Below are 115343 nucleotides of genomic sequence, written 5' to 3'. Positions count from 1 at the left end.
CGGCCAGTTCCTCGACACCTCTGCCGGCACGCGCAGCCTCCGCCAATCTGGCGAGATGCCGTGCCTGATAGCCGACATGCGCGATGACATGGCGGCGGCTCCACCCGGCGACGCGGGAGGGGAGATCCAGTTCCTCGTTTGAAAGCTCACCGAGTTTGCGGGCGAAATAAGCCGTCCCGAGCCTCGCCCAGGCAAGTGTTTCCGCCGGTGCCTGCGGCGCATCGAAGCGTGCTCCTTTGCCGAGCCGCGATCGCAGTGCGGCTCGCGCATCGTCCAGATTTCCCATCGCCGATTGTCCTCCGCCTACCCTTATCGATCACGCTCGATAACCTGGCTTCGTGCGAAATTGAGCCTCTCGATGATGGGCGCGTCTGAAAAGCGAAATAGATCGAATTGGGTTTCCGCTTGCAAGGACCATGCGACCCACGACGGAACGACGAACATGTCGCCCTTCTCCAGCGCATGTTCGGTCCCGTTCAGAACGACGGAGCCCTTTCCCTCGAAGACCTGGAAGACGGACGAACCGACCTCCCGGCGCCCGGGAGTGATGGCGCCTTCGCGCAAACGGTGAAACTCCGCGCGGATCGTCGACATGACGTCGCCGCCAGTCGTGGGGTTGGTGTAGCGAACGGCCGCGTGCCCTTGTTCGACCGTCGCCGGCTGCCCCTCCTCTTCCAGAAGCAACTGCTCGGTAAGGGCCCGATCGGTATATTCCCAGCGATAGGCTCCGATCGGTGAACTGACCGTGTCCTGAAGACCAGATAGCGGCCGCAGGCCCGGATGACACCACAATCTCTCGCTCTTCGACACCATCGGGGTTGCGTAGTCGGTGACGCGATCGGATCCGAACTCGAAAAATCCGACATCATTCTGATAAGAAAACGGGATGTCAAGACCATCGATCCAGGCCATCGGCTGATCCGTATCGTTGTGATGGCCGTGGAAATGCCAACCGGGCGTCAGCAGGAAGTCGCCCCGGCTCATGCGAACGGGGTCGCCGTTAACAACAGTCCATACGCCCTCGCCTTCAACGACGAAACGGAAGGCATTCTGGGCATGGCGATGTTCGGGCGCGGTTTCGCGCGGTCCCAGATATTGGATCGCGGCCCACAGCGTCGGACTGATATAAGCCCGCCCCCCTAGTCCGGGATTGGCGAGGCCGATGGCCCGACGCTCTCCGCCGCGACCGACAGGAACGAGGTCACCCGATCTCTTGGCGAGCGGATAAAGAGTCGACCATTTCCAGACATGCGGCACAGCTTTGGGATTCGGTACAACCGGCATAAGGTCGTCGATTTGGGTCCAGAGGGGCTTCAAGTGCTCCGCTTCGAAATCCGCGTATAGCCGCTGAAGCGCCTCGGTATCTTCAGGGACCACCATGTTGCTGGTTGCGGTACGATCCATCATCTCTCTCAATCTCCTCATGGGTTGCACGATCCCTGTCGCGTCAAACAGGATGGCGATTTATTGCATATAATAAAGCTATTTTCACCCACAGCAAAAAACAAGTCGTCCCGTTGAGACGATCACACAGAAATCCCGCTACGATTGCTCGCGGCGGGCCGAGAACGTGTTGGGCCCGTGCGGCATGCCTGGCTTGCCGTCCCGCATCGCCGTTTAACATAGCATTTTCCCTTTATGCGCCAGCCTGGAGGCGTGACTACGTCCTGAGCGAAATGCCTGTCGCTAGATCGAAGAAATGAAGGTTGACAACGTCGACGGAGACCTCCACGAACTCATTCCAGAAAACATCAGTCCGCGGGTCGAACCGTCCCACGACCCGAATGGTGTCGTTCTTCGATCCGGGGCCGTGCATATCCGATAAGGAGGCGTCTATATCGCGGGCGATTTCCATGACATCATCGGACCTGACGGGTGTGCCAGGCATCTCAATCTGGACGAGTTTCTCTCAGCCGAGCGCTTCGATGACGACGGCACGTCCACGCAATCGCGGCAGATCGGGCGATCGGCGCAAGGGATCCACCAGATGCTCGGGGCGCACTCCGAGCACAACATTGCCGCCACATCGGTCGCGAAGCGACGAAAAGCTGGACAGGACCGTTTCAGGCAGCGCAAGGGCCTGCCGCGCGATCTCGCAGACGATCTTGCCGTTTCCGCCTTCGTGGATCCGCGCATCAAAGAGATTCATGGCCGGCGACCCTATGAATGTCGCGACGAACAGATTGGTCGGCTGATCGTATAACAGCTGCGGTGCGCCCAATTGCTGCAGTAGTCCCTTTCGCATCACGGCAATTGCTGCGCGATTTGCGGATCGTCTCGGGTTCCCGGTTAGCAATGATACGCTCCTTCGAACCGTTCGCCGGTATAATCGTCCGCCGCCAACGCCGCCGAAAGTTATCGGCATCGATGACTGGGCATGGCGTCTTAATCATCGATATGGCACGATCATCTGCGATCTTGAGCGGCGAAAGACGATAGCATTGGTGCCCGACCGGGAGCCCTCGACCGCCAAGGCTTGGTTGGTCCGGCAGCCGCAGATCGAAATCGTGGCACGAGACCGCGGCGGCGGGTATGCGCAGGCCACCGCACAAGCCCCGCCACATGCCGATCAGGTCGCCGACCGCTGGCATTTAATGGAGAACGCCAGCCAGGCTTTTCTCGACGCTGTGCGCAACTCAATGCGGCAGGTTCGCGTGGCAATAGGTACAGCCACCGTAAAAACGAAGCTTCTGACCGCCGCTGAGCGGCTCCAATACGAGGGATATCTGCGGCGTGAAGAGGCAAACGCCGTTATCCGTGGATTCGTCAGCGAAGGCGTGTCCATCAAGGAAATCGTGCGCAGAACCGGTCACAGCCGAAAGCTGGTTCGCAGCGTCGTTCGTGGTCAGCGGACCGACATCTTCCGAGTCCGGCAAACATCCCTGGAACAGCATCTGCCCTGGCTTGAGGCGCAATGGGATGCCGGATTGCGAAACGGTGCCGAACTGTGGCGGCAGCTTCGGCTGGCCGGCTTTGGCGGCGGTCTCCGTGTTGTCACAGAATGGGCAACACGGCGAAGGCGGGCTGAAAAGGCCGAGGACGGGCTTGGCCACGCGCCCGCCGCACGCACCATCGTTCGTCTTATGACCCTGGAGCGCAACAATTTGACCAAGGCTCAAACGGTCACTGTGGCTGCAATTGAGGAGCGGCTACCCGACCTCGTCGAGGCTAGGGATGTTGTCGAAAGTTTCCACGCTATGTTGCGCCATCAATTCCCGGGACTAAACATCTAGAGACCTGGATCAAGCGCGCGGCGCACAGCTTGGTAGCGTCGTTTGCCAGCGGCGTCATCCGCGACAGAGCCGCAGTTCAGAACGCAATCACTTCGATTTGGTCGAACAGGCAGACCGAGGGACAGATCACCAAGCTTAATCTTATCAAACGGCAAATGTACGGGCGTGGGAAACTCGACCTGCTTGAAGCGCGTATTATCGGAGCGCCCTAACATAATCGAAATTGCGTCAGACCCCCGTTACGACGCCGATTGACAATCGATACCGCCGACTACATTTCCAAGCGCTGCGGCGACACCACTGTCGAGGTGGATCAAACCAACCGTTCTACCAGAATGAAGGGATCGTCGCGATCGCGGTCGAAGCAGCTCAGCCGCCGGCCGCTGATCCTGCCGCATGAGGTGCTGCGGATGCGCAGCGACGAGCAGATCGTCCTTTACCGCCGGCAATGCACCGCTTCGATGCGGACGCGCGATCTGGTTCCGGCGTGATGACATGAAGGTCTGTGTCGGGCAAAATAGATTCCATCAGGAAAGAAGATCGATGTAACTTTGCCTGAAAGCCTTCAAATGCCACCACAGCTTACAATGTCGGAAGGAACAACAGAGCATGCACTGGAAGAAAGACTGGTATTCCCTTCTGGGGCCACTGAACATCTGGGCAGCGTTTATGGCTTTCACGCCTATTATCGTCGCCGAAGCGATCATCAGTCTGGAGGTATTTCCGCAGCATGCGGATTTGACGCTAAGGTTCATTGCTTTGATCTGTACGGTCGGGTTTGTACCGTTGGCGACCCTCGCTGAAATCGCGCCTCCCTTCGTGACCAGAGAAGAAGTCAGATGGCGTAACCGCAATACCGAAACGCTCTTCGAAGGCGATGTCGTCTGGGAAGATGTGCCATTCCTGCCACCGGTATTGAACCGTGTTCGCGCAACGACAGGCGAGCGGCAGCCACAGAACGAAACAACACCTATCACGGCGCAGAATGCTCCGTCCGTTGCTTCCGTCTGAACAATCTCGCGGCACTAGTCGGCTCAGGCCGGCAGTCAATGGTGTTGATGGAACCTGACAGTTAGCTCACCGAAAAGTTCAACAAGCGGGATATCAAGATTGCGAGCGATACGGTCGATGGTGCTCAATCGCAAGGTCACCGTGCCAGCCAGTTTATTCGCTCTCGCTCCATGACCAGTGCCATGTTCGTCAGGATTTCAGCTTGAAGAATTGTCGTCACCGCCGCTGGCCTCCTTTTGTCACCCCCACTCCTAGGCGACGTGGACAAATTTGAGCCAGTATCTGGCTGTGGCGATATGCACCATGCCGAGGAAGCTGTTTGCCAGTTGGTCGTAGCGGGTAGCGATGGCACGGTTGATTTTGAGATGGCCGAACATGCGCTCGATGCGGTTGCGCTGCCTGTAAAGCTTCCGATCATGTTCTATTTTCACGCGGCGGTTTGATCGGCCGGGTATGACAGCCTCGATCTTCGGTTGCGCAAGGTTGGCGCGGATGGCGTCTGCATCATAGCCCCTATCGGCAAGCAAAGCATTCGGCGTGCGCTCGGGCAGGTCGATCAGTTCCTCATAGGCCTTGCTGTCTGCTGCTTCGCCAACTGTCAGATGGAAGGCGAGCGGTCGTCCAAGGGCATCAGCCAGGCAGTGAAGCTTACTGGTGAACCCGCCCCGCGAGCGGCCAAGAGCGCGTCGATGAGCCCCCTTTTCCGCCCGCTGCCGAGACGTGGGCGCGGACTGTGGTGCTGTCGATGCTGTAGTGGCCGCTGTCTGCCATGACCTCGGCCAGCGTTACCGCCACGGTCTCCCAGACTCCGGCTTCGCTCCACCTCCGGAACCGACGATGACGGTGTTCCAATTCCCATACTTGGTCGGAACGTCGCGCCAAGGCGCTCCGCATCGGAGCCGCCAAAAGATTCCGTTGATGATAGCTCGGTTCTGCTCGGGACGCCTGCCTCGACCACGGTTCTTAGGTTCGATTGGCAGCAAACCCCTCAAAATCCGCCACTCTGCTTCGGTGAGATCGCCCCGGCTCAAACCTGCCTCCAAAAGGCAGCGTTGAATCAACCGATTGGCGCGGCGTCAATCATGCAGATTCAATGGGTGTAGATTTGCGCCAAGATCCACCGCTTCCGTGATACGTTTCTGCGCTTAACTCGAAATTTTGCGAGCATTCGGCGCACCGATACCGATAAAGTAAAAGATCGTCGAGCGGGCCGTTAGCGGTCAAATCGCAAAACGCTGTCCTACCCTCCATAGGACCAGCGTCAATTTCCTCGATATCACCATCAGCTAACGCCTGCCGCACTGTTCTGACTACCGAAAACAGCTCATACGGCGTCCTGATGCGCACGACCTCGTCAAGATTTTCACAGCGGGAACATGTCATAAGGCGAGAATAGCACGTCACACGATCCTCGCAAATTTGTCCACGCCGCCTAGTCATCGTAGGGCTTGCAGTAAACGACGTAAGTCATGCGCTGCAGTGCCAACCTGACCATTGATCGGCCGGGACAGGGATAGGGATTTGGGGAGAGGGAGGAGGGAACCGTCCCCTTTTCCCATGGTAGGGTGTTTGTGGGGGGCTTGACCTTCCCTCATGGGATGAGTGTCGAGATGGGGCTTGCGCTCTTTCGTCTGCCGGGTCGGCCGGTCGGTCCGGCTGGCATGGCTCCCAAACGGAGGAGAGGGACGAAAGGCGGCAGCGCCACCTTTCGTCCCCTAGGTGTTTGATCCCGGACTTTGATGGTGCATTATTCTCCCAAGCCTGGAGGGATGCATTGTGGGACAAATTCTGCACGGCAGCGCCACGACGACAGAGGCAATCCGTCGAGCAATACAAAATAGTCAAGAGAGCCTGAGGGCGCTGTCAAAGCGCTACGGGATCAACCAGACGACAGTCGCGAAATGGAAGAAACGGACATCGGTTGCCGATCTGGCGACCGGTCCGAAGGAGCCGAAGTCAACAGTCTTGTTGCCTGAGGAAGAGGCGGTCATCGTCGCCTTTCGCAGGCATACGCTGCTGCCGCTGGATGATTGCCTCTACGCGCTGCAGCCGACCATTCCGCATCTGACGCGGTCATCGCTGCACCGGTGCCTGCAGCGCCACGACATTTCCAGGCTGCCTGAGGTCGAGGGTGACAAGCCGGCCAAGAAGAAATTCAAATCCTATCCAATTGGCTATTTTCACATTGATATTGCCGAGGTTCAAACCGCCGAAGGTAAGCTCTACCTCTTCGTTGCCATCGATCGGACATCCAAGTTTGCCTATGTCGAGCTGCATGAGAAGGCAGGCAAGATGGCGGCTGCACAGTTCCTGCGCAATCTGGTCGAGGTCGCTCCCTATAAAATCCATACCGTGCTGACGGACAACGGCATCCAGTTCACAAACCGCCCTCGCGACATCCATGATTTCGGCCACATCTTTGATCGCGTCTGCGATGAGAATGGCATCGAACATCGGTTGACCAAGGTGAAACATCCTTGGACGAATGGCCAGGTCGAGCGGATGAACCGCACAATCAAGGAAGCGACCGTCAAGCGCTTCCACTACGATGACCATGACCAGTTGCGAACCCACCTCGCAGACTTTGTCGCAGCCTACAATTTCGGCCGCCGCCTCAAGACCCTCAAGGGCCTCACCCCATACGAGTTCATCTGTAGATGCTGGACAAAAGAACCCGAACGGTTCAGGCTAAATCCGATCCATCAAATGCCGGGACTGAACACCTAGGCGGTAAACTCATAAATTCTCTTGGCGCATTGCGTTCCGCGTGATTCAAGGCTTCCGAATTAGGAGCTATGATGACACGCCGCCGCTACGAACTCACCGACCACGAGTGGTCAATCATTTCGTCCCTACTGCCGAACAAGCCTCGCGGCGTTCCTCGTGTCGATGACCGACGGGGCCTGAACGGCATCCTTTGGCGCTTCCGAACCGGCTCGCCGTGGTCGGAAGTTCCAGAACGTTATGGGCGGCCAACCACCTGCTATAACCGCTTCGTCCGTTGGCGTAAGGCCGGTGTCTGGGATCGTCTTCTTAAAGCCGTTTCAGAGGCTTATGACGGCGACATCGTCATGATCGACTCGACCTGTGTTCGCGTTCATCAACACGCGGCCACGGGAAAAAAGGGGATCGAGACGATGGTTGCATGGGACGTTCCCGCGGCGGGCTCACGAGCAAAATCCACGCGCTCGTCGATGCCGAAGGTCGGCCAGTCACGCTCCGTCTGACCGGCGGCCAGATTGCTGACTGCACTGAAGCCGATGCGCTGACAGACGACCTCGGCGAAGGTGATATCCTGCTTGCCGATAAGGGTTATGACACCAACGCAATCCGCGCCAAGGCGGCCGAGCGAAAGGCCTGGGCCAACATCCCGCCGAAGGCAACCCGCAAGGGCTCCTTCTCGTTCTCGCGCTGGGTTTACAGGCAGCGGAACCTTGTCGAGCGTTTCTTCAACAAGATCAAACAGTTTCGAGGCATCGCCACGCGCTACGACAAGCGCCCGGAAAACTATCTCGCAGCTGTCAAACTCGTCGCCCCAAGAATCTGGTGTCAGAGTTTATGAGTCGACGGCCTAGGCTAATCGGCCGCAGGGTTGAGTTCGCGGATGACGGCATAGATGCGCCAGCCACCGATTTCCGTGCGGCGTTGGGCGACGAGGATATCCACGGCAGTCTCGTTGGCTTCGATGGCTTTTATCGCCTCGTCCATCGCATCGCAGGGACCGAGGTTCTCGAGGGGGATGACATCGCCATCCTCGTCATAGCCACCGGAAATGTAGGTTGGCGCGCGCTTGAGGCGATCATAGGCGTGCTCCGCTTCACGGATCAGCCGAAACCCTTCAGCGCGCTCGCGCCAGTACTGTGGGCTGCCACTATCGATGTCTTTGATCTTTCGCTGTGTCGTGGAACGTCTCCTTCGTTTTTGACGCAAGGAGCCCGCACCGTAGACGCGAGTGGTCCAGGATCGCATCGCGACCGCCGGAGGCGGCGAGCGGAGGAACCGATTTGCCAGAGCCATCTCAGGCGGCGGCAGCAAATTGGAGGTTGCCGCGACGTCCTTGACGCCGCAGCGGCGGGTGCAAAATAGCAGGTCAGAAAAGAAGAGCATCACGACGACGCCAGGCGTCGTGTCCGTGTGCCAGTAAAACGGCCAGCGAAAGGGGGTGTCACCGCAGGCGGAGACCGGGTCCGGGCTCCGTGAGCGCAAGCGAATAGCACCCGGTCGGCGAAAGCCGGTTCGCCCAAACGCTTCCCGAGATCGGCAAATGTCAAACATCACGGAAATGAATCGGAAGCGGTTCTTCGATTCATAAGTGTCGTTGGACCGTATCGTGAACATCGGCGATCATGCGGCATGGGCACTCACCACTACCAGTTTTATTGCCAGAGGATCGACGCCAACAGGAACATGGCCCGATATTACGCGCTTGCGATCCGGCCAACCCTGTTCGGGGAAATAGCCGTGGTGCGAAGCTGGGGACGGATCGGCAAGGCGGGCGGAGAGATGACCGAGGTGTTCGGCAATGAGAAGGACGCGATATGGCGCTTTCTCGAACTGGTGCTGCAGAAGCGAAAAAGAGGCTACAAACCAGCAATAAACTGTGGAAACACCAAGAGGATCACCGTTCCGCAGACATCGCCGCATGACAATATCTGGATCGGCTGAGATGGTTTTGCGTCTTTAACGAGGAACCCATCATGACCACGACCAACGAAATCGCCGACAAGATCGCATCCGAACAGAACCTGACCAAGGCGCAGGCAAAGACGATCGTCGAAACCGTGTTCGCATCGATCACAGCCGCTGCCACCTCCGGCGCGGAAACATCGATCCCCGGATTCGGCAAGTTCAAAACCAAGGACACGCCGGAGCGCGAGGCTCGAAATCCGGCCACCGGCGCCACCATCACGGTTGCCGCTGCGAAGAAGCTTACGTTCCAGCCCGCCAAGGCACTGAAGGATGCTCTGAACAAGTAATCCACACGAAGGGCTGGGGACGAACTGATTGAAGCCGCAGAGGCGGCTCTCCGCGCAGCATCATCGGCGCGCTCGCCTTCACGCTCGAAGCTGATCCCGATCCCCGTCCCCGTCAAGGAGACAGCGAAAGCGTTGCTTCTCATGACAGTCGGACGGTGGCGGCTGCATTGCGGATGATCGCCGCCCTCAAAAGGGCGGCTCGGCGTCGATGGAGCCATCTTGCACGGCCATGATGACCGCCAGTTCCGCCTGAGCCAGCTCCAGCTCCGCGGCAATCGCGCGGCGCAGTTCTTCGATGTGTTGTTCCAGCAGCATCGTCATCTCCTTGACGTTTAAGAAAGATGCTGCAGGAGCCGCATCTCGCGTTGAGCGTCGCCACTCCGGCTCTTGCAAGTCGATCCCAACCAGCGACGCGAGACGTGCCAGAGCATCAAGAAAGGAGAAGTCCTCCATATGTTGGATGAGGCTGAAGACATCGCCCTTGGCTTCGGACAGCGGATCAAACTAACCGCTGCCGCTGTGTATGACGATGACAATCTCCCCGCCGCGCCGGTATTTGATTGCCCGCCGTGTGCTTTCCTTCAGATCGACCGCGAACCCCGCCTGCTCCAGCACGACGGCGCACGGGACACGATCCCGTAAGTCTTCCAGTTTCTCCATCCTTATACCGGCGCTCCTGGCGCCGCCCTTCTTGTCCGATTCATTTCTCCCGCATTTTGCGGGACCGTTTCCGACGGTCCGCGAAGAGCAAAGGAGGCAAGGGCGCGACTGGCAACCTGCAGATCTGCACCTTGGCACCAGGGGCCACACCAGCCGCGGCGAAGCTTCCCTTGCCGCCTGCGGCTCGCAAGCGGCAATGAATGCCGACTCAATGAGCCGGCCCGTACGCGAAGGGATCGAACTCGGCGATGGTCTCGACCTCGCCGTCATCGAGTTCGTCGCTCGGAAGAACGCCGAACTCGTCGCCAGACCGGAAAAGCGTGACCGGGACCATAAGCGTACGGGAAAGCTGGAAGGCGTGGTTCTGTGCGAGGTTGAGATCTGTGTTCATCGAAGGGCTCCATCTTGGAGCGGGCCGTTCCCGCTCGATGGCTCCCGTCAGTGTCCGGAACCGGTCGCGATCACCGCGGAGGCAAAGCCGAGCGGCCGCAGCTTGCTAGCGGACCCCACAGCGGGTTGATCGACGGAGATCCGGGGCTGGACCAGGATGCCATCGAGCGGGAATGGAACGCCTCCATAAGCCCAGCCTTGAGCTTCAAAGGTCTCGCTGATGCGGAACACATCCCCCCACACCACACTCTTTGATCCGTCCACACCGGTCTGGGAGTAGCTTGCATTCAATGCAGGCGTCAGGTGGGAAAAAGAGGTGCACGCAGCAAGCAACCGCAAATTCGAGGGTGTTATGGAGGTCGTCCCCTTTTGCATAGGTGCGTTGCACAATTCTTGTTTGCGCATCGCTCAATATCTAGGCAGTTTGCGTATAGCTGATGCACGCGATGGCTTCCTCCGAGGTCCATCGTATCAGCTGTTCCCCTCTGGAGGTTTTTGACCTTCACACTTCAAGGGCCTCGGTATTCCGGTGGCCCTATTTTTTGTCTCTGTGGACGCTTTGACTACGACCGTAGGGAGAGGGGGAATCGAGATCGCGCTCATTTCATCGAAAGAGAGATAGCATGTCGGGGAAACCTTTGTACGGGAGATCAAGCTGCGCAGTGATACAGGGCAACCCATGAGGTGCTTACGCCGCGAATTGCCGGAACGGACATTTTCTATGGGCGATCGTTAGACTCTTGCGGCGCCTTCACAAGTGCGTTTTCGCCCATAGGAGCGCGCTTATTGCGGCAGCTTTAGCCCCTTCCTGGCTCGGATAATTCTTCCTACCAATCTGACGCTTATCCGTCCCGCGACGCGCGACAAAGATCCCAAATCCTTCACCGCGTTCAAAGACAGTAAGATTAAAGCCTTCAGTGTTGACGAAATGATTGCCTAGTTGCGAAATCCGCCACTTCTTCGCGGCCAAGGATTTTCGCCGGCGGGCAATCAGACGCATTCCCGTCTCACGCTGCTTTGGTCTGACGTAATCGTCCTACATATGCTCCGCGCATACGCACCCCACAGCAAGTGTCTCCGGATAGTGCGGAGGCTCCATGTAATGAACATAGCGCACATCAACGCTTTCGCACATTTCACATTCCTGCGACGGCGCTTCAAGATCGTCGATGCCTACGCAAGTCCACCCCTTATGCGGAATTCTTGGTGAAGACCACTTGCCCCGGCTGGTATGTACAACGCGATCTGCCATTTCCCGGCTTTCACAAAACAAGAAGGCGTTTGATTACTGCCGCAGCCTGGCCTGCCTGATTTCCCTTACCCACAGAGAAAAGTCAGCCAGAGGCTCAACGTTCTGGATAACATGATTATTTCTCAGAAGGCGCTCGGCGGCAAGCAGCGCAACCGCGTAGGCTCCAGTGACGATCGACTACCCGACCATCCCCATCTTTTGTCCCGAACTCGGAATACCAGTCAGTACTGTAGACCCCGCCCAGCATCCCAATGCGCTTGTGCGGGGCAGCAAAAATCCGATGGGCTGACGTGCTTGGCGCGTCAAGCAAGCAGTCGAGCGCCATGTCGCTGGCCATAGCGTTCACAAAGGAAAGCTCAACAGGGCCGTAAGGCTGGAAATGCGCGCCGCATGCCGGCTCTTCCTTGTTTTGGCCACCGTCTGGCCAATCCACCACTTTAAAATCCGGGGTACCGGTGCGGCCGAGATGGCATTGCAGGCATCCGCCGTGTTCGGCTATTGCCACGGCATGTCCTGCGCAAGCGTGCGCTTCGGTCCAGCAATAGAGGATTGGCTTCTTCCTGCCTTGCTCGACATGCCAGTCGTTCAAAGCATGCTCTGCCGCCCAACTGCCCGTCGCCGAGATGATAAGATCGGCCTCGGTGAGCAATTCGGTGTCCAACTGAAGGAGCGCGCTCATGCCATATGACCGGCTTTCGATAAGAAGATGGGGATAATCCATCTGCAAGCGCTCAGCCAGGGCAATCGCCTTGTTCTTGCCGATCGCAGTCGCCCCTAGAGGATGGCGACCGACATTCGGCCAGCTCAACTCGTCAAGATCGACAAGAACGAGATGGCCGACGCCAGCTTGCGCCAGCGAGCAGGCGACGGGCGCGCCGACTGAACCGCAACCGATGACCACAACAGTGGAGGAGAGAAGTCTCTCGGTTCGGGGATCCTGCCCTCGTCCGTGTATCCAGGCTACATCGGCGCGCTGCACTGACGATCTCACCACAGGTGTCCTCCCGAAAAATCGCTGACTGATTAATGTTGGCGGAGCGTTGCCAGCGCGAAATCCCTTCGTCACTGGCTCAGCAACCGGTGACGGTCGGCCATGCGCGAATTTCGGATTCAATGTCCGGACGGCAATGAGGCCAGCGCCGGCACGGCCCTCGGCGCCAATGACGGTGACAATTTCTTCAGGTATTCGGCGGGCGGCATCCTCGAGCGCATTAACGGAATCTGGTCCTAGTTCCGCCGCCAGCGAATAGAGGTCGGCTGCCCTGTCCGGATACTGTGCCGGAAGCGGTGGGGTTTCCATCCAGAGGAACGCGCCCTGCGTAATTTTGCCGGTTGCGCCTTGTCCATACCGCCGCGCAACCCAGGTCAGGAGAGTCTCCTCGTGCTGGCCGACGACGGTGATGCCCTCACCTTTCCAAACGCGCACGGAGCGCGATGGCGCTGCCGGGCGAATCAGGCTGAACAACCGGCTGCCATCGGAGTGGGTCTTGTAGGCCCAGTAGGTCAGAAACTCTTCCTTGAAGTCCCGTTCGACGATATCGCCCTGTAACAGCTCCTCTATCAGACCAACCGACCGGATCAGGAGGTTTTCTGCGACGGCCGTTGGGTCGTCGGGATCGACCTCTGCCATATTCGGTAGCAAACAAAGTATCCCATCACCCTCTACATGCGGCCATGTCAAAGCTTCGGGATGATCTACCAGCGCGGTCCGAACGGGGATTCTCGGAAATGCCGCCGTCGCAACAACATCGATACGCCGTGTCTTGCCGTCGCTAAACTTAATGCTCACTCTCCAGGCGGCGACCCAACTCCGATTTGGATAGGAGGTCGAAATCGTGTGACCGTCCAACCGCTCTGGCGCTTGACCTAGAAGGGCCCGCAGCCGCGCCTCGAGCTGAAGCGCGGCCTGTCGCCATTCAAGCGATGGATTAAAGTCATGCATGGCGTCCGCCACCTGCGCTGCTCACCGCAGCGGCAGCAGCGGCTGCCTGACCGAGAAGAGCGGCTGAACCGATGATCGCCGGCGCAAATGCATTGGCCCTTTTCTCTTCCTCCAGCCGTTCACTGAAAAAGGTTGTTGCAAAGACCTTGTCCCAACATTTCAGGGCTTTTTCACGGGTGCAGTCAGTGTCGAACAGCGGCGCGAGCATATCGATCGCATCGGTCAGCTTGTCGCGGAAGAACCGCGCGCGCGCGTCATCATTGCCGTTGGTGATGTCGCTGTTCGGCGTAACCGGATGGGCTATCTGCAGGTTCCAATCGAGCCTGTTTCGGATCGACACCATCGTGTCGTAGAGCGCCTTGTCTTCACGGGTGGAATGTTGGTAGCGCTCGGTCAAGACGACGGTAATGCCGAAACCGCTCAAGATCGATGAACGCCAGTTGAACCGGCTGCGCGCAAATTTCTTGAGGTCGCGATTGATGCGGCGCAACTGACGGCCATCCGAAGAATTTGAACGCTCATCTTCATACCAGGTAGAGACGTCGCGTGCGTCGGAGCGCTTCCAGCCGCTGCTTGCAGCCAACTCGTAGTGGTATACGTCTCCAAAGATCGTGGAGGTCGTGACGCGACGATAGACGGGAAGATCGACGTGATAGCCCGCCTCATAGAAGATGCGGACGCAATTCGAGCGCACCTCTGGTGCTCGCTTGAACTTTCCGTCGTCAACGGCATCACGCACCATCGAGCGCGCTTGGTGAGAGGTCATCTCGGCGCCACGCTCCCCGACTAGATCCTCCTTGGCGAAATAGACGCCATCGTCGATGTCGTAATCATTGTCCGGGTCACGGACCATTGTCTTCATCGCGTAACTGCCCTGCTTGACGAACTCCAGAGGGCCGGGCTTTTCTGCCTTCTGCAACCCGTTGCGAAGCCGCGTCCGGTTGGCGTCACGGCGATTGCGCATCTTATCCTGCTCGGTCTGCGGCAGGGTCACATCCTGGTCGTGGTAGGCCCGGACATCTTTTGAACAGTCGAACATGCCTTATCCTTTCCGGCCATCATCGATCGGCCACACAACACCCGATACCGGCATGGCCGGCAGATCATTCATGAGACGCGAGATCATTGCCCCCTCAGGGTTGTTGCGATCGTCGCAGGCACTTTTCGTCAAATCCGCATCCGTGTGAGCCTGATGAACAAGCCGATCCATCGCCTCCGGACGGGTATCGTCCAACGCGAGATAGGGCATCATGCTCGCGGGCACTGCCTTGTTGGGGAACCTCACGCGCCGAATTGAGCGTCCGCAGTCGCTCATCGCATTGGCGAGAAGGCGCGCCATATTGTCGAAAGCAAATTCCTGTGCGGAAATGCTCAACGGTGCGACGTCGGCTCCGAGGGACCAGTCCAGCATCGACCGATGAGCCGATTCCTCATCAAGGTGATCTCCCTCGGGACGCGGGCAGGTCCCGAGCGAATAGATTTCTATCGGCTGATCGGGTCCCGCAATGGTGAGGGCATCGACGAGACCAACCATGATAGGGTTGTTGGCCCAGAGTCCGCCATCGGCGAAGACCTGCTTCGGCCCGCCAACCGAATTGGGGTCATCAATGGCAGCAAGCGACCGGTAGATTGGCGCGGCACTCGTCGCCATGCAGACGTCGACAAGAGGATAGAGATCGTCCCGCACACCGCTCCGGGGCGTCTTTTTGAAAACCCACGCTCGATGCGTGCTCATCAGAACCGCAGGGATGGAAAGGGAAATATTACGCCTCTGGAAGACGTCGAGCATCGTCCTGGTGCCAAGAACAGCTGTCAGCGCCTCGCGCAGTGCTTTATCACCTTGGCGCACGTAGGTACTGCCGCGTCCCGCGCGGAAGAGCGCGCTGCGCTTTCCAGTAATGCGATGGGGAAAAATTTTTGGCCCGTGATCGCGATAAAGGTTGACGACCTCTTGCATCGGACGACCGACAGCAAGGGCGCATCCGACGATTGCGCCAGTGCTGGTACCAGTGATCAGATCGAAGCCCGCGCCAAGATCGAGCGGGGTTGTCCCGCGAATGCGCGCGAACTGATCAGTAAGCCGCGCGAGAAACGCCGCGGTGTAGATCCCGCGCATCCCGCCACCATCGAGGCTCAGGACACGGAACGGTCGCTTGAGCGACGAAACGTCCGCTTTGTCTGGCGACGCGGTACGTGCAACTTCATCTGAACTACCGGCCAACATCGCTTCTTTCTCTTGGACTTGTCGCATTCGACATGAGATAACTGTCTATCCATATATGATGTGGTTTACAATTCGTCAAGATTTTCATGCCGGAGTAGACATGCCAGAAGAAAAGAACCCGTCGCAAATTTTTCAGGAACGGCTGAAAAGTGCCCGGATTCTAAGGGGTTACAACCAGGATGAACTCGCAAAAAAAGCGGGGATGCCTGCGAGCTCCATCGCTCATTTTGAGACGGGTACACGCAAGCCGTCGTTCGACTCACTGCGCCGACTCGCAAACGCACTCGAGATTACGACCGATTACCTGCTGGGGCGATCCGAAGAGCCGGAGCTTGCAAAGGACGGCGACCCGCTGTTCCGTGACATGAGCAAGCTGACAGGAAATGATCGTGAAATTGCGAAAGACTTTTTGCAGATGCTCGCGCGACGCGCGGCTGAGAAAAAGGGTTCGGGTGGATGAGCAAGGTATTCAGCCTTAAGATGGCACGGCAAGCTGCTGAGGCGCTGCTAAAGGAAGAGGAACTCCTGTCTCTTCCGGTCGATCCGTTTGCAATTGCCGCAAGTCGCGACATCATGGTGGAGGGCAAACCGGAAAAGGTCGATGGCGTCTCAGGGATGCTGCTCCGACACGGAAACGATTTCGGCATTGTCTACGCGACCCATATTCGCAGCGAAGGCTTTCAACGGTTCAGCGTGGCCCATGAGCTCGGCCATTATTTTCTTCCGGGCCACGTGGATCAGGTTATTCAGAACGGCATTCACGTTTCTCGCGGCGGATTCGTCACGAATGATCCCTATGAGCTTGAAGCCGACCATTTTGCAGCTGGTTTGCTGATGCCGGAACAGCCGTTCCGCAAGGAAATTGACCGCCAGAAGCCCGGCCTGGCGGCGATCGAAGCCATCGCCGACCTCTGTATAGCCTCAAGGACGGCGGCTGCAATCCGGTATGCGGAAATCAGCGATGCTGCCACGGCCGTGATCATGAGCACCGGCGGTGTCATTGATTATTGCTTCATGTCCGAGGCCATGAAATCGCTCCCAATGCTGGACTGGCTTCGGAAGGGGCTCAGGTTGCCCCTGGGTACCGTGACTGCCACGCTCGCTGCTAATCCGATGCGCGTTGCCGCCGGGGAGCGGGTCAAGGATGAGATCGATGTCCGGGAGTGGCTTGGAGGCCCCACACGCGAAACCGTCAAGGAAGAGTCCCTTGGCCTTGGCGCCTACGGAAAAGTGTTGACTGTTCTCACGTCTAACAAGATCGGGCAGGAATTGGAGCCCGACGAAGAGGACGAGCAGCAGGAATTGATCGAAAGCTGGACGCCACGCTTCAAGCGCTGATGGTAGTCTTCGCTCAGAAGTTCGAGTTCAGTCGAGCCTATAAGCTGAAACTAAATCTTGAGCTGCCAATGACTACGTTCTGATGCCATCATTCTGTAGCCGCGTTTGACGAAGAGCGCCGCGAGGCCCCAGTGAGACCGAGTATTCACCGCGATGACGACCATTGAGCAGACCTAGATCGCAAAGGCGATCGAGACGCGGTCGCGCCTTGGTGACCTTCGTGTTGGGGCTGAAGTTCAGCAGCTTCGAAAGCTTTTTCAGATTCACGCTTGTACCCGGTTTGATTCCGTGGTGCCAAACCACTGCCTCTCGACTGAGAGAAGGCAAAGCAGGATCCACGAGCTCAGCAATGTATTTTCTCGCCAGCGGATGCAACAGGGCCTTTCGCCGTTCAAGGTCGCGCATGACGTGCAGAATTCCATGCTCAAACCCTCTCGAATGGAGGGCGGTCTGTCGGGTTTAGCATCTACTCCACCTCATTTGAGGAAGTACCGGAAAACGCTCGGCGATTATAAAATCGAATTGTCGAGCGAACTCTTCTCGTTTTATCTAGTGACCATAGTCGGCGCGCTCGTATGAGGAAAGCATCGTTTGAACGATACGCGTGCCGTCGGACTTCAAGTCAAACCGCGGATCCTCCTCCAGCCAGGTCTGGAACGTTCCGCGCATTGCAAACCAAAAGGTATTTGCCGCAGTGTCCGACGTCCAGGGATCTGATAATTCCTTTCTCGCCTCCGCGTATCCAAAGATGCTCCCTAACGTAGCACGCATCTCCTGTTGAAACTTGCGGTCTTCATCATAGAGGGCCACTGTATCGGAGACCTTCTTATCGTAGATCTGGAGAATTTGCCTGCCGTTTGCATTGTCTGCAAAATATTGAATGGCTGATGCGGCAATCTCGGCGATTGCCTTCAATGGCTTCTCAACCAAACCCGCGTCATGGAGCCGGCCCAGCTTTCTCCCATGCCAGCATAGCTCATCGCGCAAGGCTAGTAGAATGTGCATCTTTTGTCCGAAATGCCACTGAACGGCGCCGGTTGATACAGCCGCTTCGGTGGCAATTTGCTGCAAGGAGGCGTCATCGTATCCTCTTTCGATAAAGACAACTTCGGCAGATCGTAAAATCCGCATTCGGGTAGCTGCAGCCTCTTCCGACGTCCTTCTCATGCATCGCCTCCCTGTTTCCAGCCGCACAAATCCTCCTGCGAGCGCTTTTCAGCCGGCCCACGAGAAACAAGAAATAAGAAACAGGTCATGATTTGTCACGATAATTTCGTTACAAAATTAACATCGCCGACCTGGGTGTGCGTGTCGCCCGCGCTCGTAATATCATTCCGCTTTTTAGACAACGCGTTTCAGGTAGCCGGCAAAAGGGCCTTGATTTACCCTGCACCCACCTAAACATCGCTCTTTTCTAAACATGACTTTAGAGTGGGACTACCATTTTCAGTGGTAGTTAGAAGCGCCTCGGCGTCCTCTTCAACGAGGAGGATGTTCCGATGACTTGCCGTCAAGAACGCTTTGCCAACAACATGATCAAGAGTACCCCTCCGCTAAAGGCCGCCTGTCCTGACTTGCTGACTGGCGTTATGTCCATGGCTTATGTCATGTGCTACAATCATTTACCCCCATTGAAATATTGTCCGCCGACGATCTTGGTCGCCGGCGGGATTGATCAGACGAGAGAAAGTTTGGATCGTTGATGAGAGCCCGCAAGGATTCGGCAGGGGCCGGCGACGGCCCAGCGATATGGATTGTCGCGATCACTGTTGACGACCTGGCGTCGTCAACATCGTGGCGAGCTTCTGAGCTTCCTTCACTCATCTGTTCCTTAATCGTCACGGCAAAGATGAACGATATCGATCCGCAGGCCTGGCTGGCCGACGTGCTCGCCCGCAGTCCTGGCATTTCCCGTATCACGGCTACCGGAACTGTTGCGTGGAACTGAGGGCAGCACACCCTTTACCGACCGCAGCATCGAGAGCCTGCAGGAGTTCCTTGCCGGCGTGCGCTCCTGGGAAGGCGGCGTTCGCCCTCGCCAAGGGATGGGCTATCCCAGCCTGGTCTGTGGTTGTCAATGCCGTGTGAATTTTCTCGACTATTGGGGAGTATCGCTCCGGTAATGACACGTGGTGAGCGATCAACGGGTGAGACGGTCAGAAGGGGTTCTATTACTAGAGTATCCGTTTTGATCAAGCGTGTTTTGGCTGCCATTTTCGATTTTTCCGCAGCAATGCGTTTGCGAGCACAATGAGCTTTCGCATGACGGCTGTTATCGCGACTTTTGGTGGCTTTCCGGCTTTAGTGAGTTCTTCGTACTTCGTCTTGAGTTGCGGGTTGAAGCGGCATGCGACAAGAGCTGGCATATAGAGCGCGTGGCGGACGATGGCCCTTCCGCCAGCGATGAAAGCGCGTCCGGTCCATCGTCCGGACTGGCGGCTCATGGGTGCCAGTCCGGATAATGCGGCTGCAGCCTTCTCATCCAGCTCGACCAGTTCGGGCATCTCGATTAGGAGCGTAAAGGCCGTGATCTACGAGACGCCAGGAATCGAAACAAGTATATCGAACCTGGCTTTGAGGGAGACATCTGCGCCGATCAGCGCCATGATGGCCTCGTCCACAGCCTTCATTTGGCGCTCGATCTGCCTGAGCCTATCGACATTTTGTCTCTTCAATAGCAGGGTGGAGACGTTCTTCGCCCTGTTCTTTGCGGCAGTCCTGTCCTCGATCAGGGCCAGACGCGCGACATGTAATTCCTTCAAGTGGTTGTGGATTTGCGTGTTGGCTCGCAGGATGCGCGGTGCCAGAAGTGCGCCGTAATGGGCCAGCAGTCCGGCATCGATCCTGTCGGTCTTGGCCAGTCTGCCCGTGGCTTCAGCAAAACGTCGGGCAAGGCGCGGATTGACCTTGGAGAGCGGCAGCCTTTGGACCATCATGAAGCGCTCGAAGGCCTTGTGATAGGCGCCTGTGGGTTCATAGACAATCCGCTCCACGCCCTTTGTGCCGATCCATCGGACAATTGCGGCAAATCCCTTGCGGTCATTGGCAACCGTCAAGGTTCTTCCCTCAGCCAGGCTGTGCAGATCGATATGGTCTTTCGAGATGTCCGCGCCGATGGTAATATCCGTCATCTTTTCTCATCTCCCATGCTTGTCATCCGAGCCTTAAAACTCGGGTATCCGTTCAGGACGATTGGAAAAGATGGGGGCGATCAAACTCTAGTTCGGCCCGGCATTCGAAAGAATGGCGGCCTGCACGTCAACGACCCGTCCCCCATCGCCGGAAGAGGATAGCCGTCCTCTCCGGCGCTTCTTTATCTCACGAAGAAGCAAGAAGTTTATAAGACAAGCTGGTAACGGTCGGGTCCGGCACATGCTGGTCGAGAGCGCCTGGACTAGGCCGTCGACTCATAAACTCTGACACCAGATTCTTGGGGCGACGAGTTTGACAGCTGCGAGATAGTTTTCCGGGCGCTTGTCGTAGCGCGTGGCGATACCTCGAAACTGTTTGATCTTGTTGAAGAAACGCTCGACAAGGTTCCGCTGCCTGTAAACCCAGCGCGAGAACGAGAAGGAGCCCTTGCGGGTTGCCCTCGGCGGGATGTTGGCCCAGGCCTTTCGCTCGGCCGCCTTGGCGCGGATTGCGTTGGTGTCATAACCCTTATCGGCAAGCAGGATATCACCTTCGCCGAGGTCGTCTGTCAGTGCATCGGCTTCAGTGCAGTCAGCAATCTGGCCGCCGGTCAGACGGAGCGTGACTGGCCGACCTTCGGCATCGACGAGCGCGTGGATTTTGCTCGTGAGCCCGCCGCGGGAACGTCCCATGCAACCATCGTCTCGATCCCCTTTTTTCCCGTGGCCGCGTGTTGATGAACGCGAACACAGGTCGAGTCGATCATGACGATGTCGCCGTCATAAGCCTCTGAAACGGCTTTAAGAAGACGATCCCAGACACCGGCCTTACGCCAACGGACGAAGCGGTTATAGCAGGTGGTTGGCCGCCCATAACGTTCTGGAACTTCCGACCACGGCGAGCCGGTTCGGAAGCGCCAAAGGATGCCGTTCAGGACCCGTCGGTCATCGACACGAGGAACGCCGCGAGGCTTGTTCGGCAGTAGGGACGAAATGATTGACCACTCGTGGTCGGTGAGTTCGTAGCGGCGGCGTGTCATCATAGCTCCTAATTCGGAAGCCTTGAATCACGCGGAACGCAATGCGACAAGAGAATTTATGAGTTTACCGCCTAATCGGCATACGCTGAAGGTCGGCACGAAAAAGCTCTAACTCATGTAGCAGGCCCCATCGAAAGTTCGAGAGATTGCATGGAAGGCTTAGAGTCGGCTGACATCTCGATATCAATTGCTCGCCACTCTGGGAAAGCGAACGACAGCGGTTTGCACGTCCATTACCCGGGAGCTGACCGGCTTCATCTGGGCTGCTGCGAGGGAGACGCAGGCGATCAGATCGTAGATCGCCGAAGCGAGCTTTGCACCTCGCCTATGGCTGGAGGCGGGATTACGGCAGGGTAACACGCGCTAGTCGCTTCTTGGCCGGCCCTGGGCCGACGCAAGTAATAAGATCGGAATAGCCCCAGACGCATAATCGGGAATGCGGTAGCCAACCACGCCTCGGAACTCGATCACCAACGTGTTTGAGTTGCGCCTCCAAGATTTCAACTTTCGCGGCAACCGACCAGATAATCCTCAGACCGCTGCTGTTCCCCGACCCGCCGACCGCTTCTGGTTGTACGAATGAGACGATCGATCCTTGATCATCATGTCCTCATTAACCGGTCAGCGTGAGCGGTGCGCTTGGGAGTCAGGAGCTACAGCAGGCGAACCGCTGTCAAATGAGAGCTTTTGAGTTTAATCATAACAATCAATATTTTACATTAATAAGGCATAAAATTAATGTTTACAATCGTATTGCAAACGGAAGACGCCTTTTGCTATGGTTGTGTCTAGAATAAATACCATCTCCGCACTCAGATATCTTAGCCAATCTACTTCTACTGTTGTTTTTTTACAATCTGCGCGGCGTAGCCCATGGACAGTTGAAAGTATTGACCGTGAGACAGTGTCGCGTCACGTCCGCTAGTCGATAAACAAGCACGAGGTGCACATGTTGATATATCTTATTTATGGACCGACCTGCAGCGGAAAAACCGATTTGGCAATCCAGGTGGCACGAGAAACCGGCTGGCCTGTAATTGCGCTAGATCGAGTCCAGTGCTGTCCTGAAATTGCCACCGGCAGCGGGCGTCCTTTGGCGTCGGAACTGCAGTCCACTCAGCGAATCTATCTGGATTCACGCCCGCTCGCTGCAGGTGTGATCGAAGCAGAGGCGGCTCATCGTAAGCTCATCTCGGAAGTGGAGAATCGCAAGAAATCTCCTGGCCTCATCCTCGAAGGTGGTTCGATTTCCCTTCTGAACTGCATGGCCAAGGACCCCTTTTGGAACGCCGCTTTTCGATGGCATGTAAGACGACTGCGCCTTGCAACTCGGGATGTTTTCCTTCCCCATGCTAGACGTAGGGTTACGGAAATGTTTGCTGTCAAGAACGACCGCCCGTCTCTATTGGAGGAGTTGGTGGATCTCTGGAAGCAGGAGGCGCTCCGGCCAATACTGGAGGATATCGACGGGTATCGTTGTGCGATCCGGTTCGCCAGGGAACATAATATTGGGATCAGCGATTTGTTACGTCTCGATTCGACGCGGCAGCAGGCGCTGATAGCAGCGATCGCCGACGAATATTTTGATCACGCGCAGTGGCAAGAGCGCGACTTCCCTGATTGCGGGCAACACGATGGATTCCGGCTGAGCAATCCATACGCTGTATCGTCTTCGACTAACGAGATCTGCTATCGCTAAGTACAGAAGGTAGCAAGTTCTTTCCAAAAACACGTCGTTATTTGTGACACCCTGTGAGCAGCCACTTCTAAGATGTAGCCGCGACGTCCCAATTTAAGGGGCAGGCATTCCGAGGGCGGCGACACTGGCTCTCGAAAAATATGTTCATCATTGGAGAGCGATATGCTGAACAGTCCCATCCCAACAACTTCATTACCGAGTATCGATCTTCTATATGATTATGGATCGTTCTTGCGATTGAGCGATTGTGAAGGTGGTATTGGGAGCGTTGCTCAAAACAGTCTCCGTCCCCGGATTGGCATCGTGGGCGCCGGCATCAGTGGCTTGGTGGCGGCGACTGAACTTTTGCGGGCCGGAATAACGGATCTCGTGCTATTTGAGGCGCGGGATCGTATGGGTGGAAGGGCTTGGTCACAAATTTTCGACCCGCGCGAACCAAATCTCATTGCCGAGATGGGTGCTATGCGATTTCCTTCCAGCGCAACCTGCCTGTTCCATTATCTGGACAAATTCAGGATAGATACCGCAGCTTCATTCCCCGATCCGGGCATCGTGGATACTGAGGTACATTATCGAGGTGAGCGCTATTTATGGCAGGCTGGGGAATCTCCGCCGCCTCTGTTCAAGCGTGTTTATCAAGGATGGCAAGCTTTGATCAACGACGGTTATGTGCACGAAGGAATTCAACTGCCGGCACCAGCTAAGATCACAACATTGCTTCGGTCGCGTCGCTTCGACGAGGCTCGTCAGGCTTGGCAGGCTTGGCTAGATTCGTTTCGCGACCTCTCTTTCTATTCAGCCTTGGTCACCATCTTTACCGGACCGCGGCCGCCAGGGCGCGTTCCTTGGAAAAGACCGGAAGATTTTGAGCTTTTCGGATCGCTGGGGATTGGATCTGGAGGCTTCTTACCTGTGTACCAAGCCGCGTTTACCGAGATACTGCGTCTGGTGATCAACGGGTACGAGGACGATCAGCGCCTGATCATGGGAGGGATCTCCCTGTTGGTGAAACGGTTGGCTGAACAGGAGTTTCACGGTGTGAGTTTGCAGCAGCGTGTCCGCAACGGTCATGTGAGCCGTATCTACAAACAGGATGGCCAAATACTTTTGATGGGCGCTACAGGGCAGGTTGAGCCCTTTGACCGCGTCATCGTTACCACCAGCAATCGGGCTATGGAACTGGCCCATTGTCTCACGGCGGATGGAACATTTCTTAACAACGAGGTTTTGCGAGCGGTCAGACAGACTCACCTTACTGGCTCTTCCAAGCTGTTTATGCTGACAGAAAGCAAGTTCTGGTTGAAAGGGGTATTGCCTACAACCATCCTGTCCGATGGCCTTGCCAGAGGCGTTTACTGTCTAGATTATCAGCCAGATGATCCAGATGGTAAGGGCGTAGTGCTATTAAGCTATACATGGGAAGATGATGCTAACAAAATGCTTTCCATTCTGGACAAAAAAGAAAGGTGCCGGCGCCTGGTCGATGACCTGGCCACCATTTCCGCTGATTTTGCTCGCCATTTAGTTCCGGCGAACGGTGACTATGAACGCCACGTTCTGCAGCACGATTGGCTGATGGATCCCTATTCAATAGGTGCTTTCAAACTCAATTATCCTGGTGAAGACATCTATTCACAGCAGTTATTTTTCCAATTTACTACAGCAAAAAGACCGGAAGAAGACACGGGCCTGTATCTCGCAGGATGTGGATGCTCCTTTACCGGCGGCTGGGTCGAGGGCGCATTACAAACGGGCTTGAATGCCGCTTGTGCTGTTATCCGCAGCTGTGGCGGGCAGCTCTTAGAGGGGAACCCTATCGATGAGATGACTTCCGCTTATCGATATTGAGAACCGGTAGATTTATCGTCCTGTAAAAAAGGCTACTTTAATGTTCGTAAGGTCCACTCTCGAGGAGATTTGCAATCAAATACAGGCCGGGGAAATCTCGGTGTTGGAAATCAGAGAAGCGACATTGGCAGCGATGCTTCGAAACAGCCAGCTCAATTGTTTTATCCACGATAGTGGGGTTGAGCAATCGTTTGCCAAGCCTGATGCCGCCTGTGTGGACGCTCCACTTTTTGGGATACCTGTCTCTTTTAAGGATAACATCTGTGTGGAAGGGCAACCGGTGACCGTTGGGACGTCCGCAATGGCGGCCTGCATCGCTCCGCGTGATGCTAAAGTCGTCAGGAACCTGAAAGTTTTGGGAGCGGTGGTCTCCGGCAAGAACAACATGCATGAACTCAGTTTTGGTGTCACGTCGGCAAATATTCACTGGGGAACCGTCGGAAACCCGGTAGCGCCTGGCTATTGCGCTGGAGGTAGCAGTGGCGGGGGTGCCGCCGCTGTGGCTGCAGGAATTGTACTGGTTGCAGTTGGTACCGATACTGGTGGTTCGGTAAGGATACCTGCATCTTTCTGCGGCATTGCCGGTTTTAGGCCCACAAGCGGGAGATGGTCATCGTCCGGCATCATTCCGGTATCGGGAACCAAAGATTCGCCCGGTCTGCTGACGCGCAACGCGGCAGATGCCCTTTTTGTCTACAAGTTGCTCTCACCTGACGAACCGGCGACGGCTGCTGATACGTCGCCTTTGCGAATAGGCCTGCCGTCTTCGCTATGGACCGGGCTAGATGTCGACGTCAAGTCGGTTTGCCGTGCTGCAATCGATAGCTTGAAGTCTGTCGGGCATCAATGCGTGGAGGTAGACGATGCCTCGATACTTGAACTGAGTCAGACGATCACCTTTACGGTGCCGCTTTACGAATTCTTTTTGGACTTCCCAAGGGCGCTAGTCTCATTAGGTTGGGAAGACAAAATATCTGAGGTTTTCGAGAACATTCGTGACAAGAATGTTTGCAGTTTAATTCATACACACTTGGGCGGCGGGCTGATTACTCCCGCCCATTATGCCGATGCAATTTCCAATGTCGGACGATTGCGGCGGAAAATCAATGCGCTTTTTAACTTCGGCGACATCGATCTGCTAGCCTATCCTACGGTCCCCCAGGCGGTACCGCTCGTTTCTGAGGCCGCACACCCAGACATCTTTGCTAAGTGCATCAGAAATACCGACCTCGCCAGCAATGCGGCGCTTCCTTCGATTACGATCCCGGTCGCTCCGAAGGGCGCCCTCCCAGTGGGATTAAGCTTTGATGCTGCATTTGGGCACGATCGGTATCTATTGGAAGCTGCCACGCGTTTCGAGAAAGTGATAAGCTTACAAGTCGGCTCGAAGAAGCAACTATCCAGAGCCGAGCGTCTTGAGCCAAACAGCGGATGAACCGCGGCGCCGACATATGCGTGGCTGTTGCCGCTTGAATAGGCGCGAGAGAGCTGGCTCGGGAAAACTGCACAGCCAGGATAAGTGGAATTTCTGCCTGACTTCAGCTTAGATGCCGGAAACAGGAGAAATCATGACAAGACGACCGCACCGGAACCATAGCCCGGCTTTCAAGGCAAAAGTGGCGCTCGCGGCCATCAGGGGCGAGCAGACGCTTGTGGAATTGTCCCAGCAATTTGACGTGCACGCCAACCAGATCAAACAATCGAAAGACCAGCTCCTTGAGGGGGCGACAGGCGTTTTTGGTGATGAAGCGAAGGCGGAACCGGCGGGTCCAACCGTCGATGTCAAAACGCTGCACGCCAAGATCGGCGAACTCACACTGGAGAACGATTTTTTATCCGGTGCGCTCGGCAAGGCAGGATTGCTGGGCGGAAAGAAATGATCGACCGCCAGCATAAGCTATCAGTCGTGCGCCAGGCGAAGCTTCTCGGCTTCAGCCGTGGCAGTGTCTATTATCTGCCTCGTCCGGTGTCTGACGGCGATCTGGCTCTGATGCGCCGGATCGACGAGTTGCATCTTGACTACCCCTTTGCCGGAAGTCGGATGTTGCAAGGGCTCTTGAGGGGAGAAGGGTTACAAACCGGTCGACTGCACGTCGCCACGCTGATGAAGAAGATGGGCATCGAGGCGATCTACCGTCGCCCGAACACGTCGAAACCGGCACCTGGGCACAAATCTATCCCTACCTCCTGCGCAAGCTGGCGGTTACCAGGCCCAATCAGGTCTGGGCGATGGACCTGACCTATGTTCCGATGGCTCGCGGATTTGTCTATCTCTGCGCCGTTGTGGACTGGTTCAGCCGGAAGGTTCTGTCCTGGCGACTGTCGATCACGATGGAGGCAGCCTTCTGCGTCGAAGCAGTCGAGGAAGCGCTGGCCCGTTATGGCAAGCCCGACATATTCAATACCGACCAGGGCTCGCAGTTCACCTCGATGGACTTCACGGCGGTACTGAAGAAGGCTGAGATTGCCATCTCGATGGATGGCAAGGGTGCGTGGCGGGACAACGTCTTCGTCGAGCGGCTCTGGCGTTCGATCAAATACGAGGAGGTCTACCTTCACGCCTACAAGACCGTGTCCGAGGCCCGTGTCGGCATTGGCCGATATCTGACCTTTTACCATAGCCGACGCCCACATTCATCCCTTGACCGGCAGACGCCGGATCAGGCTTACTTTAACGCGCTGACACCGATGATGATGGCAGCATAATCGAGGCGGAAATCCACTTAGCGAAACGCCCGAAACTGTTCAGACAAACCGAGCCACCTCTAACTATTATATGAATGCACGAATTAACGAACATGACATAACGATAAATCCTGCCCAACAAATGTGTCTATAAAAAGATTAATGAGTGAGATACTACACTTTGCTAATCGCCAAAATTAAAACAAAGAAATAGTCGCTTAGCAAATTGCGCCAGACTCGAGGCGTCGCGCGGTCATGGGGAAATGCCCAAGGTAGATATGGCTTGTTAAAAGAGCGGTGTGGAGAGAGCCGTGATCAGCAACTCATTGCTCCACAACAAGCTCACACAGAAGCGGAACATCCGAATTTCAGAGAGCAATATCATGAAGCAGCATTCAAAATAACTTGGGAATAGATTCTTTAAAATAGTGTAGATATTGCGCACATTATAAGAGCAGAAATGACATTGATCTCAAGCACGGAGTTTAAAATTAAAATCGTATGTCTCAATATAGGATAATATTAAAAAGACAATAATACGTATGTCGAAATTTTCTCCGAAAAACCGCGATTTTATTAAAAGCGAAGCAACACAAAACATAAGACACTGCTAGGGATCTGGAAGATGAAGCATCATGTATAATTTACGATCTATGGAATAACATCACACGATCCAACAGCTATGATCGGATAATGGATCAAGTCGCCAATTTGATGCTCTCTCTGTTCCTCTTCTCCATCTTCCTCCTCCTCAACCTCTGCGTCTTCTGCGCGCTCTTCTACGTAGTTCCCGCCTCTCGCGAAGAACCCATAGTTTTCACCCTCGATCACCTCTGTCCCAAATCGCACGAACATCGAGCTTCTCATAATAGCTAGATAGAACAAGTTGGTCGATGGGCCATGATAATAATTGATTAGCCCTCCCTGATCACAGCGCTGCTGTAGCACATAATTGAGTTGTTGAGGGGTCAGCATCCAGGGCGCTATTTCAGTTGCCACCGCCCCGTGGTTAGAGGAACTAGAGGGAAGGAGACGATATAGGGCGCAATGCCGGGCGGTAGTTTCGTCAGCATACACAAAACTGAGGTATTGATCATTCATAATGTACTCATCATCGAACTCGCCAGGGTTGAGTTCGGACGGGTGGAAGTACATGGAATTACGCATCGTGTTACTGTAGTCAGTCTCCGCTTGTTCCAAGTGAATCCTGAGCTCTTGCTCGCGGAAGATAAAGGTGAAATCACGAACCGCCCATTGAGGAGCCGTCATAGTTAGAGATCGCTTATTGAGAATGATTTGTCGGAGTGACTAAGTGGGGTGGGGTTAAATGATTTATACTCGCGAGAAGCGCGATGACGCCACTCCTGAAGTCATCTTTTTGTACCAATCCTCCGCTAGTTTTGGCGATGGCACATGCATGAGTTATCTCGCCAGCTTGTGGACTAGATCTTCTCTTATGGTCAAAAGTCGAGCGCACGCGGTCGCCGGTGGGCCAATCACAGAACGCAATTTTCAAACTGCGTGCGCCGAAAGTGTCGTTTATTTAAGATAGCACGCAGCTAGTAGGCATATCAGGGCCCTCCCGGCTCGAATGTCAGTGATAGCGCCAGCACCGCCATTTGACAGAAGGCTCATTAAGCATACCACAATGTGAACAGATTGGGCCGCCCCCTAGCAAAGTCAAAAATGCGCAGCAATTAGGTTAAGCCCTAACCAATCAGCGCAAATCACGTAGTAATCAGAATTCTACAGAAAAATGACAGCCACTTTCAACAATTGCGTGCTTGAACTTGGACAATCATGCAATTCTATTGCAATATATATGTTTGTGACTGAGCAATATAAATTCAGCCTATCATCAATATTATCACCCACGAAGGCCGATGGCGAATTATATCGGAGAAGATTTGGCGACCTACGATCTCGATGGCGCAATTCAGAGCTTCATTCAGCTACATGGAGAAGCCAAAATTTTAGACACTGGCGAGACGGTGCGAACATCTGATCCCTTGATCTACATGTATGGGGACCAAAACATTATTCGCCGAACCTTTGAAGGAACTCTCTATCTCCCGGGGAAGAAGGAGGATACGTTTGTGTCGACCGATCCTAAGCAGATTAAAAACAGTTGTAGCCACACCCACTACATAGCGCTCTTTCCGAGCGAATTCTTTCTCCTAGTGGATCAACGCGGCGGCTATGCCAGATGTGCTGACACAGATGTTCTCTACCCAATTGTTGCGTACGGCACTCTTTGAAAAGGTTCCCCATGGGAGAACCCGCTTAAAAAAATTTCCTTGAATAAGCGATCGTTACGCTATAATTAAATAAAAGGAAATGGTTGTATTTTTTATTATACTTGCTGGCAATCTATATTAATGTATTATTCTGCATATGCCTGTTGAACACATCACCTGGTCTTTTGAGAATTACTAACTTAACCATCGAATGCTTTCAACAAGCCAGTCGCTTTAACTAAACTGTGTTTGTGTTTAAAATTATTCTGAAATGCGCCTACAATCTTTCTTGCACGCTTAAGATAGTTCAATCATTATGAGTTCCATTAGATGTTGAAGTCATCAGCGAGCCCACGAGGTTCTTCATTCACGCGAACGATGTGAGCGGCCTTAATCTTCTCTATCGCCTGAAGCGCTTTGTTGTTTTCGCCCAGCAGATTTTGCGTCAAAGGCTTCCAGTTCACAGCGAATTTTATCTGCACAAATATCTCTGTGACTAAGTGCAAGCCGAGGGGAATTGAACTAAGAAACCTATCTGCTGAACGTTCCTGCAAATAAACTTCGCTAGTTCACCCCTAACAATGTCTGAAATCAACGGATAAGGCACCTCTGACAATTGGCCGGCCATGTTTGAAAACTTTGTCCTTTGTTGAAAAAATCGCTATTCCTAGCAGTAATAATAAACCCAATACCGACCCGAATTCGTAAGCAGTAACGTCACAATATCAAGATGGAATAGACTCAACAGCATTGAAATTTTTACGCCAGGCTTGACTTACAAGCCGCTGCCGATGGCCCGCCTCGCCAGCTATTTTGGACTTCAGTACCGCGCCAACATAAGCGCTTACGTCAGTAACACAGGCCACTCCCTCTATAAATAATAGTTGAGGTGTAGCACTAGAAGAGTATCTATCTATATAGAGGGGCAAAATAGCAGCAGAAAAAGAGACGAAATGGAGGTATGTTTATAGTTTTGTTCATTTTGTTTTAATTTTTTTGTTTCTGGCTTAGCACTAACTTGCCTTCAGGTAATCTGTCAGAGGAAGCCGAGACGCCAGAGCAACACCAACTGGCCGATTTGGGAGCTAGCGTGGGATCTCCCTGAAGGAATAAGTGTCTCTGACGTACTGGCGCGCCACTCGGTGCCAAATCTGCTCCGGAACATCAATGAGAAACTCGATGTGCAGATTGTAGAGCACAGAGGTATGTACAATCTGGGTGGGGGAATTCAGGAATGCACAAAAGCAGCTATTTTGGCCGCGATCGGAGAGGGGGGTAGAAACCTATGTGAAATTGACGTTGCGCTTACGGCGGACGGTGTTCCAATTGTCGCTCATGAGTTTAACGTATTCCGCGTGGCTGCTTTAGATGAGGACAAGCCTGTCAAAGAATTTCTCTCCCACGAGATCGTTGGAAGACCGGTGGTAATTCGCGAGATTGAAAACGGCACGATCTCTGAGACCAATTACAGGGTTACTGACCAGACGATAAATACTCTTGAAGATATTCTCGACAGCGCACTTGAGGTGAATCCAAACGCGACCTTCTTTCTCGATGGCCGTGAGGACGAAGCTCATCTAATCGTGGCCTGGCTGAGCTACAAGCGAAAGTATTTCGGCAAGGTTGCGCTGCTGTTTTACACCTTCAAGTATTCCAATGGGGATCACTTCGTACAATTGGTAGAGAGCGCTAGTCCGAAATCTGGATGGAGACGAAATGTCTATCTCATGCCCATGATTTTTCCTAAGGAAATGGTTCGTATCGCAAAGGATTTGGGATATTTCCACCTAACTGCTGAAGAAATATATGAGGCTGCAAAATACTGGATAGATTCCGTTCTTGCCCAAGACATATCCATTTTTGCAGTCCAAACTATGTTGTCTCATGTTTCTGAGGACGAATTGGAAGACGGGGCGACAGAGGAGGAAAGAGTCGCGTTTAGATCAAGCGAGGCAAGCACGCGTTTGGCTTTCTATATAAAGTTTGATCCCAATGTAAGGGAAGCGCGGCCAAACCTTAAACTCTCAACAGGAACCCGCACCTACGACTTCAGTGCCGTAACACATGGACGGAGGTTGCAGTTCCATAACGAATTCTTCACAGGCAGAGAAGAAGCATGGGAAACTGATCGTCGCCATTATATCCGCTGTCGCCAGGGGACCCTTGGTGTACCGCTACTATATGATCTTCCGGATTTGGTGATTTCTGACCGCTCTGAGGACGACATGGCTCTGCTTGCTTGGAAGAGCGTTGGCATTGAACGTGCGGTTGACTGGCATACACCTCACCTTGATATCTACGATAGTGAAGAAGAATAAACTTTGGCCTTCTTCGCTGATGAATGTCCTACGGTTCAATAGTATTGGCCTGAGGGCCTGATTTATAATATTTACGTTTGAGTGTGCAATAAAACTGGGCATAGCCCACCCTCGCGCGATTTACCCAATTCGAATGTTGACGCCTCGTGATGTAAAATATCTTATTTCTTCGTAATGCAATATTTTATAAGTTTATTATCTTATAAAAGTAAAATCTTATTTTCATTGTAGAGTCTTCTATATTTTGATGCCTGCTAAATTTTTTATTATTCACTTAAATCAAGGTAGTTTCGGCTACATTCGACTTCATATATTTCACTAAAAATGGATCGATTTTTGTTTTATCAAACATTCTAGGGAAATGTGTCTCAACACGGATGGCACTCCGCTAAACCAATTTGAGTAAATCAAAAGTAAAATTTGCCAGACTATCGTCATGCATTCACCAAATGACGGATTCTCGTTCGTTAGGAGAAAACAATTTTAGCCCACTGTCGGCAGCCGTAGGCAACGCGACTTCGAATGCCTCAATGGTTTCCAGCCCATCTGGTCGTACCAGCCTTGCAGCAGAAGGGTAGATCGCCTTCCTCTTGCCATCCTCCGGATTGCCATTGAAACTCCTACCCCTAACGTAGCATTACAGTTGCAATTTAATTTCGAGATGAGCTTGCTGAGCGGCTGCCTGATGGGCGGATCTCGTCGTTCTGAGCGATGCGGATAGAAGTTTTCTCGAATCTCAGGTGCGCCGGCATAAAGCGCCACGCTTCTTGTCCGATCGCTGCCGAATGGTCTTGCTGTGCGCGCAGGGTCTACAAAGCAAGGACGTTGCCGAACGCCTTGGTGTTCATGAGCGCACTGTTGGCAAATGGCGCCGCCGTTTCGTACAGGATGGTATCGAAGGGCTGACGGATGAATATCGTGCCGGCCGACCGCGATCTGTCTCCGACGCTCAGGTTGCCTAGGTCGTCGAGCATACCTTGAACACTACGCCCAAGGATGCCACGCACTGGTCCATTCGTTCGATGGCGGCCGATAGCGGACTGAACCGCGCCGGGTTTAGCGGAGACCGGTTGGTTTAAGTTATGCGGCCATGGCTGGTTCGTCCAGCATGACGTAGTAGCGTTCCTCGGCCTCGGCTGGAGGCATATTTCCGATGGACTCCAGAAGACGGCGGTGGTTGAACCAATCGACCCATTCGAGCGTGGCGAACTCCACCGCTTCGAAGTTGCGCCATGGTCCCCGACGATAGATGACCTCGGCCTTGTAAAGGCCGTTGATCGTTTCGGCGAGAGCGTTGTCATAGGAATCGCCAACGCTGCCGACCGACGGCTCGATGCCTGCCTCCGCCAGCCGCTCGGAATACTTGATCGACACGTATTGCACGCCCCTGTCGGAGTGGTGGATGAGCCCGCCGCGATGGACGGGCCGCCGATCATGAAGTGCCTGGTCGAGAGCGTCGAGCACGAAGCCCGCATGTGCGGTCCGGCTTGCCCGCCAACCGACGATGCGGCGGGCGAAGGCATCGATGACGAAGGCCACGTAGACGAAGCCCTGCCAGGTCGCGACATAGGTGAAATCAGAGAGCCAGAGCATGTTTGGCGCAGGAGCCTTGAACTGGCGATTGACGCGATCGAGCGGGCATGGCGCAGCCTTGTCCGACACGGTGGTTTTGACCGGCTTGCCTCGAATGATGCCCTGAAGACCCATCGTTCTCATGAGCCGTGCGACGGTGCAGCGGGCAATATCGAATCCCTCCCGCTGTAGTTGCCGCCACACTTTCCGCACACCGTAGACCTGGAAGTTCTCATTGAACACGCGACGTATTTCGATCTTCATCGCCATGTCGCGACGGGCGCGGACCGACAATCGATCCACGTCCGCGCGCTTGGCGATGGCGTCATAATAGGTGGACGGGGCAATCGGCAGCAGCTTGCAGATCGGCTCGACCCCGAGCACCGAACGATGTTCGTCGATGAAGGAAATCATCGCTTCAGTGGGCGGTCGAGCTCCGCCTGGGCGAAATAAGCGCTGGCCTTGCGCAAAATCTCGTTGGCCTGACGAAGCTCGCGGTTCTCGCGTTCCAGAGCCTTCATCTTCTCGGCCACATCACTCGGCAACCCGGCCCGCTTGCCAGTATCGACTTCCGCCTTCTTCACCCATTCATTGAGCGTATGCGCCGAGCAGCCGATCTTGGCCGCTATCGAGGAAACCGCCGCCCAACGGGACGGATGCTCGGATTCATGTTCCGCCACCATTCGAACGGCGCGGGCGCGGACTTCAGGGGAGAATTTGTTTGTCGTCTTGCTTGTCATAGACCCTACTTCTCACGAGTTGAGGTCTCCGGCAAACCCGGCGCGGTTCAGACTGTCGCATAACACCATCCGTCGGATCACATCGTCGGCCTCTATATGTCCCGGACCGGGCGATCGTCCTTTGCGTGGATGAGAAATCGCAAATCCAGGCACTGGATCGCGAGGCCTGTGCTACCCATGGCACCGGGTATCGCCGACCCGGCCATTGCTACAAGCGTTACCGGGCAACCGAATTCCTCGACTTCCTGAAGCGGATCGACGCTGAAATGCCTGATGGGCCGGAGGCGCATTGGGTGATGGACAATTACGCGACCCACAAGACCCCGAGGGTCAAAACATGGCTCGCACGCCGGCCCCACTGGCATGTTCACTTCACGCCAGCGTCGGCATCCTGGATCAATCAGGTCGAGCGCTGGTTCGCAGAGTTGATACGAAAGCAGTTGCAGCGCGGCGTACACCGCTCCACTGCAGAGTTGGAAGCTGACATCGACGCCTTCATCCAAAATCATAACGAAAGACCAACACCATACAAGTGGGCCGAATCCGCCGACCAGATCCTCGCATCCGTCCTTCAAACCAGCGCCATATACCTTTACTGAAGCGGGTGCATCAGCTTTGGCCTAGCTAGAATATTGCGTTTTACGTTGCAATATATCCTGCCGCCGGGGCTGACCGGCCGCTGCCTTGGACGACAGGCAGGTAGTAGCCTATGTCATCGACGATCAGCGGACTTGGCCTGCAAAATAAGGCAGAAAAAGCCGATGCTTACATGAAGCCGACCTTCCCATTTGGAACGAGCGAGTAAACGATCCGGTCAGCGAGCGTCGTGAGTACACGCTCTTTCCCGCTTTCACGGTTTCGATTGATAACTAACGCAGGGTCTCGACGTGGTAGAAAAATCGTTATTGATATTTGCAATAACAATTATTCCCCGCCGTAGCAGCAGACGCCGAATATGCGAACCAACGCGTCAACAATGTCATGTGGGTCGAATAGACGCGAAACGGATTGAGAGTTCGGATGAAGACCAAAATTCTTGCAAAGCTCTCTCGACACGAACCGCAATATCGGCCAGTTCGTGCGGCGAAAGGAGGTGTTCCAGCTGTGTTGAAACGTCGAGCAGGATCGCCCTCCAATTGCCTTCTAACAGAATAGTATCATCAGGATCAAAAGGTTCGTGTCAGGTCAAGGAAGGTCATCATGGCCGACCGGGCATCAAATGCTCTCGCAAGAGCTAAATGTTAGTTCGACCGTGTGATTGCAGCTCTCGCCCGGCTGAAGAAAGGGGCGCTCTTCTGCAATGTCCGTCCGGGGCTCAACGCCGAGCGCGTACACACCCGATTGATATGCTCGCCAAATCGCCAGCTTGTTCAGGTGCGTACGGCTGAACGACAGCCGCACAGATATGTCGAGTGCCGGGTTTGACAGTCGGATAGGATCAGGCCCGGGAATATCACGGCTATCTATAGTATCCACACGCTCGCCGTACTTGTCATCGGGAAGAGGTGTATCAATCCGTAGTTTCGCAGCGAGAACTTCGGGAAGACCTGAGAATTCCAGGTTCTTGTCGAGAAAAGGATAACCGAAATTCAGGTGGTAGATCATTGCATGACGCGACGGTACGAAGCCGCGATTGGTAACCGCATCGGCAATCGCTATTTCAGAGCCAAATATCCCAAGTGTTATGCGCCGCCGCAATTCGAGAGTTTCACCAAACACACTCGCCTGCCTAACGATACCCTCACAGAATATTTCTTCTGTTTCATGGTCGACGCCATATCCCACCAGCCGGGCTCTCTCTGAAGAGATCCTTCCGTGCAGGGGCATCTTTTTTGTTTTAAGATGGGGATGCTCGAAGTGCGAAATATCTATATCGCGCGGACGGCTGATGTGGTCGAGACCGCAGGTCACCATGAAGCCATCGAAGTTGCGGAGGAAACCCCACCCCTCCTCGGAGCCAGGGTCAGATGGCGGGTAACGCATCTGAGTTGGCGAATTCCATCCAATATTCAAGCCCTTGAAGGCAAGGCTGGAGATATCAAAACCTCTGTCGACCGCAACCTCGAACGAAATTCCCTTCGCGTTGCGGGCAATGAGAAGCCTTTGACCTCGCGCCGGGCCATCCTCCACCGCCACCAGTCGGATGTCTGCTACACCTCTCAGATCGGGAGACTTCTTCAACAGGTTGATATCCATAATATCCTTGATTACCAAAAATTACTGAGATTGCCCGGAGCCCGACTAACGCGCGTGACGCTATTTGTCCGCATCCCGGTTCTGCAAACTGAAGATAAGCTCCTGGAGCCCAGGCTCGTTCACAGCGAGAGCGGCATCTGCAGGTGAACACCATTTCTTAATGCGTTGGCCCCGCTCCGGGAACTCGTCTTCAACGTCCGAAACCGTCAACAGATGAACCTGAACGAGGCAGGAAAGACGCTCATCTCGCGAGATCTTCTTGTCGTAGGTGTAGTGACCAAAAGGCTCCTTGCTCACGCGGCCTCTGACGCCGGCCTCGTCCCACGCCTCCTGTTTCGCAACTTGATATGGCTTCTTCCTTTCCATAGGCCAACCCTTGGGGATCACCCAACGGCCGGTTTCTCGGCTTGTGATGAGAAGAACCTCAAAATCGCCATCCGCGCGATCAGTGGACCGCACACATAGAGCCGCGTACTGTTCAGCTGTAGCGCCACTCGAACTACGACCAGACCTGGTTGCGCCGCGCGCCATCAGGCAGCAACCGCGACTTTCTGGAGCAGTGGTCTTACTTTCTCCAGAAAAGCGTCGCTTCCACAAGCAAAACGGAGCTTCTGCGGCAGTTCAGTCCTGTCCCAGTCGATCGTATGCGAGACGCCGAGGTTGCCGAGTATCGGCAACGCCGCCATCACATCCCAGGTCGAATCCCCCAACGACACATAGCCATCGGTTTCTCCCATCGCCACCTCGATGAGAGAGAGGGTTGCCGAACCGCAGCATCGAAAGCTGATGCGAAGATCATCGGAGATAAAACGAACGACTTCGAGCCGGTCTTCGGTTGCGACAGACGGATGAAGACCAACCCCCATAGAAGCCCGGGAAAGGTCGAGAGGCGGAATCGGTTGTAAGGGCTTGTCGTTCAATTGCGTCTCGACGTCCCTGCCACCAGTCAGCATCAGATCTCGCACGGGGGCGTAGATCACGCCGAAGACCGGACGGCGATTTTCATAGAGTCCGATGGAAATCGCCCAGTTCTGGCCACCGCGAACGAAATTGAACGTCCCGTCTATAGGATCGATAACCCAGGTCCGTCCGGACGTTCCATTGATCTCGCCACCTTCCTCGCCATAGACGCCGTCTTCCGGAAAAGATCTCTTGAGATTGGCGATCAGGAACTCCTCGACCTGCCTGTCCGCTTCCGTCACGAGATCAAGATGCCCCTTTTTCTCGACAGGCAAATCAGTGACCTTGCGGAAATACTGAAGGGCCAGTTGGCCCGCTTCCCTCGCAATGTCTTCTACAACTGCCTCGACTGTGTCCCCCGTATGCAAATCAGCCATTGGCTTCGTCCTTAAGCCGCACGACCTGCGACACGTCGTTGCTAATCAACTGATCAAGCTGCCCTTCGCGAATCCAACGAACGACGTCGGCTTCGATATCGACCCCGTACGTCTTGAGACTCTTCAGTTTGCTCGGGGGCGGAACGTGTAGGAAAGTCGCGATCCCGCCGTCATGGAGCTGCATTGCTTCTCCGCTTGGAAAGTGGTGGATCTCAAGGTTGATGGCATCAACGTTGGCTTCGCGTGCGATGGCGGCCGGATCGATGAGGCGCGAGTGCGACAAGCCTACGGTGGGTACCTCTGGAATAGCTTTTTTCAACGCCCTGAGCTGAACGAAGTCGAAGGATGAAAACTGAAGCCGGTCCGCACAACCGAGCTCATCGATAAGCGCCCTCAGCCTGGGAAAAAAGACCTCATCCTGACCGTAGGTCTTGAGCTCGAGTTGATAGATTATTTTATGCTCACGCGCGAACTGAAGAGCATCTCGCAGACGTGGCACCCGCTCGTCGGCGAACTCTTCGCCAAACCAACGACCGGCACTCAAATCGGCAATTTCGGAATAGGTCATGTTGCGGATGAGCCCATGGCCATCCGTCGTGCGATCGACGGTTTCATCGTGGATCAGGACCAGTTCACCGTCACTGGTGATACGCAGGTCGGTTTCGCAGGTCACGCCGGGTCCCGCAAATTCTCGGGCCGCGCGAAACGCAGCATACGTATTTTCCGGTGCGCCTTCGCTATGGCCGCGATGGCCAGCGACGCGCATTGTTTTCGCCGTCATTCTCAGCGGGTTCATTCTATTTCCTTTCATTTAACGAAGTCGCGCGTCGAAGCGGTCGCGCAGGTAGTCGCCGAGCAGGCTGATCGATAGGGTCGTCAACACGATCACCGCGCCCGGGAAAGCAGCCAGCCACCAGGCGATCGCGAGATAATTGCGACCATCGGCCACCATTAAGCCGAGGCTGGTGGCAGGCGGCTGAATACCAAGACCAAGAAAGCTTAAACCGCTTTCAAGCAGGATGATTTCCGGGAAATTGACTGTGAACTGTACAATGAGCGGCCCAGCAATGTTCGGCAGCATGTGGCGCAGGTAGATACGCATTGGGGGCACGCCGACGATCCGCGCCGCCTCCGCATACCCCTCCTCTTTCGCGCTCAGTACCAGCCCCCGGGTCAATCGCGCATAACGCTCCCAGTTCGCGAACCCGACCAGAAAAATAAATAACAGTGGGCTTGACCCGAAGATCGCGAGAATACCCAACGCGACGATGATGAATGGAACAGATGCCATGGCGTCGGAGAAACCCATGATCGCATTATCGATCCATCCGCCAAAATGGGCGGCAATCAGCCCCAGGCACGTGCCGATCAGAGCGCAGATCAGCGATCCGACGACCGCGATCATCAGAGTCGTCTGGGTTGCGACCAAGAGATTGCTGACGACGTCTCGGCCAAGGTAGTCGGTCCCGAGCATATGAGCTACCGACACGAACGGCTTGGCAAACCGAGCCAGCGGATCCTGATGGAGGTAATCATAGGGTGCTGTCCACCGCGCCGTGATGCCAATGATCACGACAATGGCAATCCATGCGCAGCACAGTCCAATGCTGACGGGCATACGATGAAAGGGAGCCCACACGGCGCCCTTCAACGAGCGAGAAGCTGTCGCTGTCGTCATGTCAGTGCTTCCTGATTTTGGGGTTGAGAACTGCGTAAAGCACATCAACGGTCAGATTGATCGTCACCATGAATGCAGTGAAGAGAAGAATCATCGCCTGAACGACAGACAGGTCGCCGCTGCTGGTTGCGGCGACGAAACCGCTACCGAGCCCCGGCCACGCAAACACTGGCTCGATAAGAACGGCGCCCCCAAGCAGTCCGCCAGCGGTGAAGCCGAGCGTGGTCACCATAGGTATTGCCGCGTTCGGCAAAGCATGTCGCAGTATGATTTCCCAGTTTGGGATGCCGTCAGCGCGAGCCGCGGCGATATAGGGTTGGCCAAGAACATCGATCAGGGTGGAGCGCATGAACCGTGCAATGGCGGCCGCATTGAACAATGCGAAGGTGGCGACCGGCAGGATCACGTGGTTCCATGACGAACTTCCCGAGCTCGGCAGCACCCGCAGCCAGACAGCGAAAACAAAGACAAACACAAGGCCCAGCAGAAAATTCGGAATGCTGTAGCCAAGGACAGCGCCTGCCATGACGCCCTTGTCAACAGCAGACTCCCGCCGAACCGCAGCGAGAATGCCCGCTGGAATTCCGATCAGCATGCTCAGAACAAAGGCCGAGACCGTCAGAAGCAGCGTTTTCGGGATTCGCTCGCTGACGACATCGAAGACGTCTCGGCCATCGGCGTAAGAAGTCCCGAAGTCGCCTCTCAACGCGTTACCGACGTAAATCAGGTATTGCTCGACTATTGACCGATCGAGCCCCCACTTGGCCCGGAAAGCGGCCAACGCCTCGGGGCTTGCAGTGTCAGGCAACATCTGTTGCGCGGCATCTCCGCTTAAGCGGAGAACAACAAAAACAAGAGTTACGGTGAATGCAAGCACGATGACAGCCCGGACCAGGCGGGCAAAAATGAAAGCCACCATCAGGCAATCTCCTTTTGCAGCGGGTTTGCCGGCAACGAAGCGATTGATCGAGGGAACTCTTCAGCCCTGTGGCATGCCACCTGCTGGTCCCCGACGGATCGAAGTACTGGAGTCTCATTCGCGCATCTGTCGATAGCAAACGGACAGCGCGATCGAAAAGCACAGCCATGTCCGGCTTTCGTTACGTCCAACTCGCCTTTGATCGGCGGTTCGACATTGCGGACAGTCGGGTCCATGGTGGGGACAGATGCGAGAAGCGCACGTGTGTAAGGATGACGCGGCCACTGGTAGACCGACCTGATTTCGCCGGTCTCCACGACACGCCCCAGATACATCACCGCAATGCGGTCCACGAGATGGCGAACAATGCGAAGGTCGTGAGTAATGAAGACGTAGGCAAGATCTAGGTCTCGCCAGAGTTCCCGTAGCAGCGCCACAACCTGCGCCTGAACTGACACGTCTAGAGCGGACACGGCTTCATCGAAGACGACCAGCTTGGGGTCAAGGATGAGAGCCCGAGCGATCACGACGCGCTGTCTTTGGCCGCCAGACATCTGGTGCGGATAACGGTCCATCATCGCACTCGACAGGCCGACCCGCTCAAGCATGGCGGCAGCCCGCTCATAGGCAGCCGCACGGTTCGTCACATGATGGACAATAAGACCCTCGGCAATCTGCTCGCCTATCGTCATCTGCGGATTCAAAGCCGACAAGGGATTCTGTTGGACGAGCGACGTGTGTATGCGGAAGTTCTTCCAGTCCTGAGCAGTCCGCTCCTTGTGGTTCACGCCTTCGAACCAGATGTCACCGCTGGTCGGCGGTGTCAGGCCGAGGAGAAGTCTGCCGAGTGTCGATTTGCCGCTTCCGGATTCGCCGACAATTCCGAGCCTCTCGCGGGGTGCCAGTTCCAAGTCGATCGATCTGGAAGCAAAAAGGCTCGTGGACTTCGAGAAAAAGCCGGTCTTCTGACCGAAGGCCTTGGACAGATCGCGTGTCTTGAGGAGGGGCGCGCTCATGCAGCCACCGGATGATAACAAGCCGCTTCATGAGCGAGACCGACATTAGCAGGCGCTGGAAAGCGCGCTGAACATTCTGCCGTCGCACGCGAACAGCGTGGGTAGAAATAACAGCCTTGTGGAAGGCTATCGAGGAGCGGTACCGATCCAGGGATCGGGACGGGCGGTTCGAGATCCTCCGCGTCGATACTCGGCATACAGTCGATCAAAGCGCGAGCATACGGATGGGCTGGTCTCTCCAGCAATTCAAAAACGGGCGCCGTCTCGACGATTTTTCCGCAATACATCACGGCGGCCCTGTCGGCGAGACGCGCGATCACACCAAGATCGTGGGATACAATGATAAGCGCCATGCCGGTCTCGGCTTTTAGTTCTTCGAGCAGATGAAGGATCTGTGCCTGCATCGTCACATCGAGCGCAGTCGTCGGCTCGTCGGCTATCAAGAGCTGGGGCTTTGCTGCCAGAGCATGGGCGATCATGACGCGCTGGTTCATTCCGCCGGAGAATTGATGCGGATAGGAGCGCAGCCGGCTTTTGGCGCGATCGATACCGACACGCTCAAGAAGGCGCATCGCTTCCAGCCGAGCATCATTGCCTTTCAGACCCTGGTGGCGATAAAGGGCCGACTCCAAGTAGTAGCCGATTGTATGGACCGGGTTCAGGCTGCTTGTCGGGTCCTGAAAGATCATCGCAATCGTCGGCTTGCCGGATTTGTCGGACGCCGTCCGTCCCGCCCCGAATTCGATCGATCCGCCGGTTTTCGCAATTCCCCGCGGAAGCATGTTGCCCACCGCGTAGCACGTCATGCTCTTTCCACAACCCGACTCACCAACGAGCCCAAGCGTCTGGCCGGTTTCCAAAGAGAAACTGACACCGTCGATAATCCTGATATTGCGTGCCGGTACCTCGACCACGAGATCACGAACATTCAACAAAGTAGGCATTCCATCCTCCCTGAACGGTGCGCACGGATGCGCACCGCCACCTCGTTGGATTGTTGTTATTTGAAATTAAGGTTGCCGCGGAATTCCATGGTTTCGAATGAGACGGGACTCCATTGGACGTCCTTGCGTGCGGCGTAGACATCATATGGCTGATACATAAGGACAGCAGGAGCTTCTTCCTCAAAGATATCGCGGAGACGGTTGAAGGCTGCTGAACGCTCCTCCCCATCCTTCAACTGTGCAACCTTGTCGCAGAGCTCGTTGAACTCTGCGGGTGCTTTCCAGCCCCAGCGCTTCTGAATGCCGCGACCGGGACCGAATTCGGATACCAAGGTCGTGAGACCATCGGTCAACCACTGGCCATTCGACCAATTGCGGATGAAGATGTCGGGATCCTTGGGCGTCGTCCCCGGCGCGAAGATCTTCGGCACGACGTTGATGCCAGCGGCTTTCCACATCTCGATCATCATCATCAACGCGGGGACGGCGTTGGCGTAGTAGTTGCCCATCGTATGATAGGTGATCGGGGTGCCGTCGTAACCGCTTTCCTTGACGAGGCGCTTGGCCTCTTCGAGGTTAAACTCCATCGGCTTTCGCTTCGGATCATAGCTCGCGCCGTAATGCGGGAAATTGAAGCCGTTCGGTATGGAAGCCTTGTTCTTCCATAAGGCCTCGACCATCAGCGGGCGATTGACAGCAAGGGCCAGAGCACGACGTAATGTCTTGTTCTGGAAGATCGGCTGGTTCATGTTGAACGTGAACATATGGACGTTCTCGATCAGCGTGCCACGCGTTTCGAGGTCAGAGTAACCGTCAACCAATGCCATGTCGTCCGGCGTCAACGTGGTGATGATATCATACTCACCACTGATCAGACCGGCCACGCGCGTGGCTGGTTCCGCAACGACCTGGTAAGTGATCGTCGAGGCCGTAGGCTTGTCGCCCCAGTAACCGTCATTTGCTTCCAGCGTCACATGATCGTTTGCGACAAGCTCCTTGAACTTGTATGGGCCTGTACCGATCGGCTTGTTGCCAAAGGCAACCGCACCGATGCTCTTGTAATATTCCTTCGGGACGATCGGCCCGAGCCAGGAGCCGAGATATTTTTCGATGAGATAGGACGGCGTCTTCGTACGCAAAACGACGGTGTACTTGTCTTCCACAACCGGCTCGTCCCAGTTAGGCGAAAAATTTCGGCCATTCGGAATCGTCTTGATAGCTTCGTCACCCCACAGCCGCTCAGAAGAGAAGGTGAACGCGACATCTTCCGCCGTCATCTCGGCGCCGTTGTGGAATTTGACGCCTTGCCGAAGCTTGAAACGAATAGACTTATCGTCAATCCGATCGAAGCTTTCAGCAAGCGCCGGCACAAGCTTGATACCGTTTCCCTTGGCGCCATCCGCAAAATAGTCGCGCCGGATCAAGGTATCAAAAATCTGGTTGATGATACGCGGGCCGGTGTTGCTAATGCCGTTGATCGGCTCCATCGACGGCGGCAGCCCATTTACACCGATGCGCAACGCGCGACGATCCGCGGCAAATGCAAAATTTCCGCCTGCGGTTGCCGCAAGAGCTATCACCCCCGCGCTCATCATAAAACTTCTTCGACTGGTCTTAAGCATTTGGTTGTCCTCTCCCTGCTCTATCTAAAGAGTGCTTGTGCTTCTGCGCGGACTTCGAACCTCAGTTCGCGATGACGAACTTTTTCCGCAGCTTTTCCGGTACTGTCTCGATGATGCCTTTTGCGCCGGCGTCACTGACGATCACAGCGACGTCGTCGATCCTGGCGGTCACCGAGAGGCTCGATTTCGTGAATTTTGAATGATCCGCCACAACGATGACGCGGCTTGCGACCTCGATCATGGCCTTCTGCACACTTGCGTTCAGGGGTGACGCCGTGCAGATCAGCCCCCGATCCAGATCGATCGAGCTGGCATTGAGGACCAATTTGTCGACATTAAACTGCCGTATGAACTGCTCGGCGAGCGGCCCCCTGAAAGAGCGGTTGGTTTCGGTATATTCCCCGCCAACCGAATAGACGTTTTGCGTTTCGCCACCGATCAATTCGGCGACAATATCGACACCGTTCGAGATCACCGTCAGTCCAGCGCGCCCCGAAAGGCACTTCGCCACTTCGAGGGCTGTGGTACCGGCATCCAAAAGGACAGCGTCTCCGTCCTTTATCATCGCTGCGGCCGCAGCAGCGATTACCGCTTTCTCCGCCTGGTGCGAAACGGCTCGAGCAGCGTTCGGCTTATCCTGAGCAACCTGAGAGACGCTGACAGCTCCGCCATGGGTCCTGCGCAAAAGACCAGCCTCATGGAGCTCGCTTAGATCCCTCCGCGCGGTCGCTACTGAAATCTGGAAATGGTCAGTCAGCTTCCCGATGGACAGAAACTGCTCGCCTCGTAACAGCTCGACAATTTTAGCCTGGCGGTCCTGCGTCGAGTTGAACACAACACTTCCCTTTCACCTGAGAATGATCTATATCGCTCATATTATGATCGTATTCGATCTTCGTCAAATGAAAGTTTGATGACAGCTTTGTTGCGTTGTGACAATGGAAAACGCGACTAAATGCCTCTCTGCTGAGCGATGGGCCACGCGTGTTCGCGGTGTAAGCAGTTGGCATACTGAGCGATATCGATCACCTTTTTGGGCTGCATGGAGGAAGCGTGCTTGTTTTTGCCTGAGGTGAAATTCGGGGGATTTCTGTATCCGGCGCACGATCGATTGACGTTGATCCCCGCGTGGGGCTCCAAGATATCCTTCCTGTCTGCGAGGCGGCGCAGGCAGGATGCCGGTGGGCAGCTTTCCTCCCAGCTTGCCCACCGGTTCCTTGGCTGCGCTCTCACGAGTTCATTTCGACCATATTCCGAACCAAACCAGCTTAGAGATTGAGGAGACGGCGTTGGAATCGATAACCGTCATGATCAACCTGTTTGGGGCCGTTGCTCTGCTGCTGTTCGGCCTTTCGCAGGTAAAGGAAGGAGCTACCCGGGCGCTGGGTTCGAAGCTTCGTACCGGTCTCGCCACCGGGACAAGGAGCAGCACACGATCGTTTCTTTCGGGCTTTGTCGCGACCGTGGCGCTGCAGAGTTCCACGGCCACCGCGCTGATGGTCTCTTCGTTCGTGGAGCGGGAACTGATCAAGCCGCGCATGGCGCAGGTCGTGCTGCTGGGAGCCAATGTCGGCACAGCGGTAACGGCCTGGATCGTTGCAACCGGGATCGAATGGGTTTCGCCTGTCCTGTTTGGTCTGGGGATCATCCTTTATCGAGGCGGGACAACGTCGCGTCAGGGCGCCGGAGCCGCTCTGATCGGCATTGCACTGATGTTGCTTTCGCTTCATCTTCTCAGTGGGGCGACCGAGCCGTTGCGCCATTCACCAGCACTTGCAGCGTTCATCGGGCTCCTCGACAATGCCTGGCCCGTCGCTATGATTTTCTCGGCGGCGATTGCATTTGCATCGTCCTCTAGCCTAGCGGCGGTTGTTCTTATCCTGTCGATGGCGTCCACCGGAATTCTGTCTGGCGGCCTTGTCGTCGCATTGGTTCTCGGCGCCAATCTGGGGGGTGCGGTCCCCCCGCTGATTGCGGCCTTGTCGGGATCGGCAGCAGCAAGGCGTGTGACGCTCGGTAACTTGCTCGTTCGCGCCATCGGCTGCGTCCTTACCCTTCCCGGTGCCGGCATTCTCGCCGATTGGCTATCCATGCTACCCCTGCCCCACTCCAAGCTTCCGGTCGACGCGCACCTAGCCTTCAACATCGCCCTCGCTCTACTCGCATGGCCCTTCTCGCGGCTCATCGCGCGCTGGATGACCATTCTGATCCCTGATCAGGCCCACGCAGAGAACGGCCCAAAATTTCTCGACGCCGATGAGCTCTCGACACCGATCGTGGCCCTCACCAGCGCTTCCCGCGAGGTGCTTGGTGTCGGAGACCTGATCGAGAGAATGCTCTTGAAAGTCTCCGACGCATTTGAGCAGAACAACACGTCGAGGCTGAAGGACATTTCCCAGTTAGAACGTAAGGTTGACCGGCTGCAACAGGAGGTCAAGGTCTACCTTTCCAAACTTGGCCAAACCGGATTGTCAGAAGACGAAGGGCGCCGTTCGATCGTCATCATCGACTATGCCATAAACCTCGAACATATCGGCGACATCATCGAGAAAGGCCTATTGCAGGCGGTGACCAAGAAGATCGGGCACGGCCTCAAGTTCTCCAATGACGGCTTTGCCGAGCTTCAGCAGCTTTTCCAGTTGACCATCGACAATCTCAGGATCGCACAAACGATCCTGATCACCCGTGACATTAGCCTTGCCCGCCAACTCATGGAGCGCAAGATCGAGGTGCGTCAGATGGAGAAGCGATCCTCCGAGCGCCACCTTGAGCGTTTGCGTCACGGACGCGCCGACAGCCTGCAAACCAGCTCGCTTCATCTCGACATCCTGCGCGATCTCAAACGGATCAACGCCCACATCGTATCCGTCGCCCATCCGATCATGGACGAACAGGGGCTACTCGGCGAAAGCCGTCTTATTGCTCGCGGCTCAACAACCTGACCTACAACAGATCAATGCACCTCGTGCCCCGGGGCAAACTATCGGAAGCTCATAATGAAGAACGAAGTACAGCTGATTACCTATGTCGACCGGTTAAGTGGTGGCGGCTTTCCAGACCTGAAGGCCTTGATAGAGGGTAAGTTTGCCGGCTTATTTGGCGGTGTTCATGCGCTGCCATTCTTCACGCCGATAGATGGCGCCGACGCCGGGTTCGATCCCACGGATCATACGACGGTCGATCCGCGACTGGGAAGCTGGCAGGACGTGCGCGACCTGTCCCTCACGATAGAGCTGATGGCCGATCTTATCGTCAATCACGTTTCGGCCAAATCGAGCTTGTTCCAGGACTTTTTGGTGAAAGGGAAGAGCTCAGAGTTCGCGGATATGGTCATGACCTTTGACAAGGTCTTTCCACATGGGGCCACCGAGCAGGATCTCCTCAATATTTATCGCCCCCGTCCGGGCCTTCCGTTCTCGAAAGTGACGCTCTCGGACGGTAGCCAAAGGATGATCTGGACGACATTCGTAGCCCATTTTATCGAGCCAGTGCGAGTCAGAAGGGGCTCCGCATTTTCAGTGGGAAAAGCCACTGTAACGTTTCCCTTCTGTGATCTGACAATGAACGGCGCTCACGCGCTGCGTACACAGCTATAACAGTTAAGGAACGTTCAGTCCATAACGTATTAGTCTTTTGCGCTGAGGGAACCATCTGCTATAGGTCGAGAGTGGCGAGAAGTTGCTTCAGCGCGGCAGATAAACGATCTTCGCTACCGCCGGCGCGCACCAAAACCTGAAAACCCGGAAAGGCGACGACGAATAGACGCGCCAACGTCCTCGCACTGGCGACGGTAGCAATCGAGCCGTCCACCTTTCCGCGCGCAATGGTGCGTTCGAGGGCATCTTCGATGAGTTGGAAATCAAACTCTATGCGTTGCCGTACTGCAGGATCGTGCGGCGCGAGTTCCACCGCCTGGTTTGTACTCATGCAGCCATTGGAGAAATGGGGCGCGCGACTGTCTTCGATAATACTGCGGAAGAAAGTCTCAATCGCTGCCCTGCCTAGGCCATTGTCAAGGGTCAGGTCCATCGCACGCGCCCGATCAGCCCGATATGAGTCGAACGCTGCGAGGAATAGCGCGTGCTTGCCACCAAAGCTACCGTATAAGCTGCTACGGCTGAGCCCTGTCGCTTCGACTAGATCAACCAGCGACGCGGCTTCATACCCCTTGCTCCAGAAGACGCTCAGGGCGCGGTGCAGCACATCTGCGGTGTTAAATTCCTGTGGTCTCACCATGTCCACTCACGTCCTTTTCGAGAAGTGTGACCCGAGGCATACTAGGACTTGGCACATGGACTTGTCGAGGGCGACCGTAAGCGACGATATCGGCACTCCGACGGCGTGCAGTGTCGAAAGTAAGGACTTTCATCTTTACATGCTCGAATTGATCACGGCAGCGTTAGTTAGCATGAAGAACCGCTGGAACCTGTCACGTAGGTAGTAGGTCCGCATTGCTGAATTAGCCCCCGGAAGGGCCGGGCATGCTCCCCTATTTAGCTACGTGGGTAGGAGTAACTTGGCAATATGATTGGAGCAATATTAAGATGGAAGTCCTGTCCTGAACGGCTGGTCTTTATTGATGAGATCAGGATAAACCAACATGACGCCCATCAGGGGCTGGTGAGCAAAGGGTAAGCGTCTGCGGGCGTTTGTACCGCACGGACACTGGCGCACGCTGACAATCCTTAGGACCTTGCTCAGCGATCGGCGGACCGCGATACCAGCGAACCGTCCAGAAGATCGCCTCGCCCTGAAATTGACACCACTTAAAACCACTTATCAAAAGTCTCGCTGAAAATTGTCAGCGCTCATTCGGCCTTCAATTGATTTTTTGCAACAGAGCCATGGTGTAGCCATTGGGATATCCCAAAAAATATTCAAGCGTGATCGACCACGCGAGCAAATTCTTCGACCGCACCCTTCGAGAATGATTTTCGCAAATAATCTAGGAAAACGGATACCTTCCTGCTCAACAGGCGTCGGGAAGTGTAGAGTGCCCAAAGTTCTGCGTCCCCTCCTTCCGCATAGCCCCAGAGTAACAATTCGCCATGCTTAACGTCATGTGCTACCATGGAAAGAGGTAGCATCGCTGCGCCGACGCCTGTAAGGACCGCATCGCGCATCATTTTTAGAGAAGACAGCTTAAGAACAGGACGCGGTGTCAACGTAGTCGTGCCAGTTGGTCCCAAAAGCCGCCAAGGCTGAGAGACATCGGCCGTTGCCAGTAGAACAGCCGGGACATCTTTACCTTCTGGCGGCTTAGGCAAGATAGGTGCTGCAACAAGAACAAAGCGATCACGCATCAAGCACCGGCCGATCAGCCCTTCTTCTGGCCCCGGATTAATACGAATAACGAGATCATAGCCTTCTTCAACTAGGTCGACGTTGCGGTCTTCCGCGCTGACTTCAACCAGCACGTCCGGATAGAGCAACGTAAATTCCGCTGCAAGTCGACCCATGATCGCGTGGGCGACCAGCAAAGGCGCGCTGATCCGCAGGCGACCGCGCGGTCGAGCCGCGCGATCCCCTATCTCGGTCGCAATTTCTCCGATTTCGGCAAGCAGGGGGGAAGTCCGTTCATGTAATGCTCGTCCTTCATCTGTCAGTCTCAACGTTCGTGGGCCCCGCTCGAATAAACGATATCCAAGACTTTTTTCCAATTCAGCGACACGCCGCGCCAACGTTGCTTTGGGGCGACCAGAGGCGCGTGCAGCCCGGCCGAATCCGCCATGTCCCGCCACTAGGTTGAAGTCTGAGAGCGTAGCTAAATCCATATCAACTCACCAATGAGACATACCGTCTCAAAATAGCATCTTTCAAACCCATATCGGATCAATAAATTCAACGGGTGAATCAGAAAATGGAGTCGCTATCATGACACAATCCAACGCCGGCTATCTTGTGGGGAATTATTCAGTCACAGATGAGGCTTCTATCGCCGACTACGCGCGAGAGACACTTCCGTTGCTGCAAAGCTTCGGAGGCAAAGTAATTGTCCTGAATCGCAACGTTATCGGGCTAGAGGGCGAGCCGAAATCGGTTCTAATTATTGTTGAGTTCCCCAATATCCAGAATGCGAAGGCGTTTTACGATTCCGCCGAGTACACGGCAGTCAAACATCTTCGGATCGGCGCAACAAGCGGCGGTTTTCTCACTGTAACCGAAGGTTTTGAGCCGCACTGACCTAAACGCGTGCGCTCAAGTTTTGGTAGCCTCAACCCTATCGCATTAGCGCACCGGCTGCCCTGCGGTAAAGCGGAAATAGAATAGCCACTTCGACCGCCAGCCGACTCCAAAAAAAAAAGAGAAGCGCAGCGAGTTTTGTTGTGTCCACACCTGAGTCGGAATAAGGCGGGGTGGTTGCCGCCCTCCCCAAGCGGCATAGCAGTGTGCGGGTCAGACTGATGGGCAAAATACTGAAGTAACCGTACTGATCCGGCAGATGGCTATAGAATTTCTATCCGTGTCCACTATCGTAGTGCAAATTTATGTTGCCACGCTTTGTGGTTCGGTCGCTCACGCGGGAGAATTGGCCATCTGACGAAGATGTCGTGCCGTTGGCATTCAAGTCGTTGGCAAGATAGGCCGGGGTTGCGTTACCCTCCCGGATCATTTGGTCCCACCGTCCTGCTGACATACGCGCCTGCAACGTCGGATCGATCTCCAATCGCCGCACAAAGGCTGTCCGCTCTGTCAACCCGATCAGATTCGATGCGCCCGGCACTTCTGTAAGCGGCAAGCTGAGGCCGTTCAGCCCGCATAATTCCATGGCATGAGTGCATCGACATCGCTGCTCGGCCAGCCGTTGGCGATGCGCTCGAGGGTCTGGGTGAGCCAGGACTCCGACCGCCGGCCAAAGCGGGCACGATCGAAGGCTTTCAAGATCTGGGTCAGTCGTTCGATGCGTTCATCAGCATCGGCGTTTCTGGCCTTCAGATCTGCGACCTCGCTCTCGAGAGCATCGGCGCGCGCAGCCTTCTCAGCCATGGCAAGGACCATGGCTTTCAGGGTCTCTACATCATCTGGGAGCTGCAGATCGGGCGGCGTCATAAGGCCTACCAGAGCACATTTTGCTCCGGTTTTCCTGCCCTTTCAGACGGTTGATTCACTTCGCCGCAAGCCTTTACCCAACAATCTCCGGCGGCTTCACCGCCACCGAGCGGACCCGTTTCCAGTCCATGCCATCAACGAGCGCCATGAGCTGGGCATGGTTGAGCTGCACCTGGTTGTGGCCGATCCGAGGCCAGCAGAACTGCGCCTTCTCCAACCGTTTCGAGTAGAGGCACACCCCTGATCCATCCCACCAGACGATCTTGACCCGGTCCGCCCGTTTGGCCCGTAAGACATAAAGGGAGCCGTTGAACGGATCACTGCCAGCATCGCGCACCAAAGACAGCAAGCTGTCCGGTCCCTTGCGGAAGTCGATAGGATGGCTGGCAAGGAACACCTTTACACCTGCGGGGATCATGCTGAGCGAACTGCCCGGATCACGCGCCGCAGATGAGCTTCGTCAGCATCGACGGGAGCGCGCACGACAATACCGCCAATCAGAACTTCAATTATCGCAACGCTTGCTGATGGCGTGACTGCCTGATGACCGCTCGAGCCTGTGCTCTCTTTGTGAGGGCCAAGCGCGGCGCGACGCCATCCAAATAGTTGTGACGGGTGGATATCGAGCCGACGTGCAATCGCTGAGACACTCGAACCAGGCTCAAGTGCCTCTGCCACTGCCCGTGCTTTGAAATCATCCGACCAGCGTCGGCGAAGCTGCCGGGGTGCGCCCTCAAAGCGGTCCGCAACAGCCTCGATCATATGGAAAGTTCTAGTTCCAGAGCTAGAGCGCGTCCGCTTTACTCGGGGTCATATCTGCACGATTTGAAGTAGTTGGCGCACTCTTGCGGTTCGAACAGCGTGACGATGTGGCCGACGGTATTCCATAAAGCCGTCGATCGTTCGCTCGGCTTTGGCGCGCAAGATAGCCTTAAGCTTCGCGAATGCCTTCTCGATGGGGTTAAAGTCAGGGCTGTAGGGAGGAAGGTAGAGCAAACGGCATCCCGCAGCTTCGATTGCGTGACGCACCCCCTCCGCCTTATGTGCGGGCAGATTGTCCATGATGACGATGCCGCCCGGCCCCAAGGTTGGAATGAGAACTTGCTGGACATAGGCCTGGAATGCTACCCCGTTCATCGCACCGTCCAAGACCATGGGTGCGGTCATTCCCGATAGCCTGAGCGCTCCGGTAAATGTCGTCGTCTTCCAGTGGCCGTGCGGAACCGGTGCGCGGCATCGATCTCCGCAAAGGGCCCGTCCGCGCAGCCGAGACATCTTCGTGCTCAAGCCAGTTTCATCGATGAAGACGAGCCGCGCCGGATCGAGATCGAGTTGACCGTCGAACCAATCCTGACGACGTTTCAGGAGGTCAGGACGCTCCTGCTCCAGCCCATGTGCGGTCTTTTTTTGAAAGTCCAGCCGCGCTTTCGCAGCCAGACGTCAAGCGTGCTGCGACCGATCGATACGGCTCTGTCCTCACGCAATCGCAGAACCATCTCGTTGAGCGTGATATCCTTTTCCTCTTCGATCATGCCGATGATGAAGCCCTCGTGAGCATCCAGGCATGAGCCACCGCGTCGGCCCTGCTTCGCAGGCGTCAACTGACCCGCCCGTGCGCTGGCGATCCAGGCGATGGCCGTTGAAACGCCAATTCCAAATCTGGCCGCCGCCGATCGCGCCGACATGCCACCGCGTGACGCAGCCAAAACGCGGCTACGCAGATCATCACTGAAAGCTCGGGTCATAATGCCTCCGACCAAATCAACAGTCGGGGCGATGGAATCAGAATTCGGCAGTCAGGGGAATCCCCAAAGCGATTCCGCGTTCAATGGACGTGCTCTAGGCGCAGACATAGAAGCTCACAGCGGTTCATCTTGTCCGCTACCGATACCCGACCGCTAAGCTGCTTCGCCAGATGGGGTCTGCTTGTCGCTTACGCACTTCTGGCGCTGATGTTGTTTTGCATTCAATCGTGAGACCCCCGGCAACCGTGGCAATAAAGATAGTCGGGCACATAATGTGAGTTCAGTCGTCGACGAAATCGGCGGTATCTCAGTATGATAGATCGATTTCCAGACGAGATTGACGAAACGCTTTGGGCCGAGGCGTATCTTCGGAGTTTTTTGTGCATATTCCGAGCACGACCTCAGTCGCGAAATTGCCTCCGCAGCCGTATTTCCCAAACAGAGGAGATTTTCGGAACAACTGGTAAGCCGGAAATCATACATCATTTCCGTTAGTGCACGATATCAGCCACGCGGGCAATCTCGGAGATGACCGCGTCTGGCTCAAAGCAGGCAGCGACCAGGCGCTCTTTGTCTTCTCGTGACCAGCGCCGACGGCGCTCTACGGACGTGATCACCTCAATTGGATGCTTCGTCATATGATTACTCCTAGTGTTACCACTAGGACTGGCAGTCAGAAGGCCGTCATCGCAAGACGGCCTTCACCGTGGGCTTACCTATGTCCATGCCTTTGCGCTGTTGGTATGGGCGAGCGTGCGCGATCAGCGTTTGGGTGTTCGGACGTGACGGCTAACGATGCGCGCATGGCGGGGTCTGGCCATTGGATAAGATTTAATCTCCCTTGGCGAAGAACTTGTTGGGCGATGACATCCGCGCCAGTGTAGCAGGATTAGGCTTTACCAACCACGCTTCGCGATACTTCGAAATCGCACCAGCGCCCCGGGCATTGGCGATGAGATAACGTGCCGTCGGGAGACGCCGTTCGCCTTGCCACTCCGTAAAACCCTGCGGCAGAACCCGACTGTCGAGTCGGCAGCCAACGTAGCTCACCGTCGCAAAATCACCCCAAGGTCGACCTAGACTAATCGTCTTCACCGAAGAATTGGCGGTCACTACGCAGTCATTAAATACATAGCCGCTGAGCTGGTTTAGAGTGCTCCGGCTCTGAGCCGTTATTGTCACCTGAGACCTGTCTACGCCACGTAGTTCCGCCCGCTCGAACCACGCTAACGCATCGCCAAAAACGAAATCCACTGCGCCCTCGATGACATCGTCCTGAAAATATTGACGGGAAGGCTTGCAGGATTGAGAAGAGCAACCATGGCTGCCAGCATAAAGTGTGTCCTGCCAGCCAATGAGATGCAAACTGACAAAGCGCTCCTGGTCGCCGGTCGCCGACAACGCCACAGCCTGCGCACCCATCGCCACGTCCGGATGTTCTTCGTGGAAGCGGTTAGCGATGGTCAAACGGTTAATCTCGATACCGTCGGCTTCGGCAAAAACCGTTGCGGAATGAGATGTTCCACCACTATCACCGGCGGACCGATCCGCTTCAATTGCCACGTCGTCAGGGTTCCTGCCCATGCCCACGAGGTGGAGATCAGGAGCACGCAAGTGCACCACCCCGCGATAGGTGCCGGGCTCGATGAGGATTGTATCGCCTTGTTTTGCGGCGTCGGCAGCCGCTTGCACAGACTCATAGGTCTGACCAGGGCCGACAATGAGGTCCGCTCCCTGTTTCATCACGTGATCGACCGGGTTGTATCGAAACGTCGGCGCCGCGTAAACGCGCTCATCTTTGCTTGCCAGAAACGAAATCCAACGGTTGTCGCAACTATGGTCAGCATCAGCCCCCAGGGCCGAAGTAAAATCGCGCGGAGGCCGGATAACTGCACCCTGGTCATCAGTAAGATCTGCGTCCTCTATACGCCAGGTGATTGCGCTGCCGAATCGCACGTCGTCGAACGTCACGCCGAGAGGATGCGTGTCGTCATATCCCCGGATAACGAGCATTCCACCGTGCCCGATGACGTGATGGAGCGCGATATCGCGGTAAACAGGAATATGATTTCCCTGCGCCTTGGCATCGTAGCGCGTATCGAAATCAACCGGCTTCTTGTTGTTGCGGAGGCAGACGTTTTCATAACGTACTCCACTGACGATACCGCCGCGACTAACATCACTCTTGATCCTTATTCCCGAAAGCGTGCCGTCGAGAGTTATGTCCCGCACGAGAATGTCGCTGATGCCAGCATTCGTCTCGCTACCGATCGATAGGCCGTGGCCCCAGTAGAAATGATCGTCAGTAATGGACACATGTCGTGTCGGCTCGTTTCCAGCCTTGATGGCAATGTTGTCATCACCGGTCCGGAAGAAGCTGTGCGCGATGGTGACGTCTTGCGAACCAATCGGGTCAATGCCATCGGTGTTACGAGCGTCCGCGGGCGTATCTATCCGGACGCCCCATATTGTCGCCGCCGCCACCCCATTCAGCACAACGTGAAAGTTGGGTGAATTCCGAAGGGTAATCCGATAGAACGTGACATCGTGAGCTTTGTCGACCTCGATAAGGCGGGGATTGTTCTGCTTGCCGTTTAGCACTTGGGCGCGGCGGGCGAGTTGCCACCAGGTTTCCGTTCCGCCGGTCATGACTTCGCCACCTCGTCCGTCGATGACTCCATCACCGACGATCCCGCCCCCCTGCGTTCGATCGAACAGAATAAACGGCCGGCACCCCTTGCCATTGTCGTCGATCGTACCGCAACGCCCGGCGCCGCGATCATAGGCGCGCGGATCGGAAATAGCCGTCAGCGCTACGCCGCTGTCAATCCAAAGCGTCACGCCAGATTTCATAGTCAGCGGTCCACTCAGAAAACGTCCAGCCTGTCCATTTGAGCCAAGCCGTACGGCTTCGCCCACCGGGCAGCCATCGATCGCGGATTGGAGCCTCCTTGTGTCGTCGGAACCGTTAGTGGCAACAGATCCGGTCGTCGCCAACAGCTTCACGCAGACATGACTCGGCAAAGTGGGCTCGCTGAGTGTCCGACGATCCCGACCAAAGGTCTGATCCGCAGATGCAGCGAGAAGAAGAGAAACGAGACACGCACCAAATAAACGCGTCAATAACGACATAGACCGATCCTCGCGATGTTCCGCCCCTCGTTTCAGTTAACGACGCCAAGCCCAACAAATTTTCGGCCCTTTTACGCGATTGCTTATAGAACCCTCGCAGTTCCACCAAAGGCGCAGCCGCTGTCAAACCCGAAGATTGTGGCGAACCGCAACAGTTAATCGAAAGCCTCTTTCGAGACGGAAGTCTTCACGTCCTAGGCGATGGGCGTGTCTGGCAAATCAATCAGGGCGCCTTTCGTCTCACCCATATCTCGGGAACGTCGTATCTTGTCCATCAAATGTAGGGCAGCATGATGATCAGACAAAAGACTTTAATCGACTAAGTTTCAACGGAGGTCCCTCTCTTTTTGCAGCGGTACTTCGGCGAGAGTAATTTGACTTTATGAACTGATGGGATGGATGCCCCCTCCGGCCGGCATCGGCGTATGATGCCTGCCTAGCGCGATGGTGGCACTCATGGAGGGAAAGCAGATGACACAGGTGCATAACTCGCCTCAGTTTCCAGCTCATCCCGAAGTCAGTCGTTGTGGTCAGCCAGTTTTATAACTATGAGCGCATTCTTCCAACATGCTTCTGCCAACACCAACTCCCGTCCCATCCCTGCTCCGTGTGCAGCGGTTAGGTCAAAGATTGGCACTCGATTTTCAGCTTAGCGCTTCAATTGAAATCGCGAACTAAAAGCCACAATGGCTCCACGAACGTACCCCAAGAGGAGAATCCAATTGGTCGTCCTCTTCTATCAACGACTTGCTCGACCGCCCTCGTCGCAGGCCTCAGTGGTGATGCGGACGAGCACAACTCCGCCTGAATTTGCCGTCATCTTGATTTCGGCTTGGCAAGCGACCGCAACAACGCCTTAGAGGGCCTGAAGCTGGAGTTGCCCTCCGCAGTGCGGACAGATGCTGACGGTGCATCCTTCTCCGCCGACTTTAGCGCATCGAGTTTCGCTCTTAGCAACGCCATGATCATTGGCCAGGTGGAGAATTTGCCCTCTCTCGCCCTTTCCGTGAGGCTACGCAGGTATCCTCCGGCAGAACCGATCTGATCGGCACGCTGATAAATCGCGGCCAGCGTGATCGCTGCATGCTGTTCGCCCAGAACCTCACAGGCTTCCCACCATGCACTTGGACTGATGCCCAGCATCGGCCGGGTTAGCTCTGCTGTGGCCAGAAAGTCATGCCAATGGCGGATTTCGCCATCCTGAGCCAGTGTCAGCACTCCGGGGCAGGCTTCCAGCACGATTCCCAAAGGCAGTTCTCGCTTCGGCAAACTTCGTCCGTTACCGAGATCGTCGACCGTGCCGCTCACCTCCTGCTTTTCTCCATTGCCTTGCTTAGGTTCAAAGATGCTGTCTGGATTTGAATTCTGTATGTAGCAACCAAAATGGGACTCATTGGCATCCGTAAATTGCGTTTTTGCAAAAGATTCCAAGGTGTCTCGGATTTCGGTGTACAATGCATGAAGATCGATGCAGATATCATCCACTATCTTTCGCGGCGCCGAACGTGGAAGCTCGCTTATAATTGTCTGATAGGTCTGCTGAATTCTCCCCCAGTTACCTGGAACGTGTTCCTTGATCCCGGCTTCGATCAGTTTCACTATATCCCGCCGCAAAAGCGTCAATCGTTCCTTCGCAACCCGGAATGCTTTCTTCTCAGCTTGGATGGCCGCTGCCATGTCCCTAAATTCATTTGCCCTTGCCACGATCGGCGATAGATCGAAGCCGTAGGCCTGCTCGATCTCGCCGCCCCTTCCCTTGCGGGCAAAGCGTTTGCCGTTTGGGCTATCGCGCCGGATAACCAGGCCGCAATCGACGAGAACAGCAATGTGCCGGCGTAGTGTCGTCGCCGGCATGCCATTGGCTCTCGCCGCAAGTTGCTCATTCGATGGCCAGACGATGAGTTCCGCCTCGCCAGTTAACGTTGTTTCTGGGTGGAAAGTCAACAGAGCGTTGAGAATCGTAAGCGAGCGATCCGTTGCGCCGAGGAGTTCTCTCGCCTCCCTGATATACTGGAACACATGCCACTTGTTTGCGGTAACGCCAAGCTTCGCGTCTTTTACCGCTACTTGTCTTGAAATCTCGCCAAGCGACATCGCCCGCCGTCCAAAGGGCGTCGTTGGTACGTGCGTCTGCATTCTTTCGACCTTTCAAAAGGCAAAAGAAATCTGGCCGCCCAAATGACCGCACGGCTCTTGACAGCGATTCCTGGAAATGCGATTCTCAGCTTGCTACGAGTTGAGAGAGGCTTCCGCGACAGTTGTCGATTGGGGGCCTTTTTCTTTTACGGGTTGTGATTTCAGTTTTTCCTTGCTGTTGGAAAGTCTGGCAATAGCTTTCAATGTTTTTCGTGATCCAGTCGCCGAACGCGACCCCATTGGATGCCGAAAGAACGATCATCATGGCCTTTGATGTTGCCTTCTGCGAAACGCTAAACGCGTTGTCTTTCGCTTTCCAAAGTTGCCGCGGCTGGGTATTCTCTGAGCGCTTAACAGTCGTTGTTTCTTTGCCGGATCGGAGCCACTTGAACATCGCGTCAAACCTCTCGGTCTGGGGCAGACTTCTGAACCCAGATTCTTGCGTGAACTCTTCCGCAAGAAGCTTATTTTTCGGGACGTCGATGAGCTTTCGAAGCTGTAGCCAACGAGCGCGACCGACCCCTTTTGCAGGGCCAATGGATTCGATCAGGCGCTCACCAAACGCAGATAGGACGGCAAGCATTTTCGAAAGCGTTTGGTAGTCGACCGAGAAAGCTGCCTGAATGACTTCGCGGGCGTATGCAAGCTTCTCGAATCGGTCAGCAAACAATGCTCGCCCAATAAAACTCAAATTGGCACGACCAGAGTTTTCCTGTCCCTGGCTAATAACGTATGCCTGCTCATCCAATTGCCGAACCACTGCACGTGCTTTTCGACTCAGATCTCTGGCAAGCTGTGACATCGACATCAGGTCGAGCATCTGCGGATGAACCGTGATGGGTACGCAGGTTGATGCCGTGAGTGCCGTGAGGGTAAGATAGTTCTCCATACGCAACTGGTTTAACTTCCGCGATATATCTCTCCCTTGAGCGAGGATAATATCGTCAAAACCAATCTTCTTCGCCGAGTTTGGCGCAAAACCACTCATGACTTTCCTCGAAATAACGGCATTTGGGTGAATTTAGCCCAGGTGCCGTCGTTATCGGCGATTGCGCGAGAGTGGCAAGAAGAATAAAGTTAACGGCAGGTTACAAAATGCCGGCGAGCATCGCACAGAAGTAGATTTTATCGCGCGTTGTCAGCCGCTTAGCATCCTCCAGATATTTACTTCATTTGTAGGCAAAATGGATACCTGCAAAGGAAAAAGCAGCGGGACAAACCTCCTCGCTCGCTATCTTTAGCCTTTTGTCCGACTCACTAGAAATTGTGACGTGCAAATCTGCAGATAACCACTCGATGATCGCTTCGTTCTTTTCCTGTTAGCCCCCAGCCGTTCAGGACCAGAAGCCGGCCCATCTCGCAAGCCTCGCGCCTGCGACGATCTTCATCGCGAACCGTCCTTCGGCAATGCCTCCAGCTTGCGGTCGCATTCAATCATCTTGAGCTGATAGAAGTCGTAAAGCTGCAGCGATTGGGAAAGCGCAAACACATGCTCATCACGATCGTTACCGATCAGCGATGCTCTGATCGTGTCGACAGAGGAGTGGCAGCGAACATCGCGCAATGATGCCAGGACGTCGGGATCGCGCTCGCCGGCGACAATCGCCCGTATGATCTTCATGCCTGTTACGCCGGTGATGTCGGAGACGACATGATGGAGTTGCAGGTTCATCTCCATCAGAGCCTTCTGCATGTGCTGGATATGAGCCGCCGCATACTCGACCAGCCGTTCTCGCTGTCGTAAATAGGCTCGCAACGTAGCAACCTGCGCCTGCGGACGAAAGCTTCCGCGCAGCAAGCCGTAGGAATGTAGTTGGCGAAGCCACGCCGCATCACTGACATCGGTCTTCCGGCCCGGCACATTTTTGGCGTAGCGGGCATTGACGAGGATCACCTCAAAGCCGTGCTGTTCAATTATCTCAAAGGCCGGGATCCAATAGACCCCGGTCGATTCCATCGCAACGCTTGTGACGCCGCAGGATCGGAACCAAGTGGCGAGATCATGCAGATCATGTGTGAAAGTGCCGAAGGCGCGGATCGGCATATCGTCACTCTCCGGGTCGACTGCGGCCATATGCATCGTGGATCCGATGTCGAGAGCGGCTGCTCCGGGGTTCATGCGTGTGAGATTTTGTGGATTGGTAGGTATTATCTTTGGCATGACTTCTCCTCCTATAGATTGGGAGGGGCTGGGCCGTGCAAGTTCGTCATTTTCCTAACCGGGATCGCCGCCAAAGCCGCGTCACCACTCTCAAGTCCGCAACAGCCCATGTGCCACGTTTTTTAACGGGGTCGATCGCCTCCAATAAGCAGTCGGCAACTCCCCTCCGGTGGTCAGCGTAGCACAGCCTGTTTCTACCGCGCACAGGAGGACCAAAGCCGGTGATCGCTTTTTAGGATATCGCGTTCCTCAGTGACGCGAGCCAGTTCCTTCTTCAGCCGCCTGATCTCCTCGGCCTCGTCGTTGCCCTTGGAGTCCGACCCAGCAAACTTCTTCTTCCATTCATACAGCGAATGCTGGCTGACGCCGAGACGCTGCGAAACCTCAGCCACCGGATAGCCCCGCTCCGTGATCTGCCGCACCGCGTCACGCTTAAACTCTTCGCTGAAATTCGATTTGCCCATGATGCTCTTCTTGCCTCAAAATTAGGAAAGAAGGCGTCTACAAATCTCGGGCTATTCAATGCTTGCCTGAAGATAGGGCCAATCAGTGAACTCTGTTCCGCGGTCGAACGTGATCGATCGGCGGGCGAGGTGGGGCAGGGCTTGCAGGACACGAACAAGGCCATCCATGACGGGCCGGGATTGCCGGTCGTTGTTGCGTAGGAAGATTGCAAAGCGGCTGACCCTTTCTACGAGCGATGTCAGGTTTGCCTTCCCAAACTTCTTCCGGAACTGGATCAGATCGCATTCCCAATGACCAAATTGTTTGCGCTCGGCAACAGCATCCGGCCGCCGCAAGATGTTGAGGTCTGGACTAAACCTTTGTCCGTGCTTACGTCTTGCGTATCGTGGTCGCCGTCGAGCACGATGCTCTGGAAGGTGCCGCCACAGCTTAATCGCATGCCCGTCGGATGAGTATGCAAACTTATAGATCGTTTCATGACTGACCGAGACCGGATGGCGCTCCAGGCGCTGACGGTGCTCATCGTGCGGCTGTTCGTCGATCACGCAAACTGCGGGCGCGTCTCCCGGCAGAAGGAGACCGGTCATGATGCATGAGAAGATCGGACCGCACCGTCTCGAGCGGAAGGCCATCCTTTATGTTCGGCAGTCCTCGGCTCACCAGGTTCTGCACAATCGCGAAAGCAGCGCCCTGCAGTATGCCATGCGGGACCGACTGGCAGCACTCGGATGGTCACATATAGAGACGGTAGATGATGACCTTGGTCGTTCGGCCGCCGGCGGCGTGACCCGTGCTGGATTTGACCGGATGGTGGCGGAAGTCTGCCTTGGCAAGGTGGGCGCCGTGGCCGCGCGTGAGGTATCGCGCTTCGCCCGCAACAGCCGGGACTGGCAGCAACTCATCGAGATGTGCCGTGTTGTCGATACCGTTCTGGTCGATCAGGAAGCGGTTTATGCGCCCCGCCAGGGCAACGACCGCCTGCTCTTGGGTTTGAAGGGCAGTCTCAACGAGTATGAGCTCGATCTCTTGCGTCAGCGTTCCCTTTCCGCCCGCTATGAGAAGGCTCGCCGCGGTGAACTCGTCGTCGCTGTTCCCGTCGGTTTTGTAAAGGCCGGTGACAGGATCGAGAAGGATCCCGACCGGCGCATCCAGGAAGTCATTGCACTCGTCTTCAACAAGGTTGCCGCACTCGGCAGTGCGCGGCAGGCTCTGCTATCGTTCCTCGAACAGGGGCTGGACCTGCCGGTCAGGTACGCCAATGGTGACGTCATCTGGCGCAGGCCAAATTATGCCACCATCCACCGGATGATTGCGAACCCGATCTACGGCGGAGCATACGCCTATGGTAAGAGTCGCTCCGTGCCGGGATACGATGGCCGATCTGGAATTCGCCGCAAGGCGCGTGATGAATGGCTTGCCCTGATCCCGGATGCGCTCGAAGGCTACGTCAGTTGGGAACGGGCGGAGGAGATCCGCAATATGGTCAGCAATAATGTACCGGCCAGTCGCCATCATGGAGCACCGAAGCATGGCGACGCTCTGCTTGCCGGCCTTTTCCCCTGCAAAAGGTGCGGCCGGAAGCTGACCGTTCGGTACACCGGAAACAATCATAATATTCCGCGCTATTGCCGCGCCGTTCGATCAGTGTCGTCAGTTCGCGAGCAACACGACGGCCGGAGATTGACGTGTCCGGGATGGCCGCCAGGCATTCGCGCGTGACGTCGTCGACAATATTAAGCACGCGGAAGCGCCTGCCGCAGGCGAACTGATCGTGGACGAAATCCAGCGACCATCGCGCATTGGCCTTCGCCTCCACCAGGATCGGCGCACGTGTGCCCACGGCACGTCGCCGAGCCTTCCGTTTGCGAACGGAAAGACCCTCCTCGCGATACAGCCGATAGATGCGATTGACGCCTGATGGCTCTCCATCACGCCGAAGCAAATTGAACAGCCGTCGGTAGCCGAAACGTCGCCGCTCGTTGGCGAGATCGCGCAGCTTCGTCCGCAGTGCGACCTCCAGCGGTCGGCAGGATCGGTAGCGGACCATCTTGCGGTCGGCGGATATGATCTGGCAGGCCCGCCGTTCCGAAAGAGCCATGACGGCCTTCAGGTGCGCGACGGCATCACGCTTAGCGGCAGGCCCTACCATTAATGGGATGGTCCGCCTCGTCATCCTGCCGCATCATGAGGTGGCCAAACCGAAGGAGGTTGCCATGCCACAGCGCAATATGCCGCGCCCAGCGGCTGTCTACGGAATTGATATTGGCAAGAACATCTTTCACGTTGTCGGCCTCGGGAGCGATGGCGTGCCAGTGCAGAAGGTTCGTTTCCGACGCGACACGCTGCTACAGTTCTTCGAGCGCGCAGCACCGGCGATCGTGGGGATGGAATCGTGCGCCGGATCTCAGTGGATTGCCCGAAAGATACAGGCGCTTGGACATAAGGTGCGCTTGATCCCCGCGCAGTTCGTGAAGCCTTACGTAAAGTCGAACAAGAGCGACATCATTGATGCGGAAGCAATCGCTGAGGCTGCCACGCGACCAACAATGCGATTTGCTGCACTCAAGAGCGAGGAACAAGCCGATCTTCAGGCTTTGCACAGGATCCGGGATCAGATGATCGGAACGCGAACGCGTCTGATCAATCAGATGCGGGCTTTCTGCCTCGAATACGGGATCGCCCTGCGCCAAGGCGCAGGCCTATTCAAGGTCGACCTGCCGCACGCTGTCGAAGATCAATCCAACGATCTCTCGTCGGCAATGCGTAAGCTGCTCGCAGACCTGTTTGCCGATCTGCGCCAATTGGAACAGCGCATTGGTGACGTCACACGCGAGATCGAGGCAATCGCCAGTCGCGAGGATGTCGCACGACGGCTCATGACGATCCCTGGGATCGGAGCGTTGGGAGCCACCGCACTTCTTGCCGCAGTTGGCAACGGCCGACAATTCCAGAAAGCTCGCGATCTGGCAGCGTGGCTTGGCCTTGTGCCACGGGAATACTCGACCGGAGGAAAGCAGAAGCTTCTCGGCATCAGTAAGCGGGGAAACCGCTATGTGCGCAAGCTCCTTGTTCATGGAGCACGATCCTGCTTTCGGCACCTCGACCGAACACGAGATCGATTGGGGAACTGGCTGGATGGCCTTCAGGCTCGGATGCACCCCAACAAAGCTGTTGTCGCACTTGCCGCTAAAATGGCCCGGATTGTCTGGGTCGTCCTGACCAAGCCTGGAGCGCTCTACGAACGCAGGGACCCTGCCTTCACCTGACGCTCCGGGCTCGATTGCAAGGCTCGGGAATAGTGATGACGAAACAGTGGATCAACATGCTGTAAGTCCTGTGCAAAAAAGCGGGCCTCGTGCCCGAACCATTTATTGGAAACGGCGTGTGCGGATCTCATCATGGCCTGGCTGCAACCGCAGCCCACTCGCGAGAGGCCGGATACATTTATGCAACTGGAATCGTCATTTACGATGTCGCGTACCCTTGCACGGACGAGGCGGGCCATACATTCTTTCCCAAAATGTCTTTCAAAGCCGCATTGTCGAGCATCGTATCTGCCAGGAGCCGTTTCAGCTTCGTGTTCTCGTTTTCTCGTCTTCAAGCGTCTTCAGCCGTTTCGCCTCGGAGACCTCCATGCCCTCGTATTTGGCTTTCCAGTTGTAAAATGTCGCCTCGGAAATCCCGTGCTTGCGGCACAGGTCAGCCGCTTTCGCGCCAGCCTCCTCCTGCTCACGCAGAACCCCGATAATCTGCTCTTCCGTAAATCTCTGCTTCTTCATGCGTCCGTCCTCAATTGATCTGAACCCTTCAAACTGGACCGTTTTTGGTTAGAGTTTTCCGGTGCATTTTCCTGGCTGGGAAAGGAACGGAAGACGATGAAAGCATCACAGTTTTCGGACGCACAGAAGGCGTTCATTCTGAAGCAGGGTGATGAAGGAGTGTCGGTTGCGGAGATCTGCCGGAAGGCGGGGATCAGCCAGGCGACCTATTTCAACTGGAAGAAAAAATACGCGGGCATGCTGCCGCCGGAGATGAAGAAGCTGAAGCAGCTCGAGGACGAGAATGCGCGGTTGAAGAAGATCGTCGCGGACCTGACGCTGGACCGTGAGATGTTGCAGGATGTCATTCGGCGAAAGCTCTAAGGCCTGCTCGGAAACGCGAGATGGTGAAAGGCATGTGCCGGGATTGGATGATCTCGATCCGGCGTGCCTGTGGGGCACTGAACTTCGATCGGTCGACCTACCATTACACCTCTCGCCGTGCCGATCAGGCCGGTCTGGAACGTCGTATTCGTGAGATCTGCGAGATACGTGTTCGCTACGGCTATCGTCGCGTGCATGTATTGTTGGAGCGCGAGGGTTGGGGGACCAACATCAAGCGAACCTATCGCATTTACAGAGACTTGGGCCTGCAACTGCGTAACAAGACGCCGAAGCGACGGGTCAAAGCCAAGCTGCGGGAAGATCGGCAAATGGCCGTTGGACCGAACGATGTCTGGGCGATGGACTTCGTTCACGACCAACTCGCGACCGGCAAGAAACTGCGGGTGCTCACGGTGGTCGACACCTTCTCGCGCTATGTGCCGGTGCTTGATCCACGTCACAGCTATCGAGGTGAAGATGTCGTGCAAACCTTGGAACGGGTATGCCGGAAAGTTGGCTACCCGAAGACGATCCGTGTCGATCAGGGGACTGAGTTCGTGTCTCGCGATCTTGACCTTTGGGCCTACGCCAAAGGCGTCACCTTGGACTTCTCACGCCCGGGCAAGCCGACCGACAATGCGTTCATTGAAGCGTTCAATGGCCGCTTCCGCGCCGAATGTCTGAATCAGCACTGGTTCCTGACCCTTGCGGATGCCCGCGAAAAGATGGAGGATTGGCGTATAGACTATAATGAGTTTCGGCCGCATGGTGCGATCGGCAATAAGGTACCGATCTCGCTGATGAAATCAGGAGGCTCAACCAGCCCGCCTCCCTGAATGAAGCCGGAAAACTCTAGCCTCAGATGGTCCAGAAACCTGGGGCGGTTCACAATGGGCCGGACTCTAACCAATTCTGGAGGAAATTACCCGTGGCAGGTCAGTCAGGGTCGACCGCGCCGTTGCAATGCAGATTTTAGAAGCGGTGAGGCCCGATGAAAGATGCCCTGAAGCCGGTAAGGTGTGCTTGAGCGCACCCACCGACCGCCCCTTCGCCTTACTATGACCCAATGGGTGATGTGGTCTAAAGCGTTACCGCCGATGAGGCAGAACGGTCTCGGCTCCGGGTATCATAACCCCCAAGTGGGGACGTCGCGTTACCCGCATCAGGCAAGGGGAAGGAGAGCAATTCGTTTACCTTTGCTTGTTCTTCTGTGTTCAGCGGTTTAGCATTATGAGACGGGGACACTGGGCTGACCTTTTGATTGTGCTGAGAGCTTGGCTCACCAAACAGCGACTGCGGATCGCTACCTAGAGGACGCAAACTATTAAATTGACCGCCTGTTGCAATTGCATTGGGGCGCTTATCAAACCCCGGCACTGGCATTGCTTGGAGGAGGTTCGATATCTCATTTTGCTGTGGATTTTTCGGTTGCTGACTGGAAGAAACGGATGTTGCAGCTTGATCATTTTTAGATGAGCCAGATGGAACTGCAGAGGCTGGCTGTAAGGAATTCAAGCGATTATCGGTGGAATTGCCTCCAAGACGTCCCAACGTGTCCTTCAAGGGAAGAGGCATAGGTTTTGGCTCTGTGACCCCACTATTTTGGGCCGGCTTGGCCCCACTATTTTCAGATTGAATGCCGGATGATCTTAATCCAGCTAGGAGGCGTGATGCCCTCTCCCTAAAATCCGGGCTTGCAGACGGCGTGCTCGCCAAAGTGGGTGTATCATTGATCGATTTCTGATCCTGACCCACCGCGGCCGCTGGTTTTACGCTATCCCCGCCGGTGTTATTCTCTCTCAACACCGGCTGGTTGCCTAGAGGCCGTGGCCAAGCCTGCTGATGGCTTGCAACTTCCATATCTCGAAGCTTTCGATCGGCACGTTCATCTTCGGCAATAACCGTCAAGTGCCGCGCCACTGTAACGCCGAGAATTTTGGTGGATACGCTTTTCACATGCTCGTTTAAATAGAGCGCCTCTCGCTTGAACAACTTTCCAAGCGTATGCTTGTAGCTTTTTAACTGACCGGTCTGGTCATCATAGTTTGCTGAAATCTTATTGAATAGCCGTCGGTGGCTGACCACCTCTCTACCGATCTGATTCCCTTCTGTGTCTAAAAGGGACCTGTACGTTTTGCTGATCGCACCACCAAATCGACGAATAACTGTTAGTGCGCTGCGACGATCTTCAGTTTTTAGAACCTCCTTGGAAAACCATCGACGCTTCCGACTGAGGAGTTCCAGGTTACCTTTATCGTCACGCTCGAATATTTCTTTCTTTGAGCCACTTTGGCGCCAAATCCTGCGAAAAAGTTTTTGATCCGCCCCACTCCGATAAGGCGCGCTCATTTCCTCCACGATGGTTCTGCCCAGCCCGACACCGATACTTCCCTTATTCATGTACTTTGTGCGGATCAGCGCTCCCTGCTCATCTCGCTCCCATCTCTCTTCATAACGGCCATCTTTGTATTTCACATGCCTCGCGCGAAGGCTTCCATCCTCCCCGAACTTGTGCGTCGTAACGCTTGCCCAGGTCTTTCGCATGTGGGTGCCCAAATACAACTCGCCGGAAGAGGCCTTCCGCTTCAAGACATTTGTAGTCTTCCTCAGAAGCCCACGCTCATGCCTCAACTGTTGGTCCTGGTCGATACGAATACGTTCGTTGCCAAGCAGCTTATAGCGAATTTCGCCCCGATAGCCCTTATCGATGTTTGCAAGAAGCTGTGGGTCCGCGAAAACAGGTTGCTTTCTCAGCGTGTCCTCCGAACGCATTTTGATAGCGGCGGCCCTCTGCTCAGCTAGTGCTGACCTTTTCGACTGTTCGAGCGCAAGCTGATCTGCACGAAGCTTTTCCTCTAGTGATACTGCAAGAGATTTACTTTTCAGGATGCTGACCATGGCTAAGCTCCTTCGTTCATCTATCTACTGCACAGGCAACCAAGATTGAGAAGCCATTGCAAAATTAGAGGTTGTTGACGGTTTGATCCCTTACCCGTACAAAAGTGCGTGGATCCCCGGAATAGACAATCGGTGGCCTCTCCGGCGCCGGTTGAACGCGGTCGTGGGAAAAATAATCAATCGGATGCCCCAACAAATCCGCCACATCATGTGGTAGTTGTTCTTTAGTACGCGCGTACTCCAGCAGACTGGTATAAGTGCCTTTTCGCTGATTTTGCGAGTTTCGGTCTGCGAGAAGGACATGTGCGGTGACCGCTTGCGTCCTCTCTTCCGCAGAAAGACTCCTAATGTCTTTTATTATAGCCCCATCAGCTACAAGAACCGCCGCTTGCGTCTGGAACCTCTCATATTTCGTAGCAGTTGCCTCGGTAAATTCACCTATTCCATGAGGCAATCCGACCCGGTCCAGGATCTTTTTAAAATGGTCGCGATCGGAATACATCAGTCTCTGAGGTGTCTTATACGTGTTCCCGGTGCGATCACGGATGAGAATTCGGTCCCAGAGTTCGCCTCTCTTTAACGCCTCCGCCCACGGATTGCCGGGCGACTGGAAAACCGCCTCTACCGAGAGAAAAACATCCTGAGGACGAACATCGCTTTTCAGATTCACAATGGCGTGGGGCAAATCAGGGTTATGAGTCCGGACTTCACCGGCATACGACGCGAAACGGATATCCGCACTTCCTTGTTGCCAAGCATCGAGATACTTCGAGTCATGCATAATTCCTGATTCTGATTTGAGTTTGATTTCGCTCTCGCTGCCGTACGTCCTCTTGATTATCGCCTCAAATTCCTGAAACGTCTTGTTGGTATAACGGTCGTTTTCAGACCTGCTAACGAAATAAACATCATTGTCTGGCGTCTTGATCATTATGTCAGGAAGCAACATACCCGCCTGAAAGGAATGGAGGTAGTGTCTTTGAACTTTTCGCCGTCCGTATGCTGTTTCAGTGTATTGGTCTTCAGGTCTAAGTTTTCCGTATTTATCGAGTGGATATTTCGGATCCAAATCGAAATACATTCTTGTTCCGGATATGTTCATCTCACGATGAGCTTTGTACCAAACATCTTTCCTGAACGCAGCTTTGTCTTCTATCTCGTCCGGGACTAAAATTCTGTTATATGCTTGCGGCGGCGGGAAATAATTACCAGCGCCATCTCGATAGAGACGGCAGGCATTATTGAACTCGTCCCTGGTTGGCAAACGGCCGAGCTTGCCCTTGACCGTCCCGGTCACTCTCCCCGACCCCGTCCCGACCACCAGAATATACTCATCAGGCCGTCGGGCTGCTCCGGGCAGCAGAGGAATTTCCTTCAGTAGAGCCGCGATATACTCTACCTGCTGATCGTCGGTGATGGAACTGGAAGCGGAGGACGGCGCATCAACGCTCTCCTGGCTCAGATTGAAGGTTTTTTCTCCCTCATCCATTAAATCTGAGAGATGCTCAGGCAATTTCTGCCTTTTGGCTTTCAGATCTCCCTCATTCTCCGCCGCGTGTGGGCGAAGAGGCTCATATACATCATTCCCTGAGGGCGTTATTGCATTCGGGTCCATGATTGGATTCCTTGTCAATCAACTGTTCGTTCCTTAGGAACCGGGGAGTTGAGGAGAAAGTCCTCAAGCTCAATCAGTTTTAGATCCATAGGAGAGAACGTACTCACCGGATCGCTATAGGGTTGTTCCTGAGCGACTTCATTTTCTGCGTTTGGTGAGTTGCGGCTGATGAGGGTGAGAAGCTTTTTAATCGCCATGCTGTTGCTCCGTTTGATCAGAATTGACTTTATCGTGACGATGAGAGCGCTGATGAAAACCACGGTCCCATTGATGCTTTTGCGATGTTCTCACTCGGGCGGGAAAGACGGTTACAACCTGCTTTCGGCGGCGCTGGCCTGCGTTCCACTTCTGTGGTGGCCGATACTCGAATGGGAGATCTCGGATAAGCGCCAACTTTGTATTTCCAGTAAACCTTTCGGCTGCATGTCTCGCGTCATTGCCTTCAAGGTTTTTATCGATCATCATCAGCGCGCTTTGTGATTAAAGTACCATTAGATCCCAGGGCGCTAAAGATGTTTGACGTTTCAACTGTAACCCTGAAGACCTTAACCCAGCCTGCTTGTCGTTAGGCTGTAGGCGAGTTGAGCAGCCGAAGTATCTCTCCTTCATCGCGTGTGCCTTCAAGGTGTCCTTACAACCTGATTATCATGAGCTTAGTCATCGGCCGAAGCTCTCGTCTCGGCGATGATCGCGCGGATCATAAGTCCGTGGTTGATCGATCTTGTCAGCTCTATTTTCGACCTCTGCGATTAACGGCCCAGCTTTCATAAGCGACGCGCCTATCAAACCGGCAGTACGGTTCAAAGCAGAAACAAGCGCAGCTTTTTTCTTCCTCGAACTAATCGGCTTGGCCTCCAGATCCTTCTTGATAGCATGTAGGGCCAAAAACTCCCGGTAGACTTGCTGCTCACGCTCGCGGGTGGGCCATTTTCCGGTCAATGCGGTTTCGCGGGCTAGCAAAGCTTCTGTTTGCCCCCGGGGTCCAAGATGCAGCAATTGAGACGATTGCTCTTTAGTAGGCGGCAAGAGTACAGGATCACGACTTACCGTATAATTGTAGCTGGTTGTCGCGATCTGTAGCGGTATGATGACCTCAGCGGGCGTTTCGCTTTGCAGACCGCCATTCGCGAGTTGGTGAGCGTAGCCTAGCTGGTTCAATTGGTAGCCGTTTGAAGCCGCTACACCTTCCTCGGACGCCACGGGGTCCGACAGGGTTGCCCTTTGGTCCGAGCGGTAGCTTGCGTCATCTGACCAGCCCCGCCCGACCAGCCTGGTTCTTCCCTTCCCGGTACCCACATGTTGTCGATGGAGGCTCTTGCATTCGAGGTATGCGGGCATTGGTCTTTCCAGACGCCTACCCTCTTTGGTTGAGCGCAAGATATCGTGGACAACTTTGAATCCGAAAATGTGCTCAGACTCGTATTTTCCGGTCTCGGTGGCCAGCCGCACGCGTTCATTTTTCCGGCTTCCGTAAGTGCCAATATTATCAACTTTCGAAACCACAGCTTTTTTTGGCGGAGAGGACGATGCGATACACCTGCCTATATCAGGCGACAGTCTCTTCGTGCTTGAACTAGCGCTATAGGTGGTCGCCTCGTCGCGTTGATAACTTTTAGCACCTAGCCGCCGGACTTTGCCGACACCGTAAAAGCAATTTCTGTCCTCGACGCTCTGCGGTTCACCCACATCCCGCCCAGAGGATTCGAAACATAGTGTACGCCGTGTTCCCGGCTGTCCGGTCGAGGGGTTTGCATCGTGAGTCTTCCCTCGTGTTGCCCCAGTTGCAAAGCCGGGCCGGTGTGATACGGGCTGATTATCCAAAGCGGGTTGGGACGTATTGGCTCTGGTTGCTTGCGCTGGGAAAGCCGCCGCTTCGCTATCTTCAAACGGATCATGTTCATCGAGAATCCAGGCCGACGGGTCGAGCTCTGCCAGACGCGCATTCACCACAAGGTTTTGCCACCGCGGCTGGGCTGGCTGCCGCCACCTCCCGTACGCCTCACGTTCCGCATTTCCAAGCGACATTCCCTCATATAAGAAGACTGATGAAGTTGCCTCTCCAATCGCTGGGCGCAAAAAGCCATCGTGTTCAACAGCAGTTTGGTGTGCGTCTAAGATAAGATCGTCCCAATTTGGTCGGTCCGGCTTGCTCCAGCGATCATACGCAGCGCGCTCGGCTGCCCCGAGCGCCACTCCATCGTATAGAAAGGATACGCCGACCTCCTGCTCGGCGATGATTGGAACTGGAAATGTGCGCACGCGCTCCTTAAGCGGAACGTCCTCGCCTTCTTCAAAACGCCCATGTTCGCATTCCGTCGAAGCAGACGGATATAGTTCTGCAAGCTCTGCAATGCGGGCGTCTACAACGAGGTCTTCCCAGCCTGGCTGGGCGGGTTCGAGCCATTTTTCATATGCAAGCCGTTCGCCCTGTCCAAGCGGCATGCCCTCGTATTCGAAAATCGAACTGTCATCTAATTCGTTGTGCCAGGTAGAGTTGCTGATGGCGCGAAGACGCCCCTCAATGATAAGTTCGTTTGAGGTTGGTGGGTGCGGTTTGCTCCAGTTCTTACATGCTGCGCGTTCAGGTGAGCCGAGCCTCATCCCATCATATTCAAATGGTTCAAGAAAGGTCTTTTTTTGATTGATCAGGTCTTCCCGCTTGCGCTTGGATGCATCGGCGCGCAATGCTTGGTCTGTTTGGCACCGACCACACGCATTCGGAATTGAAGCGAGTGTATTTAGTTCTTCAATACGAGCGCTGATAACGAGTTCTTCCCAACTCGGCTGCGCTGGTTCCGCCCATTGCTCGTATGTACGCCGTTCCTCTTCCCCCAGAGGAACACCCTCATAGACAAAAGCCGAAGAGGTGGTTTCTCCGGCGTTAAAACTCCAAGCGGAACCGTTAATCCTGTTAACGCGAGCACTCAGTATTAGGTCTTTCCAGGTGGGCCTGTCCCCTCCATCCCATGTTTCGCAAGCGGACTGCTCGGCAGCCCCCAGTCTCATTCCATCATAAAGGAATGGCGGAGATAATTCCCCACGTGGCTCGGTTTGGCGGTTAGACGGGGAAGCCGCAAAAGGGCTCTTAGGTTTGTTGGGACGAAGGACAGGCGTAGACCCACCGTGACCGTGCGATGAAGATCTGGCAAGCCCGGCGAATCCAATTTTCGAGTTTCCTGACGGTTTCATGGCGATATCTCATCAATCGGTAGCTTTCTGAGGTTGCAATGAATTTGCGGAATAGGACGTCTGACGCTGTATCCAAAAGGTGTCACGACGAGCTTCAGCCGAAAGTTGTTCTTCCACGTTGCTGTAGCGAAATGATCTGTTCAAGGAGTTTACGCTGCGCGACAAGAGCTGGAGCGATTTCAGAAAGCTGCTCGGAGTTTGCCATGTCCGCACCCTCGCACTCTACCGCGCTGCCAAGGTCGTTCAGAACTGGACGAGCTTTCATTGCAATTGCAACCTTGTCCTCCCCATCAGCCATGCTTCCGCTTCGGAAGCTCTCGACCTCCCCTTGGTAAACCTGTTCTATCTGCGCAGGTGCCTGCAACGTTGTGTCCGCTCCTCTTTGAGCTGGACCATCGTTGGCATGGTTCGCGTCTTCCGGCAGTGTCAAAGATGCAGGCTCCGGAAGGGACCCCCGTTGGCTTTCAAAAATGCGCTTCAATATGAGATCAGAATAATATCGGATCTTTCGTAGTTTGAGAGGAGGTTGGCCCTTGATCAGGACAATTTGATAGTTGTCGTCGAGTAAGCGGACTTGCTCAGCTCGCAGAAGCGGGGCTCCTTGGTCGGATATCTGGATATTATGATCAAACATGCGCGCCTGGCTGTAAGACGTAGAGCGAGCTTGGAATGTGTAGTCACCGATTGCTTTAGAAATGTAGGTTGGCGTCTCGTCATCAGCAGTGGCCATAAAGACCTGCACGCCAGTATTGCTGAGAAAATTTTGCTTTCCAGCTTCGTCATAAGTTCCTGTCAAAGCCGACAGGCTCTGAATAATAAACATGAAGCGGCCTTTGTAGCCGGCCATCGTAGTTATTGCAGTTTCGACAGCTTCAAGCTTGCCCAAGTGCTTGAATTCATCAAGGAGAAACAGAACTTCGTGTCGTTCATCCGTAGTTGGTAGTGATCGCTGCAGGATTGATACAACCTGCTGGAAGAAAAGTCGCATCAAAGGCGCAATGACTTCAAGATCGTTAGGACTGACACAAAGATAGATGCAAGTCCTCTTAAGTCTCAGATCGTAGACAGAGAAATCCGAACGGCTTGTAGCAGCCTTGACAAGCGGATCGGCCCAGAGATTGAGGCCTCCGTCGCCAAGCACCGACGTGTAAGACGTCAGTATTTTGGTGTCATTTCCCGCCATATTGTCGAAGATTCGCTGAGCCTCTTTGTTTTGTGTTTCTTCCGCGAGTTGCGCAAATAGTCTGTATTTTTCGCCCGGCTGGGCAAACAGGTCGTAGACGGCACCAATCGTCGGGCTACCGCGCTCGATGCAACTTAATACGCCAGCCACGAAGAGATCCCGTGCCCCATCGATGAAGCCTTCCGCCCCTTTGCCTTTGGCTGTGATGAGATTTGCGGCCAGCCTGCGCGTTTCCGTAAAGCGCCGCTCGGGCGGCAATGCGGCTATGTCCAGTACGGGATTGTAACAGTGCGTTCGCCGTTCTGGGTCGAGGGGAGAAAACTTGAAAACCGCATCACCGCTGGACTTGCGCGCCCTCGATGTAAGTTCAAACAGTTCGCCTTTCACGTCCAGAGCAATTACAGATCCTTTGAAGGTAAGCAACGTCGGGATAACGACGCCAACGCCTTTACCAGCGCGAGTCGGCGCGACAACAAGACTGTGGGGTTGTTCTCCATTACTTAAATAGCTGCCAAACCAGCGAGGTCCACAGGTCTTGCCGAAGATGGGACCTGTGACTTGACTGTAGCGTTGGAGGTAGCCCGCGTGCCGCATCTCTCCAGAGCCGGCCCATCGAGCAGTTCCGTGATGATCGCGATCTCGCATCGATAACAACAGTTGACTCAGCAACACCAGCGTTGCGGTGGCCATGATGATGGCGAGTCCGCGGTAGAACGGAGGGCTTGCATATCCCAGATAAAACGGTGTTTCATACAGGAACGCAAAAGCGCTGAAAGTCATGAGCGTTTCGCTAGCAAAGCCATGGCGAAATGTCGCATAGAGGCTTGCCGCACAAAACCCAACGGCCAGTGAACATGCTACGCTCACAGCGAGGCGTAATGGCGTGTACCTGCTTGAATTCATCACGTGACCACGCTTCGTTCACCTATCGGGAACGCCAATTTGTTTACGGGCAGTTGGATCTAAAGCCCATAACTTTCCCGCCCCCGCGATTCAAATGCCCTCGTACGACGATGCGCGTCACGGCCATGTCCGCTTCGGCCCGTGGACTGATCCGCTAACCGGTCCGCATGTTCGTCGCGAAGTTCGTTTCGGTCGCCGGCGGTTTTTACGTTTGAAGTTCCAGGATCCGCCACCTGGTAGGCCATACGAGAGGGTAGTCTGAATCCGGTGACAGGATTTTCGGCGTCGTTCGGAAATCTAGGATCATAGGTCTCGGAACGCGCATCAATCCGTGCCGGATTCTCAGCTATCAACTCCGGCACGCCATTGAAATTCGTTTTTGAGGGGCTCGATTGCTGCCGAAAAGCCTCCCGATGGACAGCGGGATTCGCAAGCCGGCCGCTAGGGCCCTCGATAGCCCTCGCGGATGAGGAAGCGCCGTTCAGGCTCAACGACTGAGTGGTGTTGGCAACCTGCCGCCTCCAAGTTGGAAAGGCTTCGGAAAGTGCGTCGATTCGCGCCAGGTCCCCGTCACTCAATTGTGGGAAATCGTCGGACTTCGCTTCTGACGAGCCCGATTCCTTACGAGAAGCCTCATGGTGGACCGAAGGGTTCGCAAGCAGGCCCTCGTGGCCTGCAGCGAGATCCTCACGTGAGAAGGCATCGCCCAAGCTGACCGCGTGAATAGTGCGCGCAACATCCCGCCTCGAAGGCGAACGGGCTTCGGAGAGTGCATCGATCCGCGCCAGGTCCTCGTCGGTCAATTCGGGGAAATGGTCGGACGTCGTTTCTGACAAGCCCGGTTCCTTACTAGAAGCCTCATGGTGGACCGAAGGGTTCGCAAGCAGGCCCTCGTGGCCTGCAGCGAGATCATCGCGTGAGAACGCATCGTCCAAGCTGACCGGATGGATAGTTTGCGCAACATCCCGCCTCGAAGGCCAACGGGCTTCGGAGAGTTCATCGATCCGCGCCAAGTCTTCGTCGGTCAATTCGGGAAAGACATCGAAGCGTTTGTCAGGTGAGCCAAGCGATCGAGCTGAATTTTCATGGATCAATCTCGAAGCAGTTTGTCCGCCGATTTCGGTCGCGCTGAATGAGTAGTCAGTGCTCGCGACGACTTGAGTACTTTCGATGCCAGGGAACCCTGCCTCATTGCTTAAATCCGCAACAGCTATGTCAGCAGAAATAACCTGAGTGTGGATGGGCGAACTGCTGTCGGCAAGCGAATCGAGGCCGTCCAGCTCTGGGCTAGAAATGCCCTGTTGCGTCGATGGCAGGCTATTGGTCTCGCTATCCCCACTGTCTACCATCCAATATGGCCCGCCGTCGGATGTTTTTTCAGGCTGCTGGCTCTCGCCAGGAAGGATCACATCATGAGTTGAACCCTTGTCCAACGTCATGATTTCATGCGGAGATTGCGTACCGCTCTCTCCAGTCTTTTCTATATTATTGAGACCCGTTGCAGGGGGGTGAACCCCTTGTGATGCAGGCGTCGCGCTCGAACCATCTTTCATAGCCAGGGACGCGGCAATAGTACCCACCTGCATTTCCGAGCCGGTCTTCCGCTTCGCCATTGATTCATCGTCGTTTCCGGATTGCTCCTGCTCGTGCAATCGCTTTGTTCCCCCCGTGTTAAAACGTGACGACGCCGCCGCTTCATGGTTCGTTCCAGCAATAGACTCCCTTTCAAGGTTCAGGATGTATTGCATGGCCGTGCGAAAATAATCTTTTGGCGTTGAAAAAATCGCTGATCGGACTGCCGGAGCTTCACCTGACCCCGCCGGGACTATCTCTGTGATATTCGGCGCAGGGACCGCATGCTGCCGACTGCCGGAGGACATACTTGGATCGACGCTGGCTCCACCAAGATTTAACCGTCGTAAGGAGCCGGTTGTTACCGCGGGTTCTCTTCGGCCGCGTTGGACAGCGGTCGATATGGGTGTAACCGGGATCGGTACCCTTCTGGCTCTTCCGTCGCTGGTGAAATCCTGACGGGATTCCTCGTCTGCCATGATCGATCCCTTTCTACCTTCTATTTCCCTCATTGCCTTGGCTGCGCCCGCCGCTTGAACGCTTGTGGATGCTGAGCTCGGTGTCGTTCTCACGAGGACGCTTAGAACTTGGCTTTCCCTGAGGCGGGCGTTCGGCTGCCGGAGGTATTCCGTCCGTAGCGATGGTGATTTGGCCCGGCTCATGCGACGGATTTGGGTAGGGGGGCTGGATAGGCGATGTACTAGGATTCTCCGGGACAATCGGTTCGTTAGGGATTGAAGTCCCCTCCCGAATCTCACCTACTCTGGCCAGTTTTGCGCCACTGTGCTCTTCCTGATCATCGTGAGGCCGTTTTCGATGAGGCGGTTGCCGAACGTCATCTCTGCTTGTCGTGTGCGTGTCAGGTAAGGCTACATCGCTAAAGGCTTCAGAACGGGAAGCGTTTCCCAACAGTCCACGAGCCGGCGGCACACCATGGTCGTTCGATCCGATTGGTGCTTGGGAATGAACTTCAGAGGCCGGCTGCAGAGGTTCGTTTCGTTTTGAACCTTCCGTCACGTTTCGGGATGGCTCACCGAGAGAAGAACCGGAAGATCGATCCAGTTCTTGCTGGTTTCCTCCGGATGACAATTGTTCGAGATCAGAATCCTCGAAACGAATTTGATTGGCCTGCTCCCGCTCGAGGCGCCGATACTGCGCGTAAGTGATGGGTCGCTCGGTGATGCCACGTTCTGCTCGCCTGGTTGCATCGAGCATGATGCCATGACGAAGCGAGATGTCGGCCATTTTAATGCGCATGGCGTCATAGTTCAGCTGGGGGTGGCGCCGAGATATTTTCAGCCAGCCGTGTCCCAGAAGTTCGCGACGATTCACGACAACATGCAGATGTGGGTGATCGCGATCAATGTGAAAGGCTGTCAGATAATTGTAAAGCCCTCCACCAGCGCCCGACCCAAGCATCTCGGCTGCCCATTCCCGGCTCGCGGCATACGCGGCTGCGTGACTTGTACCCGCAGGAAAGCTTACAATGATGTGTGTGGTCAACTCTTGTTGCCTTTCTTCGTCCGGCCGACTTTCGTCATAGGTTCCAGTCTCTTGAACCCAACTCTTGGCAAGCGCACGGATCTCATCCGGTGGCACAAAAACATCGAGATGCCGGGCCGAGCGCTGTAGCTCCAATTTGCCTTTACGGGATAGATACTCCAACTGATTGATAATCTGTTGAAGGCTCTTGGTCCCACCTCCCGGCACAATGCGGATGATAACTTGAGCTCGCTCCGGCATCCAACAGCTTCCCCGCCAAGTGTTAATTAGTACTGAGAGGCCTCCCTCAACATGGCGCAACCGTCAATCCGTCGGCGTGATACAGACAAGATGGAACGAAGCAAGGCGTCGAGGTCAGCAAAGGACTTACCGAAAGCGTTCCGTTCAGCTTGCAGAGCGTCTAAATCCGGTATGGGATTTTCAGCGTAGGCGCATAGCAGCGCGGCAACGTTGCTTGAGAGTGCTCCTATGGAATAAAGTATGGCTTCCATCTTCTGACGAGTCTCTGCATCGATTTCGAGAAAGCCGCCAATACGGCGAACCGCAACTCTTATGGCCATGCTGTCGGAGAGCCCTAGCAGACGGGCTTGTCGGGAAAAGCTCTCATATTCGGCTGATCGCAATCGAGTGCTCACGACCTTGAAACCCTCAACCTTGGGGCTTTCGCGCCGGTCGATGTCACTCGAAGTGGGTTGCGCGCTTTGCGACATGGCTTGCTCCATAGAAGTGAAATCTTCAAGTCGAGAGCAATGGAATCTAACCTTTCACAAAATAAATTCAATAATATACTGGGCATATTCCGTTATATATAGTTGCAATTGCAACGCCGTTACAATGAAAATGAAATATGGTCATGATATTTCTTATTATATACACATCCACACATACAAACAAAAATACAGAAGAAGTCCCGTTCACAACGTCGGTAGGATAAACTCATGAAACTTTTGACATTTTGCTCATTTAAAGGAGGAGCTGGCAAAACCACGGCGCTCATGGGCCTTTGTACTGCTTTTGCCAGAGACGGCAAAAGAGTGGCTCTCTTCGATGCCGACGAGAACCGGCCGTTAACCCGATGGAAAGAAAACGCCATGCGTATCGACACCTGGGATACGTCGTGCGAAGTGTACGCTGCACAAGAAATGTCACTGCTTGAAGCGGCTTATGAGGACGCCGAGCTTCACGAATTCGACTATGCGTTGGCCGATACGCATGGCGGTTCGAGCGAACTCAACAACACAATCATCGCCAGCTCAAACCTGCTTGTAATCCCCACAATGTTAACCCCACTCGACATCGATGAGGCACTGTCAACATACCGTTATGTCGTCGAGCTGCTGCTGAGCGAGAACCTGGTAATTCCGACAGCCGTGTTGCGCCAACGAGTCCCGGTTGGGCGATTGACGACATCGCAACGCGCGATGTCAGACATGTTGGCGAGCCTGCCCGTCGTGCAATCTCCAATGCACGAGAGAGACGCATTCGCCGCAATGAAGGAACGCGGCATGTTACATCTCACATTACTGAACACGACAAATAATCCAACGATGCGTCTTCTTGAGCGGAATCTCAAAGTTGCGATGGAGGAGCTCATGACAATTTCAGAATTGATTGGCGAAACCTTGGGGAATTGAAGATGGGCATCCGCAAACCTGCCTTATCTGTCGTTGAAGCAAAACGGCTTGCTGCCGCGCGACCAGAGATCGTTCACCCAATCTCAACTCGTTCCTCGCGAGACCCGGCGCCTAATCCTGAAATAGGCGGACGGGAAGATCGATCACCTCCTTCTGTCGCCGCCAAGCGTCGTGACAGCTTCGATCGGCAATCAATGCTAACGGTAGACGCATTGAGTTCGGCTGCGCCGCCAGAGAAAATCCAGGTCTTTCTCTCGGCGCGACCGCCCGCTCCTGAGGTATCAAAGATGTATGATACCTTGGTTCTGCAGTACAGCGATTCCAAGTCGCTGCAGATGATCCTGCGGCGTGCGCTAGCCGATTTCGAAGCGATGTTAGCGGACGGATCATTTAGCACGGCTCCGAAAACCTATCCGATCTCACAAGTAGTCGGAAAACCTGTCATTGTTCAGACCTCTCGCATGTTCCCGGTACCGCTGCTAGAAGTCGCGCGCAATCATTTTGATCCATTGCGGTTAGAGAGTGCCCGCGCTTTTGGTCACAAACTGGCTACGGCCGCGCTCGCATCGTTCTTTGCCGGAGAGAAGATGACTAAAGGCCGCTAATGTGACCATTCCGATCACTCAACGGCGGTGACGTCTTCGGATGATCGGGAATGAGGCACCCCGTGCCCAGCTACATAACAGCCGGCTTACGTTGGATCAAAATGAAAAATCATGAATCACTGCATCAGGCCGCCATCATGCCTCCAAAGGAAATATTGACATCAGCATCGAAGAAATAGCCGGCGCCCCTGGCCGTTTTGATCAAGTGAGGGTTCGCAGCATCCTCCTCAAGCTTTCGGCGAAGCCTCAAAATGAGAACGTCGATGCTTCTGTCATATACTTCCTCCTCGCGAACTCGGCTCGCAATCAGGAGCTGCTCTCGGGATAGCACGTCGCGAGGCTTTTCGAGGAAAGCAACGAGAAGATTGAACTCCCCGGCGGTAAGTTTCACATCGCCACCTTGTGTAGATGTTAGACGGCGTTGTCTGAGACTCAGTGTCCAGCCAGCGAAACAAAACGTGCGCCGGTCTTTGGTTCGCATGACATTCGGTCGCTCGCGCAATGCCACACGTATGCGTGCTAGGAACTCGCGCGTTCCGAAAGGTTTTGCTATAAAGTCTGATGCTCCTAGCTCGAGCGCGACAACTTTATCCGCCTCGTCAAGGCGATCACCGCTGATGATTATAATTGGAACATCAGATTTTGTAGCCAGACTGCGAACGATCTCGAGTCCGTCTTCACGCCCTAAATTGAGATCCACGACAACGACATCGACTGTCTCGGATGCAAGTACGCGGGTGAATTGCTGGCTATCTGATACCGCAGTGACCCGTAATGCGTGAACGGTTAAATATTCTTTGATAAGATGGCGCATCGCGGCATCGTCATCGATTACAAGAATATGTTTCACAAGTTCGCCTCCTTTCAGAATCCTGCAGAACCCATAGATTCGTGCAAGCAGAGGATGTATGTATCGGCCTCTCTACTCGGCGCCTTCTCTCACTATGCGGGTAGTTCGGCAAAATTTCGGCCAAGCCGTACACGACAAAAATCCTAACGGAAGATTTCACTTTGATGACAGGAGTGGCTGCCGCTTGCTACAAGCTGCATAAGCCGCTACGAGCAAACTGTCGTTGATTTCTAGTGCTGGTTTAAAAGATCCCCTATCGTCTCGCCGCGTCGGCGGGCGTCGGCGGCGACCCATACCTCACCCACTTCGTAAATATCGCCGTGTGCACGGAAGGGAACAATGACGTCTATTGCCGTTGCCAACATGTCAATCAGTGTGCGGTCTTCCAAGCTCGCCCCCTGGGCACTGCTCTTCACAAGTGAAAACAGCTTTTTGAAGCCTTGGACAGGATTCGCCCCATGAATTGTTGAAATCGATCCAGGATGGCCTGAGACGACTTCACTCAGGTAGGCCCACGCGGCATCGTCGCGCATCTCACCGAGTAATATTCTGTCAGGCCGCATCCGAAGGCTTGCCTGGAGCAATTGTTCCGCAGTCACGGCACCTAGACCGACCCCACTCTTGGAGTAGAGTAGTCTGACATGATTCTCATGTGGAATGACGAGTTCAAGCGTATCTTCAATGGTTATCAGCCTTTCCTCCCGCGGAATAGCGCTGATCAAGGTCTTGCTCATCGTGGTTTTGCCGCTCCCGGTTGGACCGCAAAGCAACATCGTCCGCTTTCCGATAACACATGCACGTAAAAATGATTCCAGATCGCCGTTGTCGTATTCGCGCAGAATCGCTTCATCGCGTTGATCTCGTCGCTGCTTCCGGATTTGCCACTGATTCCACCGACGAGCATCGTACCGAGCCGAGACTTCTCCCAGTTCCGACACCCGATTGCTTGGCCGTCGAATTGTCAAGCTCACGGTGCCAGAGGGTACCGTTGGCGGCAAACAGATTTGCATCCTTTCACCACCCGGGAGTTCCGTGGCGCAAAGAGGGTTGCGGGGACCGACATCTTGTTTTCGCAGTGCCCCTGCGAGAATAGCGATGTCTTCGAGGTCATCATATGAGAATGGTAGGGAGAACTTCGTGAAGACGCCGCTTTGTCGTACGAAAGCTTCTCCCGGTCCATTTATAGCAACTTCTTCAGTCCTCGGGTCATCGAGCCATTTCAAGACCGGGTTCAAAAGGAAGCGCAATTGCGGATTTACTTCCATTGGATCATCTCCAAGCCTTGGCTGTCTGAGCATTAGTGCGGAGACCGACGTTTCGCCGATCCACCGGTCATACGAAGCTGGTAGATGCTTGAGAAATCCAAGTCCCGCGCGACGAAAATGGAGACCGTATCGCCCTGATTTTTCTTCAAGGTGGGGGGAATGTTTATAGTCGCCCTCAAGGCGGTATCGGCCGCTTGTTCACCATTGTTTTGGAAACTGTTGAAGCTGGTCCCGCCGGCCGAATTCTCGGCGTAGCTACTTGCCGCCTGAACCGCGCCCTGGACGACACTCAGGAGCATGGCCCCGCTAAAGCGTTTCCAGAAATGATCGTCGACCGTACCGGGCAGTCCGGAACGGCCAAGTTCGTCGGCGCCCGGGGAAGAAAGAGAGACGACGGCGTGCGACGGCGTTTCGGCGCGGCTCCAGAGAACGAAAACGCGGGCGTCTCCCTGCTGCAAGCCACGCTGGATCTCGCCGACGACTGTCGTTCCGCGATCCAGAAGCACAACATTTCCAGTTGCTCCGCGTATGTCTTGAGGCAGTACACATTTTACATACCCCGCCAGGTTTGTGTCGATGGCGGTTTGCAGGATACAGGGAATGATCGTTCCTTGGGTCACAGTGAAATCTGGGTGCGGCAAAAGTGTAGCAACACTAGGCTGTAACACTGTCGGTCTCATGCGGACCGAAAGATCGTTTTCAGCGGAATCCCCAGACGCTGCTAGGGAGTTCGCGTTTATATTGCCTTCGCCGCCCTTCCGAGTATCATCGTGCGGGACAGATTTGACACCATTCTGAGCACCTCCGTTGTAGGCAAAGATCGGTGTTTCCTCGGGCCTCAATTCGTTCCGTTCCCGCAGATGTTGATCAGGCGGCAAAACCGTTGCTTCTGCAGTCGGCGAGATCGTTGTGGGTTTGGCGGGAATATCGATCGGGGCCGGCCGAAAGGGCTTCGTGTTGGCATCGACCATTGTGTTTGGTTGAGGCGGCTCGGCCTTTTTCTTTGAGCGCGCACCAAGCCAAATGAGGCTCAGCGACAGTACCAGGACTAAACCCGCAACAAGGAGCTTTTGCGACCCAGAAAGGCGCCGGCCGTGAGGATCGCTGACGAGGGATCCGGGCGCGTCTATACCCTCTCTGGATTTGGCATTGACCTCCTCCATCACCTCGCCTCCTTCAACACGCGCTCCACATCCGGTCTGACCGTGCCAGTGCCCGGCCTACGTCCGACAGCGTCATATACCTTGTTCCAGATGCATAGTACTGTCTGACCGTCGCGCAAACGCCATTGCCTGGAAACGGAAGCGACTTCAACATAATCTCCCTTGACTGAATAGTTGGCAGTAGCTTCCTTCCCATCTGGGTTGATCACGTAGATTGAAGGTACACGCACGTTTCCGGGAAAGCGAAATGTCGTGGAAAACCCGTCGTCGAAAACCTCGAGCGGTAACAGAGAACGATCTCCCTGCGCGACATAACTCCAATTTTTCAAGCCTGTGCCGCCACTTGCTGCGGGATGATCCAACAAGTCCTCGGCTCGACGCTGATAATGTGCTTGCGCTCGCATCCGATCCGCAAGATCTCTTTGCTCCACTTCTTTTCGGCGAGCAGCGGCGATGTCGGCAGGATAAGTAAACTGTACGCTGTAGTAGAGATCAGGCTGCTCTTTATCGAGACGAGACATTGTTCTGGTCGCGAGGCTGAAAACATAGCGCCGCATCCCTGCGTCGCTTGCGGTCAGAACGATCACAGGCTGTGGCTGCAGGACTTTGCTAGCCTTGAAAAACAGATAATTGCCTCGTGGGAGGGCCGCGAGATCTTTGCTGTTGGAAACGGCAACGGCGGTCACTGTTTCATTGTTGCCGAATGTTACGACCAAGGTGGCTCCAACAGCGGTTGAAAGATGCACAACCTGATCGGGATTGTAAGCGAGATAGCGCATTCGTGGATCCAGTTTGCCTGCCGCCGGCGTGTCTTCCGCCTGCGCGCCGCTGGTGACAAAGAGGAGACAGACCAGACCCAGAAAAAGATTCTTTGTCATTGCTGGCTCCGGGTCGTGTTCGAAACGGTATCTTCCGAGGTTTGATAGGAGGTAACCATTAAGCCGCCTGGATTTGTAAGCCTCGATCGGGCAGGCAGGTTAGTGATCTTCTCGTAGTGTACCGTGGCGGTCCAGGTCGTAGCTACCGGAGCCTGCCCTTCCATGATAAGAGTGCGCTTGTAGCGGATTTGCTGGACGCCAGGCATAACTTCATTTGATCCGATATGTTCAGCCTCCAGCTTTCCGCGCTTGCCTATGATGGTTTGAGGGGAGCTCGGGTTGGGGTAATTGAAGAATTGCTGATAATCTTGACGCACCGTTGGAGCACTAAAGCTTGAGACGAGATCATAGGCATATTGGGCTGTATCCGCCGTGTAGCTTTCGCGTAGACGGACATATTCCCACAGGGACGCATTCACCACCGCCTGCTCCTGCGTTGCCGGCAATCGCGAAACGGACACTTCACTGTCAACTGTACCATCGGGTCGTACCCACAAATATACTGGCACAAGTTTATTCAAAGGCACCATAACGGCGATAGCGAAAGCCTGCGCCACGTTTCCTGCAACTGCAATAACTGCCAACGCGGCCAAGGCTCGCGAAATTCGCCGAGCCGACCTAGCACGTGCAGACTGAAATGCCTCCACTTGCTTATAGTGGTCAGCTAACGTTTCCCGCTCAACTAATAGGGCGTATTCAGAGCCTTTCATGAGCGTCTCCTGCGTTGGAAAGCTGAAGGTCCGACTGAGCGGGCTGCCATCGCCCGACGTTCAGCGGAAAAATCGGCCCCTTACAAGTCGCCAGCCGATCGTTTGTTTGACAAGAAGCCAAGCCGAAAATCACAAACAACAGAAAATACTTCAAGGAAATCCTCCATTTTTGGAGCTGAAACTAACGGCGGGTTGTCTGGGCAAAATGGCGATTTAGGCTACCGGCCGTCTGCACCGCACCGCTCCAGTAGCTACCCCCGATATTCCCAGCGATAGCTGGAAGGGCGACGATCAAGGCGTCACCGGTCAGGAAGAACATATCGAGTTCATAGAGTCCGATTATCTTGGCTGCTGTTGTGCCAGCAGACGTGACAACACCGAGCATGAGCGCGAGCGCCGTCGCTTCCGTCAGGACCACGATCGTTGCCACTATGTTTAATAGAAGCAGAAGTATCCCATAAGTGAGAAGTTGGCCGATCCATTTCGCAGCCATGTCTCTGGTGCGATCGAAGAGATAACCAACAAGGATTAATGGACCGATCGCCAGCAGCACCTTGGTCAGAATTCCAACGGCGTCGTAGATTCCAAACGCAGTCCAAAGCGTTCCATAGAAAATCCATTGTGCTCCCTGAAAAGCAAGGATGTCTTGATCGTTCATCGGTCCAATCTCAGAAGCAATCTTCTGAAAGGCTACTTGAGTGAGTGAAAACATCGTGTCGAGCTGAGCAGGAATCGACTGCAAGGGAAGGCCACTGATACCCAACTGTTGAATGAAGTTCGGTATCGTCTCCTCAAATACCGCGGCAACATAATCGTGATATTCCGCTTGCTCAACGACAAGAGCAACAACGACCGACACCATGATTACCCGGGTGATTCCGCCGCGTGCGTCCATCTCTCCACGCATTACGAGGATACCCTGGACAATGATCCAGAGCGTCACGCAGGCCACGAGAGGTGCGCTGACTGCCCGTTGAATGTTTCCGAGCAACATGTCCAGCCCGGCAGTAAAAGCAAGGTCGAAGATCGTATGTATCGCCGTAAAAGGCGCAGGAATGCTAAATTTCATTGCCCTTACCTGGATTTGCCTTGGTGTATTTCGGAAACGATGGGCCTCAGACTTCGACAGAAGATCGGAAATCAATGCAAGGAAGCAGCCCCAAACATCAGCGCGGTTGCCTGGTGTTCCTTTCTTTGAGCCGCCGCCTCCTCCGCCCCATGCAGTCCCGCCTGTGCGGTGGCCATCGTCAACAGGCTGGTCGCCTGAATGTCTTGAATAATTGCGTCATGTATCTGTTTGAGAAGCAGTCCGTTCGTGACGGTGGCCTGCATAATATTGCGCGAGCGGGAGAGCTGGGCGACTGTCTCTGAATTTGCCGCAAGCCGCTTGTCCATTGCATCCAAATTATCCGCTGCGACACCCGCAGTATTTGCGGCTCCTGCAATCTGCTGGCGCAGGAGATTTCCTTCAGCGTCGTCGCCCATGACTGTTCGGTCGGCATCCAAGGTAATCGCACGCGCCGTGGTCGAAGCAGGCGTCTGGGGCGAAAACATTTCCCTGTTGAGTTGGCCGCTGGAAGGATATTGGTTCTTCTGGTCCAGCGCGGATAACATGCCGGTAACGCCAAAAGGCGATGTCAACATTGTCACCATCGTGATCAACTGTTCGAGGTTCGCCGCAGTATTGATCGCCGTCGTCAGCGTTTCGGCCTCCGTCGCAGGGTCGGTGACAACAAACTGTGCCCTAGCAGTCCCCGACAGAAGCAGACAGATGAAAAGTGCGTTTATCGCAAGCCTCGGGATTTTCATGACTTCGACCTCCAGATCAATCTTGTGCTTCGTGATAGCGTGTCATGAATTTATCCAGCCAGGCGGCGGGATCTTCTCCATAGATCTCGCGCAACTGCTGGGCAAAACGCACTGTGTTGGCGCGCCCGGATAGTACGGCTACGTATTCTTGCATGTCGCGAAGATCGAATTCGCAGATGACACTTCCGCTCTCGCGCTTAAGAAGAAACTTGCGGCTACCGATCGCCATATCCTCGCGAATAGCTTGAAACTCGCGTTCTGTGCACTTCAAACCGTCCATATAAGCGGACCGATCTGCGGTAGGCGACGGGTAGAAAATTTTGGTCATACATTGTGCAACGAGGCTAGCGCCTACCGGGGAATCAAGTACGTGCTCCGGTTGCTGTGTGGCCAGAATTAACATTCCATTGTTCTTCCGGACAGTCAGCAAAAACTTGTCGACGACTGCCGCGAATTTCGGATTGAGCAGGTAGGCACGAAACTCATCGCAACTCATGACGAAGCGTCGACCGTCTACCATTTCTCCTATTCTGTGCAGAAGATATGCTGCGGCCGGTGCACACACCTCCTCATATTCGAGGAGATGTGTCATATCGAAGCCCGTAATCGAGGGATCTAACTTAACCTCATCAGATTCGCCGTCAAACGCCCAGCCAAGAGCATTCCCCCGGCACCACCGCTGCAGCCTGGCTCCAGCACCTTCAGAGGGCCCGTGCAATAAGAATTCTCTTAAGCCCGCAAGGGACCTCATGTTAGGTTCAAACGACAATTGCCGTTGGATACCACGCTCCAACCGGCGATTTTCCTCCGGCGAGATTCCGCCCCTACCGTCGCTTTCAATCAGCGCCACGATCCACTCGCGGAGAAAGTCCCGTGCCCCTGCCGTGTTCTCCAGGCCTCGTAAAGGTGCAAGGCCGCTTGGCGCGCCTCTTCGCAGCGTGAGGTAAGTCCCTCCGGTGGCGCGCACAAGCAATTCACCGCCGCGATCCTTGTCGAAAAAGACGATCATCCCGCTGCGACTGGCGATGCTCTGTTCGAGCATGGCCAAAATGAAAGTCATAAGCGTCGTCTTTCCTCTACCGATCGGCCCGAATATTGCGGTCATTCCAACGTCGTTTTCATGCGGGATATAGTCGAAAGGAGTACCGCCGTTGGTGCGGAAACGAGCAACCGCCCTTCCCCAATGGCCCGATTTCATTCCGACAGGGAAGTTTTCGAAACAAACCAGTCCGGCAAAGTTGCGTGAAGTGATAGCTCCGGCACGGGTACGCCATCTATGGTTTCCTGGTAGCTGAGACCAGTATGCAGCCTCCATTCCGATGCTTTCCTGGACGATAACAGCCCCCGCATCCGCCAGATTCGTTCGGGCTCTCGCGCCGTAGTCGGCAAGGGTATCGAGATCGTCGGCATAGACGCAAAGGCTGAGATGATGGGAACCCATAACGAATTCGCTACTGGCCAATGAATCTTCCGCTTGAGCGAGCTCACCGATCTGGGTGACTGCCTTGTCACCAGAGCTGGTCATCTGGTTAGATTTGAGGCTGAGTTTGGCGTGAGCCTGAGGACGGGTCAGGAAAGAGAAACTCTGGCTCAAAACAAGCGGAAAACTTGATGACAGGAGTGTGTTAAGCATTCCAGGCCGCGTCTTTGCCGGGTATTCCCGGAATGAAAAGATAGATCCAACGTAACAATCTTTTGGCGCTCTTATCTCCAAGGCGCGCTTGCCGCAGATGACCCGGTCCGTATACACGGAGGCGCCGAGGGAGCCGCTAACAACCGGAACTGGTAAAAATCGGCAAGTCATTATTAGCCGGAGGGCCTCACCAATTTCTGTGAAAAGCACCTCATTTTTTTCTCGGATGCCAAGGCGACGAAGCCCATATTCCTCAAGAGCGTCAGCGACAACATTCCAAATATCCTCCAGATGCCGGATCTGATGTGTAAGATCGCTTCGGTTCTTGCTGTAGCGCCTGCTAAATCTGCTTCTCACTTTGCCGAGCGCGGTGCGAGGAGAGACAATGAGTGTGAGGAAGTGGTCGTTTTGAAACAGCTTACCAGAGAGAACACGCTGCTCGAACGTTTCGCTCAGGTTTGACGCAAAGTCGCTGCGAAAATGGCGTGCCGGCGGCGCTGGCACATCGTTGTGGCGGACAAGATGGGCATACACTGAGACGTTGTCATCGGCGATATTGCGAAAGAGCGTGTTAAAGGCGCGGCAGCGCGCATTTCGGACCTCTACTTCCTCCAGTTCGAAGGGAAGGCCACTGATATGCGCCATGGTCAAAATGGAACCGTCCTCCAGAAGAACGACATGGTCCCTAAGGTGCCCAACGTAAGGCAGATAGATTTCCCCGGATCTCTCGATCCGTCCGCTTGCTCCGAACATTACGTCATTCCTCTTCCTCGCGGCGCAACTCTGGTCGGGTTGGGACTGACACTTGCCCCGCCCCATGTATGGCCATCAACGCTCCGCCCCGCTGTCCGGAGAAACAGCAAGACCACGCTTGCCGCGTTATAATCGCGCTCCACGACGAGCCGCGCTCCAAGCCACAGCGGCAGGAGAACAATTTCATAAAGGGGGTTCTGCACAATCACGATGAGGAACCCAGCCAACATCATGAAAAGTCCGGCCAGCGTCAGCGGTACCCCAAAGAACAATGCAGGCCTCGTTGCCGCCAAATAGAGTGTGGCCTCTTCAAGATCCTCGGTCATCCCCCACCCCCGGTAAGCGTTTGGCCGAGAAAGCTGGCTCCAAACATAATAACGATTCCGCCAACGACACCTGCTACAAGACCGAGTGAAGCCCGGCCGAACATCCACGACACGCCGATGGCCACGATGCCAAGAACAGCGAGCGATTGACCAAACGGACCAAGAATGAACGTGCAAATATTATTGACCATGGTGGCAGGGTCAGTGCCTCCGGCGGCCTGCGCTGCAGCTGGCCGGTAGAGAACCAAGCTCGCTCCGATCGCGCCACTTACGCTCGGTGCGAGCGCAACCGCGACGCGCGAAGCCTTCTCCATCAGGCCACGGAAGTTCGATTGCTCGCGGTGTTTGTCAAAGCGCGCCATATGGTGCATCTCCATTATTCGTTTCGGAAAACTTGATCTTTTTCGGGGGATTCGCCCTTATTTGGCTTTCGAGCCTCAGGCGAAGCAGACGAATCGTCTGCTTCGCCTGCCGAGTGGGAGTGGTCGTGCGCGCCCCAGACGTCCCACGGTTCGTCTTGGCTCTGCTCGCTATGGGTCTGATTTTTCCCGGACTGAGTTAGCGGAGGTACAAGTTGCTGAGCCGCCACTTCGACCTGCCGCACATAACCATTAGCGAAGCCGCGCGCCGGGTTTCCGGTATTGTAAGCCGAGATCGCCTGCCTTAGGGCAAGTTGTTCTGTTTCTTTCGTGTTGCCGCCATGATAGCGTCCTACAAGCAAATGCGCGGCCGCTGAGAGGGACGCGCAAGGCTCGATTGCATTGCCGGGATCCAAGCCCAAGTGCGCGAAATTCTTCGAGTTCACTTGCATTATGCCGACATCGACTGAATGCCCTGCTGCGAGGCGATGTTGTAGATTGTGCGTGGCATCCGCCGGATTCTTCCAATGCAGAGTTTCGCCTGTGGTATTGTCATGCAGCACAAGCGGATCAAACCGACTTTCGACTTTCGCAATCGCACCAAGCGTGGATGGAGCGACTGAAGGAGCGCATTCGCGAGCGAGTTGGCTAAATTCATCGAACGAGAGTGACGCAGCTTTGCTTGGCTGAACCATCAGAAAAATAATTACGAACGATCCTGCCGTCTTCAGCATTACTTATTCCCCTCGGTATAACAATTGGCCCGGTTCAGCCACGAGATGACTCGGTCGCTAACGGGGTGATTTTGGAAGGGGTCTGTTACTTTCTGATTTTATTACCTTCACGCATGATTTCATTTGAAGCAATGAAGCAAATATGCGCTTCTACTGTGGTTGCCGCCCCAGAAGAGAATTGCCGCACCTCAGTAGTGGGCACTGCCACAAGCATTTAGAACAACAACGGCTGCTGGCTGACGCTTCATGGATGGAAAACTGACCGCGCGACAATTTCTCCCGATGCTCATGAAGCACGATGATATTCTTTGCCAGACCCCGATCATTTTATCGTTCATTTGCCGCTCTCTCCGTTTCGTGGCCTCAACACCACCTTTTTTGGCACATTGCGATGCCGTTTGGGGAGGGCGGCAACCATCCCATCTACTTCGGCAGATTGGGGTACAGGCTTTCAGCATTTTGCAGCCATTTCCTAGGCTGTGGAAAAACACCGTTAGCCACAATGAATAACTTTTCAGACGCCGAAACTCTTGGGCGAACGACGCGGAGCTCAGATCGCCAAAAAAGTAGATGGCGATGCATCTGATGCGAACTGCCCTGCCGGAGACAGTGAAGGCGTATGCCACCAGATAGTGGACGCCTAAACCAAGAAGCGTTGGCGCCAAACGTCGCTTACGTCTCTGCTGCCTAATGCTGCAAATTTACCCTCAAACCGTCACGGGCAGAATCACCATATCTTCGCTGCGCAAAGCGCGGTCCCGTGAAACCGCTGCGAAATTTCTTGGGATAACTGCAATGCTGAACAGCCTCGAACCTTGTCGACAGTGACGCAGTCATGGTCACCACCACTTGCCTGCTACAGATTCTGAGGGTGAACTTTTCGAGGGAGCACTGGAGGGGAAATGCGTTCCGGTATGAACAACGCTGAAACAACTTCGTCGTAGGGTATATCCTGCATATCTGATTGGCTTTTGGCCGCCAAGGCCGCCGCCGCCGCGGCCGACTGACCAAGCTGCATCAGTGACATCTCCATCCGCGTTGCGCCGAAAGCTTCGTGTGTTGCACTGATAGCAAATATCGACAGCAAATTTGTGCACTCAGCACGGCGCGGTAGGATTGCACCATATGGTATCGGGAACATTTTTTCCGTTCCCCCCGCCGCGGCTTCGAAATTTCCCTCATTCCATACAGAAACCGTGGACATTCCTATTAGATTTGAACTGGTGCGCAGAATGCGCTGGGTATGGTGACTGTCTCGGTTATATGAACCGCATCCGATAGTACGGGAATCCACAGGATCCATGTCGCCATTGGCGGCGACTTCGCGCCCGCTCATTTGGTAATCCGATACCATGCGACGGGCCTCCCTCACATAAAGCTGGTAGGGCCAGTGTCGCTCGTCATTCTCATGCGGATCTTGATAATGAGCTTCATCCAAACCGTATTGCCTGAAAGCATCCCGTAGATCAGCAGGCATACGGGGGTCCGGATGATGCTGTAGAGCGTAAAAAAGTCCGCGGATCCATGTCTCATGTGCTTTCCACAACAGCTCACGTTCCGAATAATTCGCCTGTGAATAGCTCCAAGACGCTCCGATTAAATCCGTCGAGACGGGCCCGAAATTGTTTATGTCAAAAATTCCATCACCTAAATCGTTATGGAGCAGAAAGAGTTTGACCGCCTCCGCGGGATTCTCTAGCAGACCACGGCTTTTCAGCACTTCGATCCAGCGATAAAGGAGTTCGTAGCGAGCAGGAGTGAAGCTTTTGGGCGCCGTTGTAGGAAAATCCACGCGGCGAGATTGGTCCCTCGTCATAGTCATACGAAAGTTATAGGCTTGCACCGCTCGATCGGCCGCCCCTACTTCAGGTTGAGGATAGGTACGAATACCGGGCAAAAGACCGCTTCCAGGTATGCCGGCTTTGACATAAGGATCAACGCAAATCGGCCCGAGAACTTTCTCAAGGTGACGCCGGCTAAAAAAATTATGATCAGCCCCTTGATCTGTTTGTTCAGTGCCCCGGAAACCGTTCAGCACATTATCACCATCACGAGCTTCCCTGCCGACCACGGAACTTATACCCGCCGCCGCAATAAGATCGCCCTCATAGCTAGCATCGATAAAAACTCGCGCCGCGAAAACTTGGCCATCAACTGTTTCAAACGCCTCTAGTCGTGAGCCAGACCTCCTCACCCGGTGGATTCCGCGGGTACGCACTACTGGAATGTCGTAGGTCTTTAATAAGGAGTTAAAAACAGTCTCAGCAAAGCGCGGCTCGAATTGGAACTGATCATTTGGGCGCCTCCCCTGGGCGTTTATCAGGCTGATGATATAACGCGGCAGGCCTCCATATGCCCGGCCTGAATCGAGATCGGTGCCGCCTAATCCACCTGACATCATGCCGCCGACATGCTTTTCCCGCCACCCACCTACGATCATGGGAAAAAGACCCATGGTACGAGCTTGGATCGCCGCGGTGACTGCACCGCTGGTCATACCATAGATGACCATATCGGCTTGCGTTTCCAAACCTAGCGCAAGCCGGGGGGTAACAAGTAATGCAGCTGCTGCAATAAATTTACGTCGAGTTAGATGTGAGGTCATTGCATCTATTTCTCATCGGAGGGGGGGCGGCATAGGACGGTATTTTGGGAATATTCTCTTGCTCGACAAAGCTCGTCGGCCGCGCCGTTGCTAGTTGAGCCATTCATTCGTTCGGTTCTGATATTTGCTCGAACTACACAGGCGAGTGTCTTGGCTGAAATTGGCTTTTGCAAAAAATGAGTGAATTCCTCTCGGTCCGCAGAACGGTGAACATTTTTTTTGTTCTCGCCGACAATGATGATTGGCACCTGTTCTAGCGTCGCGACTAAGGAACTTGCGCCTTCTGCACCTAGAAAAGATAATTGATCAATCAGAACAAGATCGGGCTCTTTACCTTCCATTACCCAATCCATCAAACCTTTGACCGTGTTAAAGCCGGCTGGCTCATAGCCGAGCGCCGCGATCTTTTCCTCATACATTCCCAGCGCCACGGAATCGGGTTCAACCACCGCGACAATCTCTCCGCGGCCAAGGGGTATTTTTCCAGGCTCAAAAAAATTCTCTGAATTCACTGGCTGCTTCGAGGAACGCGGCAGGTAGACGTCGAAGCGCGTACCTTTGCCGACGGCTGATACCACGTCGATATAACCTGCCATCGCGCTGACGTGGCCGTGAACCATAGATAATCCCAGACCGGTACCACCACTACGGGCGCGGGTGGTAAAAAAGGGCTCGAAAATACGTGGCAACGCGACCTCGGGTATACCGGCGCCGTAATCCTCGACTGAAAGAAGGATGTAGTCGCCGGGAGGAATGGTGCCGTTTGCGAACATCTTGGGCTTCAGGATTGAAGACTTGCAGACGCTGACCTCCACCCGCCCTGAACCTGAGCAAGCTTCAGCGGAGTTTTTACACAGATTCAGCAGTATCTGCTCAATCTCGAGTGGATTTCCGTCGACAACCGTCTGAGCGGCTTCAAGTTTGAAATCGAGTTCCACGTCTGGGGGCAACGCAACCCGTAACGAGGGCGCTATTTCCGTCACCAACTCCGAAAGGTCGAATGGCTTTGCATCTCGCTCACTCCTTCGACTGAGTGCAAGGATTTGGTTGACAATCAATCGCGCTCGATTGCCTTCAGAAATTATGTGGTCGATGTAACCTCGCACGCGCGTATGGCGGCGGAGCACGTTGTGTGCCATTTCTGCGTAACCGAGAATTGCCCCCAGAATGTTGTTAAATTCATGAGCTATGCCGCCTGCAAGCGTGCCAACAGCTTCGAGCCGTTCCGCATGTTTCAAACGACGTTCCAGAATACTTCGCTGGGATTGCTTGCACCGAATTACCGCATAGTGGCTAACACATCCAGCGGCGAGTTCCATCAGTTGAATTTCACGTGACGTTGGCGGTTGTAGATGTTCTCGATCGTATCCTAAGCCGAAAACAGCGGCTATGCGATCGGACACCTTGAACGCAAGCAGCACCCACAGGCAGGGGGCGTCCTCATGGAAACAACTCATTTTTCGTTCAGGATAGGCTCGCAAAATACCCTCGTGCCCGTCCGCCTCGACCTTGGAAACAATTTCGAAGACCCGCATTTCGTTCCATCTTGGCGGAGGAGCGCTTGCAAAAAAGTTGCGGACAATGTCATTCTCATTGACGTTAACCAGTGCCAGCGCGCATTGGTGAGCTTCAAAGAAGGATTGAATAAGTCCCAGCGCAGCGTTCGTTGCGGTTTCCAACGACGGTTTTGCTTCTGAAGCATCATCGAAGCAGAGCCCAATCCTCTTGATAACTTCCTCGAAGTCCAATCGTCTCGTCAATACTTTGGTCCGTAGATGCAACCTATGGACCAGGAAAATTATACAGAAGCAAAAGAAAACCGAAACTGCGCCGAGGAAGATTCGTACCTTCTGCTCACCCGCATTAGTCAAGCTGTAAGCTTCCAAGTATGCCTTCTGCAGCTTCTTCGTGTTATCGACTGTTTCGGAAGTCTGGATCACCCTAATAGTATCCGTCAATTGCGGCACCAGGGTTACGATATCCCTCCCGCTACGGACAATCGCCTGGATGGTGGCCTTATCCCCATTCGCCGATACCTGAAGCTGGTCGAGACGTTGGTTGATCTGTCGTGCAAGCTCGAAATTTGGCCGAGACGAAAACCGCAGTATCAAGTACCCCAACTCAGAGGCTTTCGGTGGGTTCAAATCCTTTCGATCCCAGGATTCTAAGAGCGAATCTATCGACTGGTTAAAAGTAGCCAATGAATCTTCGAGCATCACATTTTGCGCACCGAACGCCGCGACAGCTGCGTCGGTCGCATTTACTGACTTCTTCACCTGCGCCAGCAGTTGTGAAAATCCACCGGCGCGGTCAAGGCCCGCTCGCTTGAAATGCTGCTGCAAATCTGCGACGCTTGTCCGCACTCGTGCCAGAGGAACGATAAGAGGTTGGTAGTTCCGAAGAAGGCCGGCGTGAGCACGCAATACGTTCCGCTGCAACATCGCACAATCGACGTCGATCGATTGCAACTCTGTCAGGATCGCCTTGTTGCTTTCGTTGTCTTGCCACGGCCCTCTGGCCAGAATCCCGAAAGATAAAGCGGCGACTAGCAATATCAACGTATACCACGATTTGATATCGAGTAGAATCTTTCTGGAAGGCGACGAATGATCCCACAACATGCGGTCACCCTCCTTCTAATACCCAATCCAATTGAACAGAGCGGTTGCAACCAAGGCGCCCGTGTCTCACCCAGTTTCTTATCACCTGCATCCCGGTGCGACTTGTTGCTAGTCAGATTTCGACCGAACAAACCAAGCTAGTCAGCCACCAAGAGAAAGCACGCCGCATTTAAATTTGCCGCCTGAAGCCAACTCTCATCTCTGCAATTCGTCGCACACCTCCGTGACCCTGTACAGTCGGCCATTCGCCTTCAATCGAGAGAGTGGGAGCATATCTAAGCACTGTCGCAAGTCCTTCTTGCAATTCCAACCGAGCCAGTGCTTCGCCAAGGCACCGATGTGCACCGGCGCCGAATACCATATGCCAGTGCATCTGCTTGCGATGAATATCAAAGAGTTCAGGGTGTGCAAAATGTTTCTCGTCTCGTAATGCGGACATTGTGCAAAGCGCGAGAAGACTACCCTTTGGCAGTATGAACCCCTCAAGATCAATGTCTGCAAGCGCTAACCGCGGGTACGACCCGACTGGAGGCTCGAAGCGCAGTCCCTCCTCGACGGCAGCGGGGACGAGAGACTCATCTTTCAACAGGGCTTCCCATACGTGTCGATGCCGCAAAAGCTGACCAGTTAATGCGGTAAGGCCGGTTTTGGTGGTGTCAGTTCCGGCCAAGACGATGAGCATCAACTGAGCGAGCCCTTCGTCAGGTGAAAGATCTTCTGCTTCTCGGGTTGCACGTATGAAGGATGAAAGAAAGTCATCACGCGGATTACTTCGACGGTCATCGATTACCGCTTGCACGTAATTCTTAAACTCGGCTGCTGATGCTTCGATGTCGGGCAAGTCCGCGTCTCGCCATGAAGGGCTCAGGCACCGAGCAACACGATACACAAGCTGAGTAAAATATGGAATGTCGCTGGGCGGGAGGCCCAAAAGCCCCGCTATCGCAACGGCTGGGAGTTTTGAAGCAAATTCCTCAACGAAATTGAAGGAATCAAGCTCCTTCAAATCTTGAAATAGGGTCTCCGTCAATTGACTTACTTGCGGACGCAGGTTCTCGATCATCCGGAACGCGAAAGTCCGGGTAAAAGGAGAGCGACGTCTGCTGTGGACCTCATTGTTTGAAAAAAGCATGCTGTAGCGAACAAAGTCGAAGACCGCTCCTTCATTGATCCCCCGATTGAGCATCAATTCCGTCTCTATCTGACGGGTTCGCGGGTCGCTACTTAAGCCTAATACGTCGTCGGCCCTCAATAAGACGTATACGCCGTCCTGTCTTCGGAGGAATGGTCGCTTTGGCCGCCATTCCGCAAAAATGGCGTGGCCGGAACGATCCAGGTCTGAGACACTAACGTTGTCTGGGTCGAGGGACGCAGATATTATCGGTCCGGACGTTTGCGATACTTTTTCAGGGCCTCTAGCATTCATAAAATATTCCTTCGGAGGGTACCGTGTTACGAGCAATCGGCGCAGAAGCGCTGGATGCGCTTGCAGGCCTCTTCGAGAAGGTGTTCCGAGGTCGCATAGGAGATGCGGAAGTTCGGGCCGAGGCCGAAAGCCGATCCCTGCACGACGGCGACGCCTTCGGCTTCCAGAAGTTCGGAAACGAAATCCGTATCCGTCTCGATGACCTTGCCCGACGGCGCGGTCTTGCCGATCAGGCCGGCGCAGGACGGATAAACGTAGAATGCGCCTTCCGGAGCCGGGCAGCTGATGCCCTTGGCCTGGTTGAGCATGGAGACGACGAGGTCACGGCGGCCTTCGAAGATTTTCTTGTTCGCCGGAATGAAATCCTGCGTGCCGTTCAAAGCTTCGACAGCGGCCCATTGCGCAATCGAGCTTGCGCCCGAGGTTTGCTGGCCCTGGATCATGTCCATGGCCTTGATCAGCGGCAGCGGGCCGGCAGCGTAACCGATACGCCAGCCGGTCATGGCATAGGCCTTGGAGACGCCGTTCATCGTCAGCGTGCGGTCATAGAGCGAAGGCTCGACTTCAACCGGCGTGACGAATTTGAAATCGCCATAGGTCAGGTGCTCATACATGTCGTCCGTCAGCACCCAGACATGCGGATGCTTGACCAGCACATCGGTCAGCGCCTTCAGCTCGTCATGCGAATAGGCGGCGCCCGACGGGTTGGACGGCGAGTTGAACACGAACCACTTGGTCTTCGGCGTGATCGCCTTTTCCAGCGCTTCCGGCTTCAGCTTGAAATTGTCTTCCAGCGTGGCGTCGACGAAAACCGGCGTGCCGCCGCAGATCGCCACCATTTCCGGATAGCTGACCCAGTAGGGCGCCGGAATGATAACTTCATCGCCCGGGTTCAGGGTGGCCATGAAGGCGTTGAAGAGGATCTGCTTGCCGCCCGTGCCGACAATCGTCTGCTCCGGCTTGTAGTCCAGCCCGTTTTCACGCTTGAACTTGTCGGCAATCGCCTTGCGCAGTTCCGGAATACCCGAAACCGGCGTATATTTCGTTTCGCCGCGCTTGATGGCGTCGATGGCCGCTTCCTTGATATTGTCGGGCGTATCGAAATCCGGCTCGCCAATATTGAGCCGTAAAACGTCCCTGCCCTCAGCTTTAAGCTCGCGAAACTTCTGCGAGACGGCGATGGTGGCAGATGGCTTTACACGGGAAAGAGCATCGGAACGTACGAACATGCCAGCCTAACCTAAGCTTTCAAAAATAGCCTTTCCAACATTTTATGTTAAACGCTTTGGACTTCAATCGAAGTCGGCTCGCTTGTTACAAACGAAATCAAATTTCGCTCGCTCTGCAGAGTGCACAAATTGTGTTGTTCCACAAACTTATGGTGTAGCAGCAGGTAGATTAGCCTGTCGATCCGTCTTCGTTCACCATCAAGAAGGTCGCAAGTATTTCGCTGTAAAGCCGACCGCTTTAGAGGCTCTGAAGAACCCGATCGTGGCATCGATTCACGGCGCCCTGGAGCTCTTAGGCGTTACAGGTGAAGTTCGATTCTATTTTTTTATTGTTCGTAGTCGTGAGATAAGGCCTCAAAAAATGCTGCGTCAGCAAGGAAATCCCGGCTGATCATTAAGCGATCACCGCTATGAATGCGTTGGCATGCGGGTAGGCAGGCCAAGTTATGCAGGAGAAGAGGCTGGCTCGAAGGAGCCTGTTGCAACTTCATGTCCGCAGAGAGCTATCCGAAGGAATCACAGATGTCGCAAAAAAAGCTTTTCTGTCTTGCGCTCGGTTCTGTCGGCGTCGTCTACGGCGATATCGGCACCAGCCCGCTTTATGCGTTCCGCGAAGCGCTGAAGCCCTTCGCCCATGACGGTGTCACGCGTTTCGAGGTCGTTAGCCTGACCTCTCTGATGATCTGGGCGCTGACAATCATCGTCACCATCAAATATGTGCTGTTTCTGCTGCGCGCCGACAACGAAGGCGAGGGCGGCACGTTGTCGCTGCTCGCTCTTCTAATGAAGACCACCAACGGCCATACCGACATACTGATGCTGCTCGGCCTAATAGGGGCTGCCCTCTTCCTCGGCGATGCGATGATCACGCCGGCGTTGTCGGTCCTCTCGGCCGTCGAGGGCCTGAAGCTCGTTGCACCGAGGCTTTCGGAATATATCGTGCCGATCTCGGTGATGATCCTGGCGCTGCTCTTCGTTGTGCAATCGCGCGGCACCGGTGCCGTCGCCAAGTTCTTTGGCCCGATCACCGCCGTCTGGTTCCTGGTCATGGCTGCCGCCGGCATTTCCCATATCTCCGACGATTTCGGCATCATCGCCGCCTTCAATCCCTATTATGCCCTCAGCTTCCTGCTGCACGAAGGCTTATGTGGCATCGTGGTTCTCGGCGCAGTCTTCTTGACTGTGACAGGTGCGGAAGCGCTCTATGCGGATCTCGGTCATTTCGGTCGTCGCCCGATCCAGTGCGCCTGGTTCGCGCTGGTCTTCCCGTCCCTGACGCTGAACTATCTCGGTCAGGGCGCGCTCGTCCTCGGCAATCCGGCAACGATGTCCGATCCATTTTACCTCATGTATCCGAAGTGGGCGCTGTTGCCGGTCGTCATTCTCGCGACCTGCGCCACGATCATCGCCAGCCAGGCCGTCATTACCGGTGCCTTCTCGCTGGTGCGCCAGGGCATCAACCTCGGCTTCCTGCCGCGCATGGAAATCCTCTTCACCTCGGAAACCAATACCGGACAGATCTTCGTACCTTCGGTCAATGCGGTGCTATTCATTGGCGTCATCTTTCTGGTGCTGAGTTTCAAGACTTCCGATGGGCTGGCGACCGCTTATGGTATCTCCGTCACCGGTGCAATGGTCGTCACCTCGATCATGGCCTTCGAATTCATTCGCGCCCGCTGGAACTGGTCGCTTCCGGCGGCGGTGATCGTGCTTGCACCACTGATTGTGCTTGAACTGATCTTCCTCGGCGCCAACCTTTTGAAGATCTACGACGGTGGTTATATCCCGATCCTGATTGCCACCGCCTTTACCGTCATCATGTGGACCTGGCGCCGCGGCACCACCATCCTGATGGAAAAGACTCGCCACACCGATATTCCGCTCCCCTCCTTCGTTACTTCGATTGAGCGCAAGAGCGAACATTCGCCAGCGCAGGTTCCGGGCACCGCGATCTTCCTGACCAGCGACCCGGAATCGGCCCCCGCCGCCTTGCTGCACAATCTCAAGCACAACCACGTGCTCCACGATCGCAACGTTATCCTAACGATCCGCACCGTCAACAAGCCGCGCGTGCGAAGCCAGGACCGTTACAACGTCGAGAAGATTTCCGAACGCTTCTCCCGCGTCGAACTGCTGTTCGGCTTTATGGAATCCCAAAACGTCTCGCAGGCGCTGGCGGCGCTGCGCAAGGCCGGTCTGAAGTTCGAAATCATGTCGACCTCCTTCTATCTCGGCCGCCGCAAACTGGTGCCCGATGCCAAGTCCGGCATGCCCTATTGGCAGGACCGATTCTACATCCTTCTTGCGAATGCGGCCTCTCTACCATCGGACTATTTCCACCTTCCCGCCAATCGCGTGGTTGAACTGGGATCGCATGTTATCGTTTAGATGCGGCCCTTGAGAGTTACCGGAAGGGACGCATCCCGGCCGTGTTTGCGAACATTACGGCTGTCCAGACTTTGCAAGCAGGTTGCGGACCAATTCTTCCTCAAATGCTCACCACCTTACATCGAGCTCACTGGATTGCAGTTGAAACCGACTTTTCTGCACGGCTAATCGTCTTAGCGCATTCAGATGGTAAAGTGAGTGGACATTATACAACGAGTTCGAAACATGAACCTGAAAAAGAAACAAGATACCTCAATTAGCTGCTCGGATCTGCCGCAGGCCAACGTCGATGGCACACGATTGTCGGGCTCGCTAGCCGTTTCAGAACAGTTCGGGGAAACAAACGCTCCAGTGAAACGATCATTCTTTCAACAGTTACTCTTGGATTTTGCCTATGGCTGTGACTTTTTTTATCCGGTGCATCAATTTGAAGATTGCAAGGCAAAAGCAAAAGACGAAGAGTGAGGATGAACTCGGCTCCTACGCCGGATGCAGAGTCACATGGCTACACTACGCTTTTAACGAACATGCCGTTTTGGACTGATGTGGTTGTCTAATCGCAATTGGGGTGACAATAGCAATCTTTTGTAAGCAGCGCTGCCGGGTGCATGATTGTCTTCGCGGTTGGTGATTCTCGGTAGGTCGGGTTGCTTAGAGCCAACCTGAGGGACACCACCGATGACCAACGACATGATGAACCTGCGCTCACTCGTTGAGAAGAGCGCTGATGCCTATTTGCTGCGCGAGATGATCGGGTTCGCTGCCCAGAAGTTGATGGCGCTGGAGGTCGGCACGAAGACCGGCGCTGCCTATGGCGAGAAGTATGGCTTCCGAATGGCCCAACGTAACGGCTATCGCGACCGGGATTGGGAGACACCGGGGGGCACCGTCGAGCTACGCATTCCCAAGCTTCGCACAGGCAGCTACTTCCCGAGCTTTCTCGAACCACGCCGAATGGCCGAGAAGGCCCTGACGGCGGTCATCAAAGAGGCCTATATCCAGGGCATTTCGACCCGATCCGTCGATGACCTCGTCAAGGCGATGGGCATGAGCGGAATCTCAAAAAGCCAGGTATCCCGGCTGTGCGAAGAGATCGATGAGAAGGCGAAGGTCTTCCTCGACAGGCCCATCGAAGGAGAATGGCCCTACCTGTGGATCAATGGTGCGCCGTGCGGCGCGGGAGGTGCGTATGATTTAGTGTAACCTCTCAAGCTTGCCGATTTTTGACCGACGGCTGCAATGCCGTCCGATCCACGGGAGCAGTGGATCGAAGGGGGCCAAGAAGCTCGGCCGGGCGTCGCCGGTTGGGTTGCATAAGCAGATTGGCCTTAACTGTACCGGATGCGGGCCATCAACCGCGGGCCGGGCTACCGCAGTGCCCCTGGCGAGACAACGAAGTGAGCGTCAGAAGCCTCGAAACACAGAAATCGCTTCCATTAGCGTGATGGCGTGGAGGCACGAAAGAACGATCAGAGGCGGTAAGGCTCGTCTATCCTTACTGCCGTGTTCTTGTTGAGACCCGAGATGGGACTGGCTCCTATGCCCCATCTCCAGCATCGCACGGGGTAGAGCTCACCGCCTAAAGGCAGAAGGTTGAAAAATCGGAACACGCGAACTTGGATCGTCTGCCCGGTCGGAAACCGGGCTCGCTGCGATGGCCAGATATGGGCGACACCAAGGGCGGAGCTTTCGTAGTAGTCGGAGTGCGGGAAAGCCGCACACAGGGCGAAGGGAAGCAGTAGGACGATAGGCTGCAAAGACGGAGGAGTGATCTGTGGACATGGATCATCAGACCGACAAGGTCTGAGTACTCGGCATTCAAAGCAAACTTTATCAGTGGAGTAAGGCTAATCCCGACGATCAGTGGCGCGACATGTGGGGTTGGTTGACCGACCTCAGAGTGCTGCGCCATGCCTGGCATCGTGTCGCCTCCAACAAGGGTGGACGCACGGCCGGCGTTGACGGGATGACGGTGGGACGCATCCGGAACAGGAGTGAACATCGCGCCCTGGTCGATCTTCAAGCTGATCTGCGCAGTGGTGCATATCGGCCAAGTCCGGCCAGACGCAAGCTCATTCCAAAGGCCGGGAAACCAGGGCAATTCCGCCCCTTGGGCATCCCCACCATCAGAAACCGCGTCGTACAAGGCGCGGCCAAAATCCTTTTGGAGCCGATCTTCGAGGCGCAATTCTGGCACGTCTCTTATGGGTTTCAACCCGGCAGAAACACCCACGGCGCCTTGGAGTACATTCGCCGGGCAGCCTTGCCTCAGAAACGGGACAAGGACACCCGGCGAAACCGGCTGCCATACCCTTGGGTGATCGAGGGGGACATCAAAGGATGCTTCGACAATATCAATCATCATCACCTGCTCGAGCGGATGCGCAAGCGTATTGGCGATCGACGAGTGGTGCGATTGGTCGGATCATTCCTGAAGGCCGGTGTTTTGACGGAGGATCAGTTCTTGCGGACGGACGCCTGTACCCCTCAAGGCGGGATCATCTCTTAGTGCGATCGAGGAGCGGTATGAAAGTTGGACCTATCACCGCCGAAAGACCCAAGCCCGTCGCAAAAGCAACGGGGTGGCGGCAGCGGCGAGCGCCCGCGACAGTGATCGCATAGCAGGACGCTGTGTGTTTCTGCCGGTGCGCTACGCCGACGACTTCGTGGTTTTGGTGTCTGGATCGCTGGAGGAGGCTATGGCAGAGAAATCCGCTCTGGCCGACTACCTGATCGAGACGACCGGGCTAACGTTGTCGCCGGAAAAGACAAAGGTAACGGCCATGACAGAGGGCTTCGAGTTTCTCGGATTCCGCTTCAGCGCGCATTGTGATAAACGCAACGGCTATGGCCCGCGCGTTGAAATACCCAAGGCAAAGGCCGCGAACCTGCGTCTCAAGGTCAAGCAACTGACGCAGCGTGACAGCATATCCGTCAGTCTTGGCGAAAAGCTTCGGAAGGTGAATTCCATCACCAGCGGATGGGCGAATTATTATCGCTACTGTGTCGGCGCTGGCCGCGTATTTGTCGATCTCGACTGGTATATTGGCCTGCGTCTTTACTGCTGGCTACGTAAGAAACGTCCAAAGGCAACACCCAGCGAACTGTGGGGCTCAAAACAGCCAAGCAGGCGCCGGGCGACGAGACGGGTTTGGCGAGAAGGGTCCGTTGAGCAACAAGTGCTCGGCTGGACAACTGTCGAGCGATACCGTCTCGCGTGGATGGACATGCCTGACTTTGCCATGTCTTCTGGAGAGCCGGATGCGTAACGAAGGCGCACGTCCGGTTCGGCGAGAGGCGATGCGAAACCTGCCGCCGTAATGCGGTAAGGCGCGCATCGCCTACTCATCCGACCTACCTCAAGGTTCGGCGCGCTGGTTGTATTGTCTCCGTCGCCGTAATCATCGCGGTGGGCGTCAACACCGATGGTCGACCCGAGGTGCGCGGCATGGAGATCGGTACGTCCGAGGCCGAGGCGATCTGGACTGAGTTTCTTAGAAAGCTGGCCAGGCGGGGTCTGCGTGGCGTCAAGCTCGTCGTCTCAGATGCGCATGAGGGAAGGCCGCGGTATCGAAGGTGCTCTCCGCCACTTGGCAGCGCTGCAGGGTCCGCTTCATGTGCAATGCCTTGGCCCATGCGGGAAAGAGCGGACGGCGCGTCGTCTCCGCCTTCATTGCCACGGCCTTTGCTCAGGACACGCCGGAGGCGGCAAGCACTCAGTGGCGCAACGTTGCCGACCTGATCAGGCCAAAGGTACCGAAGCTCGCCAGTCTCATGGACAGCGCCGAGCAAGACGTGCTCGCCCACATGACCTTTCCCAAGCAGCATTGGGCCAAACTTCACTCGACCAACCCGATCGAGCGATTGAACGGCGAGATCAAGCGGCGGACAGAGGTCGTCGGCATCTTCCCCAACGACGACGCCATCGTGCGCCTGGTCGGTGCGCTGCTGCTCGAACAGAACGATGAACGGGCCGTCCAGCGACCTCGTTATATGACCCTTGAGACAATCGCCAAGATGAGCGATGATCCACTCATCAGCGTGCCAGCCGCAAGCTGACACTCATCCGGCCCTCTGGGATGAGCCGTGGTCGTCTAAGCTACACCACGTCCTGGGACATGATCGGGGACCGCGAAGACAACGATGCACCCGGCAGCGCTGCTTACAAAAGATTGCTATTGACACCCCAATTGCGATTAGACAACCACATCAATCCAGATTGCCGTAGATGTTCGTGCATACTCGAAACCCGTTACTCTCACGAACTGCGCATAGCACAGCACGTGAAGATTGGAGCCGGCGTTCAAGCCGGCTCCCTTTACCTGATCAGCGGAAACTGCGGAAACGAAGGGCGTCAGGAAGGAAAGTCTTGTCCGGGACGGGAGCCTCATTTGAGCCAATTGGCATCTGCGCACGGAGCTTCCAACCCACAGGAAGATTCCAAGTCTTCTTCACAGATTCATCGATCAGAGGATTATAATGTTGAAGACTTGCCCCAACGCCAACGTTGGCCAGCGCCGTCCATACAGCAAACTGGGCCATGCCGCCGGACTGTTCAGACCAGTCGGGGAAATGGTCTGCGAAGAGCGGCCATTGTTCCTGTAGGTCTAGCACAGTTTGCTCATCTTCGAAAAAGAGGATCGTCCCAACACCTGCTGCAAATCCGTCGATCTTCTTCAGAAACTGTTCCAGAGTATCGCTAGACATGATCTGCGCTATCTCTCTTCTTACTATACTCCAGAGTTTTTCGCTTTCGTTGCCGAAAAGGAACACCACTCGAGAGCTTTGAGAATTGAAAGGCGACGGAGACCATCTGATCGCCTCACGAGCCAGGTCCTCTATCACCGTCTCTGCAATATCGAGGTTGCGACCCAGCGCATATTGCGTCCGGCGCTTTTTCAAAAGTTCAATCATGTTCTTCCTCTTCGAGGTTCGATATGGGAAACCGATATAGGAGGATTACGCTCGCTTCTACCGGCTGCGGACCAAAGCAAGAGCGGCACGCCTTGACTTAATACAATCTGTGCACCAGTTACATCAAATGCACTAATGGAGACCAAATGGAAAAAACACCGGCCCCCGAACTTATCGCCGGCGTCAGGCGGTTCGTCGAGATGGTAGACGGCCCTTGGGCCGCCCTCATTCTTGCCCAACTCTGCAGTGGAGGCCGACGTCGGTTCAGCGAGCTTCGCGAAGCATTGCCCGGGATCAGCCCTCATACCCTAACTCGTCGGTTGCGTCAGTTTGAGGAAGCCGGCATTGTCTCCAGAGTGTACTACGCCGAAATGCCGCCAAGGGTGGAATACGAACTGACGCCCCTCGGCCGCACCATGCGCCCGGTGCTAGAACGTATGTCCGATTGGGGACTTGACGCGGCTAACGCGACTCAACCAACCAAACCTTGACCGCATCCGTGCGGTGAATAACCGGAGTGCGTTCCCTCTCCCCCCATTGCTGTTGGATGATGACCCGCTTAATCCGTAACGCAACACGAACGACTCTAGCTAGCATTACAGTTGCATTTTGGCTTTCAGATGAGCTCGTTGAGCGGCCGCCTGATGGGCGCGTCTCCACCATGACCATGCGATGACATAGGCGGGGTTTATTCGACGCTGGGCGAGTCTGATGGCGATGCGCCGGACTTCCTTGATAGACCAGCGGATCAGATCCTGCTGGTCGGCATCCGCGGTCTTTTTTTGGGCGTCACGTCATTGGCGCGGTACCGGATCACCGCCATCATGGCGAAGGCGAGCATGACCAGCGAGACGTGGCGATGCCAGCCGTGCCATGACCGGGTTTCATTGTGATCGAGTCCGAGCTCGTTCTTGGCGGTCTCGAAACTGTCTTCGATCGCCCACCGATGGCCTTCAATGGCAACGAGGGCCTGGATGCTGGTCCCGACCGGGCACCATGTCGTGAAGAATGCGAGATCACCGTCGCTGATATTGCGCCGGATCAGGAGGCCACGGGTCCAAAGTCCTGATTTCGTGTCGTCGTATTCGTCGGCATCGAGGTCGGCGAGTTCGCAATAGGCCCAGTCATGAAGTCGTGTGCCTTTGGTACCTTCACCCGCGGAAAGACGCCGCCAGGCTTCAGGATCGAGATCACGGGCGATTTCCTGCGCTGTTCCGGCGACCGGAGGCTTGCCCGACCAGGAGCCGAAATGGTGGTCCGATTTAACCCCAATAACGTAGCCTTTACAGGCTCGGCGCAGGGTCCCTTCGACTTACACCGCATCTGCGGCCACCCATGAAAACGGTACAGCGGCTGAAAGCGCACGCCGTATCATATCGACAGCCAGGCCGGGCTTGGTAGCGAAGGCTGTAGCTTCAGGAACATGAACAGTTGCAAGCCTTGCCGGATCGCCGGTCCAGTTCTTGGGCAAGTGCAGGGCTTGATCGATAAAGGCATGACCGCGAACGGACACATAAGCAGCGAACACACCGATCTGGCAGTTAGTTATCTTGCCTGCCGAACCTGTATATTGGCGCGCAACTCCGCACGATGTCGCGAAGTGCGTCCGCGTCCAACGCCCGCGACCCAGAATGGCTTGTTGCCGCCACGGGCCGGGATCACCCGCCGCCTCAGCGGGCATCCAACCTGTCTCACGCCGTTCGTCACCGAGCAAACCGTCCCGGAAAAGGTTCGAAGATGCTGCAACTCGCTCCTGCGTAAACAGTCCGCGCATGCGAGCCTTCACGTCACGCAGCGATAACGCCCAAAGCTCAAGCGTCGTCTCGGTAGATGCACCGTATGCGACGTCCACGCCCCAGCGCTTTTTCAGTTGCAGCTATCTGAGGTTGATCTGCGGGCCGTCAAATGAGCTCACCGAAGAGTACCTGACGAGCTCATTGTGAGGCCTTGATGCGGGCGGCATAGGCCCACGGCATCAGGGCTTCGATGTCCTTGGCGAGGTGGCCGTTTGCGAGGCGGGTGAAGAGGTCGCACAGATAGGCGTAGGGCTCAACGCCGTTCATTTTGCAAGTGCCGATCAGACTGGCAAACCGAGCCCAATTGCGCGCCCCTTCATCGTGCCCCGCAAAGAGCGCATTGCGGCGGTTCATGGCCGGTCGGCGGATCGCGTTTTCCACCAGGTTAGAGTCGATATCGACGTGGCCGTCGCCCAGGAACAGCCGGAAGCCGTCCTGCCGCGTCAGCATATAGGCCAGGGCTTTTCCGAGGTCAGACTTGCGTGAGACGCGCTTGGCTTGCGCTGCCAGCCAGGTGAAGAACTCGTCCACCAGCGGGAGGGACAGGTCCCGTCGAACTGCCCAGCGATGTTCGGGATCTGAGCCCCGGATACTGTCTTCGATCTTGTAGAGCGCGGCGATCTGCACCAGCGCCTCGTCGACGATGGGCGATCCACTCTTTGGCGCGGCCTTGATCAGCTTTCTGCGCCCATGCGCCCAACAGAAAGCCAGCTTCAAGGGATCGCCACCCATCCGGTCCGACGTGGCGAGGTGAGAGTAACCACCGTAGGCATCCACCTGGATTGTCCCGTTAAACCCGTCGAGGATTTCAGCGTCATATTCGCCTTTACGCCCGGGCCGGTAATGAAACACCGCACCTGGCGGCGCAGAGCCATTCCAGCCGCGGTCGTCACGTAGCACGGCCCACAGATAACCGGTCTTCGTCTTGCCTCGCCCCGGATCCAACACCGGAGCCGTTGTCTCGTCGACATAAAGCCGCGTGCTTTCCCACAGCAGCCGTTTGGCCATATGGTCGACCACCGGTGCGATTTCGCTGCCCGCGCGCCCCATCCAATCGGAAAGGACCGTGCGGTCTATCGGCACCCCGTGTCGCGCCATGACCTCAGCTTGCCGGTTGAGCGGCATATGTTCGGAATGCTTGGCGACGGCAATCTCCGCCAGAAGGGCTTCAGTCGGCCAGCTTGCCTCCAGAAGATGCGCGGGCGCTCTGGCCTGGATGACGCCCGTTCGACCCTTGGGGCATGCGTATTTCGGGCGGATCGTGACGATCACCTCGTAGCGCGCCGGGATCCGGTCGAGCCGTTCCGTCCGGTCCTCGCCGATCCGCACCATGTTGCCGCAACCGCAGGGACAAACGATGCTCTCGGGCTCGATCACGCGCTCGACCCGCGGCAGGTGTTCAGGCAGTGCACGGGCCTTACGCTCCTTGCGAGAAACGGCCTTGTCAGGATCGCCAGCCTTTTCGGGATCATCTGCGCTTGCTTCGATCTTCTGCTCGACGGCGGCGATCCGTGCTTGTGTTTCGGCGATCGCCGTTTCAAGGTCTTCCAGCGCCAGTTCCATCTGCGCCGGATCGAGCTTTTCCGATTTCGGCCCGAACTTCGTGCGTCGATAGTCGTGAACCTGACCCTCAAGCCTCTCGATCAGCTCCTTCAACTCACCGATGAACGCGTCCTTTTCGGCAACGACCGCCTGTTCATGCTGACGTGCAGCACGCTCGACCGACAGCTCGAACTGCATCGCGGCAAACGCCTTCACCACCTCTGGCGGAAGGTTCGGAAACAGGCTGAGATCAATAGGTTGCGACATGCGGTCTTATAGCAAGACAGCACAAAAAATCCAAATAAAACAATGCAAAGGCAGCCGGATAGTCACCCTGCCGCCGACGGCGCGATCACCCGTTGCGCCATGACTCGCCGCCAGTCGAGCCCCTCGAATAACGCTTCGTATTGCCCCCTGGAAAGACGCATCGTCCCATCCTGCACCTTGGGCCAGGCAAAGCTTCCATGTTCAAGAATTTTGTAGGTTAGCACCATTCCGGTGCCATCCCATGCCAGGATTTTCAGACGATCACCGCGCTTCGACCGGAAGATCACCGTCACCCCGGAATGCGGGTCGAGCTTCAACTCGGTCTGCACCATCAGAGCCAGCGCCTGATGCCCGCAGCGGGAGTTCACCGGCCGCGTTGCAATCAGGGATCGGCAGTCGTTGGCCCGCGACGATCATGCCGTCCCTCGCATGGCGCGCACCAGAGCGGCGACCCGTTCAACCGGCGCATCGCCGGGAACCCGTATCACAACGTCCGGGCCGATCGTGAGCGTCAAGACTGACGAAACCGCCTCCCGCAGTTTCGGCGGCGCCAAAACATTCAACGCCTCGCTCGGCTCTGCCGCAATCGCCAAAGGCACAAATGCAGGCTCGGCATCGCCGCTCTCCGACAGGCCCAGCATAGCCTCAAAAGGCAGCGCCAGAATGCCCTCGCGCGCTTGTCGGCGCCAGAAAGAAAGCTGGTGCGGAACAACGTCATGACGGCGCGCGACATCAACAACACGAACACCAGGCTCAAGGCTTTCCGCCACGATCCGCGCCTTCACATCATCTGGCCAACGCCGGTTTCCGCGGCGCGGCTCGACAACTTCGTAGCGCCCAACAAATCCATCATCTGCCATGCAAATCTCCAGATAGTCCTGGAAACCTTCTCGCACGCCCGCCCAGCCTCAAAATACAGCCTATCCAATGGGGCGGAGACAGCGCTTACGATGCACCTGCTATCCATCGTCTCCGAACCATGGAGGCCCGTTTATTCAGACAATAGATAAACATGCGACTGTAATGCTAGGTCCTGTTGACAAAGTTCTCGATCATCGGGGAGTTTCATCCGTTATGGGTTGGGAGGGATACGTTGCCAACGCCTCTGGAAGTTTTCGATAAGTTTCGATCTGCGCTTTTGACAAAGCCGTTGTCGGCGGTTTGGCGTGGCCATGGCTCGGCAATTTTCTTGGAGTTTGGCCGCTTATCACCCCAAGTGAGACGCGACGGTACTGCCGGAAATTCACAGGGCGACTTCACAGTCATGATCGAGTGGAGTTGGCGGATTGAGAATGAAAACTCGATTGTGTGCGGAAGGTGGAGCGACGAAGACGGTTGGGAAGAGACTTTTCGGTCGCTTATCGGTCGTGACGTTCGAAATGTATCGTTATTCGGACGACTTCCAGAGCTCTCGATTGAATTGGCAGGCGGACTTTATATAGCTTCGTTTATGACCGCAGACGGCCAGCCTAGCTGGACCATATTTGACCGTTGCCCTGAGCATCAGAAATCCGCCTGGATTGAGGTTCGCGATGGCGAGATTTGGGAGACTTTGGACGCGAAAAGCTCATCAGCTGCAATTGACCCCGATTCCAAAATCGCTTGAAGCGTGATTCAACACTACCTTTTAGGAGGCGGTTTTGGAACGAGGCGATTTGAGTGATGCAGAATGGCGGATAGTTGAACCGCTGCTGCCGAGAGAGCGGGGCCGCAAGTCTCGCCCATCGCATGACAACCGCCGCTTTTTGAACGGGATGCTTCACGTCTTGCGCGTTGGCTGTCCATGGCGCGATATGCATGAGCGATACGGCAAATGGAATTCGATTTATGTTCGTTTCCGCCGATGGGCTGAACAAGGCATATGGGACGCTCTGTTAGAGACGCTGGTCGAGTTGGGGCTGACCGACGACTGGCAGCATATGATCGAGAGTACAACGGTTCGTGGCCATTCGCAGGCAGCGGGCGCTAAAGGGGGACTTATAAGGAGGCTTTTGGTCGATCACGCGGTGGCTCTACGACGAAAATCCACGCCCGTGCAGACGGTCAAGGACGCCCTCTCGGCTTCATCCTGACCGGCGGAGAGGCTTCTGATTACAGTGCCGTTCCTGATTTACTGGCAATACCGGTCGGTAAACCGAGGTTGTTTCTTGCCGACAAAGGATATGACGGCAATTTCCTGCGCGAGGAACTGCTGACCCACGGGATCAGGCCGGTCATTCCGCCGAAAGCCAACCGGAAGAACCCGCCTGCCTGCGACTTCCGAGCCTACAAGAATCGAAACCATATCGAACGGATGTTCAACCGTCTCAAGCAGTTCCGCCGCGTGGCGACCCGATACGACAAAACCCGAAAATCCTTCTCAGCATTCCTCGCTCTGGCCGCCGCGAAGATATGGTTGCCGTACTTTGTCAACAGGACCTAGACAAACTCTTCCGGCGAACGAGTGAGCTTTCGTCGGCGGGATTTTCTTTGGCGTCGTCTGATATCCCCAATGCCGCCGATCTGTGTCACATAGTCCGAGAGATCGACGTGCCGCGCCATCGGAGAGATTGTGCTTCCAAGGCCGTAAAAACTTCAGTCCCAAAACAGAGATACAAACAAAGTTACGCAGATAGGGGTCAATAAACGATCACTACAATCTGATACATCCTGCCACTCTGTGATTTTTGCAGATTGATCTAAGTCCGCGAGCCCAGTTTACCCGTAAGTTTGTGTGAGTAACTAATTGATCTAAGCGCAGAACAAGGTCGCTGCATCAAAATCTCATATGTGATTCTGGTCAACGAACACGTACTTCACTTAGCATCCCTCAGGAAGACGCGATTGCCATTTTACGAATGTCGCATCCGCTGGTTCTCTCCCCATGATCGGCCGCTAGATTAGCAAATCTGCAGCCGCAGTACGAGATATAGCAAGTGTTTTGACGAATATCGCCTATTACTGGCAGAGAACGTCAAATACCTTGACACATTTTTGTATCCTCTCACGTCACTTGTTTTATTTACGAGCTGTAATTTTGTTATTTTAATAATCACTATTCGATAATTAAATATAAATTTACCGATGATCATATTATCTTATCACGTTATTCCAACGTCCCTCAGCATTGATACAGTGATCATAATCGTTAGTTTGGACCGATATTAACGTTGTGAACCGTTTAAAAGTTCAATCGCATGTTTCGAGCTCGATAATCCCCATTTTAGGGTAGAGAGCATCTTTTACGAAGTGGCGCGTGATCAAATTGCATTCTATAAATAAGTCGGAAAATTGCTACAATCCACTTTTGCGGCACTCAAGCAGCTGCACTTTATTCGTTACTTGCAACGCATTTTGCGAATATTATTAACGTGATACTTGAAACTTTCTTTATCATTGCTTTGATTATTTTCTGGAGAATATTGTTTGCTTCAGGCCGAGGGCCATCGACTCTATAAATGAGCTTGGACGAAGCTCCTTTCCACTGCAATCAACTAAGCATTCCATTTCAATACAAAACTTAAACAATGGCATCTGAGCTGACGGTTGGAGTCATTGGAGGCGGCCACGCTGGAACAGCTTTAGCGGCCTGGTTTTCAAGCCAGAAAGTTCAAACAGCCATGTGGGCTCCGGCAAATCATCCAGGTTCATTGCCTTCAATTCGCCAACATGGTGGGATACTGGCCAGCGGCTTGATCGAAGGTAAGCATGAGGTTACAATATATCAGGAATTGTCTGATCTGCTTGCTTCAGCGAAATTTCTGATCCTCGCAACCCGAGCTGACGTGCACCAAGCTTTCGTTCAAGATCTCGAAAAGTTCGTCCTGAAAAAGCCCCTGCTCGTAATCTGCGGGCACGGATTCACTGTCAATTACGCGGCTCGCTTGATGTGCGAACGCATTCTAGAGACTGACGATTCCCCTGTAACTGCAAAGCTGATCGGCGGACAGGGAAACGAAGTTCACATCAAAGCGATACTGCCTTCGTTTGGTGTGTCGTGCTATCCTGTGACACGCGATGGCGGAGGCAATTTAAAACTGCCGAAGTCAATTAGCGAGACACTGGCAAAGATCTTTGGCTCCTCGATAACTGCTATCTCGCCACTCCACTCGCTTTTTTTCTCTAACTATATAATCCATGCAGTTTCAGCGACGCTCAATATTGGCCGGCTGCGCGATCCGGAAGGGTCGCTTACCGAGCGCGCTGAGGGTTGGCGCACGGAATTGGAATCCCGTGTGGGCGCCGATTATCGCTTTTACTTTTATGGCCAAGGTACCAATAGTTACGTGTGCGCTGTGATAGATGCTGCGGACAAGGAGCGTCTTAAAGTTGCAGGCGCTCTTGGGATAAAGCTAGACACCGTCCTGGCAGAGTGCAACACCCAGTCAAAGACTGACTATGTGAATATGAGGGAATTCAGTCTGGCACCGTTCCCGTACAACGTCAACTTTGCTTGTCCCGACACCTTGCAGCACCGCTATTTCTCAGAAGAAATCCGCACTATGGAGATGATATGCGCGATTGCCAAATCGCATCGTATCAAAATTCCAGTTACGAAAAGCATCATGTCGCTGATAAAGGCCGCAAGAGGCGACGATGTGGACGCACTTTCATTGATGGGCGGCCTGCCTTTCGATCCAACTAAACTGTCAATCTTTGGAGCGCGCACCGTCTAGTATCTGATGTCCGCTACGGCAGTCCAAAATTATATATGTGATGACATACTTATTAAAGTATCTCAATAAACGGCAGGGCGCTGATGTGAAGCGACTGCCTGTGTGTTGTGTGCACTGTTTTCGTTTTATTGTGTATAATAAATCATAATTATATTGCGTGTAATTTTCTTTGAGATTATCATGTTTATAATCATGAATGTTTATTTATAATTTATTATTTCTAGAAAATATTAAATAGTCAATATAATACACAATCATCACAACATAAGCTTTATTGGATTTTCAGCAACAAAAGAAAACAACAAGCTCCATAAACTATAAATATAAAATTCAACACAAACACTAACTCAATTCCCATAGAAGCAAGATACGAATTTTTTAAACCCCTTCGTCTTGGAAGGCACCTCTTGAATTGCTTCTAGGGGAATACTTGGGTCGAACAGAGTGTTGTCATTCGGAGAACTGTTGCGGAAGTGTGAGCGGCCAAAAGCAATGATATCGTATTTGGCTCTCACACCATCTGCGTGGAAAAATCCACAATATTCGCCGCTGCTTTCAAGTAAAAAGCTAGGGCCCTCTGCAAACGTCTGGTTTGGTAGAATAGCCACATAGTACTCCACATCAGCGTCAGTATTGTATGAAACAAAAGATAACCTATTGTGCAAACGGAGAATCTCTTGCTTGCATATCTCTCCTCTAAAAGGGGGCATTGTACAAGCTACGATGTCTTGCCTCCTGGGACGCCAGAGCGTTCGAGTTTTAACGTAATCAGCAATAAAATCCCTCGGCCCGTAGACATAGAGCAAAGCTCTATCAAGTTGGACCTCACGGAATCCACGCCCTTTAGCGGGGCAATCAAGGAGAGGTTTTGTGAAGAACTCACCAGCTACCACTCTCCAGTAGAAGTCTGCTGTGAGTGGTACCGTCTGCGCCCATTCCTTTTGCCGCTTCATCAAATCGAACACGACGAATTTCCTATATACGTTGAGAGCGATCTCAATGGCTATCGCCACCTGCTCAGGGCGAAAGACCAAACAGAGATTAGATGGAATGAAAACTGGCCTGTTAAACTCCATAATCAAACGTTGAATATCAATGCCAACCGTTCTGACCAGCTTTAATAAGCGAAAATGCGATCATTGCGGCCGCAGATTGGGCCGCCGTTTACGGCTTTAAAAAAAAAGACCTAAAATAAAGCGACAGGCTTTGAATAACTTTTAATGTACCTTCAAGCACTAAATGCACTTTACCATAGTACTCCGAAATTTCAGCCGTAATTGTATGATCTTTTTTTGAAAAAAGTCGTTTGATAAAAAATACCACTCTTTAATTGTAAATTCAGGACATTTGTTGATTTCAAAAATACAGTAGGTTGTCGGTTGGCGGGTGCCAGTGTAGAGAGACTACTAATTGGTTCACGTATCGAACCTAAGTCGATCTATTTTAGCACAAATGTTTACACACCAATATATCCTGCCA

The 115343-nt window shown here is 54.8% G+C and carries 96 protein-coding genes, 21 pseudogenes and 1 other annotated feature (1 of these 118 running past the window's edge); of the genes and pseudogenes, 42 read left to right on the top strand and 75 right to left on the bottom strand.

The window, feature by feature from the left end; translation table 11 throughout:
* The 3 genes from I8E17_RS31570 to I8E17_RS31560 all read right to left on the bottom strand — a co-directional run.
* Positions 1–286, bottom strand: the beginning of a protein-coding gene (locus tag I8E17_RS31570) for a maleylpyruvate isomerase N-terminal domain-containing protein (protein ID WP_209160166.1). It extends 299 nt beyond the left edge of the window; the window shows 286 of its 585 coding nt (coding positions 1–286); its start codon is at positions 284–286; the stop codon falls past the left edge of the window.
* A gap of 23 nt (positions 287–309) precedes the next feature.
* Entirely contained in the window at positions 310–1404 is a 1095-nt protein-coding gene (locus tag I8E17_RS31565; protein WP_209160198.1) for a cupin domain-containing protein, read from the bottom strand.
* A 505-nt stretch (positions 1405–1909) separates the two neighbouring features.
* On the bottom strand, positions 1910–2245 hold the full coding sequence (locus I8E17_RS31560; RefSeq protein WP_209160164.1) for a hypothetical protein: 336 nt from the start codon (positions 2243–2245) through the stop codon (positions 1910–1912).
* Positions 2246–2267: 22 nt separating this feature from the next.
* Here I8E17_RS31560 and I8E17_RS31550 point away from each other — a divergent pair.
* The 3 genes and pseudogenes from I8E17_RS31550 to I8E17_RS31540 form a co-directional block, all read left to right on the top strand.
* Positions 2268–3445 (top strand): annotated as a pseudogene (locus I8E17_RS31550) (ISL3 family transposase); the annotation flags it as partial.
* A gap of 48 nt (positions 3446–3493) precedes the next feature.
* Positions 3494–3782, top strand: a pseudogene (locus I8E17_RS31545) (type IV secretory system conjugative DNA transfer family protein); the annotation flags it as partial.
* Positions 3783–3842: 60 nt separating this feature from the next.
* Positions 3843–4244 carry a hypothetical protein gene (locus I8E17_RS31540; RefSeq protein ID WP_209160163.1) on the top strand — a complete coding sequence of 134 codons (402 nt, stop codon included), beginning with the start codon at positions 3843–3845 and terminating at the stop codon, positions 4242–4244.
* 251 nt (positions 4245–4495) lie between these two features.
* Here I8E17_RS31540 and I8E17_RS31535 read toward each other — a convergent pair.
* Positions 4496–5002: pseudogene (locus I8E17_RS31535) on the bottom strand (IS5 family transposase); the annotation flags it as partial.
* Positions 5003–5029: 27 nt separating this feature from the next.
* Positions 5030–5275 (bottom strand): transposase, encoded by a 246-nt coding sequence (locus tag I8E17_RS31530; protein ID WP_267486576.1) that lies wholly within the window; start codon positions 5273–5275, stop codon positions 5030–5032.
* 745 nt (positions 5276–6020) lie between these two features.
* Here I8E17_RS31530 and I8E17_RS31525 point away from each other — a divergent pair.
* A complete protein-coding gene (locus tag I8E17_RS31525; RefSeq protein WP_209160162.1) occupies positions 6021–6971 on the top strand; it encodes an IS481 family transposase in 951 nt (316 codons plus the stop codon).
* 71 nt (positions 6972–7042) lie between these two features.
* A protein-coding gene (locus I8E17_RS31520; RefSeq protein WP_209160517.1) for an IS5 family transposase occupies positions 7043–7806 on the top strand; the annotation gives its coding sequence in 2 pieces (ribosomal slippage) (positions 7043–7358 and positions 7358–7806; 765 coding nt in all).
* A 14-nt stretch (positions 7807–7820) separates the two neighbouring features.
* Here the strand turns inward: I8E17_RS31520 and I8E17_RS31515 are convergent.
* A complete protein-coding gene (locus I8E17_RS31515; RefSeq protein WP_229002310.1) occupies positions 7821–8351 on the bottom strand; it encodes a hypothetical protein in 531 nt (176 codons plus the stop codon).
* A gap of 246 nt (positions 8352–8597) precedes the next feature.
* Between I8E17_RS31515 and I8E17_RS31510 the strand changes: the two genes are divergently transcribed.
* Both I8E17_RS31510 and I8E17_RS31505 read left to right on the top strand, forming a co-directional pair.
* Positions 8598–8909: a WGR domain-containing protein gene (locus tag I8E17_RS31510; protein WP_209160160.1), complete on the top strand. Its 312-nt coding sequence runs from the start codon at positions 8598–8600 to the stop codon at positions 8907–8909.
* Positions 8910–8941: 32 nt separating this feature from the next.
* Entirely contained in the window at positions 8942–9220 is a 279-nt protein-coding gene (locus tag I8E17_RS31505; protein WP_209160159.1) for an HU family DNA-binding protein, read from the top strand.
* 186 nt (positions 9221–9406) lie between these two features.
* On the opposite strand, the gene I8E17_RS35330 is transcribed toward I8E17_RS31505, so the two are convergent.
* Complete coding sequence (locus I8E17_RS35330) at positions 9407–9535, bottom strand: hypothetical protein (RefSeq protein WP_255610428.1); 129 nt, start codon at positions 9533–9535, stop codon at positions 9407–9409.
* A 138-nt stretch (positions 9536–9673) separates the two neighbouring features.
* Here I8E17_RS35330 and I8E17_RS35420 point away from each other — a divergent pair, with 138 nt between their 5' ends.
* The gene (locus tag I8E17_RS35420; protein ID WP_209160158.1) at positions 9674–9862 is read left to right on the top strand and encodes a hypothetical protein; all 189 of its coding nucleotides are present in this window, start codon (positions 9674–9676) and stop codon (positions 9860–9862) included.
* 226 nt (positions 9863–10088) lie between these two features.
* Here the strand turns inward: I8E17_RS35420 and I8E17_RS31495 are convergent, their stop codons facing one another.
* From I8E17_RS31495 to I8E17_RS31470, 6 genes are all read right to left on the bottom strand, one after another.
* Entirely contained in the window at positions 10089–10271 is a 183-nt protein-coding gene (locus I8E17_RS31495; protein WP_174067037.1) for a hypothetical protein, read from the bottom strand.
* 47 nt (positions 10272–10318) lie between these two features.
* Positions 10319–10675 carry a hypothetical protein gene (locus tag I8E17_RS31490; protein WP_209160157.1) on the bottom strand — a complete coding sequence of 119 codons (357 nt, stop codon included), beginning with the start codon at positions 10673–10675 and terminating at the stop codon, positions 10319–10321.
* A gap of 346 nt (positions 10676–11021) precedes the next feature.
* On the bottom strand, positions 11022–11270 hold the full coding sequence (locus I8E17_RS31485) for a hypothetical protein (protein ID WP_229002309.1): 249 nt from the start codon (positions 11268–11270) through the stop codon (positions 11022–11024).
* 367 nt (positions 11271–11637) lie between these two features.
* Positions 11638–13464, bottom strand: coding sequence for a ThiF family adenylyltransferase (locus I8E17_RS31480; RefSeq protein ID WP_209160156.1), 1827 nt, complete (start codon positions 13462–13464; stop codon positions 11638–11640).
* Entirely contained in the window at positions 13457–14503 is a 1047-nt protein-coding gene (locus I8E17_RS31475) for a cyclic GMP-AMP synthase DncV-like nucleotidyltransferase (RefSeq protein ID WP_209160155.1), read from the bottom strand. Before I8E17_RS31475 ends, I8E17_RS31480 begins: the two co-directional genes overlap by 8 nt.
* Before the next feature lie 3 nt (positions 14504–14506).
* Positions 14507–15715, bottom strand: a complete 1209-nt coding sequence (locus tag I8E17_RS31470) for a patatin-like phospholipase family protein (protein ID WP_219256747.1) — start codon at positions 15713–15715, stop codon at positions 14507–14509.
* Between the two features lie 73 nt (positions 15716–15788).
* Here I8E17_RS31470 and I8E17_RS31465 point away from each other — a divergent pair, with 73 nt between their 5' ends.
* Both I8E17_RS31465 and I8E17_RS31460 read left to right on the top strand, forming a co-directional pair.
* On the top strand, positions 15789–16148 hold the full coding sequence (locus tag I8E17_RS31465; protein WP_081159734.1) for a helix-turn-helix transcriptional regulator: 360 nt from the start codon (positions 15789–15791) through the stop codon (positions 16146–16148).
* Positions 16145–17026, top strand: a complete 882-nt coding sequence (locus I8E17_RS31460) for an ImmA/IrrE family metallo-endopeptidase (RefSeq protein ID WP_209160153.1) — start codon at positions 16145–16147, stop codon at positions 17024–17026. Before I8E17_RS31465 ends, I8E17_RS31460 begins: the two co-directional genes overlap by 4 nt.
* Positions 17027–17098: 72 nt before the next feature.
* On the opposite strand, the gene I8E17_RS31455 is transcribed toward I8E17_RS31460, so the two are convergent.
* Positions 17099–17431: a hypothetical protein gene (locus I8E17_RS31455; RefSeq protein ID WP_209160152.1), complete on the bottom strand. Its 333-nt coding sequence runs from the start codon at positions 17429–17431 to the stop codon at positions 17099–17101.
* Positions 17432–17575: 144 nt separating this feature from the next.
* Positions 17576–18193, bottom strand: coding sequence for a TetR family transcriptional regulator (locus I8E17_RS31450; protein WP_209160151.1), 618 nt, complete (start codon positions 18191–18193; stop codon positions 17576–17578).
* A 649-nt stretch (positions 18194–18842) separates the two neighbouring features.
* Here I8E17_RS31450 and I8E17_RS31445 point away from each other — a divergent pair.
* Positions 18843–18923: pseudogene (locus I8E17_RS31445) on the top strand (transposase domain-containing protein); the annotation flags it as partial.
* 295 nt (positions 18924–19218) lie between these two features.
* On the opposite strand, the pseudogene I8E17_RS31440 reads toward I8E17_RS31445, so the two are convergent.
* A pseudogene (locus tag I8E17_RS31440) lies at positions 19219–20157 on the bottom strand (transposase).
* Positions 20158–20433: 276 nt separating this feature from the next.
* Positions 20434–21197 (bottom strand): annotated as a pseudogene (locus I8E17_RS31435) (IS5 family transposase).
* Between the two features lie 949 nt (positions 21198–22146).
* Between I8E17_RS31435 and I8E17_RS31430 the strand changes: the two are divergent.
* The 6 genes and pseudogenes from I8E17_RS31430 to I8E17_RS31405 all read left to right on the top strand — a co-directional run.
* Positions 22147–22896: an isopentenyl transferase family protein gene (locus I8E17_RS31430; RefSeq protein ID WP_209160144.1), complete on the top strand. Its 750-nt coding sequence runs from the start codon at positions 22147–22149 to the stop codon at positions 22894–22896.
* Between the two features lie 162 nt (positions 22897–23058).
* The gene (locus I8E17_RS31425) at positions 23059–24744 is read left to right on the top strand and encodes an NAD(P)/FAD-dependent oxidoreductase (protein ID WP_209160145.1); all 1686 of its coding nucleotides are present in this window, start codon (positions 23059–23061) and stop codon (positions 24742–24744) included.
* Between the two features lie 40 nt (positions 24745–24784).
* Positions 24785–26179 (top strand): amidase family protein, encoded by a 1395-nt coding sequence (locus I8E17_RS31420; RefSeq protein ID WP_209160146.1) that lies wholly within the window; start codon positions 24785–24787, stop codon positions 26177–26179.
* 112 nt (positions 26180–26291) lie between these two features.
* A complete protein-coding gene (locus I8E17_RS31415; protein ID WP_229002308.1) occupies positions 26292–26624 on the top strand; it encodes a hypothetical protein in 333 nt (110 codons plus the stop codon).
* Positions 26621–26983: an IS3 family transposase gene (locus I8E17_RS31410; RefSeq protein WP_346016512.1), complete on the top strand. Its 363-nt coding sequence runs from the start codon at positions 26621–26623 to the stop codon at positions 26981–26983. Before I8E17_RS31415 ends, I8E17_RS31410 begins: the two co-directional genes overlap by 4 nt.
* Positions 26878–27450, top strand: a pseudogene (locus tag I8E17_RS31405) (IS3 family transposase); the annotation flags it as partial. The gene I8E17_RS31410 and the pseudogene I8E17_RS31405, both read left to right, overlap by 106 nt.
* 630 nt (positions 27451–28080) lie before the next feature.
* Here I8E17_RS31405 and I8E17_RS31400 read toward each other — a convergent pair.
* A complete protein-coding gene (locus I8E17_RS31400) occupies positions 28081–28698 on the bottom strand; it encodes a RolB family protein (RefSeq protein WP_209160147.1) in 618 nt (205 codons plus the stop codon).
* A gap of 614 nt (positions 28699–29312) precedes the next feature.
* On the opposite strand from I8E17_RS31400, the gene I8E17_RS31395 reads away from it, so the two are divergent.
* The 3 genes and pseudogenes from I8E17_RS31395 to I8E17_RS31385 form a co-directional block, all read left to right on the top strand.
* Positions 29313–29687, top strand: coding sequence for a hypothetical protein (locus I8E17_RS31395; protein ID WP_209160148.1), 375 nt, complete (start codon positions 29313–29315; stop codon positions 29685–29687).
* Positions 29688–30808: 1121 nt separating this feature from the next.
* Positions 30809–31984 carry a glycerophosphodiester phosphodiesterase family protein gene (locus I8E17_RS31390; RefSeq protein WP_219511811.1) on the top strand — a complete coding sequence of 392 codons (1176 nt, stop codon included), beginning with the start codon at positions 30809–30811 and terminating at the stop codon, positions 31982–31984.
* 704 nt (positions 31985–32688) lie between these two features.
* A pseudogene (locus tag I8E17_RS31385) lies at positions 32689–33030 on the top strand (helix-turn-helix domain-containing protein); the annotation flags it as partial.
* A gap of 34 nt (positions 33031–33064) precedes the next feature.
* Here the strand turns inward: I8E17_RS31385 and I8E17_RS31380 are convergent.
* A protein-coding gene (locus tag I8E17_RS31380; RefSeq protein ID WP_229002307.1) for an IS3 family transposase occupies positions 33065–34296 on the bottom strand; the annotation gives its coding sequence in 2 pieces (ribosomal slippage) (positions 33065–34002 and positions 34002–34296; 1233 coding nt in all).
* Positions 33896–34012, bottom strand: a sequence feature (AL1L pseudoknot). (Overlaps the previous gene by 117 nt.)
* A 101-nt stretch (positions 34297–34397) precedes the next feature.
* Here I8E17_RS31380 and I8E17_RS31375 point away from each other — a divergent pair.
* A pseudogene (locus I8E17_RS31375) lies at positions 34398–34895 on the top strand (transposase); the annotation flags it as partial.
* Positions 34896–35511: 616 nt separating this feature from the next.
* Here I8E17_RS31375 and I8E17_RS31365 read toward each other — a convergent pair.
* From I8E17_RS31365 to I8E17_RS31320, 10 genes are all read right to left on the bottom strand, one after another.
* Entirely contained in the window at positions 35512–36492 is a 981-nt protein-coding gene (locus tag I8E17_RS31365; RefSeq protein ID WP_209160143.1) for an aldose 1-epimerase family protein, read from the bottom strand.
* 60 nt (positions 36493–36552) lie between these two features.
* Positions 36553–37023 (bottom strand): NUDIX hydrolase, encoded by a 471-nt coding sequence (locus I8E17_RS31360; protein ID WP_209160142.1) that lies wholly within the window; start codon positions 37021–37023, stop codon positions 36553–36555.
* Complete coding sequence (locus tag I8E17_RS31355) at positions 37023–37829, bottom strand: inositol monophosphatase family protein (protein WP_209160141.1); 807 nt, start codon at positions 37827–37829, stop codon at positions 37023–37025. The genes I8E17_RS31360 and I8E17_RS31355 overlap by 1 nt, the downstream gene beginning before the upstream one ends.
* Positions 37822–38625: a glycerophosphodiester phosphodiesterase family protein gene (locus I8E17_RS31350; RefSeq protein WP_209160140.1), complete on the bottom strand. Its 804-nt coding sequence runs from the start codon at positions 38623–38625 to the stop codon at positions 37822–37824. Before I8E17_RS31350 ends, I8E17_RS31355 begins: the two co-directional genes overlap by 8 nt.
* Before the next feature lie 15 nt (positions 38626–38640).
* Positions 38641–39507 carry an ABC transporter permease gene (locus tag I8E17_RS31345; RefSeq protein ID WP_209160139.1) on the bottom strand — a complete coding sequence of 289 codons (867 nt, stop codon included), beginning with the start codon at positions 39505–39507 and terminating at the stop codon, positions 38641–38643.
* 1 nt (position 39508) lies between these two features.
* On the bottom strand, positions 39509–40426 hold the full coding sequence (locus I8E17_RS31340; protein ID WP_209160138.1) for an ABC transporter permease: 918 nt from the start codon (positions 40424–40426) through the stop codon (positions 39509–39511).
* Positions 40426–41442, bottom strand: a complete 1017-nt coding sequence (locus I8E17_RS31335) for an oligopeptide/dipeptide ABC transporter ATP-binding protein (RefSeq protein ID WP_209160137.1) — start codon at positions 41440–41442, stop codon at positions 40426–40428. The genes I8E17_RS31340 and I8E17_RS31335 overlap by 1 nt, the downstream gene beginning before the upstream one ends.
* A complete protein-coding gene (locus tag I8E17_RS31330; RefSeq protein WP_209160136.1) occupies positions 41439–42386 on the bottom strand; it encodes an ABC transporter ATP-binding protein in 948 nt (315 codons plus the stop codon). Before I8E17_RS31330 ends, I8E17_RS31335 begins: the two co-directional genes overlap by 4 nt.
* A gap of 56 nt (positions 42387–42442) precedes the next feature.
* Positions 42443–43981: an ABC transporter substrate-binding protein gene (locus tag I8E17_RS31325; RefSeq protein ID WP_229002306.1), complete on the bottom strand. Its 1539-nt coding sequence runs from the start codon at positions 43979–43981 to the stop codon at positions 42443–42445.
* An 88-nt stretch (positions 43982–44069) separates the two neighbouring features.
* Complete coding sequence (locus I8E17_RS31320; protein WP_209160134.1) at positions 44070–44843, bottom strand: DeoR/GlpR family DNA-binding transcription regulator; 774 nt, start codon at positions 44841–44843, stop codon at positions 44070–44072.
* A gap of 454 nt (positions 44844–45297) precedes the next feature.
* On the opposite strand from I8E17_RS31320, the gene I8E17_RS31315 reads away from it, so the two are divergent.
* Together I8E17_RS31315 and I8E17_RS31310 are read left to right on the top strand one after the other, a co-directional pair.
* Entirely contained in the window at positions 45298–46950 is a 1653-nt protein-coding gene (locus tag I8E17_RS31315; protein ID WP_209160133.1) for a Na/Pi cotransporter family protein, read from the top strand.
* A 54-nt stretch (positions 46951–47004) separates the two neighbouring features.
* The gene (locus I8E17_RS31310) at positions 47005–47604 is read left to right on the top strand and encodes an alpha-amylase family glycosyl hydrolase (RefSeq protein WP_229002305.1); all 600 of its coding nucleotides are present in this window, start codon (positions 47005–47007) and stop codon (positions 47602–47604) included.
* Between the two features lie 58 nt (positions 47605–47662).
* Here the strand turns inward: I8E17_RS31310 and I8E17_RS31305 are convergent, their stop codons facing one another.
* A complete protein-coding gene (locus tag I8E17_RS31305; protein ID WP_209160132.1) occupies positions 47663–48244 on the bottom strand; it encodes a TetR/AcrR family transcriptional regulator in 582 nt (193 codons plus the stop codon).
* A 321-nt stretch (positions 48245–48565) separates the two neighbouring features.
* Between I8E17_RS31305 and I8E17_RS31300 the strand changes: the two are divergent.
* Positions 48566–48725: pseudogene (locus tag I8E17_RS31300) on the top strand (IS630 family transposase); the annotation flags it as partial.
* A gap of 160 nt (positions 48726–48885) precedes the next feature.
* Here the strand turns inward: I8E17_RS31300 and I8E17_RS31295 are convergent.
* Positions 48886–49782: a LysR family transcriptional regulator gene (locus I8E17_RS31295; RefSeq protein WP_209160131.1), complete on the bottom strand. Its 897-nt coding sequence runs from the start codon at positions 49780–49782 to the stop codon at positions 48886–48888.
* A 100-nt stretch (positions 49783–49882) separates the two neighbouring features.
* Between I8E17_RS31295 and I8E17_RS31290 the strand changes: the two genes are divergently transcribed.
* Entirely contained in the window at positions 49883–50191 is a 309-nt protein-coding gene (locus tag I8E17_RS31290; RefSeq protein WP_209160130.1) for a DUF1330 domain-containing protein, read from the top strand.
* Between the two features lie 567 nt (positions 50192–50758).
* Here I8E17_RS31290 and I8E17_RS31285 read toward each other — a convergent pair.
* From I8E17_RS31285 to I8E17_RS31230, 12 genes and pseudogenes are all read right to left on the bottom strand, one after another.
* Positions 50759–50821, bottom strand: coding sequence for a hypothetical protein (locus I8E17_RS31285; RefSeq protein WP_229002321.1), 63 nt, complete (start codon positions 50819–50821; stop codon positions 50759–50761).
* 14 nt (positions 50822–50835) lie between these two features.
* A pseudogene (locus I8E17_RS31280) lies at positions 50836–51058 on the bottom strand (IS66 family transposase); the annotation flags it as partial.
* A gap of 73 nt (positions 51059–51131) precedes the next feature.
* Complete coding sequence (gene tnpB, locus I8E17_RS31275) at positions 51132–51476, bottom strand: IS66 family insertion sequence element accessory protein TnpB (RefSeq protein WP_209160128.1); 345 nt, start codon at positions 51474–51476, stop codon at positions 51132–51134.
* The gene (locus tag I8E17_RS31270; protein ID WP_209160127.1) at positions 51473–51820 is read right to left on the bottom strand and encodes a transposase; all 348 of its coding nucleotides are present in this window, start codon (positions 51818–51820) and stop codon (positions 51473–51475) included. Before I8E17_RS31270 ends, tnpB (I8E17_RS31275) begins: the two co-directional genes overlap by 4 nt.
* Before the next feature lie 38 nt (positions 51821–51858).
* Positions 51859–52803: pseudogene (locus tag I8E17_RS31265) on the bottom strand (IS630 family transposase).
* 491 nt (positions 52804–53294) lie between these two features.
* On the bottom strand, positions 53295–53441 hold the full coding sequence (locus I8E17_RS31260; RefSeq protein WP_209160126.1) for a transposase: 147 nt from the start codon (positions 53439–53441) through the stop codon (positions 53295–53297).
* A gap of 193 nt (positions 53442–53634) precedes the next feature.
* A complete protein-coding gene (locus I8E17_RS31255) occupies positions 53635–55935 on the bottom strand; it encodes a pectinesterase family protein (protein WP_209160125.1) in 2301 nt (766 codons plus the stop codon).
* Positions 55936–56751: 816 nt separating this feature from the next.
* On the bottom strand, positions 56752–58071 hold the full coding sequence (gene repC, locus I8E17_RS31250) for a plasmid replication protein RepC (RefSeq protein ID WP_209160124.1): 1320 nt from the start codon (positions 58069–58071) through the stop codon (positions 56752–56754).
* A gap of 85 nt (positions 58072–58156) precedes the next feature.
* Positions 58157–59059: a plasmid partitioning protein RepB C-terminal domain-containing protein gene (locus I8E17_RS31245; protein WP_209160123.1), complete on the bottom strand. Its 903-nt coding sequence runs from the start codon at positions 59057–59059 to the stop codon at positions 58157–58159.
* Between the two features lie 420 nt (positions 59060–59479).
* A pseudogene (locus I8E17_RS31240) lies at positions 59480–60232 on the bottom strand (IS110 family transposase); the annotation flags it as partial.
* 230 nt (positions 60233–60462) lie between these two features.
* A pseudogene (locus I8E17_RS31235) lies at positions 60463–60696 on the bottom strand (transposase); the annotation flags it as partial.
* 66 nt (positions 60697–60762) lie between these two features.
* A pseudogene (locus I8E17_RS31230) lies at positions 60763–61212 on the bottom strand (IS30 family transposase); the annotation flags it as partial.
* A gap of 70 nt (positions 61213–61282) precedes the next feature.
* Here I8E17_RS31230 and I8E17_RS31225 point away from each other — a divergent pair.
* Positions 61283–62323: pseudogene (locus tag I8E17_RS31225) on the top strand (recombinase family protein); the annotation flags it as partial.
* A gap of 1 nt (position 62324) precedes the next feature.
* Here the strand turns inward: I8E17_RS31225 and I8E17_RS31220 are convergent.
* A pseudogene (locus I8E17_RS31220) lies at positions 62325–62846 on the bottom strand (IS3 family transposase); the annotation flags it as partial.
* Between the two features lie 64 nt (positions 62847–62910).
* Here I8E17_RS31220 and I8E17_RS31215 point away from each other — a divergent pair.
* Positions 62911–63963 carry an IS110 family transposase gene (locus I8E17_RS31215; RefSeq protein WP_209160122.1) on the top strand — a complete coding sequence of 351 codons (1053 nt, stop codon included), beginning with the start codon at positions 62911–62913 and terminating at the stop codon, positions 63961–63963.
* 238 nt (positions 63964–64201) lie between these two features.
* Here the strand turns inward: I8E17_RS31215 and I8E17_RS31210 are convergent.
* Positions 64202–64476: pseudogene (locus I8E17_RS31210) on the bottom strand (transposase); the annotation flags it as partial.
* Positions 64477–64572: 96 nt separating this feature from the next.
* On the opposite strand from I8E17_RS31210, the gene I8E17_RS31205 reads away from it, so the two are divergent.
* Positions 64573–65675 (top strand): IS3 family transposase gene (locus I8E17_RS31205; RefSeq protein WP_104679491.1). Its coding sequence is split into 2 segments (ribosomal slippage): positions 64573–64834 and positions 64834–65675, totalling 1104 coding nucleotides; the frame shifts between segments, so codons are not numbered across the junction.
* 244 nt (positions 65676–65919) lie between these two features.
* Here the strand turns inward: I8E17_RS31205 and I8E17_RS31200 are convergent.
* The 3 genes from I8E17_RS31200 to I8E17_RS31190 all read right to left on the bottom strand — a co-directional run bounded on the left by I8E17_RS31200 (position 65920) and on the right by I8E17_RS31190 (position 69549).
* Positions 65920–67737, bottom strand: a complete 1818-nt coding sequence (locus I8E17_RS31200) for a hypothetical protein (RefSeq protein ID WP_209160118.1) — start codon at positions 67735–67737, stop codon at positions 65920–65922.
* 64 nt (positions 67738–67801) lie between these two features.
* Entirely contained in the window at positions 67802–69352 is a 1551-nt protein-coding gene (locus I8E17_RS31195; RefSeq protein WP_209160117.1) for a VirE2 family protein, read from the bottom strand.
* Between the two features lie 14 nt (positions 69353–69366).
* Complete coding sequence (locus I8E17_RS31190) at positions 69367–69549, bottom strand: hypothetical protein (RefSeq protein WP_209160116.1); 183 nt, start codon at positions 69547–69549, stop codon at positions 69367–69369.
* A gap of 52 nt (positions 69550–69601) precedes the next feature.
* Here I8E17_RS31190 and I8E17_RS31185 point away from each other — a divergent pair, with 52 nt between their 5' ends.
* A complete protein-coding gene (locus I8E17_RS31185; RefSeq protein WP_209160115.1) occupies positions 69602–69832 on the top strand; it encodes a hypothetical protein in 231 nt (76 codons plus the stop codon).
* Positions 69833–70009: 177 nt separating this feature from the next.
* Here I8E17_RS31185 and I8E17_RS31180 read toward each other — a convergent pair whose 3' ends face one another.
* From I8E17_RS31180 to virD1, 5 genes are all read right to left on the bottom strand, one after another.
* Positions 70010–72541 (bottom strand): virA/G regulated protein, encoded by a 2532-nt coding sequence (locus tag I8E17_RS31180; protein WP_209160114.1) that lies wholly within the window; start codon positions 72539–72541, stop codon positions 70010–70012.
* Positions 72542–72635: 94 nt separating this feature from the next.
* A complete protein-coding gene (gene virD4 / locus I8E17_RS31175; protein WP_209160121.1) occupies positions 72636–74627 on the bottom strand; it encodes a type IV secretion system ATPase VirD4 in 1992 nt (663 codons plus the stop codon).
* 59 nt (positions 74628–74686) lie between these two features.
* Positions 74687–76678, bottom strand: a complete 1992-nt coding sequence (locus I8E17_RS31170) for a hypothetical protein (protein WP_209160113.1) — start codon at positions 76676–76678, stop codon at positions 74687–74689.
* A gap of 13 nt (positions 76679–76691) precedes the next feature.
* Entirely contained in the window at positions 76692–77942 is a 1251-nt protein-coding gene (locus I8E17_RS31165) for a relaxase/mobilization nuclease domain-containing protein (protein ID WP_209160112.1), read from the bottom strand.
* 26 nt (positions 77943–77968) lie between these two features.
* Positions 77969–78412, bottom strand: coding sequence for a T-DNA border endonuclease subunit VirD1 (gene virD1, locus I8E17_RS31160; RefSeq protein WP_209160111.1), 444 nt, complete (start codon positions 78410–78412; stop codon positions 77969–77971).
* A 228-nt stretch (positions 78413–78640) separates the two neighbouring features.
* Here virD1 and I8E17_RS31155 point away from each other — a divergent pair, with 228 nt between their 5' ends.
* The gene (locus I8E17_RS31155; protein ID WP_209160110.1) at positions 78641–79336 is read left to right on the top strand and encodes a conjugal transfer ATPase VirC1; all 696 of its coding nucleotides are present in this window, start codon (positions 78641–78643) and stop codon (positions 79334–79336) included.
* A 2-nt stretch (positions 79337–79338) separates the two neighbouring features.
* Positions 79339–79941, top strand: a complete 603-nt coding sequence (locus tag I8E17_RS31150; protein WP_209160109.1) for a conjugal transfer protein VirC2 — start codon at positions 79339–79341, stop codon at positions 79939–79941.
* Between the two features lie 124 nt (positions 79942–80065).
* Here the strand turns inward: I8E17_RS31150 and I8E17_RS31145 are convergent, their stop codons facing one another.
* From I8E17_RS31145 to I8E17_RS31070, 16 genes are all read right to left on the bottom strand, one after another.
* On the bottom strand, positions 80066–80791 hold the full coding sequence (locus tag I8E17_RS31145) for a response regulator (protein WP_209160108.1): 726 nt from the start codon (positions 80789–80791) through the stop codon (positions 80066–80068).
* A gap of 230 nt (positions 80792–81021) precedes the next feature.
* The gene (gene virB11 / locus I8E17_RS31140) at positions 81022–82056 is read right to left on the bottom strand and encodes a P-type DNA transfer ATPase VirB11 (RefSeq protein WP_209160107.1); all 1035 of its coding nucleotides are present in this window, start codon (positions 82054–82056) and stop codon (positions 81022–81024) included.
* Between the two features lie 32 nt (positions 82057–82088).
* A complete protein-coding gene (virB10, locus tag I8E17_RS31135) occupies positions 82089–83219 on the bottom strand; it encodes a type IV secretion system protein VirB10 (RefSeq protein ID WP_209160106.1) in 1131 nt (376 codons plus the stop codon).
* Positions 83219–84097, bottom strand: coding sequence for a P-type conjugative transfer protein VirB9 (gene virB9, locus I8E17_RS31130; protein WP_209160105.1), 879 nt, complete (start codon positions 84095–84097; stop codon positions 83219–83221). Before virB9 ends, virB10 begins: the two co-directional genes overlap by 1 nt.
* Positions 84094–84807, bottom strand: a complete 714-nt coding sequence (locus I8E17_RS31125) for a type IV secretion system protein VirB8 (protein ID WP_209160104.1) — start codon at positions 84805–84807, stop codon at positions 84094–84096. The genes virB9 and I8E17_RS31125 overlap by 4 nt, the downstream gene beginning before the upstream one ends.
* Positions 84794–84961 carry a type IV secretion system lipoprotein VirB7 gene (locus I8E17_RS31120; RefSeq protein ID WP_209160103.1) on the bottom strand — a complete coding sequence of 56 codons (168 nt, stop codon included), beginning with the start codon at positions 84959–84961 and terminating at the stop codon, positions 84794–84796. Before I8E17_RS31120 ends, I8E17_RS31125 begins: the two co-directional genes overlap by 14 nt.
* Positions 84962–84988: 27 nt before the next feature.
* Positions 84989–85876 carry a type IV secretion system protein gene (locus I8E17_RS31115; RefSeq protein ID WP_209160102.1) on the bottom strand — a complete coding sequence of 296 codons (888 nt, stop codon included), beginning with the start codon at positions 85874–85876 and terminating at the stop codon, positions 84989–84991.
* A 71-nt stretch (positions 85877–85947) separates the two neighbouring features.
* Entirely contained in the window at positions 85948–86616 is a 669-nt protein-coding gene (gene virB5 / locus I8E17_RS31110) for a pilin minor subunit VirB5 (RefSeq protein ID WP_209160101.1), read from the bottom strand.
* 16 nt (positions 86617–86632) lie between these two features.
* Positions 86633–89002 (bottom strand): VirB4 family type IV secretion/conjugal transfer ATPase, encoded by a 2370-nt coding sequence (locus I8E17_RS31105; protein ID WP_209160100.1) that lies wholly within the window; start codon positions 89000–89002, stop codon positions 86633–86635.
* Positions 89002–89328 (bottom strand): type IV secretion system protein VirB3, encoded by a 327-nt coding sequence (locus tag I8E17_RS31100; protein WP_209160099.1) that lies wholly within the window; start codon positions 89326–89328, stop codon positions 89002–89004. Before I8E17_RS31100 ends, I8E17_RS31105 begins: the two co-directional genes overlap by 1 nt.
* Positions 89325–89690 (bottom strand): pilin major subunit VirB2, encoded by a 366-nt coding sequence (gene virB2 / locus I8E17_RS31095; RefSeq protein ID WP_209160098.1) that lies wholly within the window; start codon positions 89688–89690, stop codon positions 89325–89327. Before virB2 ends, I8E17_RS31100 begins: the two co-directional genes overlap by 4 nt.
* Before the next feature lie 14 nt (positions 89691–89704).
* The gene (locus I8E17_RS31090; RefSeq protein WP_209160097.1) at positions 89705–90421 is read right to left on the bottom strand and encodes a type IV secretion system lytic transglycosylase VirB1; all 717 of its coding nucleotides are present in this window, start codon (positions 90419–90421) and stop codon (positions 89705–89707) included.
* An 856-nt stretch (positions 90422–91277) separates the two neighbouring features.
* Positions 91278–93026, bottom strand: coding sequence for an FAD-dependent oxidoreductase (locus I8E17_RS31085; protein ID WP_209160096.1), 1749 nt, complete (start codon positions 93024–93026; stop codon positions 91278–91280).
* Positions 93027–93031: 5 nt separating this feature from the next.
* Positions 93032–95647 carry a two-component system VirA-like sensor kinase gene (locus I8E17_RS31080; RefSeq protein WP_209160095.1) on the bottom strand — a complete coding sequence of 872 codons (2616 nt, stop codon included), beginning with the start codon at positions 95645–95647 and terminating at the stop codon, positions 93032–93034.
* Positions 95648–95816: 169 nt separating this feature from the next.
* Positions 95817–96833, bottom strand: a complete 1017-nt coding sequence (locus I8E17_RS31075) for a cytochrome P450 (protein ID WP_229002319.1) — start codon at positions 96831–96833, stop codon at positions 95817–95819.
* Positions 96834–97099: 266 nt separating this feature from the next.
* On the bottom strand, positions 97100–98302 hold the full coding sequence (locus tag I8E17_RS31070) for a pyridoxal phosphate-dependent aminotransferase (RefSeq protein ID WP_209160094.1): 1203 nt from the start codon (positions 98300–98302) through the stop codon (positions 97100–97102).
* A gap of 489 nt (positions 98303–98791) precedes the next feature.
* Between I8E17_RS31070 and I8E17_RS31065 the strand changes: the two genes are divergently transcribed.
* From I8E17_RS31065 to I8E17_RS31040, 6 genes and pseudogenes are all read left to right on the top strand, one after another.
* Positions 98792–100690 carry a potassium transporter Kup gene (locus I8E17_RS31065; protein WP_209160093.1) on the top strand — a complete coding sequence of 633 codons (1899 nt, stop codon included), beginning with the start codon at positions 98792–98794 and terminating at the stop codon, positions 100688–100690.
* Positions 100691–100915: 225 nt separating this feature from the next.
* Positions 100916–101155 (top strand): hypothetical protein, encoded by a 240-nt coding sequence (locus I8E17_RS31060; protein ID WP_209160092.1) that lies wholly within the window; start codon positions 100916–100918, stop codon positions 101153–101155.
* Positions 101156–101368: 213 nt separating this feature from the next.
* A pseudogene (locus tag I8E17_RS31055) lies at positions 101369–101851 on the top strand (transposase); the annotation flags it as partial.
* A 724-nt stretch (positions 101852–102575) separates the two neighbouring features.
* Positions 102576–103199, top strand: coding sequence for a reverse transcriptase domain-containing protein (locus I8E17_RS31050; protein WP_229002304.1), 624 nt, complete (start codon positions 102576–102578; stop codon positions 103197–103199).
* A 190-nt stretch (positions 103200–103389) separates the two neighbouring features.
* Complete coding sequence (locus I8E17_RS31045; protein WP_229002303.1) at positions 103390–103959, top strand: group II intron maturase-specific domain-containing protein; 570 nt, start codon at positions 103390–103392, stop codon at positions 103957–103959.
* 83 nt (positions 103960–104042) lie between these two features.
* A pseudogene (locus tag I8E17_RS31040) lies at positions 104043–104749 on the top strand (IS256 family transposase); the annotation flags it as partial.
* Between the two features lie 267 nt (positions 104750–105016).
* On the opposite strand, the gene I8E17_RS31035 reads toward I8E17_RS31040, so the two are convergent.
* Positions 105017–105604, bottom strand: coding sequence for a nitroreductase family protein (locus I8E17_RS31035; RefSeq protein ID WP_209160091.1), 588 nt, complete (start codon positions 105602–105604; stop codon positions 105017–105019).
* A 146-nt stretch (positions 105605–105750) separates the two neighbouring features.
* Here I8E17_RS31035 and I8E17_RS31030 point away from each other — a divergent pair, with 146 nt between their 5' ends.
* Entirely contained in the window at positions 105751–106095 is a 345-nt protein-coding gene (locus I8E17_RS31030) for a helix-turn-helix domain-containing protein (protein ID WP_209160090.1), read from the top strand.
* Between the two features lie 257 nt (positions 106096–106352).
* Here the strand turns inward: I8E17_RS31030 and I8E17_RS31025 are convergent.
* From I8E17_RS31025 to I8E17_RS31010, 4 genes and pseudogenes are all read right to left on the bottom strand, one after another.
* A pseudogene (locus tag I8E17_RS31025) lies at positions 106353–107456 on the bottom strand (IS701 family transposase).
* An 82-nt stretch (positions 107457–107538) separates the two neighbouring features.
* Complete coding sequence (locus I8E17_RS31020; RefSeq protein WP_209160089.1) at positions 107539–109209, bottom strand: IS66 family transposase; 1671 nt, start codon at positions 109207–109209, stop codon at positions 107539–107541.
* A gap of 62 nt (positions 109210–109271) precedes the next feature.
* Complete coding sequence (gene tnpB, locus I8E17_RS31015; RefSeq protein ID WP_229002302.1) at positions 109272–109541, bottom strand: IS66 family insertion sequence element accessory protein TnpB; 270 nt, start codon at positions 109539–109541, stop codon at positions 109272–109274.
* Positions 109542–109622: 81 nt separating this feature from the next.
* Positions 109623–110069 carry a transposase gene (locus tag I8E17_RS31010; protein ID WP_032489286.1) on the bottom strand — a complete coding sequence of 149 codons (447 nt, stop codon included), beginning with the start codon at positions 110067–110069 and terminating at the stop codon, positions 109623–109625.
* A gap of 233 nt (positions 110070–110302) precedes the next feature.
* Here I8E17_RS31010 and I8E17_RS31005 point away from each other — a divergent pair, with 233 nt between their 5' ends.
* The 4 genes from I8E17_RS31005 (at position 110303) to I8E17_RS30995 (ending at position 113864) form a co-directional block, all read left to right on the top strand.
* A complete protein-coding gene (locus I8E17_RS31005) occupies positions 110303–110815 on the top strand; it encodes a hypothetical protein (protein WP_229002301.1) in 513 nt (170 codons plus the stop codon).
* A gap of 34 nt (positions 110816–110849) precedes the next feature.
* On the top strand, positions 110850–111281 hold the full coding sequence (locus tag I8E17_RS35325; protein WP_255610372.1) for an IS5 family transposase: 432 nt from the start codon (positions 110850–110852) through the stop codon (positions 111279–111281).
* On the top strand, positions 111233–111631 hold the full coding sequence (locus I8E17_RS35320; protein WP_255610427.1) for an IS5 family transposase: 399 nt from the start codon (positions 111233–111235) through the stop codon (positions 111629–111631). Before I8E17_RS35325 ends, I8E17_RS35320 begins: the two co-directional genes overlap by 49 nt.
* A gap of 1084 nt (positions 111632–112715) precedes the next feature.
* Positions 112716–113864, top strand: a complete 1149-nt coding sequence (locus I8E17_RS30995; protein ID WP_209160087.1) for an NAD/NADP-dependent octopine/nopaline dehydrogenase family protein — start codon at positions 112716–112718, stop codon at positions 113862–113864.
* 347 nt (positions 113865–114211) lie between these two features.
* Here I8E17_RS30995 and I8E17_RS30990 read toward each other — a convergent pair whose 3' ends face one another.
* On the bottom strand, positions 114212–114940 hold the full coding sequence (locus I8E17_RS30990; protein ID WP_032489284.1) for a RolB family protein: 729 nt from the start codon (positions 114938–114940) through the stop codon (positions 114212–114214).
* Positions 114941–115343 lie beyond the last annotated feature (403 nt).

The organism is Rhizobium sp. AB2/73 (assembly GCF_020871915.1).
GTDB classification, from domain to species: domain Bacteria; phylum Pseudomonadota; class Alphaproteobacteria; order Rhizobiales; family Rhizobiaceae; genus Rhizobium; species Rhizobium dioscoreae.
Note: the sequence above shows the minus strand (reverse complement) of the source record. Positions and strands in the feature narration are given on the sequence as shown.

Bases quoted from the DNA above. Each gene is read 5' to 3' on its own strand.
- I8E17_RS31460 (WP_209160153.1), top strand. From the start codon at position 16,145: ATGAGCAAGGTATTCAGCCTTAAGATGGCACGGCAAGCTGCTGAGGCG.
- I8E17_RS31325 (WP_229002306.1), bottom strand. From the start codon at position 43,981: ATGATGAGCGCGGGGGTGATAGCTCTTGCGGCAACCGCAGGCGGAAAT.
- I8E17_RS31260 (WP_209160126.1), bottom strand. From the start codon at position 53,441: ATGACGAAGCATCCAATTGAGGTGATCACGTCCGTAGAGCGCCGTCGG.
- I8E17_RS31200 (WP_209160118.1), bottom strand. From the start codon at position 67,737: ATGGTCAGCATCCTGAAAAGTAAATCTCTTGCAGTATCACTAGAGGAA.
- I8E17_RS31335 (WP_209160137.1), bottom strand. From the start codon at position 41,442: ATGAGCGCGCCCCTCCTCAAGACACGCGATCTGTCCAAGGCCTTCGGT.
- I8E17_RS31505 (WP_209160159.1), top strand. From the start codon at position 8,942: ATGACCACGACCAACGAAATCGCCGACAAGATCGCATCCGAACAGAAC.
- I8E17_RS31030 (WP_209160090.1), top strand. From the start codon at position 105,751: ATGGAAAAAACACCGGCCCCCGAACTTATCGCCGGCGTCAGGCGGTTC.
- I8E17_RS31070 (WP_209160094.1), bottom strand. From the start codon at position 98,302: ATGTTCGTACGTTCCGATGCTCTTTCCCGTGTAAAGCCATCTGCCACC.
- I8E17_RS31485 (WP_229002309.1), bottom strand. From the start codon at position 11,270: ATGCGTCTGATTGCCCGCCGGCGAAAATCCTTGGCCGCGAAGAAGTGG.
- I8E17_RS31420 (WP_209160146.1), top strand. From the start codon at position 24,785: ATGTTCGTAAGGTCCACTCTCGAGGAGATTTGCAATCAAATACAGGCC.
- I8E17_RS31150 (WP_209160109.1), top strand. From the start codon at position 79,339: ATGGGCATCCGCAAACCTGCCTTATCTGTCGTTGAAGCAAAACGGCTT.
- I8E17_RS31475 (WP_209160155.1), bottom strand. From the start codon at position 14,503: ATGTTCGACTGTTCAAAAGATGTCCGGGCCTACCACGACCAGGATGTG.
- I8E17_RS31455 (WP_209160152.1), bottom strand. From the start codon at position 17,431: ATGCGCGACCTTGAACGGCGAAAGGCCCTGTTGCATCCGCTGGCGAGA.
- I8E17_RS31450 (WP_209160151.1), bottom strand. From the start codon at position 18,193: ATGAGAAGGACGTCGGAAGAGGCTGCAGCTACCCGAATGCGGATTTTA.
- I8E17_RS31430 (WP_209160144.1), top strand. From the start codon at position 22,147: ATGTTGATATATCTTATTTATGGACCGACCTGCAGCGGAAAAACCGAT.
- I8E17_RS31190 (WP_209160116.1), bottom strand. From the start codon at position 69,549: ATGGCGATTAAAAAGCTTCTCACCCTCATCAGCCGCAACTCACCAAAC.
- I8E17_RS31400 (WP_209160147.1), bottom strand. From the start codon at position 28,698: ATGACGGCTCCTCAATGGGCGGTTCGTGATTTCACCTTTATCTTCCGC.
- I8E17_RS31165 (WP_209160112.1), bottom strand. From the start codon at position 77,942: ATGCCGGAGCGAGCTCAAGTTATCATCCGCATTGTGCCGGGAGGTGGG.
- I8E17_RS31305 (WP_209160132.1), bottom strand. From the start codon at position 48,244: ATGGTGAGACCACAGGAATTTAACACCGCAGATGTGCTGCACCGCGCC.
- virB9 (WP_209160105.1), bottom strand. From the start codon at position 84,097: ATGACAAAGAATCTTTTTCTGGGTCTGGTCTGTCTCCTCTTTGTCACC.
- virB11 (WP_209160107.1), bottom strand. From the start codon at position 82,056: ATGGAAGTAAATCCGCAATTGCGCTTCCTTTTGAACCCGGTCTTGAAA.
- I8E17_RS31270 (WP_209160127.1), bottom strand. From the start codon at position 51,820: ATGATCGAGGCTGTTGCGGACCGCTTTGAGGGCGCACCCCGGCAGCTT.
- virB5 (WP_209160101.1), bottom strand. From the start codon at position 86,616: ATGAAAATCCCGAGGCTTGCGATAAACGCACTTTTCATCTGTCTGCTT.
- I8E17_RS31560 (WP_209160164.1), bottom strand. From the start codon at position 2,245: ATGCGAAAGGGACTACTGCAGCAATTGGGCGCACCGCAGCTGTTATAC.
- virB2 (WP_209160098.1), bottom strand. From the start codon at position 89,690: ATGGCGCGCTTTGACAAACACCGCGAGCAATCGAACTTCCGTGGCCTG.
- virD1 (WP_209160111.1), bottom strand. From the start codon at position 78,412: ATGTCGCAAAGCGCGCAACCCACTTCGAGTGACATCGACCGGCGCGAA.
- I8E17_RS31355 (WP_209160141.1), bottom strand. From the start codon at position 37,829: ATGGCTGATTTGCATACGGGGGACACAGTCGAGGCAGTTGTAGAAGAC.
- virD4 (WP_209160121.1), bottom strand. From the start codon at position 74,627: ATGAATTCAAGCAGGTACACGCCATTACGCCTCGCTGTGAGCGTAGCA.
- I8E17_RS31065 (WP_209160093.1), top strand. From the start codon at position 98,792: ATGTCCGCAGAGAGCTATCCGAAGGAATCACAGATGTCGCAAAAAAAG.
- I8E17_RS31410 (WP_346016512.1), top strand. From the start codon at position 26,621: ATGATCGACCGCCAGCATAAGCTATCAGTCGTGCGCCAGGCGAAGCTT.
- I8E17_RS31185 (WP_209160115.1), top strand. From the start codon at position 69,602: ATGAAAACCACGGTCCCATTGATGCTTTTGCGATGTTCTCACTCGGGC.
- I8E17_RS31125 (WP_209160104.1), bottom strand. From the start codon at position 84,807: ATGAAAGGCTCTGAATACGCCCTATTAGTTGAGCGGGAAACGTTAGCT.
- tnpB (WP_229002302.1), bottom strand. From the start codon at position 109,541: ATGGTGCAGACCGAGTTGAAGCTCGACCCGCATTCCGGGGTGACGGTG.
- I8E17_RS31075 (WP_229002319.1), bottom strand. From the start codon at position 96,833: ATGCTCAATCGGGGGATCAATGAAGGAGCGGTCTTCGACTTTGTTCGC.
- I8E17_RS31360 (WP_209160142.1), bottom strand. From the start codon at position 37,023: ATGGCGCGCGGCGCAACCAGGTCTGGTCGTAGTTCGAGTGGCGCTACA.
- I8E17_RS31295 (WP_209160131.1), bottom strand. From the start codon at position 49,782: ATGGATTTAGCTACGCTCTCAGACTTCAACCTAGTGGCGGGACATGGC.
- I8E17_RS31010 (WP_032489286.1), bottom strand. From the start codon at position 110,069: ATGGCAGATGATGGATTTGTTGGGCGCTACGAAGTTGTCGAGCCGCGC.
- I8E17_RS30990 (WP_032489284.1), bottom strand. From the start codon at position 114,940: ATGGAGTTTAACAGGCCAGTTTTCATTCCATCTAATCTCTGTTTGGTC.
- I8E17_RS31105 (WP_209160100.1), bottom strand. From the start codon at position 89,002: ATGTTCGGAGCAAGCGGACGGATCGAGAGATCCGGGGAAATCTATCTG.
- I8E17_RS31035 (WP_209160091.1), bottom strand. From the start codon at position 105,604: ATGATTGAACTTTTGAAAAAGCGCCGGACGCAATATGCGCTGGGTCGC.
- I8E17_RS31565 (WP_209160198.1), bottom strand. From the start codon at position 1,404: ATGGATCGTACCGCAACCAGCAACATGGTGGTCCCTGAAGATACCGAG.
- I8E17_RS31080 (WP_209160095.1), bottom strand. From the start codon at position 95,647: ATGTTGTGGGATCATTCGTCGCCTTCCAGAAAGATTCTACTCGATATC.
- I8E17_RS31495 (WP_174067037.1), bottom strand. From the start codon at position 10,271: ATGAACACAGATCTCAACCTCGCACAGAACCACGCCTTCCAGCTTTCC.
- I8E17_RS31415 (WP_229002308.1), top strand. From the start codon at position 26,292: ATGCCGGAAACAGGAGAAATCATGACAAGACGACCGCACCGGAACCAT.
- tnpB (WP_209160128.1), bottom strand. From the start codon at position 51,476: ATGATCCCCGCAGGTGTAAAGGTGTTCCTTGCCAGCCATCCTATCGAC.
- I8E17_RS31470 (WP_219256747.1), bottom strand. From the start codon at position 15,715: ATGCGACAAGTCCAAGAGAAAGAAGCGATGTTGGCCGGTAGTTCAGAT.
- I8E17_RS31195 (WP_209160117.1), bottom strand. From the start codon at position 69,352: ATGGACCCGAATGCAATAACGCCCTCAGGGAATGATGTATATGAGCCT.
- I8E17_RS31365 (WP_209160143.1), bottom strand. From the start codon at position 36,492: ATGGATATCAACCTGTTGAAGAAGTCTCCCGATCTGAGAGGTGTAGCA.
- I8E17_RS31465 (WP_081159734.1), top strand. From the start codon at position 15,789: ATGCCAGAAGAAAAGAACCCGTCGCAAATTTTTCAGGAACGGCTGAAA.
- I8E17_RS31020 (WP_209160089.1), bottom strand. From the start codon at position 109,209: ATGTCGCAACCTATTGATCTCAGCCTGTTTCCGAACCTTCCGCCAGAG.
- I8E17_RS31255 (WP_209160125.1), bottom strand. From the start codon at position 55,935: ATGTCGTTATTGACGCGTTTATTTGGTGCGTGTCTCGTTTCTCTTCTT.
- I8E17_RS31215 (WP_209160122.1), top strand. From the start codon at position 62,911: ATGCCACAGCGCAATATGCCGCGCCCAGCGGCTGTCTACGGAATTGAT.
- I8E17_RS31155 (WP_209160110.1), top strand. From the start codon at position 78,641: ATGAAACTTTTGACATTTTGCTCATTTAAAGGAGGAGCTGGCAAAACC.
- I8E17_RS35420 (WP_209160158.1), top strand. From the start codon at position 9,674: ATGTTGGATGAGGCTGAAGACATCGCCCTTGGCTTCGGACAGCGGATC.
- I8E17_RS31510 (WP_209160160.1), top strand. From the start codon at position 8,598: ATGGGCACTCACCACTACCAGTTTTATTGCCAGAGGATCGACGCCAAC.
- I8E17_RS31115 (WP_209160102.1), bottom strand. From the start codon at position 85,876: ATGAAATTTAGCATTCCTGCGCCTTTTACGGCGATACATACGATCTTC.
- virB10 (WP_209160106.1), bottom strand. From the start codon at position 83,219: ATGGAGGAGGTCAATGCCAAATCCAGAGAGGGTATAGACGCGCCCGGA.
- I8E17_RS31085 (WP_209160096.1), bottom strand. From the start codon at position 93,026: ATGACCTCACATCTAACTCGACGTAAATTTATTGCAGCAGCTGCATTA.
- I8E17_RS31480 (WP_209160156.1), bottom strand. From the start codon at position 13,464: ATGCATGACTTTAATCCATCGCTTGAATGGCGACAGGCCGCGCTTCAG.
- I8E17_RS31045 (WP_229002303.1), top strand. From the start codon at position 103,390: ATGGCAGAGAAATCCGCTCTGGCCGACTACCTGATCGAGACGACCGGG.
- I8E17_RS31060 (WP_209160092.1), top strand. From the start codon at position 100,916: ATGAACCTGAAAAAGAAACAAGATACCTCAATTAGCTGCTCGGATCTG.
- I8E17_RS35330 (WP_255610428.1), bottom strand. From the start codon at position 9,535: ATGCTGCTGGAACAACACATCGAAGAACTGCGCCGCGCGATTGCCGCG.
- I8E17_RS31290 (WP_209160130.1), top strand. From the start codon at position 49,883: ATGACACAATCCAACGCCGGCTATCTTGTGGGGAATTATTCAGTCACA.
- I8E17_RS31350 (WP_209160140.1), bottom strand. From the start codon at position 38,625: ATGAACCCGCTGAGAATGACGGCGAAAACAATGCGCGTCGCTGGCCAT.
- I8E17_RS31395 (WP_209160148.1), top strand. From the start codon at position 29,313: ATGGCGAATTATATCGGAGAAGATTTGGCGACCTACGATCTCGATGGC.
- I8E17_RS31330 (WP_209160136.1), bottom strand. From the start codon at position 42,386: ATGCCTACTTTGTTGAATGTTCGTGATCTCGTGGTCGAGGTACCGGCA.
- I8E17_RS31170 (WP_209160113.1), bottom strand. From the start codon at position 76,678: ATGGCAGACGAGGAATCCCGTCAGGATTTCACCAGCGACGGAAGAGCC.
- I8E17_RS31490 (WP_209160157.1), bottom strand. From the start codon at position 10,675: ATGCGCAAACAAGAATTGTGCAACGCACCTATGCAAAAGGGGACGACC.
- I8E17_RS31180 (WP_209160114.1), bottom strand. From the start codon at position 72,541: ATGAAACCGTCAGGAAACTCGAAAATTGGATTCGCCGGGCTTGCCAGA.
- I8E17_RS31345 (WP_209160139.1), bottom strand. From the start codon at position 39,507: ATGACGACAGCGACAGCTTCTCGCTCGTTGAAGGGCGCCGTGTGGGCT.
- I8E17_RS31425 (WP_209160145.1), top strand. From the start codon at position 23,059: ATGCTGAACAGTCCCATCCCAACAACTTCATTACCGAGTATCGATCTT.
- I8E17_RS31245 (WP_209160123.1), bottom strand. From the start codon at position 59,059: ATGAGTGGTTTTGCGCCAAACTCGGCGAAGAAGATTGGTTTTGACGAT.
- repC (WP_209160124.1), bottom strand. From the start codon at position 58,071: ATGCAGACGCACGTACCAACGACGCCCTTTGGACGGCGGGCGATGTCG.
- I8E17_RS31090 (WP_209160097.1), bottom strand. From the start codon at position 90,421: ATGCTGAAGACGGCAGGATCGTTCGTAATTATTTTTCTGATGGTTCAG.
- I8E17_RS31100 (WP_209160099.1), bottom strand. From the start codon at position 89,328: ATGACCGAGGATCTTGAAGAGGCCACACTCTATTTGGCGGCAACGAGG.
- I8E17_RS31540 (WP_209160163.1), top strand. From the start codon at position 3,843: ATGCACTGGAAGAAAGACTGGTATTCCCTTCTGGGGCCACTGAACATC.
- I8E17_RS31340 (WP_209160138.1), bottom strand. From the start codon at position 40,426: ATGGTGGCTTTCATTTTTGCCCGCCTGGTCCGGGCTGTCATCGTGCTT.
- I8E17_RS31515 (WP_229002310.1), bottom strand. From the start codon at position 8,351: ATGCTCTTCTTTTCTGACCTGCTATTTTGCACCCGCCGCTGCGGCGTC.
- I8E17_RS30995 (WP_209160087.1), top strand. From the start codon at position 112,716: ATGGCATCTGAGCTGACGGTTGGAGTCATTGGAGGCGGCCACGCTGGA.
- I8E17_RS31310 (WP_229002305.1), top strand. From the start codon at position 47,005: ATGAAGAACGAAGTACAGCTGATTACCTATGTCGACCGGTTAAGTGGT.